General features: G+C 64.3%; 109 protein-coding genes, 3 tRNA genes and 2 pseudogenes (2 of these 114 only partly in view). 51 read left to right on the forward strand and 63 right to left on the reverse strand.

The window, feature by feature from the left end; genetic code table 11:
• The 3 genes from J1M81_RS15285 to J1M81_RS15295 all read right to left on the reverse strand — a co-directional run.
• Positions 1 to 635 carry the start of an MFS transporter gene (locus J1M81_RS15285; RefSeq protein WP_032372988.1) on the reverse strand. The gene continues 730 nt to the left of window position 1, outside the view, so 635 of the gene's 1,365 nt are visible here — the first part of the coding sequence; the start codon lies at positions 633 to 635; its stop codon lies beyond the left edge, outside the window.
• 123 nt (positions 636 to 758) lie between these two features.
• On the reverse strand, positions 759 to 2,174 hold the full coding sequence (locus J1M81_RS15290) for a HAMP domain-containing sensor histidine kinase (protein ID WP_283348320.1): 1,416 nt from the start codon (positions 2,172 to 2,174) through the stop codon (positions 759 to 761).
• A gap of 1 nt (position 2,175) precedes the next feature.
• Positions 2,176 to 2,835 (reverse strand): response regulator transcription factor, encoded by a 660-nt coding sequence (locus J1M81_RS15295; RefSeq protein WP_032368848.1) that lies wholly within the window; start codon positions 2,833 to 2,835, stop codon positions 2,176 to 2,178.
• 172 nt (positions 2,836 to 3,007) lie between these two features.
• Between J1M81_RS15295 and J1M81_RS15300 the strand changes: the two genes are divergently transcribed.
• The 3 genes and pseudogenes from J1M81_RS15300 to J1M81_RS15310 all read left to right on the forward strand — a co-directional run bounded on the left by J1M81_RS15300 (position 3,008) and on the right by J1M81_RS15310 (position 5,714).
• A complete protein-coding gene (locus J1M81_RS15300) occupies positions 3,008 to 3,295 on the forward strand; it encodes a hypothetical protein (protein WP_032372989.1) in 288 nt (95 codons plus the stop codon).
• A 69-nt stretch (positions 3,296 to 3,364) separates the two neighbouring features.
• Positions 3,365 to 4,762 (forward strand): annotated as a pseudogene (locus J1M81_RS15305) (LLM class flavin-dependent oxidoreductase); the annotation flags it as partial.
• A gap of 478 nt (positions 4,763 to 5,240) precedes the next feature.
• Complete coding sequence (locus tag J1M81_RS15310) at positions 5,241 to 5,714, forward strand: hypothetical protein (RefSeq protein ID WP_032372991.1); 474 nt, start codon at positions 5,241 to 5,243, stop codon at positions 5,712 to 5,714.
• Between the two features lie 25 nt (positions 5,715 to 5,739).
• Here J1M81_RS15310 and J1M81_RS15315 read toward each other — a convergent pair whose 3' ends face one another.
• Complete coding sequence (locus tag J1M81_RS15315) at positions 5,740 to 6,306, reverse strand: TetR/AcrR family transcriptional regulator (RefSeq protein WP_032372992.1); 567 nt, start codon at positions 6,304 to 6,306, stop codon at positions 5,740 to 5,742.
• A gap of 79 nt (positions 6,307 to 6,385) precedes the next feature.
• Between J1M81_RS15315 and J1M81_RS15320 the strand changes: the two genes are divergently transcribed.
• The 5 genes from J1M81_RS15320 (at position 6,386) to J1M81_RS15340 (ending at position 11,411) form a co-directional block, all read left to right on the forward strand.
• Positions 6,386 to 7,180 (forward strand): SDR family oxidoreductase, encoded by a 795-nt coding sequence (locus J1M81_RS15320; protein ID WP_032364794.1) that lies wholly within the window; start codon positions 6,386 to 6,388, stop codon positions 7,178 to 7,180.
• Positions 7,181 to 7,225: 45 nt separating this feature from the next.
• Positions 7,226 to 8,176 (forward strand): alpha/beta hydrolase, encoded by a 951-nt coding sequence (locus tag J1M81_RS15325; RefSeq protein ID WP_045842023.1) that lies wholly within the window; start codon positions 7,226 to 7,228, stop codon positions 8,174 to 8,176.
• Between the two features lie 42 nt (positions 8,177 to 8,218).
• On the forward strand, positions 8,219 to 8,752 hold the full coding sequence (locus J1M81_RS15330) for a hypothetical protein (RefSeq protein WP_032372994.1): 534 nt from the start codon (positions 8,219 to 8,221) through the stop codon (positions 8,750 to 8,752).
• A gap of 49 nt (positions 8,753 to 8,801) precedes the next feature.
• Positions 8,802 to 9,860, forward strand: a complete 1,059-nt coding sequence (locus J1M81_RS15335) for a GGDEF domain-containing protein (protein WP_032372995.1) — start codon at positions 8,802 to 8,804, stop codon at positions 9,858 to 9,860.
• A 63-nt stretch (positions 9,861 to 9,923) separates the two neighbouring features.
• On the forward strand, positions 9,924 to 11,411 hold the full coding sequence (locus tag J1M81_RS15340) for an FAD-dependent oxidoreductase (RefSeq protein ID WP_032372996.1): 1,488 nt from the start codon (positions 9,924 to 9,926) through the stop codon (positions 11,409 to 11,411).
• Between the two features lie 30 nt (positions 11,412 to 11,441).
• Here J1M81_RS15340 and J1M81_RS15345 read toward each other — a convergent pair whose 3' ends face one another.
• Positions 11,442 to 11,849: a DoxX family protein gene (locus J1M81_RS15345; protein ID WP_032364793.1), complete on the reverse strand. Its 408-nt coding sequence runs from the start codon at positions 11,847 to 11,849 to the stop codon at positions 11,442 to 11,444.
• A 140-nt stretch (positions 11,850 to 11,989) separates the two neighbouring features.
• Here J1M81_RS15345 and J1M81_RS15350 point away from each other — a divergent pair, with 140 nt between their 5' ends.
• Positions 11,990 to 13,276: a competence/damage-inducible protein A gene (locus J1M81_RS15350; protein ID WP_032372997.1), complete on the forward strand. Its 1,287-nt coding sequence runs from the start codon at positions 11,990 to 11,992 to the stop codon at positions 13,274 to 13,276.
• A gap of 9 nt (positions 13,277 to 13,285) precedes the next feature.
• On the opposite strand, the gene J1M81_RS15355 is transcribed toward J1M81_RS15350, so the two are convergent.
• Positions 13,286 to 14,041 (reverse strand): alpha/beta fold hydrolase, encoded by a 756-nt coding sequence (locus J1M81_RS15355; protein WP_032372998.1) that lies wholly within the window; start codon positions 14,039 to 14,041, stop codon positions 13,286 to 13,288.
• Between the two features lie 166 nt (positions 14,042 to 14,207).
• Positions 14,208 to 14,903, reverse strand: a complete 696-nt coding sequence (locus tag J1M81_RS15360; RefSeq protein WP_045842025.1) for an SDR family NAD(P)-dependent oxidoreductase — start codon at positions 14,901 to 14,903, stop codon at positions 14,208 to 14,210.
• Between the two features lie 101 nt (positions 14,904 to 15,004).
• Here J1M81_RS15360 and J1M81_RS15365 point away from each other — a divergent pair, with 101 nt between their 5' ends.
• Positions 15,005 to 15,880: a helix-turn-helix transcriptional regulator gene (locus J1M81_RS15365; RefSeq protein WP_032373000.1), complete on the forward strand. Its 876-nt coding sequence runs from the start codon at positions 15,005 to 15,007 to the stop codon at positions 15,878 to 15,880.
• 31 nt (positions 15,881 to 15,911) lie between these two features.
• On the opposite strand, the gene J1M81_RS26850 is transcribed toward J1M81_RS15365, so the two are convergent.
• A complete protein-coding gene (locus J1M81_RS26850; protein ID WP_155289471.1) occupies positions 15,912 to 17,291 on the reverse strand; it encodes an alpha/beta hydrolase in 1,380 nt (459 codons plus the stop codon).
• Positions 17,292 to 17,296: 5 nt separating this feature from the next.
• Positions 17,297 to 17,785, reverse strand: a complete 489-nt coding sequence (locus tag J1M81_RS15375) for a nucleoside deaminase (RefSeq protein ID WP_032373001.1) — start codon at positions 17,783 to 17,785, stop codon at positions 17,297 to 17,299.
• 167 nt (positions 17,786 to 17,952) lie between these two features.
• On the opposite strand from J1M81_RS15375, the gene J1M81_RS15380 reads away from it, so the two are divergent.
• The 7 genes from J1M81_RS15380 to J1M81_RS15410 all read left to right on the forward strand — a co-directional run bounded on the left by J1M81_RS15380 (position 17,953) and on the right by J1M81_RS15410 (position 27,636).
• On the forward strand, positions 17,953 to 18,552 hold the full coding sequence (locus tag J1M81_RS15380) for a sulfite oxidase-like oxidoreductase (protein ID WP_032368838.1): 600 nt from the start codon (positions 17,953 to 17,955) through the stop codon (positions 18,550 to 18,552).
• A gap of 7 nt (positions 18,553 to 18,559) precedes the next feature.
• On the forward strand, positions 18,560 to 19,306 hold the full coding sequence (locus J1M81_RS26855; RefSeq protein ID WP_371827987.1) for a ferredoxin reductase: 747 nt from the start codon (positions 18,560 to 18,562) through the stop codon (positions 19,304 to 19,306).
• Between the two features lie 117 nt (positions 19,307 to 19,423).
• Positions 19,424 to 20,260, forward strand: a complete 837-nt coding sequence (locus J1M81_RS15390) for an alpha/beta fold hydrolase (RefSeq protein ID WP_206498293.1) — start codon at positions 19,424 to 19,426, stop codon at positions 20,258 to 20,260.
• A gap of 142 nt (positions 20,261 to 20,402) precedes the next feature.
• Positions 20,403 to 23,516: an NAD-glutamate dehydrogenase domain-containing protein gene (locus J1M81_RS15395; protein WP_206498294.1), complete on the forward strand. Its 3,114-nt coding sequence runs from the start codon at positions 20,403 to 20,405 to the stop codon at positions 23,514 to 23,516.
• A 111-nt stretch (positions 23,517 to 23,627) separates the two neighbouring features.
• Positions 23,628 to 24,512 (forward strand): universal stress protein, encoded by an 885-nt coding sequence (locus tag J1M81_RS15400; protein WP_027496138.1) that lies wholly within the window; start codon positions 23,628 to 23,630, stop codon positions 24,510 to 24,512.
• Positions 24,513 to 24,535: 23 nt separating this feature from the next.
• Positions 24,536 to 26,089 (forward strand): APC family permease, encoded by a 1,554-nt coding sequence (locus tag J1M81_RS15405; RefSeq protein WP_206498331.1) that lies wholly within the window; start codon positions 24,536 to 24,538, stop codon positions 26,087 to 26,089.
• A 383-nt stretch (positions 26,090 to 26,472) separates the two neighbouring features.
• Positions 26,473 to 27,636, forward strand: a complete 1,164-nt coding sequence (locus J1M81_RS15410) for an epoxide hydrolase family protein (protein WP_094650388.1) — start codon at positions 26,473 to 26,475, stop codon at positions 27,634 to 27,636.
• A gap of 27 nt (positions 27,637 to 27,663) precedes the next feature.
• On the opposite strand, the gene J1M81_RS15415 is transcribed toward J1M81_RS15410, so the two are convergent.
• The 7 genes from J1M81_RS15415 to J1M81_RS15445 all read right to left on the reverse strand — a co-directional run bounded on the left by J1M81_RS15415 (position 27,664) and on the right by J1M81_RS15445 (position 35,217).
• The gene (locus tag J1M81_RS15415; protein WP_206498295.1) at positions 27,664 to 30,096 is read right to left on the reverse strand and encodes an excinuclease ABC subunit UvrA; all 2,433 of its coding nucleotides are present in this window, start codon (positions 30,094 to 30,096) and stop codon (positions 27,664 to 27,666) included.
• A 347-nt stretch (positions 30,097 to 30,443) separates the two neighbouring features.
• A complete protein-coding gene (locus J1M81_RS15420; protein WP_206498296.1) occupies positions 30,444 to 31,307 on the reverse strand; it encodes a MerR family transcriptional regulator in 864 nt (287 codons plus the stop codon).
• Between the two features lie 386 nt (positions 31,308 to 31,693).
• Positions 31,694 to 32,938 (reverse strand): globin domain-containing protein, encoded by a 1,245-nt coding sequence (locus J1M81_RS15425; protein ID WP_206498297.1) that lies wholly within the window; start codon positions 32,936 to 32,938, stop codon positions 31,694 to 31,696.
• 41 nt (positions 32,939 to 32,979) lie between these two features.
• A complete protein-coding gene (locus J1M81_RS15430) occupies positions 32,980 to 33,420 on the reverse strand; it encodes an Rrf2 family transcriptional regulator (protein ID WP_027496129.1) in 441 nt (146 codons plus the stop codon).
• Between the two features lie 296 nt (positions 33,421 to 33,716).
• Complete coding sequence (locus J1M81_RS15435) at positions 33,717 to 34,013, reverse strand: PLD nuclease N-terminal domain-containing protein (protein WP_308051278.1); 297 nt, start codon at positions 34,011 to 34,013, stop codon at positions 33,717 to 33,719.
• The gene (locus J1M81_RS15440; protein WP_206498299.1) at positions 34,010 to 34,276 is read right to left on the reverse strand and encodes a DUF1876 domain-containing protein; all 267 of its coding nucleotides are present in this window, start codon (positions 34,274 to 34,276) and stop codon (positions 34,010 to 34,012) included. The genes J1M81_RS15435 and J1M81_RS15440 overlap by 4 nt, the downstream gene beginning before the upstream one ends.
• 56 nt (positions 34,277 to 34,332) lie before the next feature.
• A complete protein-coding gene (locus J1M81_RS15445) occupies positions 34,333 to 35,217 on the reverse strand; it encodes a universal stress protein (protein WP_206498300.1) in 885 nt (294 codons plus the stop codon).
• A gap of 252 nt (positions 35,218 to 35,469) precedes the next feature.
• Here J1M81_RS15445 and J1M81_RS15450 point away from each other — a divergent pair, with 252 nt between their 5' ends.
• Together J1M81_RS15450 and J1M81_RS15455 are read left to right on the forward strand one after the other, a co-directional pair.
• Positions 35,470 to 36,399: a universal stress protein gene (locus J1M81_RS15450; protein WP_206498301.1), complete on the forward strand. Its 930-nt coding sequence runs from the start codon at positions 35,470 to 35,472 to the stop codon at positions 36,397 to 36,399.
• A gap of 248 nt (positions 36,400 to 36,647) precedes the next feature.
• On the forward strand, positions 36,648 to 36,968 hold the full coding sequence (locus tag J1M81_RS15455; RefSeq protein ID WP_230593555.1) for a hypothetical protein: 321 nt from the start codon (positions 36,648 to 36,650) through the stop codon (positions 36,966 to 36,968).
• 205 nt (positions 36,969 to 37,173) lie between these two features.
• On the opposite strand, the gene J1M81_RS15460 is transcribed toward J1M81_RS15455, so the two are convergent.
• From J1M81_RS15460 to J1M81_RS15495, 8 genes are all read right to left on the reverse strand, one after another.
• Positions 37,174 to 38,430, reverse strand: coding sequence for an MgtC/SapB family protein (locus J1M81_RS15460; protein WP_371831412.1), 1,257 nt, complete (start codon positions 38,428 to 38,430; stop codon positions 37,174 to 37,176).
• Positions 38,431 to 39,574: 1,144 nt separating this feature from the next.
• Positions 39,575 to 39,648, reverse strand: a tRNA-Leu gene (locus tag J1M81_RS15465).
• A gap of 44 nt (positions 39,649 to 39,692) precedes the next feature.
• Complete coding sequence (locus tag J1M81_RS15470; RefSeq protein WP_206498303.1) at positions 39,693 to 41,129, reverse strand: short-chain fatty acid transporter; 1,437 nt, start codon at positions 41,127 to 41,129, stop codon at positions 39,693 to 39,695.
• A gap of 116 nt (positions 41,130 to 41,245) precedes the next feature.
• Positions 41,246 to 42,190, reverse strand: coding sequence for a Ppx/GppA phosphatase family protein (locus tag J1M81_RS15475; protein WP_206498304.1), 945 nt, complete (start codon positions 42,188 to 42,190; stop codon positions 41,246 to 41,248).
• Positions 42,187 to 42,717, reverse strand: coding sequence for a DUF501 domain-containing protein (locus J1M81_RS15480; RefSeq protein ID WP_032371198.1), 531 nt, complete (start codon positions 42,715 to 42,717; stop codon positions 42,187 to 42,189). The genes J1M81_RS15475 and J1M81_RS15480 overlap by 4 nt, the downstream gene beginning before the upstream one ends.
• A complete protein-coding gene (locus J1M81_RS15485; protein WP_241258136.1) occupies positions 42,714 to 43,427 on the reverse strand; it encodes a septum formation initiator family protein in 714 nt (237 codons plus the stop codon). Before J1M81_RS15485 ends, J1M81_RS15480 begins: the two co-directional genes overlap by 4 nt.
• 34 nt (positions 43,428 to 43,461) lie before the next feature.
• On the reverse strand, positions 43,462 to 44,748 hold the full coding sequence (gene eno / locus J1M81_RS15490) for a phosphopyruvate hydratase (RefSeq protein ID WP_027496113.1): 1,287 nt from the start codon (positions 44,746 to 44,748) through the stop codon (positions 43,462 to 43,464).
• Positions 44,749 to 44,836: 88 nt separating this feature from the next.
• Complete coding sequence (locus J1M81_RS15495; protein ID WP_045842124.1) at positions 44,837 to 45,547, reverse strand: lytic transglycosylase domain-containing protein; 711 nt, start codon at positions 45,545 to 45,547, stop codon at positions 44,837 to 44,839.
• Between the two features lie 189 nt (positions 45,548 to 45,736).
• Between J1M81_RS15495 and efeU the strand changes: the two genes are divergently transcribed.
• The 4 genes from efeU (at position 45,737) to J1M81_RS15515 (ending at position 49,740) form a co-directional block, all read left to right on the forward strand.
• Entirely contained in the window at positions 45,737 to 46,618 is an 882-nt protein-coding gene (gene efeU / locus J1M81_RS15500; protein WP_032401195.1) for an iron uptake transporter permease EfeU, read from the forward strand.
• Positions 46,619 to 46,632: 14 nt separating this feature from the next.
• Entirely contained in the window at positions 46,633 to 47,772 is a 1,140-nt protein-coding gene (efeO, locus tag J1M81_RS15505; RefSeq protein WP_032401194.1) for an iron uptake system protein EfeO, read from the forward strand.
• Entirely contained in the window at positions 47,753 to 49,003 is a 1,251-nt protein-coding gene (gene efeB / locus J1M81_RS15510) for an iron uptake transporter deferrochelatase/peroxidase subunit (protein ID WP_080736579.1), read from the forward strand. Before efeO ends, efeB begins: the two co-directional genes overlap by 20 nt.
• Before the next feature lie 95 nt (positions 49,004 to 49,098).
• Complete coding sequence (locus tag J1M81_RS15515) at positions 49,099 to 49,740, forward strand: dihydrofolate reductase family protein (protein ID WP_032401193.1); 642 nt, start codon at positions 49,099 to 49,101, stop codon at positions 49,738 to 49,740.
• 115 nt (positions 49,741 to 49,855) lie between these two features.
• Here the strand turns inward: J1M81_RS15515 and J1M81_RS15520 are convergent, their stop codons facing one another.
• Positions 49,856 to 50,224: a metalloregulator ArsR/SmtB family transcription factor gene (locus tag J1M81_RS15520; RefSeq protein ID WP_027496107.1), complete on the reverse strand. Its 369-nt coding sequence runs from the start codon at positions 50,222 to 50,224 to the stop codon at positions 49,856 to 49,858.
• Between the two features lie 89 nt (positions 50,225 to 50,313).
• Between J1M81_RS15520 and J1M81_RS15525 the strand changes: the two genes are divergently transcribed.
• Positions 50,314 to 52,305 (forward strand): heavy metal translocating P-type ATPase, encoded by a 1,992-nt coding sequence (locus J1M81_RS15525; protein WP_080736588.1) that lies wholly within the window; start codon positions 50,314 to 50,316, stop codon positions 52,303 to 52,305.
• On the opposite strand, the gene J1M81_RS15530 is transcribed toward J1M81_RS15525, so the two are convergent.
• The 4 genes from J1M81_RS15530 to J1M81_RS15545 all read right to left on the reverse strand — a co-directional run bounded on the left by J1M81_RS15530 (position 52,294) and on the right by J1M81_RS15545 (position 58,534).
• Complete coding sequence (locus tag J1M81_RS15530) at positions 52,294 to 53,208, reverse strand: MazG family protein (protein ID WP_032401192.1); 915 nt, start codon at positions 53,206 to 53,208, stop codon at positions 52,294 to 52,296. The genes J1M81_RS15525 and J1M81_RS15530 overlap by 12 nt on opposite strands.
• A gap of 2 nt (positions 53,209 to 53,210) precedes the next feature.
• On the reverse strand, positions 53,211 to 56,876 hold the full coding sequence (mfd, locus tag J1M81_RS15535) for a transcription-repair coupling factor (RefSeq protein WP_045842032.1): 3,666 nt from the start codon (positions 56,874 to 56,876) through the stop codon (positions 53,211 to 53,213).
• Positions 56,877 to 57,062: 186 nt separating this feature from the next.
• Positions 57,063 to 57,707, reverse strand: coding sequence for a ScbR family autoregulator-binding transcription factor (locus J1M81_RS15540; RefSeq protein ID WP_027496103.1), 645 nt, complete (start codon positions 57,705 to 57,707; stop codon positions 57,063 to 57,065).
• A gap of 188 nt (positions 57,708 to 57,895) precedes the next feature.
• On the reverse strand, positions 57,896 to 58,534 hold the full coding sequence (locus J1M81_RS15545) for a TetR/AcrR family transcriptional regulator (protein WP_032401190.1): 639 nt from the start codon (positions 58,532 to 58,534) through the stop codon (positions 57,896 to 57,898).
• Between the two features lie 253 nt (positions 58,535 to 58,787).
• Here J1M81_RS15545 and J1M81_RS15550 point away from each other — a divergent pair.
• The 9 genes from J1M81_RS15550 (at position 58,788) to J1M81_RS15590 (ending at position 67,333) form a co-directional block, all read left to right on the forward strand.
• Positions 58,788 to 58,858 (forward strand) — tRNA-Gln (locus tag J1M81_RS15550).
• Positions 58,859 to 58,911: 53 nt separating this feature from the next.
• Positions 58,912 to 60,384, forward strand: a complete 1,473-nt coding sequence (glmU, locus tag J1M81_RS15555; RefSeq protein WP_027496101.1) for a bifunctional UDP-N-acetylglucosamine diphosphorylase/glucosamine-1-phosphate N-acetyltransferase GlmU — start codon at positions 58,912 to 58,914, stop codon at positions 60,382 to 60,384.
• Complete coding sequence (locus J1M81_RS15560) at positions 60,381 to 61,364, forward strand: ribose-phosphate diphosphokinase (protein ID WP_027496100.1); 984 nt, start codon at positions 60,381 to 60,383, stop codon at positions 61,362 to 61,364. The genes glmU and J1M81_RS15560 overlap by 4 nt, the downstream gene beginning before the upstream one ends.
• A 183-nt stretch (positions 61,365 to 61,547) precedes the next feature.
• A complete protein-coding gene (locus J1M81_RS15565) occupies positions 61,548 to 62,189 on the forward strand; it encodes a hypothetical protein (RefSeq protein ID WP_027496099.1) in 642 nt (213 codons plus the stop codon).
• Positions 62,190 to 62,207: 18 nt separating this feature from the next.
• On the forward strand, positions 62,208 to 63,407 hold the full coding sequence (locus J1M81_RS15570) for a sensor histidine kinase (RefSeq protein ID WP_206498305.1): 1,200 nt from the start codon (positions 62,208 to 62,210) through the stop codon (positions 63,405 to 63,407).
• A complete protein-coding gene (locus tag J1M81_RS15575; RefSeq protein ID WP_032364108.1) occupies positions 63,404 to 64,063 on the forward strand; it encodes a response regulator transcription factor in 660 nt (219 codons plus the stop codon). Before J1M81_RS15570 ends, J1M81_RS15575 begins: the two co-directional genes overlap by 4 nt.
• Before the next feature lie 81 nt (positions 64,064 to 64,144).
• Positions 64,145 to 64,900: an ABC transporter ATP-binding protein gene (locus J1M81_RS15580; RefSeq protein ID WP_206498306.1), complete on the forward strand. Its 756-nt coding sequence runs from the start codon at positions 64,145 to 64,147 to the stop codon at positions 64,898 to 64,900.
• On the forward strand, positions 64,897 to 66,279 hold the full coding sequence (locus J1M81_RS15585) for an ABC transporter permease (protein WP_027496095.1): 1,383 nt from the start codon (positions 64,897 to 64,899) through the stop codon (positions 66,277 to 66,279). Before J1M81_RS15580 ends, J1M81_RS15585 begins: the two co-directional genes overlap by 4 nt.
• 196 nt (positions 66,280 to 66,475) lie before the next feature.
• Positions 66,476 to 67,333, forward strand: a complete 858-nt coding sequence (locus J1M81_RS15590) for a DUF559 domain-containing protein (RefSeq protein WP_032401187.1) — start codon at positions 66,476 to 66,478, stop codon at positions 67,331 to 67,333.
• 107 nt (positions 67,334 to 67,440) lie between these two features.
• On the opposite strand, the gene egtD is transcribed toward J1M81_RS15590, so the two are convergent.
• Genes egtD through egtA form a run of 4 tightly spaced genes read right to left on the reverse strand, consistent with a single transcriptional unit; the run spans position 67,441 to position 71,699 of the window.
• Entirely contained in the window at positions 67,441 to 68,406 is a 966-nt protein-coding gene (gene egtD, locus J1M81_RS15595) for an L-histidine N(alpha)-methyltransferase (RefSeq protein ID WP_027496093.1), read from the reverse strand.
• A gap of 9 nt (positions 68,407 to 68,415) precedes the next feature.
• Positions 68,416 to 69,156, reverse strand: a complete 741-nt coding sequence (egtC, locus tag J1M81_RS15600) for an ergothioneine biosynthesis protein EgtC (protein WP_032364113.1) — start codon at positions 69,154 to 69,156, stop codon at positions 68,416 to 68,418.
• Positions 69,157 to 70,461: an ergothioneine biosynthesis protein EgtB gene (gene egtB / locus J1M81_RS15605; RefSeq protein WP_196251055.1), complete on the reverse strand. Its 1,305-nt coding sequence runs from the start codon at positions 70,459 to 70,461 to the stop codon at positions 69,157 to 69,159.
• Positions 70,458 to 71,699, reverse strand: coding sequence for an ergothioneine biosynthesis glutamate--cysteine ligase EgtA (gene egtA / locus J1M81_RS15610; RefSeq protein WP_032401186.1), 1,242 nt, complete (start codon positions 71,697 to 71,699; stop codon positions 70,458 to 70,460). The genes egtB and egtA overlap by 4 nt, the downstream gene beginning before the upstream one ends.
• 143 nt (positions 71,700 to 71,842) lie before the next feature.
• Here egtA and J1M81_RS26395 point away from each other — a divergent pair, with 143 nt between their 5' ends.
• The gene (locus tag J1M81_RS26395) at positions 71,843 to 73,012 is read left to right on the forward strand and encodes an aminotransferase class V-fold PLP-dependent enzyme (protein WP_241258137.1); all 1,170 of its coding nucleotides are present in this window, start codon (positions 71,843 to 71,845) and stop codon (positions 73,010 to 73,012) included.
• 45 nt (positions 73,013 to 73,057) lie between these two features.
• Here the strand turns inward: J1M81_RS26395 and J1M81_RS15615 are convergent.
• Positions 73,058 to 73,888: pseudogene (locus tag J1M81_RS15615) on the reverse strand (DMT family transporter); the annotation flags it as partial.
• 74 nt (positions 73,889 to 73,962) lie between these two features.
• On the opposite strand from J1M81_RS15615, the gene J1M81_RS15620 reads away from it, so the two are divergent.
• The 3 genes from J1M81_RS15620 to pth all read left to right on the forward strand — a co-directional run bounded on the left by J1M81_RS15620 (position 73,963) and on the right by pth (position 76,094).
• On the forward strand, positions 73,963 to 74,571 hold the full coding sequence (locus J1M81_RS15620; protein WP_206498307.1) for a TetR/AcrR family transcriptional regulator: 609 nt from the start codon (positions 73,963 to 73,965) through the stop codon (positions 74,569 to 74,571).
• A 185-nt stretch (positions 74,572 to 74,756) separates the two neighbouring features.
• Positions 74,757 to 75,419 (forward strand): 50S ribosomal protein L25/general stress protein Ctc, encoded by a 663-nt coding sequence (locus tag J1M81_RS15625; RefSeq protein WP_027496086.1) that lies wholly within the window; start codon positions 74,757 to 74,759, stop codon positions 75,417 to 75,419.
• 81 nt (positions 75,420 to 75,500) lie between these two features.
• On the forward strand, positions 75,501 to 76,094 hold the full coding sequence (gene pth / locus J1M81_RS15630; protein ID WP_027496085.1) for an aminoacyl-tRNA hydrolase: 594 nt from the start codon (positions 75,501 to 75,503) through the stop codon (positions 76,092 to 76,094).
• On the opposite strand, the gene J1M81_RS15635 is transcribed toward pth, so the two are convergent.
• Positions 76,095 to 77,729, reverse strand: a complete 1,635-nt coding sequence (locus J1M81_RS15635) for a fatty acyl-AMP ligase (RefSeq protein WP_027496084.1) — start codon at positions 77,727 to 77,729, stop codon at positions 76,095 to 76,097.
• Between the two features lie 129 nt (positions 77,730 to 77,858).
• On the opposite strand from J1M81_RS15635, the gene J1M81_RS15640 reads away from it, so the two are divergent.
• The 3 genes from J1M81_RS15640 to J1M81_RS15650 all read left to right on the forward strand — a co-directional run bounded on the left by J1M81_RS15640 (position 77,859) and on the right by J1M81_RS15650 (position 80,963).
• A complete protein-coding gene (locus J1M81_RS15640; protein ID WP_032364118.1) occupies positions 77,859 to 79,541 on the forward strand; it encodes a peptide chain release factor 3 in 1,683 nt (560 codons plus the stop codon).
• Between the two features lie 9 nt (positions 79,542 to 79,550).
• Positions 79,551 to 80,204: a nicotinamide mononucleotide transporter family protein gene (locus tag J1M81_RS15645; RefSeq protein WP_206498308.1), complete on the forward strand. Its 654-nt coding sequence runs from the start codon at positions 79,551 to 79,553 to the stop codon at positions 80,202 to 80,204.
• A gap of 147 nt (positions 80,205 to 80,351) precedes the next feature.
• Positions 80,352 to 80,963: a hypothetical protein gene (locus J1M81_RS15650; protein WP_206498309.1), complete on the forward strand. Its 612-nt coding sequence runs from the start codon at positions 80,352 to 80,354 to the stop codon at positions 80,961 to 80,963.
• Positions 80,964 to 80,974: 11 nt separating this feature from the next.
• Here the strand turns inward: J1M81_RS15650 and J1M81_RS15655 are convergent, their stop codons facing one another.
• The 4 genes from J1M81_RS15655 to J1M81_RS15670 form a co-directional block, all read right to left on the reverse strand.
• Entirely contained in the window at positions 80,975 to 81,973 is a 999-nt protein-coding gene (locus J1M81_RS15655; RefSeq protein WP_206498310.1) for an enoyl-CoA hydratase/isomerase family protein, read from the reverse strand.
• A 45-nt stretch (positions 81,974 to 82,018) separates the two neighbouring features.
• Entirely contained in the window at positions 82,019 to 82,702 is a 684-nt protein-coding gene (locus tag J1M81_RS15660) for a DUF4166 domain-containing protein (RefSeq protein WP_032364166.1), read from the reverse strand.
• 78 nt (positions 82,703 to 82,780) lie between these two features.
• Positions 82,781 to 84,577 (reverse strand): ABC-F family ATP-binding cassette domain-containing protein, encoded by a 1,797-nt coding sequence (locus tag J1M81_RS15665; RefSeq protein WP_032401069.1) that lies wholly within the window; start codon positions 84,575 to 84,577, stop codon positions 82,781 to 82,783.
• Positions 84,577 to 85,512 (reverse strand): 4-(cytidine 5'-diphospho)-2-C-methyl-D-erythritol kinase, encoded by a 936-nt coding sequence (locus J1M81_RS15670; protein WP_032371216.1) that lies wholly within the window; start codon positions 85,510 to 85,512, stop codon positions 84,577 to 84,579. Before J1M81_RS15670 ends, J1M81_RS15665 begins: the two co-directional genes overlap by 1 nt.
• Positions 85,513 to 85,693: 181 nt before the next feature.
• On the opposite strand from J1M81_RS15670, the gene J1M81_RS15675 reads away from it, so the two are divergent.
• A complete protein-coding gene (locus J1M81_RS15675; RefSeq protein ID WP_206498311.1) occupies positions 85,694 to 86,683 on the forward strand; it encodes a YafY family protein in 990 nt (329 codons plus the stop codon).
• A 12-nt stretch (positions 86,684 to 86,695) separates the two neighbouring features.
• The gene (locus tag J1M81_RS15680; protein WP_206498312.1) at positions 86,696 to 87,511 is read left to right on the forward strand and encodes a DNA/RNA non-specific endonuclease; all 816 of its coding nucleotides are present in this window, start codon (positions 86,696 to 86,698) and stop codon (positions 87,509 to 87,511) included.
• Positions 87,512 to 87,521: 10 nt separating this feature from the next.
• Here the strand turns inward: J1M81_RS15680 and rsmA are convergent, their stop codons facing one another.
• The 3 genes from rsmA to J1M81_RS15695 all read right to left on the reverse strand — a co-directional run bounded on the left by rsmA (position 87,522) and on the right by J1M81_RS15695 (position 90,474).
• On the reverse strand, positions 87,522 to 88,397 hold the full coding sequence (rsmA, locus tag J1M81_RS15685; protein ID WP_206498313.1) for a 16S rRNA (adenine(1518)-N(6)/adenine(1519)-N(6))-dimethyltransferase RsmA: 876 nt from the start codon (positions 88,395 to 88,397) through the stop codon (positions 87,522 to 87,524).
• Positions 88,398 to 88,416: 19 nt separating this feature from the next.
• The gene (locus J1M81_RS15690; protein WP_027496073.1) at positions 88,417 to 89,544 is read right to left on the reverse strand and encodes a resuscitation-promoting factor; all 1,128 of its coding nucleotides are present in this window, start codon (positions 89,542 to 89,544) and stop codon (positions 88,417 to 88,419) included.
• Positions 89,545 to 89,646: 102 nt separating this feature from the next.
• Positions 89,647 to 90,474: a TatD family hydrolase gene (locus J1M81_RS15695; protein ID WP_206498314.1), complete on the reverse strand. Its 828-nt coding sequence runs from the start codon at positions 90,472 to 90,474 to the stop codon at positions 89,647 to 89,649.
• Between the two features lie 21 nt (positions 90,475 to 90,495).
• On the opposite strand from J1M81_RS15695, the gene metG reads away from it, so the two are divergent.
• A complete protein-coding gene (metG, locus tag J1M81_RS15700) occupies positions 90,496 to 92,046 on the forward strand; it encodes a methionine--tRNA ligase (protein ID WP_206498315.1) in 1,551 nt (516 codons plus the stop codon).
• 52 nt (positions 92,047 to 92,098) lie between these two features.
• Here the strand turns inward: metG and J1M81_RS15705 are convergent, their stop codons facing one another.
• Positions 92,099 to 93,478: a wax ester/triacylglycerol synthase family O-acyltransferase gene (locus tag J1M81_RS15705; protein WP_027496070.1), complete on the reverse strand. Its 1,380-nt coding sequence runs from the start codon at positions 93,476 to 93,478 to the stop codon at positions 92,099 to 92,101.
• Between the two features lie 187 nt (positions 93,479 to 93,665).
• Between J1M81_RS15705 and J1M81_RS15710 the strand changes: the two genes are divergently transcribed.
• Together J1M81_RS15710 and J1M81_RS15715 are read left to right on the forward strand one after the other, a co-directional pair.
• Positions 93,666 to 94,670, forward strand: a complete 1,005-nt coding sequence (locus tag J1M81_RS15710) for an alpha/beta hydrolase (protein ID WP_206498316.1) — start codon at positions 93,666 to 93,668, stop codon at positions 94,668 to 94,670.
• A gap of 14 nt (positions 94,671 to 94,684) precedes the next feature.
• Positions 94,685 to 95,113, forward strand: coding sequence for an SRPBCC family protein (locus J1M81_RS15715; protein ID WP_027496068.1), 429 nt, complete (start codon positions 94,685 to 94,687; stop codon positions 95,111 to 95,113).
• 3 nt (positions 95,114 to 95,116) lie between these two features.
• Here J1M81_RS15715 and rsmI read toward each other — a convergent pair whose 3' ends face one another.
• Positions 95,117 to 95,941 carry a 16S rRNA (cytidine(1402)-2'-O)-methyltransferase gene (rsmI, locus tag J1M81_RS15720; protein WP_027496067.1) on the reverse strand — a complete coding sequence of 275 codons (825 nt, stop codon included), beginning with the start codon at positions 95,939 to 95,941 and terminating at the stop codon, positions 95,117 to 95,119.
• Positions 95,942 to 96,048: 107 nt separating this feature from the next.
• Between rsmI and J1M81_RS15725 the strand changes: the two genes are divergently transcribed.
• Positions 96,049 to 97,560, forward strand: coding sequence for a dolichyl-phosphate-mannose--protein mannosyltransferase (locus tag J1M81_RS15725; RefSeq protein WP_027496066.1), 1,512 nt, complete (start codon positions 96,049 to 96,051; stop codon positions 97,558 to 97,560).
• Positions 97,561 to 97,584: 24 nt separating this feature from the next.
• On the opposite strand, the gene J1M81_RS15730 is transcribed toward J1M81_RS15725, so the two are convergent.
• The 3 genes from J1M81_RS15730 to J1M81_RS15740 all read right to left on the reverse strand — a co-directional run bounded on the left by J1M81_RS15730 (position 97,585) and on the right by J1M81_RS15740 (position 99,121).
• Positions 97,585 to 98,007, reverse strand: a complete 423-nt coding sequence (locus J1M81_RS15730; RefSeq protein ID WP_032399659.1) for a DoxX family protein — start codon at positions 98,005 to 98,007, stop codon at positions 97,585 to 97,587.
• A gap of 69 nt (positions 98,008 to 98,076) precedes the next feature.
• The gene (locus J1M81_RS15735; RefSeq protein WP_027496064.1) at positions 98,077 to 98,445 is read right to left on the reverse strand and encodes a GntR family transcriptional regulator; all 369 of its coding nucleotides are present in this window, start codon (positions 98,443 to 98,445) and stop codon (positions 98,077 to 98,079) included.
• Between the two features lie 7 nt (positions 98,446 to 98,452).
• Positions 98,453 to 99,121 (reverse strand): SDR family oxidoreductase, encoded by a 669-nt coding sequence (locus J1M81_RS15740; protein ID WP_206498317.1) that lies wholly within the window; start codon positions 99,119 to 99,121, stop codon positions 98,453 to 98,455.
• A gap of 63 nt (positions 99,122 to 99,184) precedes the next feature.
• Here J1M81_RS15740 and arsC point away from each other — a divergent pair, with 63 nt between their 5' ends.
• Positions 99,185 to 99,532, forward strand: a complete 348-nt coding sequence (gene arsC / locus J1M81_RS15745) for an arsenate reductase (glutaredoxin) (protein WP_032399657.1) — start codon at positions 99,185 to 99,187, stop codon at positions 99,530 to 99,532.
• A gap of 13 nt (positions 99,533 to 99,545) precedes the next feature.
• Here the strand turns inward: arsC and J1M81_RS15750 are convergent, their stop codons facing one another.
• Complete coding sequence (locus J1M81_RS15750; protein WP_032399665.1) at positions 99,546 to 100,784, reverse strand: arginine deiminase; 1,239 nt, start codon at positions 100,782 to 100,784, stop codon at positions 99,546 to 99,548.
• A gap of 64 nt (positions 100,785 to 100,848) precedes the next feature.
• On the opposite strand from J1M81_RS15750, the gene soxR reads away from it, so the two are divergent.
• A complete protein-coding gene (soxR, locus tag J1M81_RS15755; protein ID WP_080736397.1) occupies positions 100,849 to 101,349 on the forward strand; it encodes a redox-sensitive transcriptional activator SoxR in 501 nt (166 codons plus the stop codon).
• Here the strand turns inward: soxR and J1M81_RS15760 are convergent.
• The 15 genes from J1M81_RS15760 to J1M81_RS15830 all read right to left on the reverse strand — a co-directional run bounded on the left by J1M81_RS15760 (position 101,265) and on the right by J1M81_RS15830 (position 113,564).
• The gene (locus J1M81_RS15760; protein ID WP_206498318.1) at positions 101,265 to 102,167 is read right to left on the reverse strand and encodes an SDR family oxidoreductase; all 903 of its coding nucleotides are present in this window, start codon (positions 102,165 to 102,167) and stop codon (positions 101,265 to 101,267) included. The genes soxR and J1M81_RS15760 overlap by 85 nt on opposite strands.
• 74 nt (positions 102,168 to 102,241) lie before the next feature.
• On the reverse strand, positions 102,242 to 102,397 hold the full coding sequence (locus J1M81_RS15765; protein ID WP_167329154.1) for a hypothetical protein: 156 nt from the start codon (positions 102,395 to 102,397) through the stop codon (positions 102,242 to 102,244).
• A 57-nt stretch (positions 102,398 to 102,454) separates the two neighbouring features.
• Positions 102,455 to 103,129 (reverse strand): ScbR family autoregulator-binding transcription factor, encoded by a 675-nt coding sequence (locus J1M81_RS15770; protein WP_206498319.1) that lies wholly within the window; start codon positions 103,127 to 103,129, stop codon positions 102,455 to 102,457.
• Positions 103,130 to 103,319: 190 nt separating this feature from the next.
• On the reverse strand, positions 103,320 to 103,637 hold the full coding sequence (locus tag J1M81_RS15775; protein WP_230595142.1) for a GyrI-like domain-containing protein: 318 nt from the start codon (positions 103,635 to 103,637) through the stop codon (positions 103,320 to 103,322).
• A 116-nt stretch (positions 103,638 to 103,753) separates the two neighbouring features.
• On the reverse strand, positions 103,754 to 104,206 hold the full coding sequence (locus tag J1M81_RS15780; protein WP_032373036.1) for an effector binding domain-containing protein: 453 nt from the start codon (positions 104,204 to 104,206) through the stop codon (positions 103,754 to 103,756).
• 163 nt (positions 104,207 to 104,369) lie between these two features.
• Positions 104,370 to 105,242 carry an SGNH/GDSL hydrolase family protein gene (locus J1M81_RS15785; protein ID WP_052062882.1) on the reverse strand — a complete coding sequence of 291 codons (873 nt, stop codon included), beginning with the start codon at positions 105,240 to 105,242 and terminating at the stop codon, positions 104,370 to 104,372.
• Between the two features lie 221 nt (positions 105,243 to 105,463).
• Positions 105,464 to 106,348 carry a glycosyltransferase family A protein gene (locus J1M81_RS15790; protein WP_206498320.1) on the reverse strand — a complete coding sequence of 295 codons (885 nt, stop codon included), beginning with the start codon at positions 106,346 to 106,348 and terminating at the stop codon, positions 105,464 to 105,466.
• A 167-nt stretch (positions 106,349 to 106,515) separates the two neighbouring features.
• Positions 106,516 to 107,043: a DapH/DapD/GlmU-related protein gene (locus J1M81_RS15795; protein ID WP_230595143.1), complete on the reverse strand. Its 528-nt coding sequence runs from the start codon at positions 107,041 to 107,043 to the stop codon at positions 106,516 to 106,518.
• 89 nt (positions 107,044 to 107,132) lie between these two features.
• The gene (locus J1M81_RS15800; protein WP_052718706.1) at positions 107,133 to 107,975 is read right to left on the reverse strand and encodes a glycosyltransferase family 2 protein; all 843 of its coding nucleotides are present in this window, start codon (positions 107,973 to 107,975) and stop codon (positions 107,133 to 107,135) included.
• 261 nt (positions 107,976 to 108,236) lie between these two features.
• On the reverse strand, positions 108,237 to 109,370 hold the full coding sequence (locus J1M81_RS15805) for a hypothetical protein (protein ID WP_196249511.1): 1,134 nt from the start codon (positions 109,368 to 109,370) through the stop codon (positions 108,237 to 108,239).
• 111 nt (positions 109,371 to 109,481) lie between these two features.
• A tRNA-Ala gene (locus tag J1M81_RS15810) sits at positions 109,482 to 109,554 on the reverse strand.
• A gap of 56 nt (positions 109,555 to 109,610) precedes the next feature.
• Positions 109,611 to 110,483, reverse strand: coding sequence for a gephyrin-like molybdotransferase receptor GlpR (glpR, locus tag J1M81_RS15815; RefSeq protein WP_032371228.1), 873 nt, complete (start codon positions 110,481 to 110,483; stop codon positions 109,611 to 109,613).
• A 149-nt stretch (positions 110,484 to 110,632) separates the two neighbouring features.
• Complete coding sequence (locus tag J1M81_RS15820; RefSeq protein WP_032364078.1) at positions 110,633 to 111,280, reverse strand: GNAT family N-acetyltransferase; 648 nt, start codon at positions 111,278 to 111,280, stop codon at positions 110,633 to 110,635.
• 37 nt (positions 111,281 to 111,317) lie between these two features.
• Positions 111,318 to 112,577: a gephyrin-like molybdotransferase Glp gene (gene glp / locus J1M81_RS15825; protein WP_027496053.1), complete on the reverse strand. Its 1,260-nt coding sequence runs from the start codon at positions 112,575 to 112,577 to the stop codon at positions 111,318 to 111,320.
• A 33-nt stretch (positions 112,578 to 112,610) separates the two neighbouring features.
• On the reverse strand, positions 112,611 to 113,564 hold the full coding sequence (locus J1M81_RS15830; protein WP_027496052.1) for a UTP--glucose-1-phosphate uridylyltransferase: 954 nt from the start codon (positions 113,562 to 113,564) through the stop codon (positions 112,611 to 112,613).
• A gap of 106 nt (positions 113,565 to 113,670) precedes the next feature.
• Here J1M81_RS15830 and J1M81_RS15835 point away from each other — a divergent pair, with 106 nt between their 5' ends.
• From J1M81_RS15835 to cpaB, 3 genes are all read left to right on the forward strand, one after another.
• Positions 113,671 to 114,267, forward strand: coding sequence for a 5-formyltetrahydrofolate cyclo-ligase (locus J1M81_RS15835; RefSeq protein WP_206498321.1), 597 nt, complete (start codon positions 113,671 to 113,673; stop codon positions 114,265 to 114,267).
• Between the two features lie 143 nt (positions 114,268 to 114,410).
• Entirely contained in the window at positions 114,411 to 114,755 is a 345-nt protein-coding gene (locus tag J1M81_RS15840) for an FmdB family zinc ribbon protein (RefSeq protein ID WP_027496050.1), read from the forward strand.
• An 89-nt stretch (positions 114,756 to 114,844) separates the two neighbouring features.
• On the forward strand, positions 114,845 to 115,343 hold the 5' portion of the coding sequence (gene cpaB, locus J1M81_RS15845; RefSeq protein WP_206498322.1) for a Flp pilus assembly protein CpaB. Its footprint extends 164 nt past the window's final position; 499 of the gene's 663 nt are visible here — the first part of the coding sequence; it begins with the start codon at positions 114,845 to 114,847; the stop codon falls past the right edge of the window.

Here is a 115,343-nt window from a genome sequence, read left to right on the forward strand (position 1 = left end):
ACGCCACCGATGAAGAACGCTATGCGCCAACCGAAGTCCTCGATCTGCTCCCGCTCGAAGAAGACCTGCATGAGCAGCAGCGTGACCTGCGCCAGAACGTGGCCACCGATCAGCGTGACGTACTGGAACGAGGAGAAGAATCCGCGACGCTCACGAGTGGCGGCCTCGGACATGTATGTCGCCGACGCTCCGTACTCACCACCGGTGGCGAAGCCCTGCACCAGACGGCACAGAATCAGAATGACCGCGGCCCACACACCGATGCTCTCCCGGCCGGGGGTGAACGCGATGACCATCGAGCAGGCCGCCATCAGCGAGACACTGAATGTCAGTGCAGCTCGGCGACCGTTCCGGTCTGCGTAGCGTCCGAAGAACCACGAACCGACCGGACGCATCAGGAACGTGACCGCGAAGATCCCGTAAACGTAGATGGTCGAATTCTTGTCCGCCGAATCGAAGAACTGATTCTCGAAATACGTCGCGAAGACGGTGTAGACGTACACGTCGTACCACTCGACGAGGTTGCCCGACGACCCACGCAGTGTGTTGTAGACGGCGCGGCGGGTGGCTGCGGGAGACGAGACCGGCGGGTTCGCACGAGACGAACCAGCGGTCGAAGTGGCCTCGTTGGCCATGGGCAGGTCCTTCCACAGATAGCTTGCGGGTGGGTCGCCGAACGCGTGACGGCAACCGAAGTCCCTCTACTGTGACCCCCAGCACAGCGAGAACCAAGCTGTTTCGCGTTTCCTAACACTCCCTTAGGACAGAGACCCGCTCGAGCCGTGGCGCGGGAGCAGCATTCGGACGATCAAACCGGACGGTCGATGAGCGTCGACCTCGAGGCGTCCGCCCACTCGCTCGATCAGGGCCGCGACTATTGCCAGGCCGAGGCCCGTTCCCGCCCCGTGAGCACTCGATGCCCGAAAGAACCGGTCCGCGATCATCGGCAATTCGGCGGCGGATACACCCGGGCCGGTGTCGCTGATCGACACCACGACGTGATCGTCGCCGGCTCGGCAGTCGATGTCGACCTCCGCTCCCGAACCGGCGTACTTGGTCGCGTTGCTCAGGATCGCGTCGAGCATGCGCACCAGGTCTTCCTCCGGTACCGCAGCAGTGTGATCGGCTCCCGGGTCGCGATCCGCGACACGGACGGTCAACCCGGCCACTGTCAGTGCGCTCGACCAGAATCGGACTCTGTCGGTGAGCACGAACAGTACGTCGCACGCGGTCTCGCGATGCAGGACCGGCGTCTCGGCAGCAGCGAGAACGAGAAGATCCTCGACGACGGAGTCGAGCCGATCGACCTCCAGTGTCGTTCGCTGGTGCGCTTCGGCGACCGATTCGGGCACCCGCATTCCCAACACGTCCAGTCGAATCCGTAATGCCGCCAGCGGGTTACGCAACGTGTGAGCGGTGTCGGCCACCAGACGGCGCTGCGCAGCGGTCGCGTTCTCCACATCGTCTGCCATTGCGTCGAACGCACGCGAGAGCGCTCGAACCTCGGGCGGACCGACGTGTGCGTCCGACTCGAGACGTGGCGCGTCGTCGAGAGGCCGGCGATCGTGAAAGGCGTCGCCGAACGATTGGACTCGCATCGACAACGACGTCAGTGGACGAACGACCCAGCGCGACAACGCGGCAGCGATCAGCGCCACCGTGGCCAAGATCAGCAGCGCACCGACAGCGATCACCGCCCACCCGATCGCCACATCCCGGCGGGCCGCGTCGGTGGAGGCTGCGATCACCACGGCACCGTCGACCTGCGTTCCCCCACCGACCGGTGCAGCCACCAGTACCGACGACGGCGACCACGGCGTCACACTCGACGGAAGGCCACCGCGTTGATTGCGTAGCGCACCGGCCACCGCCTGTTGAACGTCCGTGCGCGTCGTATCCAGACCCGATGCAGCACGGACCGCTCCGGTGCGGTCGACCACCACGATCCCCTCGCCGTACAGATCGTTGTAGCGCTGCACCGACTCTCGGATTCGAGAATCACCCGACTCGTCCTCCCGGGAGCTCAGTTCCGCGAAATACGTTGCAGCGGCAGCTCGATTCTCACCGAATCGTTGGGCGCGTTCGCGACCCAGCAACAATCCCAGCGGAACCGACAGCGCGAGAACGACGACGGCCGAGTAGACCATCAGCACCACGAGAACCCGGCGCCGCACGTCAGCTGTCCCAGCGGTAGCCGAAGCCGCGGATCGTGGCGATGGTCCCGGGTCGGCCGAGCTTGGCACGCAACGTCGTCATGTGCACGTCGAGCGATCGCGAGATCGCCACGTACGCATCGCCCCAGATCGCATCCATCAGCTGTTCGCGGCTCACCGCTTCACCACGCCGAGTCGCCAGGTGCGCGAGCAGGTCGAACTCTTTGGTGGTCAGCCCGATGTCTCGCCCGTCGACTTCGACACTGCGCCCGACGAGATCGACGACCACGTCGCCCAACTCGAGCCGATCCACCGCCGCATCACTCGTTGCGCTCCGTCGCCGCGCCGCCACTTCCAGCCTTGCGTGCAACTCCCCCAACCGAGCGGGCTTGACGACGTAGTCGTCCGCGCCCGCGCGCAGAGCTCGGACCACCGACCGCTCGTCGTCCCGCGCGGTCAGCACCACCACGGGCACCGAACTCAGGGTCCGCAGCTTACGAAGCGCCTCGAGGCCGTCCATGTCGGGCAGGCCGAGATCGAGGAGAACGACACCCATGCCGTGGTACCCGAGCAGTAGGTCGGCACCGCGGCGCATCCGGACAGGGTCGTGCCCCACCTCGGTCAGCGCATCCACCAACGCGTCGCCGACGCCGTCGTCGTCCTCCACCACCGCTATTCGCATCGCCTCGAGATTAGGCCACCATCCGCTCTCGCACGCTCGGCGACCGTTGGCCAGGCTTCGAATCAGGGTGATTCGAACCGTCGCTGCACGGACTCGGACGGGTTAGCTTCGGTAACGATGCTCGATTCGTGGTGGACGTCGGTCTGCCCAACAGTGAGGACAGTCGCACCGCATGGCGCTCAACAACGGAACTCTGATCCACCTGGTCGCACGAGAGGGAAAGCAGGACGAGGTCGCCGCGATCCTGGGCGAAGCACTCGGATCGGTGGCGCGGGATCCGCAGACCGCGACGTGGTACGCGTATCGAATCACCAACACCGAGTTCGGAATCTTCGGTTCGTCCGAAAGCAAGGCGCCCCTCGGCCAGGACGGCCATCCGGTGCTCACCCGACTGTCCGACGACCTGCTCGCGCACGCGCCGTCGATGCAGTCGTTCGACGTGCTCGCCTCCAAGGTCTGATGTCGACCGACCTGCGATGAGCAGCAGGTTCACCCCACTACTCCGACCAGCTGATCGAAAGAGCCGAACATGAACGCAGGGCCCGACACCGCACGCAAGCAGCTGGTACTGAGCGCTTTCGACATGGCGTGCGTGGTGCACCAGAACCCCGGCATGTGGACCGACGCCGATGACCAGACTCACCGCTACACCGACATCGAGTACTGGGTGGAATTGGCCCAGACGCTGGAAGCGGCGGGTTTCGACATCCTCTTCCTGGCCGACGTCCTGGGGTTCTACGACGTGTACGGCGGCAACCGAGACGCCGCACTGCGTACCGCTGCGCAGGCACCCGTAGCCGATCCGCTGTTGACGATCTCGGCCATGGCCGCGGCGACGAAGACGCTGAGTTACGGTGCGACGGTCTCGTCCACCTACGAGCTGCCGTACAAGTTCGCCAAGACCATGACGACACTCGACCACCTCACCAAAGGCCGGGTGGCGTGGAACGTCGTGACGTCCTACCAGCAGAGCGCGGCAGTCAATCTCGGCCTGACGCAGCAGATCTCGCACGACGAGCGGTACGAGATCGCCGACGAGTTCATGGAGGTCTGCTACAAGCTGTGGGAGGGCTCGTGGGAAGAGGACGCGGTGGTGCGCGACCGCGCTCGTGGCGTCTACACCGAGCCGTCCAAGGTGCACGACATCGACCATGCCGGTAAGTACTTCACCGTTCCCGGTGCGCATCTGGGCGAACCGTCCCCGCAACGCACGCCGTTCCTGTTCCAGGCCGGGGCGTCGGCCCGGGGGCGCAAGTTCGCCGCCAAGCACGCCGAAGCGGTCTTCCTCGTCGGAGTCAACCCCCACGACGTTCGCCCCATCGTCGACCAGTACCGCATGTTGGCCGCCGAGCAGGGACGCGATCCGCGAAGCCTGAAGATCATCATGATGCTCACTCCCATCGTCGCCGAGACCGACGAGGCCGCGCACGAAAAACTGCTGCAGGTTCAGAAGCACGCCCAGGTCGACGCCGCTCTGGCACTGTGGGGCGGATGGACCGGAGTCGATCTCTCGGGAGCCGACCCCGACAAGCCGTTGGACCAGTTCCGAGGCGACGGCATCCGTGCGTTCAGCGACATGCTCACTCGGGTCGACAGCGAATTGGTATGGACACCACGCAAACTGGCGGAGTGGCTGTGCGTGGGCGGCATGAGCGCGAGCATCGTGGGCTCACCGAAGACGATCGTCGATCACTTCGAGGAGTGGATCGAGATCGCCGACGTCGACGGCTTCAACATCGCTCGCGTCACCAACTTCGAAACCTTCCGCGACTTCGGTGAATTGATCACCCCCGAACTCCGTCGCCGCGGATTGATTCCCGACACCAACCGAACCGAGGCCACCTCCCTGCGAGAACTCGTGCTGGGGCAGCCGCGTCTGCGTGACGACCATCCCGGCGCGGCCTTTCGGCCCGCCGCGACGACCGGTCCCCGTCCGGCCCCGCCGACGACCATTCGCGTCGCACCCCGCAACGTCGGACTCCTGGTCACCCTCACCGCGAAACCCGACACGGCAGACGCCCTGGAAAACTGGCTCACCGAGATGCACGCGCACGCAATCGACGAGCCGGGCACCACAACCTGGTACGCAATCAAGTTGAGCGAGCACACGTTCGCGATCTACGACACGTTCCCCGACGAGGACGGCCGACAGGACCACCTGCACGGCAGCATTGTGAAGTCCCTCCGCGAACGCCAGCAGGAGCTTCTGGCCGAGCCGCCGACCATCCGTCAGGTGGACCTGCTCGCAGTGAAATCCTTGTTGACGGTCTGATCGACGAACGTCAGCGGCTCATCTCACCTACTGTTCTTCGAGGGGGAGCACCGGGTTTCAGGGCCGCGGGTCTGCGGGGCGGCCGAACATAATTCGGTATCGCCCCAGCGCGCTCGTATGCCAGCCTGAAGCGATGGAATGGCAGGCTTTCGAATGCGTCGAGGAGTGGCGTCTTCCGTTCGTCCCGGACTCCGGTCACGGCGCACCCACTCGGATCGTCGACGCGTGCGGTGCCGTGGGGCGTGATCTGTACTGCCGCAAGCACGGCAGCGAACAGCACATCGAGCGGTCGGAATGGACGATCGCACTGATGGAGACCGGGCACTGCCATGTCGGGCTCGAACCCGTCCCGCATCACCGGAGGCCCGCCCTCGAGCAGTTCCGAGGCTTTTCGTTCGGCGCGTTGCATATCGATCAAACGCTCGCCGAGGCCACGGTCGTCGTTGCCGACTCGGTGCAGGGCGAACTCGCAGGCTATTACCCGTTCATCCAGTGGCCGATCCAGGAGAAGCGACTGCTCCTGCCGGTGGTGCGCGACGGAACGGCCGTGTGGCGGGACCCGCGGACCGACCTGACAGTTGCCGAGATCGGCCTGCTGACCGACTGACCACGAGATCCACAGCGCACCAGAGTCATTCGGTAGAGCTGGTACGCGAAACAGGCGGTATGGTCGCGACCAATCGATCGATCACCGAACGGACGACCTCCGGAGCCGGGGCGTGCGTCAGCAATCCCTCCACGACGAACGTCCCGATGCGCAGCATCGCATCGGCTTCGGACCCGGACAGTCCAGCCTTCTCGATATCGGAAGCGAACAACGATTCCGCGAAGTGGTGGAAACCGTTGTGCCAGTGTTCGATTGCTGCCGACTTGGCAACTCGGTCGTGCACCGTCGATACCAGAGGGCCCACCCTCTGCAGTTGCTCCACGAGCCAGACCAAACGGTCGGCCAGGGATCGATCCGCGACGGTCGCATAATCTGCCGCGTCCTCGGCCGCGATAGCGGTCAGCACTGCGACCAGGATGTCGTCCTTGTCGTCGAAGTACCAGTACACGGTGTTCGGGGTGATCCCGACAGCTTTCGCCAGACGGCTGATCGATGCGCGCTCGAAACCGTCGGATACGAACATCTCGCGGGCAGCGGCGACGATGTCGTCGCGCTTGCTCTCTCTGTCGTGTAGTCCGCGATTCTTGGGCATGTCCCGGAGTTTATCTTGAATGCCATTCAAGACACTGCTACCGTTCTTGATGACCGTTCAAGAGATGGAGACGTGGCAGATGTCGAACACCGGACGCACAGCCCTGATCACCGGCGCATCCGCAGGCATCGGCGCGGCCTTCGCCCGTCACCTCGCCGCCGAGGGACACAACCTCGTTCTGGTAGCCCGTCGCGAGGATCGGTTGACTGCACTGGCAGACGAGCTCACCACGCGCCACAGCGTGCGGTGCGACGTGGTGGCCGCCGACCTGGCCGATCGCGACGCTCCCCGCGCGATCATGGAGCGCACGCGAGCCCTGGGTGTCGACATCGACATACTCGTCAACAATGCTGGAATGTCGGGGAATTCGAAGTTCGCCGACGCTCCATTCGAGTCGCTGGCCGCGGAGATCCAGGTGATGATCACGGCGGTGACCGAACTTGCTCACCTCACTGTTCCTGGCATGAAAGAGCGAGGATACGGACGCATCGTCAACCTCTCGTCGCTGGCGGCCCTCCTTCCGCCCGCAGCCAGTCTGCTGTACACCGGCATCAAGTCCTACGTACTCGACGTGTCGCAGTCACTCGACATGGAGCTGCGTCCCCACGGCATTCACGTCACCGCGCTCTGCCCGGGCTTCACGCACAGCGAGTTCCACGACGTCATGGGAACCAGGGAGGCGGCCACATCCAAGCTCCCCTCGATCCTGTGGCAGAACCCCGAGGACGTCGTTCGCGAGGGATGGCGCGCGGTCGAGAACGGCACTCCGGTGTGCGTGCCCGGGTTGGTCAACAAAGCGACTGCTGTTGCAGCCAAACCGATTCCGACACGTATCGGGTACTACCTCGGCCGGACACTCAACCCCTTCAAGTAGCGAGTCTCGATCCATACAGTCTTTGCTGAACAGAGGAACAATGGCATGATCACCGACGACCACACCGGTTTCACCCGTACCGAGACGTCATTCCACTCGAACGGAGTTCGTTGCGCCACTACGGTTTTCCGGCCACGCAGCCCGGCCTCCGACCGTCTGCCGGTGATTGTCATGGCCCACGGGTTCGGTAGTCCCCGAGCCATGCGCCTGTACGCCTACGCGGAGCGTTTCGTCGCGGCCGGTTACGTGGTGTGCGTCTTCGACTACCGGTTCTTCGGGGACAGCGAGGGCGAACCGCGCCAGTTGTTGGACGTGAACGAACAGCTCACCGACTGGCGAAACGCAGTCGACTTCGCTCGCGCATTAGACGGAGTCGACGACAATCGGGTCGTCGGCTGGGGGACGTCGTTCGCCGGTGGCCACGTACTGACGTTGGCGGGCAACGGGGTTCGATTCGCAGCCGTCATCGCCCAGGTACCTCACATCGACGGCATTGCTGCCGTTCGCGCAACCGGATTGCGACAGGCTGTGCGGCTGGCACCGGCCGCCATGTCCGACGCTGTGCGCGCTGCCCTCGGCCGATCGCCGCGCTACGTCGACAGCGTCGGACTACCCGGCCAACGAGCCGTGATGGTCTCGCCCGACGCGATGAAGGGGCGTGACCGTCTCGTCCTCGAGTCCGGACTGTCCGACGGCGACTACCCCGAAACCGTCGCTGCACGAATCCTTCTGAAAATCTGGCGCTACTCCCCCGGGAGAACGATGTCACGTATCGACTGCCCCACTTTGGTGCAGATTGCGTCCGAAGACACAGTGACCCCGGCGTCCGTCGCACAACGCGCCGCGGCGAAAGTTCGCGGTGCGACGGTTCGAACCTACGTAGGCGGTCATTTCGACCCGTACGTGGAGCCGCTGTTCTCCTCGGTGATCGGAGATCAGCTGGCCTTCCTCGTCGATACTGTGCCCGTGCAGCTCCGGGCTGTCCCCTCCGCCTGACCGCACGTTCGGTGCACCCCACAGTTCTCGGATTGGATCACCATGCCCGACGGCGCGAGCAGCTCCGAACTCTGGCTGTTGCGAACATATTTCGGTGAGGACGACGACGCAATCTGGACGTCCTTGACGGAGTCGGCGCGCAGCACACGATCTGCCGTCCCGGGTGCCGAGCTGGTCGTGTCGTCGGACCGAACACAGTGCCAGCAGCGTATTCGACGGGTCGTCGCACGACTGGCGACGCGCGCCGAGGCGAACGACGGACTGTATGTTGCGCTTGCCGACAAGCAAACGTTCGCGCGCCCGGATCGATCGCTGCTCACCATCGACTGTTCGGCGGTTCCGCGCAACGCCGAACGCATACCCTCGACTCGAATGACTCCGGACAGTGCCTTCCGGTTGGGCATCGACGGGCATGTACCGAAGCTCGAAGCGGCCCGGTTGTCGAAACCGAAACAGGCGACTACGTTTCACCACTCCGAGCCACTCGCCGCCGACCTCGCCGACCGTGTCGGGGAGGCAGTCCGAGCCAGTCTGCGCTGGCGATCGGACATGACACGAGACGGTTTCGGTGGGTAGACATCGGGACTCACCGGCAAGACGTGCGCCCACCGAGCGACCGGCCGGCATGCGGGCGAACGACGAGACACCCGACCCGCTGCTGCGGACGGGGGTTGTCGTTCAGACTCTGCTGTTCGGGCTGCTCGGCATCGGCACCACGTTCACGCAGGACGGCCCCACCGAAGGACTCGGCACCGTACTGACCTACGCCGTGTGCATCAGCACGATTCCCGTCGCCCGGATCATGAGCAAAGCCGAATTCGGGATGGACTGGTGGTCTCGCCGCGCACCCGTCAACAACTGGTTCGTCGTGTATTGCGAACTCGGTGTCACCGTGGTGACGGCAACCTACGCTGATCCTCTAGCAGCGCTTCAGGGTGCGATGCTTCTCGCACTGGTCGGTGCGTACGCCGCGCACTTCGCTCGACCGAAAGTGATCTGGTTCCACGTCGGGTGGAGCACGGTGTACATGCTCGTACTCGGATCTTCAGCGCTGGCGAAGACCCCTACCGACGCCGTATCGGTCGTCCTCCGAGTCGTCGTGGCCATCACGGTGATCAACGGCGCTGTCACGCTGCTGTCGGCGTTCTCACGAGCAGTACTCCACTCCTCTCGGGTTCATCTGTCCGACGCGATGACCGACCCACTGACCGGAGTGCTGAACCGGCGAGGCCTGGAAGCCAGAGCAGTCGGTGCCGGCAACGACCCCGTTCGTCCGGCCTTGTTGCTGATCGATATCGACCACTTCAAAGCCGTCAACGACCACCACGGCCACTCCGCGGGCGATGTCGCGTTGAGGCTGACGGCAATGCGATTGACCATGAGCGCCGGCCGACACGCGACGGTCTCACGACTGGGCGGCGACGAATTCGTCGTCCTCGTCCCGGATCCGACGCCGACGCTCGGCGAATTCGCCGAGCGCCTTCGACAGGCCGTCCATAACGTCGCAGACGACATCCCGATCACCGTCAGCGTCGGTGCCGCACTGCCACAGGTGGATCCACGCTCCACCCGCACCGTGTTCGACCGAACACTCGCCGCCGCCGACGAGGCTTTGTATCGCGCGAAACGCAACGGCCGCAATTGCGTCGCTCTTGCGCGTCCGCCCGGCGACATCGTTCACTGACGACGGCGCACTGCCTCTTGGTTTTGCCGGGTTTCGCGACGACGAAGGCGGGAACTCGGTTGTATGCCGCCCAACTCACTCTGGCTCGACCGACCCGACCGCACGCCCTACCGCGCGATCGATTTCAGACAGAAGTACGACACCGTGGTCATCGGGGCCGGACTCACAGGTTTGGTCACCGCCCTGCTGTTCGCACGAGCCGGAGAACGCGTCGCGGTGCTCGAAGCCCGCACGATCGGTGCCGTCGCGACGGGAAACACGACAGCCAAGATCAGTGTTCTGCAGGGCACGAAGCTGTCGTCGATAGCGTCGAAACATTCGCACCAGCAGGTGCGGCGTTACGTGCAGGGCAACACTGCTGGGCAGCAATGGCTGCTCGAATACTGCGCGGAGCGGGGTATAGCGGTCCAACGCGAGACGGCGTACACGTACGCCACGACCAGCTCCGGTCTCACCGCCGTTCGCGATGAATTGCGCGTCGCTCTCGGTGCCGGACTGAACGCCTCCTACGGCACCGACACCGAACTTCCCTTCGATGTCGCCGGTGCCGTGTCTGTTCCGGACCAAGCTCAATTCGATCCGATGGACGCCCTCATTGCCCTGGCCGAGGACGCCTCGAGCGCGGGTGCGGACATCACCGAAGGCACCCGAGCACTCGGTGTGAGACGAAGGCTTCGTCACGTCGACGTCAAGACTGATCAGGGTCCACTCCGCGGGTCGCGGGTCGTCTTGGCCACTGGCACACCCATTCTCGATCGCGGTGCATTCTTCGCTCGAATGGAACCGATGCGGTCGTATGCCGCCGCGTACGAGATCGACGGCGACGTTCCACGCGGAATGTACCTCTCGGCCGACTCCCCCAGCCGATCGATCCGGTACGCGCCCACCCCGGCCGGCGATCTACTCCTCATCGGTGGAAACGATCACGTCGTCGGGCGCGAGTCTTCTCCGCAGGCACAGGTGAACGACCTCGACGAATGGACCGCAGAGAACTTCCCCGGAGCCCGACGACGATACAGATGGTCCGCGCAGGACTACGGGTCGATCGACGCGCTGCCGTACGCCGGACCACTGCTGCCCGGCGACGATCGCATCTGGGTCGCCACCGGGTACGACAAATGGGGAATGACGAACGCCGCGGCGTCCGCGCTCGTTCTTGCACAGCGGGCGTTCGGCGGTCGAACCGACTGGGCCGGCGCGTACGACAGCTGGAATCTGCGCCAACTCACCGGCATCGTCGACGCGATCCGTATCAATGCCAACGTGGGACTGAACATGACGAAAGGATGGGCGAAGCCGATCACCGGGGGCTCGAAAACCCCACTGGTCGAGGGTCAGGGCCACGTCGAGCCCGGCATCGCACCGAAGGCTGTCTGCACCGTCGACGGCGTCACCCACCGCGTGTCTGCGGTGTGCCCGCACCTCGGCGGCATCGTGGCGTGGAACGATGCCGAAAAGTCTTGGGACTGCCCGCTGCACGGTTCGCGTTTCGCTGCCGACGGCTCCGTGTTGGAGGGTCCCGTCACGTCGGGTCTGAATCCGTTGTCCTGACCCTTTCATATGTCGACAGGCGGCGTCTCGCTACCGCACTATCGGCATGACCTGACGCACCTTCGGATCCCGTAGGTACAGCGCACCCCATGCAAGAATCCCGACGTAGACCGCGAACAGGACCGTGCTGAAGAGCGGCTTGTCGACCCGCCAGTTGGTGAGAACGGCACCACCGAGATAGCCGGTCAGGAGAACGGCACCCAGAAATGCGGTGCGCGGCACCACGTACAGCACCAAGCACACCAGTAGCACGACGCCGATGACGGGCGTCATCTCGTCGCGCAGCCCCAATTCCACCGTCGCGTCTTTCACCTGCTGCACATTCAGCAATTTGCCGACGATATCGAAGATCAGAAACAGCGCCAGCAGGCCGGTGAGGACCCAGCCGACGCGCGCAGCGGTACGTGACGTGGTTGCAGGAGTGGTCGTCGTGGTCATGATGTTCTCCGATGTTCGAGATGCACGATGTCGCCGGTATCGACTGCCGTCGGTACGGAAACTCACCGCGGCCCCGGATTCGGTGTCGATCGAACCACCGTCACGAGTCCACTCGAACCCGGTGACAGTAAAGTCGAAGAATGTCAGTGCGAGCAGGTGTTGTGGTCACGGGAACCGAGGTTCTTTCGGGTCGGGTGTCCGACAGGAACGGCCCATGGGTCGCCCAACGTCTCTTGGAACTGGGCGTCGACGTCGCCCACATCACCGTGTGCGGGGACAGGCCCGATGATCTCACCGCACAACTTCGCTTCCTCGCCGATCAGCGTATGGACCTCATCGTCACCACTGGCGGGTTGGGGCCGACCGCCGACGATCTCACGGTCGCGACCGTTGCCGCGCTGTACGGTCGAGAACTTCGGCTCGACGTCGAACTCGAGGAGCGCATCAACACAATCGTTCAGCGTTGGCGGAGTCGCCTGAGTTCCTCGCCCGATTCGGAGCCCCTTCTCGCGGGCATCCGCAAACAAGCCATGGTTCCGGAAGGCGCGCAGTCCATTTCGCCGACCGGCACTGCTCCCGGCGTCGCGATACCAGCGAGTGACTCCGGGATGCTGCCTGCGGTTCTGATTCTGCCGGGCCCACCGCGCGAACTACAGGCCATGTGGCCCGAAGCTGTCCAGACAGCGCCGGTCTCGCGAGTGTTGGCCAGGAGTACCGCGGTTCGCCAGGACACCATCCGCGCGTACGGTCTGTCGGAGGCCGACCTCGCGGCGACCTTACGAACAGCGGAGCGCGAGGTAGCGGGATTCGGCGACCTCGAGATCACCACCTGCCTGCGTCTCGGTGAACTCGAAATGGTGACGCGCTATCCAGAATCAGCGGCGGCCGCATACTCCGACGTCGCAGCACTTATCGAGAAACACTATCGCTCACAGGTCTTTTCGACCGACGGATCCACTATCGACGACATCGTGGCGCGTCGCTTGACGGGCCGTCGCATCGCAACGGCAGAATCGTGCACGGGCGGCATGATCGCCGCGCGTCTCACCGACCGTGCCGGGTCGTCGGCATATGTGATCGGCGCGGTGGTGTCGTACGCAAACGAAGCGAAGACCGAGCTTCTCGGTGTTCCAGCCGAGGTCATCGAGCAGCACGGAGCCGTGAGCGAACCGGTGGCTGCACTGATGGCGGAGGGCGCGTTGAACCGGGTGAGCGTCGACATCGCTGTCTCGACCAGTGGCATCGCGGGCCCCGGCGGTGGCACCGAACTCAAGCCCGTCGGCACCGTATGCTTCGCGATTGCCGTCCGCGATCAGCCGACCGTCACCCGGACACTTCGACTGCCCGGTGACAGGGCAAGTGTGCGTTCGCTTTCTACCACCGCAGCGATGCACATGCTCGCCGACGCCCTGGAGCCGACGGCCTGATTCTTGTGGTCAACGACCGACGATGGACTCCTCGATCGTCTTCGCCACCAGTGCCGCATCGTCGATCATCGGCACATGGCCGACGTTTGCCAGCGGGACGAAATGCGCCCCGGGTAGCCTCTGACGGGCCGCAGGGACGAAATGTTCGGGCGGGAAGATGCGGTCTCCACTCGACCACGCCACGGTGACGGGGCATGGCATTTCGGTGAACGGTGCCACGCTCTCGCGGGTGTTCAACAGGTCGTGAGCCGCATCGCATCCGACGAGGTCTTCGAATGATGCGGCAGCCTGCTGGTGCGTCATCTGCTTGCCGCGCAACGCAATATCACGCATGGCGAGCTGGCGAACGAACCCGAACCTCATCAGCGGCGGCATCAGTGAGCTGGTGGCGTCGGCCAGCTTCTTGGTTCGGATCAACGTCGCCCGACTTTTACCCGGATCGGCGTCGGGCTCCCAGAAACCGGCGGGCGAGAGCGCGCACACCGAACGGGCCCGGCCTCTGCGAGCGAGCTCGATACCCATCCACCCTCCCATCGAATTGCCCGCGATGTGCACGGTGTCGAGACCACGATCATCGAGCAGCTGCTCTGTCACATCGGTCAGAGCACCGATGCTCGCGTGATCGAGACGACGTCCACCGCGATGACCCGCTGCGGTCGGGACGAGGAGGTCGTAGTTCCTCGCGAGCAGTGGTGCGACGGTGTCCCACGCTCGAGCCGACATCGTCACTCCGTGCAGCAACAGAAGTGGAGGTTTGGTGCTCATCGTTCTTCTCATTTCCTGAGGTGGCACGTCTGTCGGCGCAGTCGTCCGAACACCGGTGAACTGCCTGAGCCCGACAGGCTACGTCACCCGGGTACCGGATTCCGTGCACTCGAAGCGATCGCGGCACGGGAGAACCGCCCAGACGGTGCAATCACCGATAACCGGCTCACCAGCTGACGGTTCCGTGGCGGTCGATGAACCGCCCGGATCCGTGGCCGGGCCCTTCGGTGGCGAGCTGCACGATGGCGTCGGTCCCCTCGGTGACGGTCTGCGGCCCGCTGTTTCCGTTGAATTCGGTTGCGGTGTAGCCCGGATCGGCGGCATTGATGCGAATGTCGCTCAGGCCCTTGGCATACTGCGTCGTCAACATCGTGACAGCCGACTTCGAAGCGGTGTAGGCCGGAGCAATCACGCTGGATTCGACGCGAGACGAATCGTGTGTCGCCGCGAACGAACCCATTCCACTGCTGACGTTGACGATGACGGGATCGGTGGAGCGGCGCAGTAGTGGAAGGAATGCTGTTGTGGTGCGGACGATTCCGAGGACGTTGACATCGAGTACCGACTGCACATCCTCGGCGGTCAGTTCTTCGACGGCGCTGTGCGGTCCGGGAATGCCCGCGTTGTTGATCAGTACGTCGACAACCCCCTCCTGCCGTTCCACGTCCGCCGCTGCCGATGCGACGGATTCGGCATCGGTGACGTCGATCCGAACGAACCGAGCACCCAACGCTGCTGCGGCATTCCTACCCCGCTCGGCGTCACGTGCTCCGAGGATCACGGTGTGGCCCTGATCGATCAGTCGGCGCGCGGTTTCGTAACCGAGGCCCTTGTTTGCTCCGGTGATGAATGTGATGGTCATGCCCCCAGTGTTCAGGTCGACCGGCGCGTGTTCCAGGCACGCCTGGACGGTAGGACAATCGGTACCACCCTCACACCCGCTCGAAGAGTGACAATGGAGTCGTGACCTCGACAACGGACGGACTCGGCGCGACGATCAGATCGTGGCGTGATCGACTCTCACCCGATGCTGTCGGACTGACGACCGGACGATCTCGACGGGCCACGGGGCTCCGACGCGAAGACCTCGCCGATCTCGCGGGCATTTCCGTGGACTACGTCGTGCGGCTCGAACAGGGACGAGCGACGACACCGTCGGTGCAGGTGGTGTCGTCCTTGGCGCGGGCTCTTCAGCTGACTCTTCCCGAGCGAGACCATCTCTACCGCTTGGCCGGCCACATTCCGCCGGTCGACGGGACTATCTCCGACCACATCCCGCCTGGGGTCAGGCGGGTTGTCGGCCGACTCTACGAGGGTGCGGTTGCCGTCTTCGCCGCCGATTGGCAACTGCTCTGGTGGAACCGGAGTTGGGCTGCGCTGGTCGGTGATCCGTCGACCGTCTCGTACTCCAAGAGAAACTTCGCTCGTGACTGTTTCCCCGTCGGCACGGATGCACCCGGAATGTCCGCATGGCCGGTGACGCCGTCCGGCGGCGACGGGTCGGTCCGCGCGGCAGTCGTTTCAGACCTTCGGCGGGCCACCGGGCGGTTTCCCCGAGACTCGAGACTGAGAGGTCTGATCGAAGAATTACGCACCGGCAGTACAGAATTCGAGTCTCTGTGGTCGGTCGGTGCTGTCGGTTCACATCGCGAGGATCACAAAGTGGTCCACCATCCGACCGTCGGACCGATCACCGTCGACTGCGACGTACTCACCGACGGAGACGCGGAGCTGAAAATCGTCATCATGACAGCCGCCCCCGGATCGGAAGACGAAACGAAACTCCGGTTGGCCGCCGTTTCCGGGTCCGTCGACCAGCTGCGGTTGCCAGTGCAGTAGCGGCCAGTCGAGTGCGTCAGCGACTGCTCTGCTATCCGACGATGCCGCGGAGGAACTCGATCCTGAGCCGGTTGTACTCCTCGGTCCACTGCGAGCCCGTGGTCATGAACGCATGCGGGAGGGCCGCCTCGTTCTTGCTGTACAGATTCAAGCGATTGGCAACGCCCATTCTGTCCAGCTTCGCGCTCAGTTCGGCCGCCTGATCGGGGAACGTGCCGGTGTTTCCGTCGGCGATGAAGCTCGGCGGGAAGTCGGAGGTGGCGTTCTTCGTGACGTTTGCGCGCGCCAGCCAATCGGCATCGGTGGTGTCGAGGTAGCTGCGCGCACCTATGTCATACAGAAAGCCGTTCGACGGACTCGGAGATTGCGGCGAGCCGGCCCGCCCCACATCGAGGACTGCACTGTCGAACACCAAGGCCTTCAGAGCGCTTCGATCCATCGTGGGTTCGATGCCCAGCGCACGTGCGTAGTCGGGGTTGGTCCGAACATTGGCGTAGCTACCCACGATCTGACCACCCGCGCTGCTTCCGGCGAGCACGACGCGGCTCATGTCCAAGCCGTATCGGTCGGCGTTCGTTTCCAAGAACTGTAGAGCCTCACCCAGCTGGATCGTCTGTGTGGGAAAACGGTATTCCGGTGCGAAGGCATAATTCACCGACACCAGGTTGAAACCGGCAACGAGTACGGGGCCCGCCCCCGACGCGAAGTACGGGTTGTCCGTCCCGAGTTCGGAATCACCGTCTGCCTTGTCCCCCGCTATCCATCCCCCGCCGTGCACCATGACGTACGTGGGACGGCTGACCGACGGATCGTTGTCGGCGATGTAGATGTCGAGAAACGAATTGGGAAGCGTCGAGCCGTATTCGATGTCACTGGTGCGACCTGCCCCGTTCGCTACCGACGTCGCTGTCGGCCCGGCAGGAGCGAAAGAATTGCTGTCCCCCAGGGCCTGCAGCGCTCGAACCAGCGGTGCCGGACTGGCGGCCGTAATGATCGTCACTGCGGAAACCACCAACGCAATCGAGGCCGCGAGGCCGGCCGGTACGGCGAGAATCACCCGGCGAGTGCTACCCGAGGAGCCCGCCCACGCCGATCCGAGCAGAAAGAACCCGAGCGCAGTCCCCGCAGTTGCGCTCACGACCCACAGCGCGTGAAAGGGCGTCACCAACCAGGCGACCTGAGCGACCACGGTCACTGCACCGAGCGAAGTTCCTACGGCTACATGCTTTCTGGCATCGGACGCGACGAGACAGGTGGCCACGACGGCCACGACGACGACCCAGAATCCCACCGCGAACTGCTGACGGATCAGAAGACACTGGAGCCACGCGAGTGCAACACCGATACCACCGGTCATCACGAGTGCCGTTGTCGACGTTCTCGTTCGGCGGCCTTCGCCGATTTCGCTCACCTTCGCTACGCCGTGGACGTGTGACGTTGCCTGTGCAACTCACGGACAGCGTCGCTGAACTCGGCGACCGGCCCGTCGACCACTGCTCCCGGCACGACCTGTGTGATGGTGAGCGGCGTGATCGCGAGCGGCGCAGCACCGAATTCTTCCAGCCACGTGAGCAATTGGGCTGTCGAGGTGGCGTAGACGATACGTCCGAGCCCAACGATTCCGTGGCTCGCCGCGCACATCGCACAGTGCTCACCGGAGGTGTATACCGTCGACGATCGTCGCTCACTGGGGTTCAGATTGGTCGCAGCCCACCGTGACAGAGCGATCTCGGGGTGCTGGGTGGGATCGTGTCGATCGCCGACGCGATTGCGGTCCTCCGCAAGCGCTTCACCGCTACCCGACACCAGCACCGAACCGAACGGATCGTTGCCCGTACGCACTGCGGCCGCCGCCAGATCCACAGCACGCGCCAGAAATGCACGGTCGTCGGCGGAAATACTCATGCCGCACCACATGGTGCGTCGACGATAGAAGTGTCCACACCTCGACCGTACCGGTACGAAGCACAGCGAACTCCACATCGATCCCGCGCGCTCCCGCCGAAACGCAGGTAGCCGACACCGTCACCCGACTTGTCAGACTCCCGACAACGAGCGCACAATTCTTCACCATGGCACTGATCTCGAAGGGCTTCGTGGGCCGACGGCGCGGCGACGACGGGCGCACTCCCCCCGGTCAGTATCTGACCAAGGACTTTCCCGTCCTCGCGATCGGGCCTGCGCCCGTGGTCGCGACCGACGCCTGGTCGTTCTCGGTCACCACCGAACGGGGCGACACCCGCAGTTGGACCTGGGACGAATTCGCGGCACTTCCACACGAGACTCCGACCGTCGACATTCACTGCGTCACCAAGTGGTCGAAGCTCGACACCACATGGAAGGGCGTGAGCCTGGACGTTCTGCTGGACGGTCTCGACACCGATGCCGGGTACGTCGTGGTGCACGGCTTCGACGGTTACACCACCAATCTCCCCCTCGAAGACCTCCGGGACGGGAAGGCCTGGCTGGTCACCGAGTTCGACGGCGCTCCCCTGACTCGCGAACACGGCGGTCCCGCAAGGCTTCTCGTTCCGCATCTGTATTTCTGGAAATCGGCGAAGTGGATCTCGCGCATCGAGCTCACCCTGGAGAACGAACAAGGTTTCTGGGAGCGCGGTGGGTACCACGACTACGGCGACCCGTGGCGCGAGCAGCGCTACCAGGGCGACTGACGTGGCTGTGACGGCCGGAGCGAAACCCTGGCTCGTCGCCACGGTGGCGGCCGTGCGGCGTGAGACACCCACTGCGTCCACCCTTGTTCTCGACGTCGACGGTTGGCCCGGCCATCTCGCCGGGCAGCACGTGGACGTCAAGCTCACTGCCGAGGACGGCTACAGCGCACAGCGCAGCTACTCCTTGGCCTCGGCACCCGACGGCACGTCGCGCGTCGAGATATCGGTCCAGAACGTCGCGGACGGCGAGGTGTCGCCCTACTTGGTCGAGTCGGTCGAGGTCGGCGATCGCATCGAAATTCGAGGGCCGGTGGGCCGATGGTTCGTCTGGCGGCCGTCCCAACCGTCGGAGACCCCGTCTCCCCCGGTTCTGTTGGTGGGTGGCGGTTCCGGCATCGTCCCGCTCCGCGCCATGGTTCGCGCACAGGCGTCCGCGACGGGCGGACGGGTGCCCTTCCGGGTGCTGTACTCCGTGCGCGAACCCGCGGAGGTCTATTTCGCGGACGAGTGGGCTCACCCTCCGGCGGGAGTGGACGTCACGATGATCCACACGCGGCGTGCTCCTGCCGGCAGCACACGCCCACTCGGTCGAATCACGTTGGAAGACATCGACGCTCACGGGTGGCCGGCGGAATTCGAGCCGAGATGTTACATCTGCGGGCCCACGAATTTCGTCGACACGGTCGCGGACATGTTGGTGGCGCGGGGACATTCGCCGGCGAACATCCGTACGGAGCGTTTCGGACCGAGCTGAGATTGGCCCTCGACTCAGCGCCGCTCCCGCGGTAAAGATGAACCATCCACATTTCGACGTTCTCAATGGGGTTCTTATCCATCCCCACTGGAGCCGGCTTCCCATACTGTCGGCACCATGACCATCGATCGAGTACCTGTACCCGGCGGAGATCTCGTCGTCGAAATACACACCGGCACCAGTGAGCCCGTCCTCGTGGTGCACGGCGTGTCCAGCCAACGCATGCTGTGGGGCTGGTTGCGGGCGGAGTCGCCGCACCTGACACTGGTCGCACCGGATCTGCGCGGCAGGGGTGACAGCGTCGAGGTCACGGGGCCGTCGTCGCTCGCTCGGCACGCAGACGACCTGGACGCCGTCATGGATGCCCTTGGACTCGACGCTGCGCACGTGTGCGGAATGTCCATGGGTGGATTCGTGGCAGTCGAGTTCGCGGCCCGGTATCCATCTCGAGTGAAGAGTCTCGTTCTCGTCGACGGAGGCGTTCCGGTGGCACCGCCCGACGGTCTCACCCGCGAGACCGTCGGAGCTGTGTTCGCGGACAGAATTGCTCGAACTCAGAAGCATTTCGACGCCGTCGACGAATACGTCGACTTCTTGGTGTCGACGTCGCTGCCGCTTCTCGACCCGGCGGATCCACTCCTGCGGACGTACGCCGAACACGATCTGGTCGACGGGTCGGTGCGGCTGTCGACCGAGGCAGTCGTCTCCGACGCCGAGGATGTGTTCTTCGGCGACTCACGGTTCCGAGAACTGACGATACCGATTCGATTCCTGCACGCGCAGTGGAGCGTTGGGGAGAACTCGGCACCGATGTACTCGCCCGAAGACATCGATGCGCTCGACCTGACCTCGATCACCCCGATGATGGAACTGGACCATGCCGGCACGATCATGACCTCGGCCGGTGCCGCCGCCGTGGGAGCACGAATCGACGAGGCGCTGCGAAACGGGTGATGAAGCAGCACAAGGACCGGAATGGAGCGGTCGGGGGACTTCGGCTGTTCATTTCGTCAGCTGTGTCGTGCGTCTCGTTCAGCCAGACTTAGCCGACAGTGAGCGTCGCCTCACCCTCGTCGAGCATGGTCAGGAGAAACAAATGAGCAGTGCCGGTGCAGTCCGGGAGGACAGCGGTGTGCGGCTGCGGTTCATCGACACTGCGGACCAACAGATGCCCGTTGCCATCCTGGAGTGGCAGCGTCGCGCTCCACTTCTCGCCGATCTGGTCGCATTGTTCGCCGATCTCGGGCTGCGTGTGGCGAACCACGAGTTGTTGCCCTCGGGCGACGACAGCGACGCCTTCGTTCACAGATTCGGTTTCAGTACCGATGAAATCGATTGGTCCGCAGCAACTCCGAACCTGCTGCGGGCTGCATTCGAGGCCGCCGCATCGGGCGATCTCGAGGTCGATGGCTTCACTCGCCTCATCGCATCGGCGTCCATCCCGTTCACCGACGCCGTTCTCGTTCGCGCCGCAGCCCGCTATCTCAGCCAGGTAGGGCTGGAGCTGTCCGAACCCACTGTGGTCTCGATACTGCTGCGGCACAGCGACTTCGTCCGAGGATTCTGCGCACTCTTCCATGCACGATTCGATCCCGACGTGACCGACCGCGACAGGCTGTCGGCTGCCGCCGAGGGCATTCTCGACACCGCTGTCGAGCGCACCTCGGCACTCGACGAGGATCGCTTGTTACGAGGACTGCGTTCTTTCCTCTCGGCAGTGTTGCGCACCAATTGGTTTCAGCACGACCGCACGGTAGGCGCCCCACCCGCAGCGTTCAAGATCGACCCGGCACGATTGTCCCTCTCTGCGGCCGTCACCCCGTACCGCGAAATCTTCGTGCACTCGCCGATCGTCGAGGGGAGTCACGTTCGGAGCGGTGCGATATCTCGCGGGGGCCTGCGTCATTCGGACCGGCACGACGATTTCCGCACCGAAGTACTCGATCTGATGAAGACGCAACACGTCAAGAATTCACCGATCGTGCCGATGGGTGCCAAAGGCGCTTTCGTGGTTCGAACGGAGACGACTCCCGAAGGTGTCCGCAACGCCTACACCGATTTCATCGAGGCACTGCTCGATGTCACCGACAACGTCGTCGACGGCGGGGTGGTGGTGCATCCGACGCGCACGGTGATCCGCGACGGCGACGACCCGTATCTCGTCGTCGCCGCCGACAAGGGGACTGCGCGATTCTCCGATCTCGCCAACAGCATTGCAGTCCGCCGAGGCTTCTGGCTCGGGGATGCGTTAGCCTCGGGAGGCTCGGCGGGCTACGACCACAAGACCATGGGAATCACCGCACGCGGCGGGTGGCTGTCGGTACGACGCCACTTCGCCGAGAAGGGTATCGACGTCGATACCGATGCGTTCACGGTGGTCGGTATCGGAGACATGTCGGGTGATGTGTTCGGCAATGGCATGCTCCTGAGCCACGCCATCCGACTCGTCGGCGCGTTCGATCACCGGCACATCTTGCTCGATCCGAACCCGGACCCCGAGGTCTCGTACCGCGAACGGGAACGGCTGGCAGCGATCGCTGGAAGCAGCTGGGCAGATTACGACACCAGGGCACTGTCGCCGGGCGGTGCGGTGTGGCCCCGTTCGGTCAAGTCCATCGAACTGTCACCGCAGATGCAGGCACGACTCGGAATCGATGTCGGCTCCCTCTCCCCCAACGCACTCGTCGAGGCGCTGCTCACTGCCCCGGTGGATCTACTGTGGAACGGAGGGATCGGCACCTACGTCAAGGCCTCGACCGAGGGGCACTCCGACTCCGCCGATCCGGCCAACGATTCCGTTCGCGTCGACGCGTCCGAACTGCAGGCCCGGGTGGTGGGCGAGGGTGGCAATCTCGGCCTCACGCAGCGTGCTCGAATCGAATTCGCCCTTGCCGGGGGTTGCGTCAACGCCGACTTCATCGACAACGCCACGGGCGTCGCAACCTCCGATCGAGAGGTGAATCTGAAAATCGCGGTGGATGCGGCCGTCGCGGACGGCGAGCTGTCCGTCACCGAGCGCAACAGAGCGCTGTCCCAGGTTCAGGACGAGGTTGCCGAGTCGGTGCTTGCAGAGGCTGCATCGCAGACCCTGGCGATCAGCCTCGCCGAGGCCCACGCGCCGTTCCTGCTGGGCCGGCACGAACGGTTGATCGACAACCTCGAACGCGACGCGGGAATCAGTCGAGTCGCTGCGGTTCTTCCCTCGCCTGCCGAGTTGCGGGCTCGACATCGCTTGGGGCAGGGACTGGTTCGGCCCGAGATCGCGGTGCTGTTGGCGCAGTCGAAGAACCTGGTGGCTACCGAATTGCTCGCCTCTCCCCTACTGGACGACCCGGTGTTCGACGGGGTACTCGCCGGCTATTTTCCAGAATCGATCCGTGTCCTGGTTCCCCACCACATTCGCAGGCATCCACTGGCCCGGGAGATCGTGGCGGTCGTCGTGACCGGACACATGATCGACCGCGTCGGGCCCGGCATGATTCACCGGCTGGAGGAAAGGCTGGGCGTGAGCACTGCCGATATCGCGGTCGCGTATGCCGTCGTGCGCCAGGTTTTCGACATCGACCACCTGTGGGACGTCGTTGCCGATCTACCTGGAATCCCGCAGAGCACCAGGCTGGTTTTGCAGTTCGGTGTTCAGGATCTGATCGAGCGGACCACGTCGTGGTTGTTGCGGAACCGCGACGAACAAGCGACGCCTCTGGAGACGATCGAACACTTCACGCGGCCGGTACGTGAACTCCGAGCATCGTTGCCGGAGTTGACCGGCGATCTCGTCGTCGATCAGAACACACTTCTACTCCTCTCCGAGGCATTCGCATTGGAGACGACAACCCGGTCGCTCAACCGATCGATAGCGCACGTGGCGCAGACGTATCTCGAATTCGGCCGCGTCATGGGTCTCGACCGGTTGGTGGAAAGCTCCTCTGTCGCCTCCGGCGGAGCCGACTACTGGGACGCCATGGCAAGCGCGATTCTGGTCGATGCGATTCGTGAGCACTGGCACAACATGACCGAACAGGTCCTGTCCGAGGCGGTACACACCGAATCTGCTACCGACGCCGTTGCAGCGTGGCAGTCTGTGCACACCAATTCCGTCGAACGATTGGCCCAGATGGTCGGTGAACTCCACAGCGTGGAAGGGCTGAGCAATTCGCAAGTGTGCGTGGTGAGCGCAGAGCTGTCGCTCGCCCTGTCTCGGTGCCGATGATTCGCAGGAGCGAAGCCTGCGGAGTGACTATTTCATGCAGGAGCGAAGCCTGCGGAGTGACCATTTCAGCACTACCTCTACCTGTTCGATCGAAACGAAGGAGCCGTCCCCATGCGCTTGATAGTCGGTTATCTCGCCACCCCCAGCGGTAAGGACGGTCTTACCCTCGGGGTGCAGCTCGCCCGCAGCCTGGGTGCTCAACTCGACATCTGCATGGTTCTACCGCCGGACCGCACCGTTGCGTCCAGAGTCCCCGCCGAAACCGGTTACGAGGACGTCCTGGTCACACGAGCGCAAGGCTGGCTCGACGAGGCGAAATCGCTGGTGCCGTCCGACATCGAGGTCGCCGTGCACGCGAGTTTCAACGATTCGTTCGCCCAGGGACTGCTCGACGAGGTGGCTCGGCTGGGGGCCTCGGCCATCGTCGTGGGTGCGTCCGGAGACGGCCTGCTCGGACGGCATTCCGTCGGCTCGGTCTCGACCGAACTGCTGCATTCGGCACACGTGCCGCTTGCACTCGCGCCGCGCGGCACCCGGCACTCGTCTGCTCGGGAGATTCGTCAGGTGACCTGCGCACTCGGGACCAGGACGGGAGCGGATGTGTTGCTGCGGACGGCGGTACGCACCTGCGAGAGGATGCACACTCCACTGCGGCTCGTGTCGCTGGTTGCGCTCGACCCCCGCAACGATCTTCGCGATGCCCGGGACAGCTACGACAGCGCGCGTGACCGTGCCGTCGCGCATGCACGCGCCCTCGTGGACGAAGCGAAATCCACTTTGCCGGAGGACTTTCCGATATCGGTGACCATCGCGGACGGGTCGTCCGTCGAGTCTGCGGTGCGGACGCTCGACTGGCAGGACGGCGACCTCGTCATGGTCGGCTCCAGCCGCCTTGCTCAACCGCGCCGACTCTTTCTCGGTTCGACGGCAGCGAAGATGCTTCGCGTCCTGCCCGTTCCCATGGTGGTCGTCCCCAAGCAGGAGTTCGAATCATGAATCCGTCGACGGAAGGCTCGAATATGGGCAAGAACGCAAGCGGGCCCTCGCCCACTGCCGGTGAAGTCAGCGCCAAGGGGCTGGCGACAGGCACAGTCGGCACCTTCTCTGGTGCGATACTCGGAATCTCCTCTGTCGCACCGGGTTACACTCTGACGGCAAGTATCGGTCTGATCGTCGCTGCCGTAGGCCTGAAGATGCCGGCAATCCTGATCGCGGGCTTCGTTCCGATGTTTCTCACCGCTTATGCCTACCGCGAGCTGAACTCCGAGTCTCCCGATTGCGGCGCGTCGTTCACGTGGTCGACCAAAGCATTCGGACCTTACGTCGGATGGATGTGCGGTTGGGGCATGGTGATTGCGACGATCATCGTGTTGTCCAATCTTGCGGCCATCGCGGTGCAGTTCTTCTATCTGTTCCTTGCGAAGTTGTTCGACACACCGTCGATCGCCGATCTACCGGGCAACAAGTTCGTCAATGTCGGTACGACGCTGGTGTTCATCGCAGCGGCCACCTGGATCGCCAGCAGAGGCATCACCACGAGCGAAAAGCTGCAGATCGTCACGGTCGGCTTTCAGATGGTGCTTCTCGTCGTCTTCGCCGTCGTTGCGCTGATTCATGTCGGAGCAGGAGACGCCCCGGGCGAGGTCACTTTCGACTTGGACTGGTTCAACCCGTTCACCGGCGTGGCCGTCGGTGCGTTCGTCATCGGACTCACGGGATCCATCTTCGCTTTCTGGGGTTGGGATACGTGCCTGACGCTCGGCGAGGAATCCAAGAACCCCAAGACGACGCCCGGCCGCGCCGGGTTGCTCTGCGTGGCAACCATTCTGCTCACCTACCTACTCGTCGCGGTGGCCGCCATGATGTACGCAGGGGTAGGCGAGGACGGCCTGGGCCTGGGTAACCCGGACAACGCCGAGAACGTCTTCGGCTCTCTGGCCGACCCGGTGCTCGGCAAATGGGGCGGGCTGCTGCTGTTCCTGGCCGTGCTGGTGTCCTCACTGGCGAGTTTGCAGACCACGTTCCTTCCGGCTGCGCGAACGATGCTGGCGATGGGTTCCTACGGTGCCTTCCCCAAGAAGTTCGCCGAAGTGTCACCTCGCTTCCTGGTGCCTTCCTACGCAACCGTCGTCGCAGGGGCCATCACCGCAGGGTTCTACACAGTGGTCACATTCCTGTCCGAGCGCACTCTGATCGACACCATCGCGGCCCTGGGCATCATGATCTGCTGGTATTACGGCATCACGGCTTTTGCCTGCATCTGGTATTTCCGCGGCAGGCTGTTCGACAGCGTCCGTAACACCGTCTTCCGCTTCCTGTTTCCACTTCTCGGTGGCCTCATGCTGCTCGCCGTTTTCGTCATATCACTCGGCGAGAGCATGAATCCCGACAACGCCAGCGGAGCCTCGATCGGCGGCATCGGACTCGTGTTCTTCCTCGGCTTCGGCATCCTGGTCCTCGGCGCTGTGCTGATGATCGTCATGAGGTTCCGCCATCCCGCATTCTTCGAGGGCAGAACCCTCGACCGCAACACCTCCGCGTTGCGAGACGAAAGCGATCTGGCGGGCAGATAGCAGATAGCCGAGGCCCGAGAAGCTCGTGACTGCTTCGTGACGTACCGCAGCCTGCCGTGAGTGTTCGCACGACGACGTCGACGCCGAGGACGGCGGGATTGCTCGGCAGCTGCGGTTCCGCGTCCCGCCGGCACAGCGGTGGCGCTGCTCGACGACGAATGCGGCACGAAGTTCCCGACGGGACAACTTATCTGACCGACCATCCGATTGACCCCTATCGCCGAGCTGGATGGCCGAGGACTTCGACCCCTTCGGTATCGAATCGTTCGGTAGTGGCCGAAGCTCTGTAGCGACGAAACTGGCTCCGGCACAGCGGCGGACATGACCACTTGCCCCCACCGACTCACCTGACCGCGGCCACATCAGGACGTAGACTCCCCTTCATGACGCGTCCCGAACCATTCGTTTCGACGACTATTGCTGCGGCGCTGGATGACCTGAGAACACGACTTCGCGCAACACGGTGGCCGGACAGTCCTGCCGATGCTGGGTGGTCACTCGGTGTCGACGTCGGTTACCTTCGTGAACTCGTCGAATACTGGTCCGACGAATTCGACTGGGGAGCGCAGGAGTCTGCCCTGTCGAAGCATCCTCGATTCCGGGTCGACGTCGGCGATCTGGGCATCCACTTCGTGCACGCGCGGGCAGTGGCACCTGTGGGCCCGGTTCTTCCCGTGGTTCTCAGCCATGGATGGCCGGACTCGTTCTGGCGCTACTCGAAAGTGGTGTCGCTGCTGACCGATCCGGGCGCACACGGTGCCGACCCCGCCGATGCATTCGACGTCATCGTGCCCGACATGCCGGGCTACGGCTATTCGGATACACCGGCAGGCACCCCTTTGAATTCGATTGCGGTCGCTGGTCTTTGGGCCGAGCTGATGCACATTCTGGGGTACACCCGTTATGGGGCTGCCGGAGGCGACATCGGCAGCGCCGTGAGCCGGTACCTCGCACTCGATCACCCCGACTCTGTCGTGGCCGTCCATCGTATGGATGCGGGACTGCCCGTGTTCACCGGCGACCGCGCCGAACTGTCACCGCAGGAGCAGGACTTTCTCGACAGGTCCGCCGCGTGGGGCAGTACAGAGGGTGCATACGCTGCGATGCACCGCACGAAACCGCAGACCGCTGCCGTCGGGTTGACCGACTCCCCGGCCGGGTTGGCCGCATGGATCGTCGAGAAGCTGCGAGGGTGGACCGACGGCGACGGTGACATCGAGCGTAATTTCACCAAGGACGAGATCCTCACGAACGTCACCCTCTACTGGCTCACCGAGACCATCGGCTCGTCGATGCGTATGTACAACGCCAACGCCTCCATTCCCTCGGAGCAGCACGCCCGCCGCGTCGAGGTGCCGTCAGGGTTCTCGTTCTTTTCGGGTGACCTCTTCACGAATCCGCCCCGCGCGTGGCTCGACCGCGTCGCGAATGTCGTTCGTGTAAAAGAACTTCCGCGCGGTGGGCACTTCGCGCCGTTCGTGGAGCCCGAGCTGTACGCGCAAGAATTGCGCGACTTCTTCCGACCGTATCGTGCAGCACTTGCGTAGAGCGCCCCTGCAAGATGAAGCGCCAGTTCAGGATTGGAGTCGGCGGGCCAGATATGATCCCGTTCTGCTGTTCGGGGACACCGCCACTTCGGCGGGAGTGCCGGTGGCGACCACGGTGCCCCCGTTGTCGCCGCCGCCGGGACCGAGGTCGATGACCCAGTCTGCGGAGGCTACGGCATCCAGGTCGTGTTCGACCATCACCACGGTGTTGCCCGCGTCGACGAGCAGGTGCAATTGACGCATGAGCAGGGCGACATCGGAGGGGTGCAGCCCTGCTGTCGGTTCGTCCAGTAGGTAGAGGGCAGTGCCGCGGCGAGTGCGCTGCAATTCGGTGGCAATTTTGATGCGCTGCGCTTCTCCGCCGCTCAACTCGGTCGCGGGTTGACCGAGCCGAAGGTAGCCCAGCCCGATATCGCGCAAAGTCTCCAGACTGCGGGATGCTCCCGTGACATCGGCGAAGAACATCGCAGCCTCGTCCACCGACATGCCCAATACCTGGGCAATTGTATTGTCGCGCCAGGTGATTTCGAGAGTTTCCGGGGTGAACCGGGCACCGTGGCAGGTGGGGCACGGGCCATAGGTGCCGGGAAGGAACAACAGCTCCACCTCGACGAAACCGTCGCCCTGGCACGTGGGGCATCGTCCGTCGGCGACGTTGAAGGAGAACCGTCCGGGTGCCCATCCTCGAGCCTTGGCCTCATCGGTGGCGGCAAACAGTTTGCGGACGATGTCGAACATTCCGACGTAGGTGGCCAGTGTCGATCGTGGAGTGCGGCCGATGGGACGCTGATCCACCCGGACCAGTCGGGTGAACGTCTCGATTCCGGAGACCTCGGCCACGTCGACTTCGATCTGCGCGTCATCGTCCTCGTCTGCCGCGGTCTCGAGGCGGTGGCGCGCCACCTCGAACAAGACCTGGCTGACGAGCGTCGACTTCCCCGAACCCGACACACCCGTCACCGCCGTCAGCACCCCGTGTGGGAACTTCGCCGTCAACTCGCGCAGATTGTGCCGGGTTACTCCGGTCAGAGTCAGCCATCCGTCGGTGGGCCGCGGCTCACGCTGCAGAGATTCCCCTCGCCCGAAGAGATGCTTGCTGGTTACCGACTCCTCGATCTCTTCCAAGCCGTAGACGGGGCCGCTGTACAGAACCCGGCCGCCGCCCTCGCCCGCCGCGGGCCCGATATCGACCACCCAGTCGGCACGGCGGACCACATCCATGTCATGTTCGACGACGAAAAGAGAGTTGCCCGACGCCTTCAGCTGGTCCAGAACGTCGAGCAGTGGCTCGGCATCCGCGGGATGCAGCCCCGCGGAGGGTTCGTCCAACACGTACACCACCCCGAAGAGACCGGAACGGAGCTGAGTGGCGATCCGCAACCGCTGCGTCTCGCCAGGCGACAGAGTCGTCGAGTTTCGCCCGAGCGCCAGATAGCCCAAACCCAACTCGAGCAACACGTCGATTCTGGCCAGCAGGTCGGCGGTGATGCGCACCGCCACTTCAGCGGCCTCCCCCGACTGTTCGGATACCGGGCGCAGTACTGCGGCAAGTTCTGTCAGCGATAGCGCATTGATCTCGGCGATCGAGTGGCCGGCGATGGTGACGTCCAGCGCATCTTCGCGCAGTCCACTGCCGGAGCACTTCGGGCAGCGGACGGTTTCGGTGAACTGCAGCGCGCGGTCCCGCATGCGCTCGCTGTTCGAGTCCGCCAGAACGTGCATCACGTGACTCCGGGCGCTCCAGAACTTGCCCTCGTAACTGTGGTCGACGCGGCCTTCTTCGGGCTCGATGAACACCTTGGGGTGCTCCTCGGTGAACAGAAGCCAGTCTCGGTCCTTCTTCTTCAGCGTGCGCCACGGCGCGTCGATGTCGATACCCATGCCGCTGACGATGCTGCGCAGATTCGCGCCCTGCCAGGCGCCCGGCCACGCCGCGATCGCTCCCTCCCGAATGCTCAAAGAGGGGTCGGGAACGAGCAGTTCCGTTGTCACATCGTGGAAGTCGCCCAACCCACCGCATCGTGGGCAGGCACCGGCGACGGTATTCGGTGAGAACGCTTCGGCCGCGAGCAGCGGAACACCGTCAGGATAGGTACCGGCCCGCGAATACAGCATGCGCAGCAGGTTGGACATCGTGGTGATGGTGCCGACGCTCGAGCGTGAACTGGGCGAACCCCGGCGTTGCTGCAACGCAACGGCCGGTGGAAGGCCGGTGATGGAGGCGACATGGGGTGCGCCCACCTGCTGAAGCAGTCGCCGCGCGTAGGGGGCAACAGACTCGAAGTAGCGTCGCTGCGCTTCGGCGTACAACGTGCTGAAAGCCAGTGACGACTTCCCGGACCCCGAGACCCCTGTGAACGCGACGAAGGCATTGCGGGGTATGTCGACATCGACCGCTGCCAGGTTGTGCTCGGTAGCACCGCGCACTCGGACATACCCGTCCCACGTTGAGTCCGTCACCGACCGAGCCTAACTGGTCCCTATCGGATCAGAACGATATTCTGGACGTTAGTTCCGCAGTGCAATTGTTTTGCAAATCAATGGCAAGGGACTGTGTTTTCATTTCACTTGTGACCGCACACAGTGCCTGTATAGAACTGCTCGGCACACCGACAGTTCGCGGCACACGCGTTGTCGACCCGCGAGCCATCGGCGGGACGCGCTGCGTCGAAGCCCTCGCTACTTGACGGTGCGCGAGGCACCACGTAATGCCTACGGCAGCAGCCAAAGTCCAGCACATTCTGGCCAAGCTCCGACCTGAGCAGGGACTGTGCCCCGGATCGAACTCGACCCGACACTCCGGAGACTCATGTCGTGCCGGATCCGTCGAGTTCCAGGGCCAGTTCCATGCATCGCAGTCGTGCAGGGGAAAAGTCGTAGGGCATCATCCGGACGGTCTCGGCAAGGCTTGTCGACCCGCACGCCGAACCGGCGTCGGCGGGCGGGGGGTGCAACTCGTCCCACGCGTCGAATCGGCCGTCGTCTGCTTGCGCCAGGCCGGAGCTGTCGATGACCGTGCGAAGTGCGGTCTCGAAGGCGTGCCGTTCCGCAGCCACCTCTGCCACGCGAGGGTCGTCGACGGCTACCGTGTCGTCGAGCGCCTCTTCGGCGGCGTCGACTCGGTCAGAAGCCTCCCGCAGGTCCGGGCGGGCGGCCAGGGCGATGAACCGCGACGCCTGGACGGACGCGCCGAGCTCGCCGAAGATCCGCTCGGTCACGAGCAGGGTGTCCAGGTCGTCCTGGCGCAGGGCCCCCTCGCGCAGGCCTGCGAGGCGGTCGCCCACGACATCGGAGAGCAGGCCCAACCTGCTCCCCCGAGCTCGCATGCGCTGCACAGCTTTCCGTTGCTGCTCGAGTTCGGCCTGCCTGGCAACGAGGGACCCTTCGAGCCGATCAAGGATGCGCGCGATGTCGCTGTCGGCGGTACCGGGCGCATCCGCCAAGGCGTCGCGGATATCGTCGAGAGCAATGCCGGCCTCGGCCATCCGGCGGATCCACAACAGCCGGATCATCTCGTCGTAGCCATAGCGGCGGCGGTCGTCGCTCCCCCGCTCGGGCTCCGGGATCAGGCCGATCTGGTGGTAGTGACGGATCGCTCGCGGCGTGGTGCCGACGAACGCCGCGGCACCCCCGATCGTGACTTGGCGCGGCGGGATGAAGGACGAGAACATGTGCGAGCCTTCCTCATTGGGCGGAATACGCTCACTGCACCACATGACCCTACGGAAGGTGCAACTCCCTACCTGATTTCGCGCGTCGGGCAACACCGCACCGAAGTCTGAAATCGCCCTCCACCGTTGCCAGAACAGCAAACTTTCTTGCGTATCTGTCCATCGTCGTCGATCCTGTGAAGGACACCGAACGAGATGGAGATGCCTGACAATGACTTCGACCACAAACAACGACTCGGATCACACAGGCGATGTTGTCGTCACGGAGGGCAGACATGAGCCCTTCTCGGCCGCTATGGAAGCTCTTGTGGCCGAGCGCGTTCTCGGAGATCGCCGCCACGGCGTTTCCATCTGACGACAGAAGGCAGCTCTGCTCGCCGGCGCGACTACCGGCCGACGCTTGCGCCGAGCAACCACTCGTCCGGGGCGAACAATTCGCAATGGACACGCGACTTGTCGACCCCACAGTCGACGAGTTGCGATGTGACGGCCCGCACGAAACCGCCACCGCCGCAGACGAAGAACGTCGCACCCTGAGGAATTTCGACAAGAGTGAGATCCAACCGCCCATGGTGTGCATCGGCCACATCGCCGGGCTCCTCGTACCAGAGTTCGAGGACGGCGTTCGGCAAGGCGTCGACCAGTTGTCGCTGACGGGCCCGAAGCGGATGGTCGGCGGGGCTACGGTCTGCGTGGACAACCAACACCTCGGATTGCGTACCCGACAGAGCGAGATGTTCGAGAATCCCGTTCATCGGCGTGATGCCGATGCCGGCCGAGATCAATACGGCGGACCCCGCAGAGATGTCGGCTGTCGGCAGATCACCGAACGGGATGCTGATGTCGATGAGGTCTCCCGGGCGTAGCGTGCTCGAGATCCAGTTCGACACTTCGCCTGCCGGGCAGCCACCGCCGGCGACGACAGGCTTGACGGCGAACGTCAATTCGCCTGTGTCACTGCCGGAGATGAGGCTGTACTGGCGGATCTGTCGCGCGCCGTCGGGCAGAGTCACTCCGACCGAGACGTACCCACCCGGGTGCTCCTTGCGAAGCTCGGGCCAGTCGCCGGTCACACCGATCACCACTACCCCGGACGGATCTTCGGTGCGCGTAGTGACGATTCCGCGGTGAAAGACCTGTCCCGCAACCACTCCCGCGCTCTCGTAAAGGCGGTTCTCGAGATCGACGAGAGTGTCGGCCATCATCCAATACACCCGGTCCCAGGCTTCGGCGACTTCGGTCGACACTGTCTCGGCACCGAGTACGTCGACGATCGCAGCGAAGAGGTGCTCGTACACGATCGAGTACTGGTCGGCGGTAATTCCGAGAGATGCGTGCTTGTGTCCGATCCGGGACAGCATTTCGTCCGGGTGCGGCAGCGTCGGGTCCACCAGATGGGTGGCGTACGTCGCGATCGACGCGGCCAGAGCTCGTTGCTGCGCTCCCTGTGCCTGATTCCCGCGGTTGAACAGATTTCGCAGCAGCTCCGGTCGTGCGGCGAACATGCGCGCATAGAAGTTTGTTGTGATGGCGTCGATATTGGCACCCACCAACGGCAACGTCGCTCTGACCACGTCGACGTGATCGGGTTGGAGCTCGTGATCGACAGTGAGGGGACCGAACGTGGACATAGGTATTCCTTCCAATGGACCACCGAAATCGAAATGGCAGGTCAGGGTGAGGGAAAAGCGACCATTGCGAGTGGAATGGTCGGGGACGCGGCTAGATCGTCGATCGTGTAGCGGTCGAGTTCGCCATAGAACGCTTCCTTGGCGACGGCCAAGGCATGCCGCAATCGGCAGGCGGCAAGAAGTGGGCAGGGCCGGTCCCCTACGCACTCGACAACTTCGCGATCGCCTTCGAGCTGACGGATCAGGTGGCCCACCGATATCGATCGGCCCGTGTCGGTGAGGAAGAGCCCGCCGGTGCGGCCGCGCTGCGCACGAACGCAGCCCAATCCGACCAAGCGTGTAATCGCTTTCGCAACATGGTGTTCGGACGCGTTGACTCGAACTGCAATGGCTCCAGTGGTCATCCGGGGACCGTCCGGGCCGGCGGCTGCCAGCAACATCATCGCCCGTAGGGCCAGATCGCTGAAGCGAGTCAGTTGCATGTCTACGACGGTACTCAATCCCGTACACCCGATGCGGGTTTTGGAGCGTGGGTTCAAACACCACGATCCGTGCGGTTTTTACACCTGGACATTCCTCACAACTCCGAGGCCAATTCTTCGATAATTCGCGCTGCCGGGTCAGCGGAAGCGCTGCGGTGCCCGGCACCGGCCCACAGGTTGATGCCGTGAGGCTCGGCACTCGGCCTTCGCACTGCCCGCCGTCATCGGGGCAGGCGTGACCGTACTGGCACCAGCAAGTCGATCGGTCGGACGTGGCTCAGCTACAGCGGCGGCGCTTATTGGAGCGGATCCGCTCGCCGGCCGAAGAAGAAGTATGCGATCGGACCGAAGAAGTTGACGCATATGACCGCGGCCCACAGCCGCTTGCTGCCACTAACCTGCCCGCTACTACGTCGCGCAAGATCGAGCCAAGCGGCCAAAGCCATTGCCACCTGAACAGTGCCGAGAACGACGATGCCGCGGCGGCGGCGTTCGCTTATGCCTTCCTCGGCTTCGGCTTCGACTTTCTCACATCGTGCATCGTTCTCCTGCGCACCTGCAGACAGCCACGATGGATCGCGTGGTGCGTTCACAGCCGCACTCGGACAGGTTCGTGGACAACCTGTTCCAGGTCTTGCGCACTGCATTCGAGCAGCTGATGAGCGAGATCCGACAGTGCTCGTGCGACGGCAAGCTCGTCGCCTATCTCGGGGACCATCGGGTCCTCGGGGCTCTTTCGCGCCAGCCATACACCGGTGAGCTTCGTGTCGTCGCGAGTATGCAACCGCGCCAGGGCACGTGTCTTGTCGTCGTGTTCGTCGATGGTGATTTCGACCGACCAAGTGTGTTCTTCCATGACATGGGCCTTTCTCGACGGGGCTTCATAGGTGCTCTGTTTCGTCACGGGCCCGGTCATCGTCCGTCGCGGCAGATCATGACGGGACAGTGCGCGTGGTGAACAAGATTGGCACCGGTAGACCCCAGCACCAGCGAGGCGATCGATCCGCGTCCGTGGCTGCCCACGATGGCGAGCTGCGACTGCGCGGAGAGATCCACGAGTGTGTGCGAAGCATTCCCCTGGCGCAGTTCGCGATTGATCTGCACATCCGGGTATTTCTCGGCCCATCCGGCCAAGCTCTCGGACAGGAGTGCTGCCTCCTCCCGTTCATAGGCCGGCCAGTCGACGAAATACGGAAGTGCGACTCCGCCGGCTTTGGAAGCAGGGCTCCAGGAGTGAACGGCAACGAGCGCAACACCCAACGCCGACGCCACCTCGAATGCGTGTCCGACGGCGGACTCACTCGCAGCGCTACCGTCGACTCCGACGACGACAGGCGCGTCGAACGTCGAGCGGCCCTCCCGCCATACGACGACCGGGCAGTCCGCATTGTGAGCGACTGCTTTTGCCGTACTTCCCAGCAAGAACGAACTGACGGCACCGGAGCCCGAATTTCCCACCACCACCAGTCGCGCCGTATGTGAGCACTCTCTCAGCAATGCGGCGGCAGACATGACGACGACTTCGGTACTCACAGCAAGGTCGGGATGGATACCGACCAAAGACTCGGACAGGTCGTCGACGATCTTCCGGGCGTTCTCCTTCTGCTGATTCCACACCTCGACGGGCACGGCAATGGCCTCCTCGGCCATGTAGAACGTGGGCTCTCGGACCGCGCTCACGATGTGCAGCGGGGAATGCAATCGGGCCGCCATCTCCGCCGCCCACCGTGCTGCAGCGTCACTGCTCTCCGAACCGTCCACTCCGACGACGACTCGCTGACGATTGGCCAGAACCATGGTGTCCACTCCGATCTGCGATGGGCGAATGTCCGACAGGATTTTCGGCCACTCCGTGCGGACTCATCGGTACGCAGTCCCATTGCATCCCAGGTGGATCGGGCAACCCAGGGTATTACGTCCCCGATTGTCAGGACCTTCGATCGACCCGGCGAGCGGTGCGGACCGTCGTGCCGAATTCGAGGACTTCGGCACCGTGCGACAGGTCCGAAGCCTCTGGTCCGGTTCGACCCGACCCCAGAGGATCGATGCATGACCACTGCGATCGACCATCGAAAGAATCTCACGGTTGTCGGCGTCGACGGCTCCGTGTCGGCTCTGAACGCTGTCCGTTGGGCTGCCACCGACGTAGTCGGCCGAGACACCACACTGTTACTCGTCTATGCCGGTGTCGATCTGGACATCACGCGCACCGCAGCACTGGACTCGAACAGTGGCACCGCGTCGGGTGCGCGTGCTCGCGCGCGGTCCGCGCTGGCCGCCGCCCGCGTCATCGCGCTGTCGATCCTGGGCGACGACGCCGATGTGGAGACCGTGCTGGATCCCGGCCCACCCAACGAGGTATTGAACGGGTACTCGGACACAGCTCGGATACTCGTGCTGGGTTCTCGTCGAAAGGGATCCGTAGCGCGTGCAGTACTGGGCTCGGTCAGTACCGATGTCGCCACTCACGCACGATGTCCCATTGCTGTTGTCCCGCAGAGTTTCACAGGAACAGCAGCAGAGTCCGCCACCGGCCCCACGGTGGTGGGCGTCGACTGTTCGTCCAACGACGATGCAGTACTCGACGTTGCCTTCGATCAGGCATCACGACTCGGCGTCCCCTTGCTTGCCGTGCATGCGTACGAGTCCTTGCAACCGCGAACCGGGTTCGCCCGCTCCATCGACCTGGGGCCCCGCATGCGTGGCGATTCTGCTCCACAGCGGTGGATCGATCACCTCGTTGCCTCGTGGTCCGAGAAGTATCCCGACGTCGAAGTCACGGCTCACGCTGCACACGACCGACCGTCACATGCGCTCCTCGAGTACGCATCCCAATCCCACGCGCAACTCATCGTGCTCGGGGCCAGGAGCCGTGGTGCGATCTCACCGCTGTTCGGCGGATCGACCAGCCGTGCGGTACTCCATCGAGCCGATATACCGGTCGTCATCGTCCCTGCATGCAAAGGCAAACTGCAGTAACGGCCCTGTGGCAGCACGCCGAAATACCGGCTCTGCCCGAGGAGCAACGCGCGGACGTGTTGACCTTCACCGAGAACGCGACTACGACACAAAGGCTTTCGCCATCTACGACCGAGGAAGTTCATGGATCGGTGCCAAACACGGCGATCGAGGACCTCGGCCCCTCCGAGTGGGGACGTTCGACGACAGCACCGGGTACCGCGTGATCGATAGGGTCGCTTACCGAACCGGAACGAAACGGAGAAGGCATGAAAACATCGAAGGTCCAGGCAATCGTCGACCGCACCCTGCCCGACTGCTCTCCGTATCCTCAGACCACCAACAACACGGCGTGCGCCGCCATCGAACAGTTCGACGAGGGGTCGCCGAACTTGGTGGTCCGTGTGGAGGAGGTGGGAGCACGACACTGGTGGATGGCCTTGCTGGCAACGCTGGCAAGTCAATCGGGAAACGCCTACATGCGCTTTGTCGGTGTCGTCGACGAGAAATCCGTGTATTTCAGCGACACGTTCCCAGTGCCCCGAATCTGGGGATCCATTCCGCCACAGGAACAGTGGCACCGGGCATGACTCGGTGCCTTCACAAACTCTGCCGAGAGATCGAGGACGCGGCTTGCGGCTGCACGAGAACACGATCGATCCCTGGTCGCTTTCGTACGAGCGCACCTCACCTCCGCCCGCGCGCGGGCTCAGTCGAGCTACGTGCTGAGCTACGAAACGTCGAGCATCGACGCCTCTGCGCTCGAAACCGACGAGCGGAAAGGTCCGCTGCAGTTCACCCCATCGTCACCACGAACGTCATGACGACGGCGAAGACGACGGTCGGCAAAGCCATGGCCGCAAGAAACCCGAGACCGAAGCGATGCCCACCTGAAGTGAAGGCCAGCACGCTCTTGACCAGCAGATTCGATCCGAGCGCAGCGGCGATTGCCTGCAGCGCGCTGTCGACCGTGATGGTGCCTTTCGCAGCCAGGCTCGCCGCCCCGAGAGCACCGGCGTGAGCATCGGCGAGACCCGCCGCAGCTGCGGCGAGCACCGCTCCCCGCGAACCCAGAACGTCAGCACCCCATCGGCCGACGAAGAGGGCGAAGACGAGAACAGCAGCCAACACGAGTGCCGGCCGCAACGAAAACGGCCGCGCCGCGGTATTCGGCTCGACGCCTACGCTTATCACCTCAGCGTCTCGGGGAGCCACTGAGGCACCGCGGTAGACGATGGCAGCGACTACAACGAGCACCATGGCACCCGCAACCACCGGGGGCCACAGTCGCCGAAGAACGTCTGGCTCGACGAAACCGATGACGACGAGCAACTGTATGAAGGTGGCAAGGCTGGCAACGAGCGCCCCGGCGAGCGGTGCCCGCATCTCATCGGCCGTCCGGCTCAGCCGGCCCATCGACGCAGTTGTCGCACTTGCGGATACGAATCCGCCGGCCAGACCCGTGACGAGCAGACCGCGCTGTGGCCCAAGCGTCCGGACGCCGATGTATCCGATCCACCCGATACCGGTGAGCAGAACGACGAGGAGCCATACCTTGGCCGGGTTGAGCACGCCGTAGGGTCCGATTTCGCGATCAGGTAACAACGGCAGGATGACAAATGCCGCCCCGAGGAACTTGATGGCGTCTTCGAGTTCGATCTCGCTGACCATCTGACGGGCGAAGCGATGAATGCGAGACTTCGACATCAGCAGTCCGGCCACGATCACGGCAAGGGCGACGGCTACCGACGGGTCGGTATAGGCGAGGGCGCCGAGCAGATAGGCCACCAACGCGGCTATCTCGGTAGTAGTCCCTGCGTCCTGCTCGCTGGTGCGGAGATGGGCAAGCGCCATGAGCAGCCCCACGACGACGATGCCGGCTGAGACTGCCCAGATGTCGAAGCCGGCGGCGACGGCTCCAGCAAGAGACAGCAGCGCGAACGAACGCGACCCGGCCGGGAGCGTGCGGATATGGCTGCGTTCACGCTCGAACCCGAGCAGCAGTCCGATGGCGAGCGCCACCAGGAAGGGTTCGACGTCCATCCAGCTCACGACTGTTTCACCGATCATGCACTACCGGAACGGATTTGCCGCACCGCGCACCTTCTGACGCTCGAGTCGTCGGCGGATCCCGCGGTCGGATCGAATTCGCATCCACGGCCGGTCACGACGTCAGCTCTCAGCGCCGCAGTAGGTCACGATCCCATTGTCCGCAACTACACAGTGGAAGAGACAGGGCGGAAAGTCCCTCACGCGTATGACTCACGTCATCGCCCGAGGTGCGATCCGTCAACGTTCCGACATCACCGAACGATTGGTAGAGAGCACCATCTGTACCGTGTTCTGTCCGCTCCACTCGGACTTCGAACGGGATCCGAATCCGAGATAGCCCGCACCGATCCGGCCGTGCTCAGCGGTGAGAACCTGCCGACCGGAATAACCATTCCGAGCTCCCCGTTCGCCGTCGGCGTCATCTCACTGCTACTGGGCTACATCTCGTAGTCGTTGGTGGGCGCACTCGATCACGCGGAGCTGCTCCAAAGCGGTGCCATCGCGCTCCCACTCGATTGGAAGCGTGATGTCTCGGGCAATTGCACGGTGCCCGCGATCCGCTTCGCGACGGCGGGCGGAATGTACGGCTCGACAGCCACCGACCGGCCGTCCGCGGGGATGGTTGCGGCAACCGTTGCAGTAGATGCTCGGGCTGGTCGGAAGTCTGTAACGGGCAACTCGGAGCAGGTCGCCGACGTGGCTGCAACATGAGGCCGTGCTGGACTGGCGTTCCGGACGAGACGATGCGCAAAATGCAATCTACGTTGGCGACTTCCGAGAATGCTTCGCCAGGGCAATGCTCTCGAGCGCTTGGGCCGACATGCATGTGAAACCTGTTTCGGCACAACCGGCTCTATGACTGAACCGAAATATCGCGAGAGTCGACGAGGTCAGTCAGCTCAGCATGATCAGGTTGTGACAGCCTCGTGACAGCGAGCCACCCACCGAGACGACTTCGCAACCCGAATCCCGGCCCTGAGCTGGACGAATACGAAGATGCGACGGCGAAGAACGTACATACCGCGCGGATCTGAAATCCACTGTCTCGGTTGTCCACTCAAATCCGCGATAGGCCGCTGAAGTCCGCGTTGCCAGCCGAAAAGCATTGTTGCGGAACAGCAATCTGCATCCGTACGGACTCCGGTGCCCCCAGTCGGACTCGAACCGACACTGTGCGGATTTTAAGTCCGCTGCCTCTGCCAATTGGGCTATAGGGGCCACCGCCGGAGACTCGCTCCAGCGGTGACGATCATATCGGGCTGCTATGGCGCCGGGATGACCGGCGGCACGAAGTCGAAGGTCATGCCGAGGAGCCACACGAGCAGCAGGACCACCGGGAAGTGGAAGATGAACTGCAGGAACGTGAATCCGATCAGATCTCGCGCTCGCAGGCCCAGAACGGCCAGCAACGGGAGCATGAAGAACGGGTTGATCAGGTTCGGCAACGCCTCTGCGACGTTGTAAATCTGGACGGTCCAGCCGAGGTTCATCTGCACGTCTGTGGCCGACTGCATTACGTACGGCGCTTCGACGAGCCACTTGCCGCCGCCTGACGGAACAAAGAGCCCGAGCACCACGGTATAGACCGCGATGACCACGGCGAATCCACCGCCGCTACCGATGTCGGTGAAGAAGTTGGCGAGGTGCTCGGAAATCGTGACGCCTCCCCTACCCTCCGCTTTGGTCAACATGGCCGCCATTGCGGCGTACAGCGGGAACTGCACCAGAATTCCTGCAGTCGCGGGGACCGCTTTGCTGACGGAATCGAGGAAGCGGCGCGGGGTGCCGTGCAGCACGAGACCGAGCATCAGGAACACCAGAAGGTACCCGTTCAGACTGCTGACCACCGACAGCACCGGCAGCGTCAATAGCTGCGAGACAAGCCATCCCAGCGTCATCGTGCCGGTGAAGAGCGGAAGGATGCGGCTGTACTCGAGCCACTCCCCTGGCCTGGTACGCGGTGCCGGTTCGGCGACGGTGTCGTCGAGATCGACGTCCATGTCGGCGGCAGTCTTGATCGCGGCACCCTTCGGAGCAGACACGTGTGCGATGACGACCGTCAACACGATGATGATGACGCACATCAGCAACGACTGCCACGTGAAGATGGTCGTACCGAAGTCCAGCACACCGGTCACCGAAAGCAGAGTCGCCGGAAGCGAACTGGCCGTCGCCTGCAGCTGAGCAGCAGAGGACGACATACCCAGCGCCCAGACCGCGCCGAGTCCCACGAATGCAGCGGCCCCGAGAGCCCGATAGTCCGTCCGCAGATCGTCACGCCGCGCAATGGCTCGGGCCAACAGACCGGCGAACACCAGGCTCAGGCCCCAGTTGAGGAAGGACACCGAGCAGGACAGCAGCGCAACGAAACTGACAGCGCTACTGGAACTCTTGGGCACCTGCGCCAATCGGGTGATCAACCTGGCGACCGGTGGAGAGGTTGCCACGACGTACCCGGTGAGCACGACCATCGCCATCTGCAGCGTGAAGGCCGTCAGGTCCCAGAAACCGTTTCCGAATGCGTCGACCACATTCTGCGGAGACGACCCGTTGGCGAAGGCAGCAACAGCAACGACCACCACGCCGACGAGGGCGAAGATGTACGCGTCGGGAAACCATTTCTCGGTTCCCCTGGCGAGCGCTTGCGCTACGCGCGCCAGACCTTTTTCGGCCGGGGCCTGCTGGGCGGGTGTCGTCATCGGTGGTCCTAGCCTCGTCGGGAGCAGTGACGTGAGCCACAGCGCCTATCAGGCTTCACCGAAACACGAAGCGATGCAACCTACATCGCCGCAGACCGGGTCTGCAGAATTGCAGATCAGATCTTGATCGACATCGCGATGCCGTCGAGGATGTCGTGCTCACTGACCGTCAACGAGCTGACAGCCCCGCGTCGCTCGAACTCTTCGGCCAGCACGCTGCACACAATCGCTCCGCCGCCGATGACGTCGACCCGTCCGGGGTGCATGGGCCCCAACGCACTTCGCTGCGTGTGAGTCATGTCGATCAGGTCCTCGCATACCTCGAACAACTCCGAGAAGGGCACACGAGACAAGTGCACTGCGTCGGCGTCGTACTCGGGTAGTTCCTTGGCGATGGCCGCGATGGTCGTCATCGTGCCGGCCACACCCACCCAGCTCGACGCGTCGCCGATCGAGACTTCCTCGAATGCCTCCGCCAACTTCTCGCGGGCATACTCACGCGCACCGTTGATCTCGTCTGCGGTGGGAGGGTCCGAATGCAGGAATCGTTCGGTCAGACGCACGCAGCCGATGTTGGCCGAGAACGCCGCTTTCACGCCTTTGGCGTCGCCCAGTACGAGCTCGGTGGAACCGCCACCCAGATCGACGACCAGGAAAGGCCCTGCGGCAGAATCGAGTTCACCGACCGCACCGGCAAAGGACAGCCGTGCCTCTTCGTCTCCGGTGATCACCTCGGCCTCGGCACCGGGAATGACCTTGCCCAGTACCTCACGCACCATCGAGAAGAAGTCCTCCCGATTCGACGCATCACGGGTGGCGGAGGTGGCGACCATGCGCACCGCGGTGGCCCCGGTCTTACGGATGATCTCCGCGTACTCCACCAACGCAACACGGGTGCGCTCGATGGCCTCGGGCACGAAGGCTCCGGTCGCGTCGACGCCTTGCCCCAAGCGCACGACCCGCATCTCACGAGCGACGTCGGCGAGAGTCTTACCGTTGTTGTCTGCGACGAGCAGGCGGATGGAGTTGGTGCCGCAATCGATTGCTGCAACCCTGGTCATGATTTCTCCGCACGTAGTTCTTCGATGGTCGGCCAATCGGCCGGAATAGCTTTGCCGCGCAACGAGTTCTCGGCTGCCAATGCCACCGACTCGTCGCCGAGCGGATTGACTCCTGGCCCCTTGGCCAACGAATGCGCGATCAACACGTGCAGGCACTTGACGCGGTCGGGCATGCCGCCGCCGGTGAAATCCGTTCCGAGAGATTCGATCTCGTTGCGCTCAGCCAGGTACGACTCGTGTGCACGCAAATAGGCGGCAGCCAATTCCGGGTCTGTGCCCAAGCGTTCGGTCATCTCACGCATGACTCCGGCCGATTCCTGCCGACTTGCTTCCGCCGTCAATCGCGGGTCGGTCAGGTAGTACAGGGTGGGAAACGGAGTGCCGTCGGGCAACTTCGGGGCAGTTTTCACCACACCCGGCCTGCCGTCCGGAGATCGATACGCGATTTCGAGTACGCCACGCGGTTCACGTCCGAGCTGCGATGCGACCGCATCGAGATCTTCCTGCGAGACTGCCGAGGAATTCACCCGACGGGTCCCCCTTCTGGTTCTGGCACCGGCGGCGCCGGAGCGGGTTCTGGCTGTACGACGGGCATGGGCGCGGACGTGGGCTCCGACGGCTCGTCCGACCCCTGCGGCTGCACCGCGGTGTTCCACAGGTCGGTGTACCACGGCCCGGTCGGGGCGTTGTCCACCTCGAGATCCTTGGAGCTCGGCGAGTAGTCACCGGGGAGCTGCACCTGATACGGCGTCTCCCCCGGCATGACGAACCGCAGCCGCTCGCGAGCATCGGCAGCGATACGGGACGGTTCGTTGAGCTGAGATTTCTGGGTCTCGAGCGCGTCCACCTCATCCTGCAGGGTCTGACGCTCGGCCAACACGGACTCGAGCTCGCCGCGTTGCGAGAAGTAGGTCCTGAGCGGCACGGCCAGCGTCAGCGCCAACGCGCACACCACGACTCCGAGAATGACCGCGCGTCCGGTGGACAGCCCGAAGAACGTGCGCTCGGGCATCTTGGGCCTACGAACACCGACACGTCTGGGAGCGGCTTTGCCACCCACCACGGCGTCACGCGCCTGATCCGACGGCTCCGGTGGAGTGGCCGGCCGGCCGGAGGCGGTCTCGTCGCGAGACGCACCCCCGGTCGGCTTCGAGCGATTCGGAGAGGACGGACGGCCGCGGGGTCGGGGATCCCGTCCACCTGGACTGGTCCCGGACCTCCCGCGTCGTGCCATCATTCACTCTCCACTTCGTGCATACGTATCGGTTGACTCAGCCCTCGTAATTGAACCGGGGGAAAGCCAGCTCGCCTGCGTAACGCGCCGCGTCACCCAGAGCTTCTTCGATTCGCAGCAACTGGTTGTACTTGGCGACGCGCTCGCTTCGGGCAGGGGCACCGGTCTTGATCTGCCCGCTGCCGACGGCAACTGCCAGGTCAGCGATGGTGGTGTCCTCGGTTTCGCCGGAACGGTGGCTCATCATCGTCTTGTAGCCGTTGCGGTGCGCCAGATCCACTGCATCGAGGGTCTCGGTCAGCGTGCCGATCTGGTTGACCTTGACCAGCAGTGCGTTGGCCGCACCCTTGACGATGCCGTCTTCGAGACGCTCGGGGTTGGTGACGAACAGGTCGTCGCCGACGAGCTGAACCTTGTCACCGATCGATTCGGTGAGTGCGACCCAGCCGTCCCAGTCGTTCTCGTCGAGCGGATCCTCGATGGAGACCAGCGGGTAGGCGTCGACGAGCTCGCCGTAGAAGGCCGACATCTGCTCGGCGGACTTGGTCTCACGCTCGAAGGCGTAGCCGGTGCCCGCGGTGTAGAACTCGGTGGCCGCCACGTCGAGGGCGAGCGCGACATCCTGGCCGGGCTTCAGACCGGTCTTGCCGATGGCCTCGAGGATCAGGTCGAGAGCCGCCTTGGTGCCGGCGAGATCGGGAGCGAAGCCGCCCTCGTCGCCGAGGCCGGTGGACAGGCCCTTGGCCTTGAGCACTGCCTTGAGTGCGTGGTAGACCTCGGCACCCCAGCGCAGCGACTCCTTGAACGTGGCCGCACCGATCGGCGCGATCATGAATTCCTGGACGTCGACGCCACTGTCTGCGTGTGCGCCACCGTTGATGATGTTCATCATCGGCACCGGCAGGATGTGGGCGTTCGGGCCACCGAGGTAGCGGAAGAGCTCGAGTCCGGTGGACTCCGCAGCAGCCTTGGCGACGGCGAGCGAAACACCCAGCAGGGAGTTCGCGCCGAGGCGGGACTTGTCGGGAGTGCCGTCGAGGTCCAGGAGGGCCTGGTCGACGGTGCGCTGCTCGATGGCGTCGAGGCCGATGACGGCGGGTGCAATCTCGTCGAGCACCGCGTTGACGGCCTTCTCGACGCCCTTGCCGCCGTAGCGGTCTCCGCCGTCACGAAGCTCGACGGCCTCGTGCTCACCGGTGGATGCGCCGGAGGGAACGGCTGCACGGGTCAACGTCCCGTCGTCCAATGCGACCTCGACCTCAACCGTGGGGTTGCCACGGGAATCGAGGATCTCGCGAGCTCCGACCTGCTCAATGATGGCCACGAATGCTTCTCCTAGTAACGGGGACCGGCGGACTGTGCCGGGTGCAAGACTAGCCGCTGTTGCATGGTGCCCGCGATGCACGGAGTTTCTACGGCCTGGTGCCCACCGAGTACGCGGCCGCTCGATCTCGCACGTCACGCAGATACTGGCCCGAGAGGTTGTACGCCATCAACGCGCTCTCCCACCCCTGCGCCGTCCGCAGATCACCGCCGCGCGCGCAGAGATAACGCGCCGCCGTCAGAGCGGCGTCGTCGATGTTGTCCGGATCTGCGATGCCGTCGCCGTTGGCGTCGACACCCCATTTCTTCCACGTCTCGGGGATGAACTGCATGGGTCCCATCGCACGATCGAACTCGGCATCGCCGTCCATCGATCCGCCGTCGGTGTCCGGGATCTCGGCGACGCCCGGTCCGCCGTCGAGTGGGATTCCGCGAATCGGCGGTGCGACGAGTCCGTCGGGTTGCACGGAAGACCCCTGGTAGGTGCCGTGTCGACTCTCGATGTACCCGATCCCGGCCAGTGTCGTCCAAGCGATGCCGCAGTCCGCGTCGGTCTCGGCCATGATCGCGGCAGCGTGCCCGTACGACGCGAGTGCGGTCACCGAGATACCGAGCGCATCGGTCTGCGGCTCTGCCCAGGCAATGAGCAGATCGGCCGTTCGGCCGGGGGCATTGAAGTCGATGATCGGCACCTCCGTGCCCGGGCCGGGCGGAATGCCCTCGGGAATCTCACGCTTCGGCTCGCTGCTGCCACATGCGGTGAGCGCAAGGAGTACCGATGCGGTGGCGAGCACGCAGATTCGTGAGATCACCTCACCATCCTGCACACGGAAGGTAATAGAAAGCTAAAGACCGATAAAACCCCAGTACAACGTGCATTAGGACCAGGTTGCAGGGTGTATGTTTCTGTCAACCTTCACGCATGAGGGTCGCCTACCCTTCGCGAGGCAAGGCGTACCAATGTTCGACGCACAACAGGAGCACCATCCGTGTCCGTACTGGCTGCCGCAGGATCCGCGCCGTCGATCGCCACCCAGATGTTCGGCAGCGGTCTGATCGGTCTTCGCGAGGGTCTCGAGACCGGCATCGTGGTGATGATTCTCGTGGCGTTCCTCGTCAAGGCGAACCGACGCGACGCCCTCAAGTGGGTGTGGCTGGGAGTCGGCCTGGCCGTCGCGATGGTGGCGGCGATCTTCTTCGTGATCCACTACGGCACGTCCACCGTCACCGGGCTGACGGCCGAGATCATCGCGGGAGCGGCCTCGCTGGTCGCCGTCGTCATCGTCACGGCCATGGTCCTGTGGATGCGTACCGCCGCCAAGAACATCTCCGGCGAGCTGCGGGCGAACATGGAGAAAGCACTCACCGTCGGGCCTGCTGCAGTGCTGACGCTCTCGTTCTTCGCCGTCGGCCGTGAGGGCGTCGAGACGGCACTGCTCATGGTCGGGTACGCCGAGAACACCAACGGCAGCCTGTGGCCGCTGCTCGGACTTCTACTGGGCATCGTCGTCGCCGCAGTACTGACGGTGTTCCTGTACTTCGGCGCGGTGCGCATCAACTTTGCCGTGTTCTTCAAGTACACCGGCATCTTCCTCATCGTGGTCGCCGCCGGAATCCTGGCCTACGGCATCCGCGCCCTGCAGATCGGCGGAGTTCTGCCCGGTGGCAGTGCTGTCGCCTTCGACATCACCGCACACTTCGATGCCTCGAGCTGGTACGGCACCGTGCTCGCCGGCATCTTCAACTTCCGCCCCGAACCCACTGTCTTCCAAGCGATCGCGTGGGTGCTGTACACCGTCGTCGTGTTGTTCCTCTTCCTCCGCCCGGTCCGCGTTCCCGCGGCTCCCGAGCCTGTACTTCAGAACTCCTGAAAGGCACCACCACCATGCGTCGTACCACTTACGCTCTGGCCGCGGTCGCGGTTCTACCGATGGCCCTGGCCGGATGCACCGAGAAGTCCTCGACCGAGGCCGCGTCGGGCGATATCGCCGTCACGGCCACCGACTCGTCCTGCGACGTCGGTGCAACCGAGGGCACCACCGGAAACTCCACGTTCCAGATCACCAACAACGGCAGCAAGGTCACCGAGTTCTACGTCTACGGCGAGGGCGACCGAGTCATGGGCGAGGTCGAGAACATCGGACCGGGTCTGACGCGTCAGCTCATCGTCGCTCTGCCCGACCCCGGCACGTACCAAACCGCCTGCAAGGCAGGCATGGTGGGCGACGGCGTCCGGGCCGATTACGTCGTGACCGGCGATTCGGTTCGCCAGACGGACGAGGACGGCTTGCTCGCCGAGGCAGCCGACGGCTACAAGCGCTACGTCGTCAGTCAGATCGACGCGTTGCAGGAGACCACGACGTCGTTCGTCACCGCGGTCAAGAGCGGCGACGTTGCCGCAGCCAAGGCCCAGTTCCCCATCGCGCGTAGCTATTACGAGCGCATCGAGCCGGTCGCCGAGAGCTTCCCGGACGACCTCGATCCGCGCATCGACCTGCGTGAGCCCGACGTCGAGCCCGGCGCGGAGTGGACCGGCTTCCACCGCATCGAGAAGGACCTGTGGACGCAGGGACTGCAGCCCGACACCAACGCGATGGCCGATCAGCTCGAGGCCGACATCACCGAACTCGCAGACAAGATCAAGGCCGACGACTTCACCATCGACCCCGTCCAGGTCGCCGGTGGCGCACAGGGATTGCTCGACGAGGTCGCCAAGACCAAGATCAGCGGAGAAGAGGACTTCTTCTCGCACACCGACCTGTGGGACTTCCAGGCCAACGTCGACGGCTCGCAGGCAGCCATCGCGGCCGTGCGTCCGATCCTCGACGAGCGCAACGCCGAACTGGGCACCGCGATCGACGCCCGCTTCGCAGAACTCGACGCCGAACTCGCCAAGTACCGCAGCGGCGACGGCTTCGTCTTCTACGACACCGTGACCGAACCGCAGCGACAGGAACTGTCGAACAAGATCGACGCACTGTCCGCCGAAGTGAGCCAGGTGCAGGGTGTCGTTGCCGGACAATAAGACTGGACAGTTCTCCCGGCGGCGCCTGTTCGGTGCCGTCGGGACCGGTGCTGCACTCGTCGGAGTCGGGGCCATCGCGGGACACGCGACGGCCTCGGGAGCCGAGGTGCCGACGTCGGACGTCGTCGAGTTCCGCGGCGACCATCAGGCCGGCATCGTCACCCCAGCACAGGACCGCATGCACTTCGTCGCGTTCGACGTCACCACCGACTCTCGCGACGAGTTCGTTGCGCTGCTGAAGAAGTGGACGCTGATGGCCGAGCGGTTGGTGCATGGCGAGGAGACGTTCGACGGCGGAGCTGTCGACGGCGGCCAGTACAACCCGCCCGCCGACACCGGTGAGGCGCTGGGCCTGACCGCATCGTCTTTGACGTTGACGATCGGGTTCGGTCCGGCGCTGTTCGACCGATTCGATCTGGCGTCGAAAAAGCCTGCGTCGCTTGCCGATCTGCAGCACTTCCCGGCCGACAACCTCGACCCCCGCCGCTCCGGCGGAGACCTGTGCATCCAGGCCTGCGCCGACGACCCGCAGGTTGCCGTGCACGCCATTCGCAACCTCGCCCGCGTCGGGTTCGGCACGGTGTCGGTCAAGTGGTCTCAGCTGGGCTTCGGACGCACCTCGTCCACCTCGACCACCCAGGACACCCCGCGAAACCTGTTCGGCTTCAAGGACGGGACCGCCAACCTCAAGGCCGAGGACCCGTCTTTGCTGGACGAGAACGTCTGGGTTGCCCCTGACGACGATCAGGAATGGATGGCAGGCGGCTCCTACCTCGTGGCCCGCCGCATCCGCATGCTCATCGAATCGTGGGACCGCACCACGCTCAAGGAACAAGAGCGAGTGATCGGACGCAGCAAGGGAACCGGCGCACCGCTCGGCCAGAAGGACGAATTCGACGCACTCGATTTCGAGTCACAGGGACCCGAGGGCACCTTCATCGACAAGACCGCGCACGTGCGTCTGGCGTCGAAGGAAAACCTCGGCGGCGTCCAGATCCTACGTCGGGGATACAACTTCACCGACGGATCGGACGGCTTCGGCCACCTCGACGCCGGATTGTTCTTCATCGCCTACTGCCGCGATCCCCTGACCCAATTCGTCCCGATGCAGTTGGCCCTGTCTCGCAAGGACGCACTGAACGAATACATCCAACACGTCGGGTCTGCGGTATTCGCGTGCCCACCCGGCGTCGGAGAATCCGAATACTGGGGTTCGACGCTGTTCGAGTGATTCTTCGCCGGCCCCACCCCGTCCGGGCGGTGAGTTCGTGCACGCGGTTCGGTCTACATCGTCGTATGTTTTCGTCATCGACATCGGGAGCACATATGAGTCAGCTGGTTCGGGTACAGAATTTCACCGTCTCGAGCGACGGGATTGCTGCGGGCGAGGACCAGAGCTTCGAGAGCCCGTTCGGTCTCGACCATCTGGCATTGATGAGGTGGTACTTCGCCACCGCCAGTTTTCCTGGAAACGCCGGTTCGAGCGGAAGCCGCGGACTCGACGACTACTTCGCCCGCGATTTCGCCCACAACATCGGTGCCGAGATCATGGGCCGACACAAGTTCGGGCCACAACGCGGACCGTGGGCCGATCACGAGTGGCAGGGCTGGTGGGGCGACGAGCCGCCGTTCCACACGCCCGTCTTCGTGCTCACCCACCACGAACGGCCGTCGATCACACTCTCCGACACCACGTTTCACTTCGTCGACGGCGAGCCCGGCGACGTACTGAAACAGGCGAAGGAGGCGGCCGACGGGAAGGACGTGCGACTCGGCGGTGGCGTCACGAGTATCCGCGAGTTCCTCGACGCAGATCTGGTCGACACCATGCACATCGCCGTCACACCTATCGAATTCGGCTCGGGTCTGAAGCTGTGGGATTCACCCGACGAATTGAACGACAGATTCGAGCACGAAGTTGTCCCGAGTAGCAGCGGTATGACTCATCACCTGTTCTGGCGTAGGTAGCCGGGCCGGATCAATGCGCCTTTGTTGCACTCTGACCGACTGAAACCCACATTGATCCCAACCCGAGGGACGAGGAAAGCCCCCAAGCGCGAGTATTGGGGCGAGTGAGAAAAACTCAGGCGGAGTCTGCGTCGGAGGGGAAATCCGATGCCGACATTCCGAGGTGCTCGATGTGATAGACGGCCTCGTCGAGCAGCATCGCGACGTGGTTGTCGTACAAGCGATAGATGACGCTTCGGCCCGAACGAGTCCCGGTGACCAGTCCCATGGCGCGTAACAACCGGAGCTGATGCGACACCGCCGACTGTTCCATTTCCACTGCGTCGGCCAAATCGTTGACCCCGCTCGGCCCCTGCCGTAGCTGCGTCAGAATGCGCAGTCGACTCGGCGTGGCCAGAGCCTGGAGGGTCGCGGCCACCGTGGCGGCAGATTCGGCATCGAGCTGCGCAGGTGGCGTGCTGCGTCCCTCGACTCCATGTCCCATGCGACAACTATAGTTTATGTACACATGTAAAGGTCTTCATGTAATCCTGTACGGTGATGTTCGCACTGTCCGACGGAACGAAGGCCCGCATGACTTCCACCAGCACCGCCCCGGCACCGGCCGACGTGCGACATCCAGCCGGCGCAAGCCGCACCCGTCTCGTCGACATCGCCGAAGTCAGATGGGCGCTGGCCGCGACAGCACTGTTCGCCCTCGGACTTCTCGCGCAATTGATCGACGCGCCGACATGGACGTACTGGGCGCTGTACCTCGCCTGCTACGCCACGGGTGGGTGGGAGCCTGCGCTCGAAGGACTCCGGGCGCTGCGGGACCGAACTCTCGACGTCGACCTGCTGATGATCGTCGCCGCACTCGGTGCCGCCGCGATCGGGCAGATCTTCGACGGCGCACTGCTGATCGTCATCTTCGCCACGTCCGGTGCCCTCGAAGCGGTGCTCACCAGACGCACCGCCGACTCGATTCGGAGTTTGCTGGATCTGGCACCCGAGACCGCGACCGTGCTCGACACCTCCGGCCACGAACGAACGGTCGACGCATCCGACCTTCGTCCAGGCGACATCGTGACAGTGCGCCCCGGCGAACGCATTTCGGGTGAAGGCATCATCGTCGACGGCGCATCCGACATCGATCAAGCCTCGATCACTGGGGAATCGGTACCCGTCTCGAAATCCGTGGGCGACGAGGTGTTCGCCGGAACCATCAACGGCACCGGCGCACTACGGATCAGAATCGACGTCGACCCGTCCGACACGATCATCGCGCGCATCGTCACCATGGTCGAGCATGCGTCCGAGACCAAGGCCGAGAAGCAACTGTTCATCGAGAAAGTCGAGCAGTACTACTCGAAGACCGTCGTGCTCTGTACCGCAGCGATATTCGCGGTGCCGATGCTGCTCGGGAACGACCTCGAATCGTCGTTGCTGCGAGCGATGACGTTCATGATCGTCGCGTCACCGTGCGCGGTGGTCCTGGCGACCATGCCGCCCCTACTCGCAGCGATGGCCACCGCGGGCAGAAACGGCGTACTGGTCAAGTCTGCCGTGGCGATGGAACAACTTCGATCGATCGACACGGTTGCCTTCGACAAGACAGGGACCCTCACCGAGGGAACACCCCGGGTGGAGTGCATCGATATTCTGGGAACCCTGGACGAGCACGAAGTGCTCCGCCTGGCAGCTGCGGCCGAGAACGGAAGCGAGCACCCGATCGGGCTCGCTGTCGTCGATTACGCCACGAGCCGGGGCGTCGCGATCATCACGGCAACGCACTTCGATTCGACACCCGGCATGGGAGTCACGGCAACGGTCGACAGCCGCATCGTCACGGTCACGAAACCCGAAGCCGAAGCCGAAGCCGCACAGCACAACACGAACGCCCCGGCCGAGCGCACCGCCGCCCTTCGAGAAGCCGAGGGCATGACGGCGGTGATCGTGCACCTCGACGGAGAAGCGATCGCCGTGATCGGACTCGTCGACATCGTTCGCGCCGAGGCCGACACCACGGTCGCAGGTCTCGAAGAACTGGTCGGCACTCGACCGGTGCTCCTCACCGGCGACAACGACCGCGTCGCTCGAGCAGTGGCAGCGCGCGCCGGAATTGTCGACGTACGCGCGGGGCTGCTGCCCCAGGACAAGGCCGAGGCCGTCACACAACTGCAGAACGAACGTACCGACGGCGAGACCCCGCGGCGAGTGCTGTTGGTCGGCGACGGCGTCAACGACGCGCCGGCGATGGCTACGGCCGACATCGGTGTCGCCATGGGACGTCGAGGATCCGATCTCGCGCTCGACACCGCCGATGCCGTCCTGATCCGCGACGACCTCGGGGCCCTGGCGGCCGTCATCGCGCTTTCGCGGCGGGCTCACCGCATCGTGGTCGCGAACCTGGCGATTGCGGCGACGTTCATCGTGGTGTTGGTCGCCTGGGATCTGATCGGTACCCTTCCGCTACCGATCGGCGTGGCCGGTCACGAAAGCTCCACGGTCATCGTCGCTTTGAACGGGATGCGATTGCTGTCCTCGCGTGCCTGGAAGCAGAAAGCGTCCCGGTCAGCCCCGTAGACCCCAGTGTTCGATCCAATCCAACGCACTCATCTCTCCCGGCGTGACGCCCGCATTGCGGGCCGATGCCTCGGCATTACGGATCAACGCGGCGAAATCGAGTACTCGACGCCGTAATGTGTCCTCGGCACTGTCCCCGCCGTTCGAATGGTCGACGCCGATGTGGACGACCCGCAGACCGTCCGGAACGAGCTCGTCGGGCAGTCCCGCCTTGCTGGCGCGTCCGACCACCTTCTGCGCCAATGCAAGTGACGGCTGAGACATTGCGATGCCGTCCAGGCAGGAGCCCCTGGCTTTTTCCGACGCCTTCTTCTCTTCCCACATCCGCTCCTGCTCGACGATGTCGATCGGTCCGGTGTCGGTTCGGCTCAGATGCGGGCTGCGGTGTGTCAGCTTTCGCACCAGACCTGCGGCAACGTCATCGACGTCGAAGGGGTCCTCGGCGGCGTCCTGAGCTATCCGGGAGTGAAAGAGCACCTGTAACAACAGGTCTCCCAGCTCTTCACGGAGGTCGACCAAGTTGCCGGCGGCGATGGCGTCGAGCAGCTCGTAGGTTTCTTCCAGAAGGTAGCCGCGCAGCGACTCGTGCGTCTGCTGAGCTTCCCAGCCGCCGACGCTACGCAAACGGTCCATCAGCTGGACCGCCGCGATGACGTCGTCGCCCGGAAGCTTCTCGGCCGCGACGACGCGTTCGCCGCGGGCGATCCGGTTCTGTACATCGGGATTGGTCCGGTCGGTGCTCACCAACACGGCATCGACGTCGTCGGGCGCGGCGGTGCCGGAGAACAACCAGCGCACCTTCACCGGAACCTCTTCGGTGAACTGCACTGCGCCACCGAGAAATTCGACGGCGTCCACCGGTACCTGAGTAGGACGAACAGGGTCGAGCAGAACGATCGTCACCGCTACACCCCCACAGTTTGCTCCAACAGGACGGACCGAGATGGCTTCCCGTCCAAGGATAGGATGAGATCGGCGATGAACTGCACCAATTCGACATCGCGGACGCGCGCCGCTCCGACACCGCCGCCTTCGACGCGGGGCAACGGCAGCTGCACCACTCCGGTGGTCGCACGATACGTCGCGCTCGGGTAGAGGCGCTTGAGCCTGATCTGCTTCGAATCGGGCAGGTCCATCGGAGCCAATTTCACCTGTGTCCCGGCCACATTGACGTCGGTCAGGCCGTATTCCTTGGCGATCAGGCGCAGCTTCGCGATGGAGACCAGGCGGCCGACCTCCTCGGGTAGCGGGCCGTAGCGATCGACGAGTTCGTCGATGACGGCGTCGATGCCTTCGGAGTCGGCCGCGGCGGCGAGTTTACGGTAACCCTCGAGCCGGAGCCGATCGCTGGTGACGTAATCCGGCGGGATGTTCGCGTCGACGGGGAGGTCGATACGCACTTCCTTGGGTGCCTCGTCCGTCGTGATCGGCTTACCGTCGGCGGCAGCGCGGTAGGCCTCGACCGCTTCACCGACGAGCCGCACGTACAGATCGAATCCGACGCCGGCGACGTGGCCCGACTGCTCGGCTCCCAGAACGTTTCCGGCACCACGAATTTCGAGGTCCTTCATCGCCACGGCCATACCGGCTCCGAGGTCGGAGTTCTGCGAGATGGTCGCCAAACGGTCGTAGGCGGTTTCGGTGAGCGGCTTCTCCGGCGGGTACAGGAAGTACGCGTACCCGCGTTCGCGGCTACGACCCACTCGACCGCGCAGCTGATGCAGCTGGGACAGGCCGAGCGAATCGGAGCGTTCGACGATCAGCGTGTTGGCGTTGGAGATATCGAGACCGGTTTCGATGATGGTGGTGCACACCAGCACATCGGTCTCGCGTTGCCAGAAACCCTGCACGGTGCGTTCGAGCGTTTCCTCGTTCATCTGACCGTGTGCGGTCGCCACTCGCGCCTCGGGGACGAGATCCCGAATCTTCTTGGCGGCCTTGTCGATCGAGCTCACTCGGTTGTGTACGAAGAACACCTGGCCGTCGCGCAGCAATTCGCGCCGAATGGCGGCCGCAACCTGCTTGTCGTTGTACGCGCCGACGTAGGTCAGCACCGGATGCCGCTCCTCGGGCGGGGTGAGGATGGTCGACATCTCGCGAATGCCCGCCAGGCTCATCTCCAGCGTTCGCGGAATCGGGGTGGCCGACATCGTCAGCACGTCGACGTGAGTACGGAGCGACTTGATGTGCTCCTTGTGCTCGACGCCGAAACGCTGCTCCTCGTCGACGATGACCAGGCCGAGGTCTTTCCAGGCGACACCGGTCTGCAGCAACCTGTGCGTACCGACGACGATGTCGACGGTGCCGTCGGCCAATCCGGCCATCACTTCTTTGGAATCGGCACCGTGGGTGAAGCGAGAGAGCCCTTTGACCGTCACCGGGAACGACGCCATCCGCGCGGTGAACGTCTGCAGATGCTGTTGCGCGAGAAGCGTTGTCGGGACCAGGACGGCCACCTGCTTGCCGTCCTGAACTGCCTTGAACGCGGCGCGCACGGCGATCTCGGTCTTGCCGTAACCCACGTCGCCCAGGATGACGCGGTCCATCGGGACGGCCTTCTCCATGTCGGCCTTGACCTCGGTGATGGCCGTCATCTGATCGACCGTCTCGGTGAACCCGAACGCATCTTCCATCTCGCGCTGCCACGGAGTATCGGCCCCGAAGGCGTGTCCCGGAGCCGCCTGACGAGCGGCATACAGCTGCACGAGTTCGCCGGCGATCTCGCGAACCGCCTTGCGCGCCTTGCGTTTGGTGTTCGCCCAGTCGGACCCGCCGAGCTTGCTCAGTGTCGGCAGTTCGCCGCCGACGTAGCGCGAGAGTTGATCGAGTGAATCCATCGGCACGAACAGTCGGTCGCCGGGATGACCGCGCTTGCTCGGCGCGTATTCGACGACGAGGTATTCGCGCCTGGCGCCGCCTATGGTGCGCTCGACCATCTCGACGAACCGGCCGATGCCGTGCTGGTCGTGCACGACGCTGTCGCCGGCGACGAGAGCCAGCGGATCGACCTGATTGCGACGCTTGGCCGGTAGCTTGCGCCCCTCCCCCGCCGCCGCGACACGGTTACCGGTGAGATCGCTCTCGGTGACGACCACGAGCTTTGCGTCGGGAAACACCAGGCCGTCGTGCAGCGAACCGCACAGGACGTTGACGACGTCCGGAACCGGGACCGCACCGGAATCGAGATGTGCGGCAGGCACTTCTGCCTCGGCGAGGCGCTCGATGATGCGCTTGGCGGTGCCGGCTCCGGCCACGGAGATGACGGCCCGTCCCCCGGTGGCGATGTGAGCTCGCAGGGTGGCGTACAGCGCCGTCAACGCTTCCTCGGAACCTCGCACCTCGGGCACGGGATCGACGGCGAGCTCCACTTCTTCACCGTTGCCCGATGCCAAGGGGCTGATGGTCCACCACGGCCGGCCGTGCACCTGGGCCGATTCGCGTACCTGCCGCAGCGAGCGGTATGCGGAGGCACCGAGATCGAGCGAGGCCCCCTCGAGGCTGGACGTATCGAGGGTGGACGTGTCCAGTGGCGCGGCTCCACCGATGGATGCCGCAGTCCAGGACGCTTCGAGGAATTCCTGTCCTGTGCGGACCAAATCGGTTGCGCGAGTTCGGATTCGCTCGGGATCGCAGAGCAGGACGTGGGTCCCGGCGGGCAATGTGTCGGCGAGCAGTTGCAACTCGCCGGGTTGCAACAGCGGCAGCAGCGCCTCCATGCCCTCCACCGGGACTCCGGCCGACAGCTTGTCCAGCATCTCGACCAACGCGGTGTCACCGGCATTGTCGGCGGCGAGCACGGCCGCGCGATCGCGAACCTCCTGCGTGAGAAGCAATTCTCGACACGGCGGCGCGATGACGAGATCGACCTCGTGATCGGGGAGCGATCGCTGATCGGAGACGGCGAATGCGCGGAGCTCGGTGATCTCGTCGCCCCAGAATTCGACGCGGACCGGATGATCGGCCGTCGGCGAGAACAGGTCGAGAATGCCGCCGCGGACGGCGAATTCGCCGCGCTTGCCCACCATGTCGACGCGCAGGTAGCCGAATTCGACGAGGCGATGGATCAAGCCGTCGAAGTCCAGATCGAGACCCACTTTGAGCGTGACGGGTTCGATCTCGCCGAGACCCGGGGCCATCGGCTGCACCAGCGATCGAACGGTGGTGACGATGACACGCAGCGGATCGCCGTAGTCGCTGTCACCGGGGCGGGCGAGACGACGGAGCACATCGAGCCGCTTGCCCACGGTATCGGCGCTCGGGGAGAGCCGTTCGTGCGGCAGCGTCTCCCACGACGGGAACATGGCGACGCCGTCACCGAGCATCTGGGTGAGTTCACCCGTCAGGTCGTCGGCTTCGCGTCCCGTCGCGGTGACGATCAGAAGTTGGGTGCGCTGCGCGATTGCGGCGGCCACGAACGGGCGCACCGAGTGCGGCCCGATCAACGTGTGCTCGGCCGTCCCGATCGCGTCGGCGACCGCGACCATCGACGCATCCGTCAACGCGACACTGGCGAGCCCCGAAAGGTGAAGCGCCGCGTCGGGAACGATCGGGGCCGGCCCGGACGTGGTCATGGCAGGCAGGGAATCGGAAGACAACAGCAATGCTCCTGAACGAGTCGAGGCGATGGCTGCGCACGCACAGTCCCATCGAGTCTATGGGAGCGCACCGACACCGTGACACGCGGGAGATGCCGTCGAACCAGGACCGAGCCCGAGAATCAGGGCCTCGAAATCGGAGCCTGGAACTGGGGGCCCGAACTACGGACCGAAGCGAATGACGCGACGGGCCGCGAATTCGCGGAAGTAGTCCAACTTGTTCGTCGGCACCAGCGCGGGGAGCAGGTAGTACCAGAGTCGCTCCATCCGCGAGGGCAGTTCCTCGGTGGTGGAGGTGGCGACGGCGACCATGTGAACGCCGGTGAGGATTTCGAGCACGAGCGAACCGATGGTGCTCGGATCCGAACTGGGGTCGATGTCACCCTGTGCGATGGCCTTGGCGGCGAGCTTGTCGAACGCGACGCTCCAGCCGGCCATGACGTTGCCCTCGGTGCCGCGGTAATCACCGATCTGATGGCTCAGACGCAGCATCGCCGACACCATCGGGTCGGTGACGGAGAGGTCGACGACGATGTAAGAGATCCCGATCGCAGCTTCCAGGGCCGGGATGCGCCCGTCGTTGAACTGCATGCAAGCCGTGCTCAGACGCGCATTGCCCTCGTCGATGACCGCACGTGCGAGTTCTTCCTTCGAGCCGAAATGGAAGTACAACGCGCCCTTGGTGACCTGGGACTGAGAGATGATTTCACTGAGGCTTGCGTTCGCGTACCCGAGGCGCAGGAAGACATTCGCTGCGCCTGCAAGCACGGTGTCGCGAGTGATCTCAGCGCGAGCCTGCCTGACCATAGGATCCGCCTCTGCGATTGAACTTCCACTGCGCAAATTACGCCCGAACGGTACCACTGAGCAGCTTTACGTTTGACGCCAACATGCATCGGTCCGGATGACAATCGCCCCTGATGTGATGCGGCCCTCCCGCCCGACAAAGGGGACGATACCCCCTTTTTTCCTCGGTGAGAGCCGAAACAGAGTTGTCATTCCTCGGTCAGTCGAGGGTCCGCCTCTAGATTCGTCAGCCCGTTCCAGCACAGGTTCACCACGTGGGCCGCAACCACTTCCTTGGGCGGCGTTCGCACGTCGAGCCACCACTGGGCCGTCATCGACACCATGCCGACCAACGCCTGCGCATACATCGGCGCGAATTCCGGATCCAGACCGCGTCGCGAGAAATCCCCCGCGAGCATGTGCCCGACGCGTCCCACGGCCTCGTTGAGGAGAGACGAGTACTTGCCGTCCTCGGCCGATGCCGGCGAATCACGGACCAGAATGCGGAATCCGTCGGTGCGCTCCTCGATGTACGTCAGCAGGGCGAGCGCGACTCGTTCGACCCGAATACGCGACCGGTTGAGTTCGAGAGAACTGGTGATCATGCCCAGCAGCGTCGACATCTCGCGATCCACGATGACGGCATAGAGGCCTTCCTTGCCCCCGAAGTGTTCGTAGACCACCGGTTTGGACACGTTCGCGCGTCCGGCGACCTCCTCCACCGACGCCGCCTCGTACCCACGCTCGGCGAACAGCGTGCGCCCCACCTCGATCAACTGCTCGCGTCTCTGTGTCCCCGTCATGCGGACACGAGGTGTGCGTTCCTGCTCGGAGGCTGCGCCTGTCATCGAAAACCGCTTCCGTCACCGACCGTGGGCAATGCGGACGTCGAATCGACGCCTACTACAGACTAACGATGCCCGATCCATCCGTTTTTCCTGTCGCAGGGGCCGCGCCGGAACGACGCGAGTGGTCTGTTATGCGTCGCGGTTCGACTCACCGCCACCTCTCATGCGAGGATCGGTGCGCTCAGTGGGAGCGCAGCGGCTAACGAAGGCGTCGTTCGATTCGTCGGCCACTGCTGCCACCGCTGGTCGATTATCCGCCGTGGTGTAATGGCAGCACCTCTGATTTTGGTTCAGATAGTTCAGGTTCGAGTCCTGGCGGCGGAGCGAGCAAGACCATTCGTGCATGCCCGTTTCGCGTCATCGCCCCGAGGAGCTCAATGCCTGTGCAGACCGCCGTGGTCGTTCTCGCTGCGGGTGCAGGTACCCGAATGCGGTCCAAGACTCCGAAAGTTCTGCATCCCCTGGCCGGCCGCACCATGCTCGCCCATGCGCTGCACGCCGCCGCCGATCTGGGCCCGGACCACCTGGTCACCGTTGTCGGCCACGATCGCGAACGGGTGAGCGCCGCAGTTCACGATCTGGCCGCCACGTTCGGCCGCACCATCCACACCGCAGTGCAGGATCGACAGCTCGGTACCGGGCACGCCGTCCAGTGCGGCCTCGCGGCGCTGCCGGACGACTTCGAGGGCACCGTCCTCGTCACTGCCGCCGACGTCCCGCTGCTCGACGGCCATACCCTCAAAGCTCTGCTCGACGAGCACCTGAGCGCTCCCCGCCCGGCGGCGGCGACGGTACTGACGTTCCTCCCCGAGGACGCCAACGGCTACGGCCGCATCGTGCGTACGAACGACGGCGAGGTGGCCGAGATCGTCGAACATGCCGACGCCACCCCCGCTCAGGTCCTCATCGGTGAGGTCAACTCCGGCGTCTACGCATTCGACGCGGTCGCTCTGCGCACGGCATTGGGCAAGCTCAGCACCGCCAACGCGCAGCACGAGCTGTACCTGACCGACGTGGTCAAGATCAGCAAGGCCGACGGCAAGGCCGTCTACGGCACTCAGCTCGCCGATCCGGATCTGGTGGTGGGCGTCAACGATCGCGTTCAGCTGGCGCACGTCACGTCCGTGCTCAACCGCCACATCATCGAACGACACATGCGCGCGGGCGTGACCGTCGTCGATCCCGCGACCACCTGGATCGACATCGACGTCACCCTCGGCGCGGACGTACGCATCGAACCCGGCGTTCAACTACACGGCAAGACGCACATCGCCGACGACGCGGTCGTCGGTCCCGACTCGACACTGCGGGACGTCGAGATCGGCGAGCGCGCCTCGGTCGTCCGCACCCACGCCGAGCAGGCCGTCATCGGCCCCGATGCGACGGTCGGGCCGTTCACCTACCTACGCCCCGGGACCGTCCTCGGCACGGGCGGAAAACTCGGTGCCTACGTGGAGACGAAGAACGCGACGATCGGCAACCACACCAAGGTCCCGCACCTCACCTACGTCGGCGACGCCACGATCGGGGAGCACAGCAACATCGGCTGCTCCAACGTCTTCGCCAACTACGACGGCGTCAACAAGAGCCGCACGGAAATCGGATCCCACGTACGCACAGGATCCGACTCGACGTTCGTCGCCCCTGTGCACGTGGGCGACGGCGCTTACACCGGTGCAGGAACAGTGGTTCGGGACGATGTTCCTCCCGGCGCACTGGCCGTGTCCGGTGGCAAGCAACGCAATATCGAAGGCTGGGTCGTTCACAACAGGCCCGGAACCGAAGCTGCACAGGCAGCGGCGCGCGCAGATCGTGCTCGGCAAGAACTAAAGGACGGCGAAAAGCAGTGACCACCCCTAATTGGATCGACAACCAGAAGAACCTCATGTTGTTCTCTGGCCGAGCACATCCGGAGTTGGCCGAGCAGGTCGCCAAGGAACTCGGAATCGACGTCACCCCGCAGACGGCACGTGACTTCGCCAACGGCGAGATCTTCGTGCGCTTCGAGGAGTCGGTCCGCGGATCGGACGCATTCGTTCTGCAGTCGCACCCGTTCCCGCTGAACACCTGGCTGATGGAACAGCTCATCATGATCGACGCACTCAAGCGTGGATCCGCCAAGCGCATCACCGCGATCCTCCCGTTCTACCCGTACGCACGCCAAGACAAGAAGCACCGCGGCCGCGAGCCGATCTCCGCTCGCCTCGTCGCCGATCTGCTCAAGACCGCCGGTGCCGACCGCATCATCACCGTCGATCTGCACACCGACCAGATCCAGGGCTTCTTCGACGGCCCCGTCGACCACATGCATGCACACAGCCAGCTCGCCGATCACATCCGCGGCAAGTACAGCCTCGAACACATCACCGTCGTCTCCCCCGACTCCGGCCGCGTGCGCGTCGCCGAGAAGTGGGCCGACTCGTTCGGCGGCGCACCGCTCGCCTTCATCCACAAGACGCGTGATCCCCTGGTGCCCAACCAGGTCAAGTCAAACCGCGTCGTCGGCGAGGTCGAAGGCCGCACCTGCATCCTCATCGACGACATGATCGACACCGGCGGCACCATCGCAGGCGCAGTCAAGGTACTCAAGGAAGCCGGAGCGGGTGACGTCGTCATCGCCGCAACCCACGGCGTGCTGTCCAACCCGGCCGCCGAGCGCCTCGCCAACTGCGGTGCCAAGGAAGTCGTCGTCACCAACACCCTGCCGATCAGCGACGAGAAGCGCTTCGACACGCTGACCGAACTCTCGATCGCACCGCTGCTCGCCCGCACCATCCGCGAGGTCTTCGAAAACGGTTCGGTCACCAGCCTTTTCAACGGCAGCGCGTAGTACCCCTGGGTCATTCCGCAGGCTGCACTCCCGACCCCCAGGTCTGTTTCGCTCGATCCGAAACCCGCTCCGCCCGCTCCCCACCTGCACTGCATGAACTACGTCACGCCCGTGGCCGGAATATGCAGCTCGCGAGACGGGGGCGTGCGGGGCGGGTTTTGTTGTCACCTAAGATGACTCGTCGTGATCGACGCACATTCTCTCAACGCCCCGGCCGGAACTACTACCGTCAGAATCGCTCGATGGACGCCGGGCGGGTGCGTCTGGTGCGGCAGCACCGACAGCGTCGAAACCTTCCGTAACGAGCCGCGGTGCGGCCTGTGCCGAGAGAAGGAAGCCGTCATCGACGAGGCGAAGCACTTCATCGGTATGTACGGCCTGCGGCCTCTCGGTGGCACGCTCGCGTCCGACGACGAGGAGGAGCGCGAGTACCGCGTCACCGCCCGCGATGCGCGTGAGGTGCTCAACCGCATTCGACTCGAGAAGCTCCCCGACCCGGCCGCGGTCCGCAAAGCGTTGCGGCCCAGAGCCGCTGCTGCAGTGAACGCAGCGGCGTCTTCGTCGGCGACGACGTCGGGGTCTGCTCCGGCGAAGGCACCCACCAAGAAATCGCAGGCCGGTGTCACCGGGATCGACGCGATCGAACTGCAGTCGCGGGTGGAGAAGTTGCTGACTCAACTCACCTCGGTGGACGAACAGATCAGCGCACTCGACGGCGCGCAGGGCCTACCGGCACGCGCACGTATGAAGGATCTCGAGAAGCAGCGGACGACCGTTCTGACGACGCTGGCCGCCCTCGAGAAGGCGCGTCGCCGCACCAACTGATGCACGTAGTCTGATCGAGTGCTGCGCAAGCTATCGATCTCACGGCAGGTACTCGACGCCGCGTACGCGGTCGTGTTCGTCCTGCTGCTGCTGGCGTCCACCGTGAACGGAGTCGCCGGTACCGCAGGTGTGGGCGTTCTGGTCGGGTTCGGCGTTGCACTGGCCATCCGACGCCGATCACCACGATGGTCCTTGGCGCTCGCCTGGATGCTGGCCGTCGTGCAGATGGTCACCGGAGTGCTGCCGCTGTCTGCGGACACTGCGATCTTCGCAATTCTGTATTGCACGGCCGCGTACGGCGACAACGTGGTTCGACGCCTCGGGCTGGCATCGGCAGTCGGCGGCGGAGTCATCGCAGCGCTGTATCTGGCGTATGTGGACGGCAATCCGTTCGGCCCGCCGACGGAAGAGGGCTACCAGGAACCCCGAATCGCGCAGTTCGCTCTGCTCCTCGCCGGCCTCTGGGCCATGTTGGGGTTGTCCTGGGCACTGGGCCGCCTCGCCTACGCCAGGCGCACCGCCATCGAATCCGCACACGCGCGCGAGCTCGCGGAGGTTCATCAGGCCCGCGCCGAGCACGAGGTGGCAATCGAGCAGGAGCGCAACCGAATTGCCCGCGACATGCACGACATCGTCGCGCATTCGCTGGCTGTGGTGATCGCACAGGCCGACGGCGCGCGGTACGTACGCGCTGTCGATCCCGCCGCGGTGGACACCGCACTGACCACCATCTCCGATACCGCCCGCGCCGCGCTGTCCGATGTACGGGTGTTACTCGGCCAGCTGCGGCACAGCCAAGGCGACCTGCCGAACCCGACATCGGAGGATCTGGATCGACTGCTCGCCTCGATGCGGGCCACCGGTCTGCAGATCGACGCCACCATCGACACCACCGGCTCGTCGTTGGGGGCCGGAGCGCACCTGGCGCTGTACCGCATCGCACAGGAATCGTTGACCAATGCGCTGCGCCACGGCGACCCGGACGAGCCGGTGTCCGTCACCATCGAATCCGATTCTGCCGGCGTCGAACTGACGGTCCGCAACAGTGTCCGTCCCGGCCGTTCGGTCACCGAATCCTCCGGCCACGGGGTCGCCGGCATGAAGGAGCGTGCCGGCCTCTCGGGCGGTACGTGCATCGCGTCCGGTGACGACTCGTCGTGGACCGTCACTGCGTGGCTGCCTGCCACGTCCGAAGCCAGCAAGGGAAAAGTGTCATGAGCGAACGCATCAGAGTGGCCCTGGTGGACGACCAGCAACTGTTCCGGGCGGGCATTCGTATGCTCATCTCCTCCCAGTCCGACCTCGAGTTCGTCGGGGAAGCGGGGAACGGCGTCGAGGCCGTTGCACTCGCTGCGTCCGCAACGCCGGACGTGATGCTCATGGACGTGCGGATGCCGGTGCTCGACGGTATCGCCGCCACCGAGCAGATCCTGGCCGCATCCGAGCACCCGCCCCGGATTCTGGTCTTGACGACGTTCGATCTCGACGAGAGCGCTGCACGTGCAATCCGTTCCGGTGCAAGCGGATTCGTCCTCAAAGACGCCGACCCGGAGTTCCTCCTCGCGGCGATCCGCACGGTGCACGCGGGCAACTCGGTCATTGCTGCGTCGGCGACGACCGGCCTGCTCGCGCACTTCACCCCGACTCCCGCTGTACCGAAGGCACCGGCCGAATTCGCCACTCTCACGGCGCGGGAAAAGGAGCTGTTCAGGCTCACCGCACGCGGGTTGAGCAACTCCGAGATCGCCGAGCTGGAGTACCTCAGCGAAGCCACCGTGAAGACACACATCAGCCGCATCTTCGCCAAACTCCACCTGCGTGATCGGGTGCAGTTGGTGGTCTACGCCTTCGAGCACGGACTGACTGGAGACTGACACCGAAGTCATCCTGCAGATGTACGACGCGAAGACTCGCGCCTGATTACTTCGGTCCTGCGAATTCATAGCGTTGTTGCCATGACGATCACAGCAGGCCCTGTTGCACGGGCAATCCAAGTCAGCAAGCATTTCGGCGACTCGTCCAACCCGGTGAGCGCGCTCGACAACGTCTCTCTCGACATTCACGGCGGCAGGTTCACCGCCATCATGGGGCCATCGGGTTCCGGCAAGTCCACCCTCATGCATGTCATGGCAGGGTTGGACACCCCCAGTTCCGGGCAGCTCATGCTGGCCGGAGCCGACATCACGTCGGCGGGCGACGACGCTCTGACGACGTTGCGCCGCAAGCAGGTCGGCTTCATCTTCCAGTCGTTCAATCTCGTTCCGACGCTCGACGTCAGGGACAACATTCTGCTGCCGTTCGAGCTGGACGGCCGCGCGCCCACCGCCGAGGAGTCGGCCTGGATCGAGCAACTCATCGATACCCTGGGGTTGCAGAGCCGCGTCGGGCACCGGCCCCATCAGCTCTCGGGCGGCCAGCAGCAACGCGTCGCGATCGCTCGAGCTCTGGGTACTCGGCCGCAGCTGATCTTCGCCGACGAGCCCACCGGAAACCTCGATTCCCGCACCGGGCGTGAGGTTCTCGGCCTCCTCGCTGCGGCAGTACATCAGTACGGTCAATCCATCGTGATGGTCACCCACGATCCAGTCGCGGCCAGTTACGCCGATCGCATCGTCTTCCTCGCCGACGGCCGCATCGTCGACGAACTGGGACGCTCGACGCCGGAACAGATCTCGAACTACATGCTGGGAATGGAAGGTGTTCTCCGATGAGCGTGTCCACATCTGCTCGGGCGTCTCGGGAACACGGTGCGAGCATTCTGGTGACGGCGCTCGCGTCGTTCTTCGGCGTCGTGCTGATCCAGGCCACTGCGTTTCTGGTCGACATCTTCGACGACGGCAGCGACAGCACCGGAATTGTGGCGTTGTACTGCGTGGCACTGGTGTTCATCGGCCTCGCCCTGTATGTCGCGGCTGTCGTCACCTCGAACACGTTCGCGACGATCGTGGCCGGCCGCACCCGCACCATCGCGCTGCTCCGCCTACTGGGTGCCCGGGCTCGCGATCTGCGTCGATCGGTCGCCCGGGAAGGCTTCCTCGTCGGGTTGTTCGGTGGCGCAGTCGGTCTGGTGCTCGGTGTCGGTGTCAGTCACCTGGCCCGCGCCGTCGCGGTATCGGCCCGTCAGTTGCCGGACGTGCAGTACACGTCCGTACAACCGCTGGTGGTCCTTCCCGTTGTCACCGTGGTTCTGACGACGACGCTGGCGTCGTACGTCGGATCACGGAAAGTTCTGGACGTCACTCCGATTCAGGCGACCGGCGGTGCCGTCGACACCGGGATCGAGACCCCACGGTCGAGGCGGGTACGGACGGTGTTGTCGATCGTGCTCATCGCGGGCGGTGTCGTGCTGCTCGGCCTCGGTGTGCTGATCGGGATGGTCAACCCCGGCGGAGTACTGGTCGCGTTCTTCGGCGGTGTGGCATCGTTCACCGGCATCATGGTGGGTGCGTACCGCATTCTGCCCGGCGTGCTCCGACTCGTCGGAAGGATGGCGGGCCGCGGGCCGGCCGCACGATTGGCGTCCGCCAACGCAATTCGCTATCCGGATCGCAGCACCCGCACTGCAGTGGGCCTGCTCATCGGGGTGACCTTGGTGGTCACCTTCGCAGTCGCGATGTACAGCTATCGATCGATGCTCGTCGACGAGTACGACGAGGAGACCATCGGTCAAGTGCTGACGGTAACCGTCGGAATCATGACCGGCCTCATCGGTTTCTCCGCCGTCATCGCCGCGGTCGGCATGGTGAACAACCTGCTGCTGAGCATTCTGCAACGTACCCGGGAAATCGGTCTGTTGCGCGCACTCGGATTCACCCGCAAGCAGATTCGTTCCATGATCGTCTCGGAGAGCACCCAGATGGTGGTCGCGTCGATGGGCTTCGGGCTGATCCTCGGAATCGGATACGGTTGGGCCGCAGCACAATCGCTGCTGGGTTCGCTGAGCGGCGGCGGCGTGTCTGCTCCGACACTCCCCTGGGCCGTCATCGCAGGCACGGTACTGTGCGGCGGGCTTCTGGCGCTCGGAGCATCGTTGGCACCGGCGCGGCGGGCGAACAAGATCTCGCCGGTACTTGCGTTGGCGGACACCTGATCGGGAGGCTTCGGGTTGGCTACCAGGGGCATGGTTGCGCACTACCGACGCCGATCGACGGAAGTCCGTCGATCGGCGACCGTAGCGTGCAACCGTGCCCGCTCCGCCGGGCAGTCCTGTGGATAACGTCGTCGAGTTATCCACAATTGCGAGATTGCCACTGTTGCGTGGGCCCGTCAGCCGCAACGGTGTAGCAATGGGGGTCTACACAGTGCAGCAATTGCTCGCACAAGGAATCAGCACGAGCACGATTTCGAGGCGGTCGCGGTCCGGTGAGCTGGTGCGACTGCTGCCGAAGGTCTACGCGACGGAGAAGCCAGACTATTTCGGACTGTGCCTCGGGGCCACCCTGTGGAGACCGGACGCCGCACTGAGTCACGAAAGTGCGGCATGGTTATGGGGACTGATCCAATACGAACCGCGTCTGGTCGACGTCACTGTCGGCCCGACCGGCCAGTCGAGGTCGGTGCCCTGGATCCGAGTTCACCGCCGAGTTCTCGGCGACATCACCACGCGACGCGGCATGCGAGTGGTGTCCCTGGAGCAAACGTTCGTCGATGTCGCGACCTGCTTGTCGACGCCCGATCTCGAGAAGTTCTTCGACAACGCCATAGACAATCACGTGCCGTGGCGTCGGGTCGCTGAACTGTGTGACACGGCAAAGGGCATGGACGGGATGGCTGCAGTGCGCAAGCAGCTTCGAAGCTGTTGCCCGAGAACCCTGTCCGAGCCGGAGCGGGTGGTGGCGCGGGCATTGAAAGCTCGCCACTTCACAATGGAGATCAATGCGCGCGTAGGTAGGTTCTACGGCGACCTGGTCGACTTTTCCGCACGAGTCATCGTCGAGATCGACGGACGAGAGTTCCACACGGATCCCGCGACGTTCAACAACGATCGTCGACGCCAGAACGAGTTGGTGCTCGACGGATGGTTGGTGCTGCGATACTCGGCGGCCACAGCACTTGCCGAACTCGATCGCGTCGTGGACGAAATCATCACGGTGGTGCGTCGTCGCCGGAAGTCGGTTGCAGCAACGGGACGTCGACTCCCGTGAATACGCGTCATCGACGGGCAGGGTTGCGCACTACCGACGCCGATCGACGGAATCCCGTCGATCGGCGAACATAGTGTGCAGTGGTGCCCGCAATGCCAGCGGTCCGTTCAGACCCTTCCGGCCAGGATCAGAGCGAAGCGCGAATCTGCGTCGGACCACAGATGGAGGACGTCGAAGCCCGCCATCTTCAATTCACCGGCAATGCCGTCCGGCCGGAACTTCGCGGAGATCTCGGTACGTAGATCTTCTCCGGACTCGAAGTGCACGTGCAGGTCGAGATCGTGCAAATACACCTCCTGCGCAGCTGTGGCCCGCAATCGCATCTCGATCCACTCGTGCTCGGCGTTCCACAGTGCCACGTGTTCGAAAGCCTCGGGGTCGAAATTCGCGCCGAGCCGAGAGTTCAGAACCGACAACACGTTTCGGTTGAACTCGGCTGTCACCCCGGCCGCGTCGTCGTACGCGGGAACGAGCACGTCCGGATCGATCACCAAGCCCACCCCGAGCAGCAGAAACTCGCCGGGGTCGAGTGCGTCCGCTACAGCCGCAAGGAATTCCTCGCGTTCCTGCGGGATGAGGTTCCCCAGAGTGCCGCCGAGGAAGGCGATTGTGCGGCCTGTTCCGGAGGGAAGATTGTGCAGGGTATCGGTGAAATCGCTGACGATGCCGTGCAGTTCCAGCGTCGGGAACTCCTTCGAGATCTGCTCGATAGCACCCTCCAAGGCGGTACTGGACACATCCTGAGGCACATACGTTCTCAGCGAACCGTGTTCGATACCGGCAGACAACAGCAGCTTGGTCTTCTCCGACGAACCCGAGCCCAGCTCGATCAACATCGACGATTCGGTGGCCCGGGCGATGTCGAGTGCATGCTCCTCGATCAGCGCGCGCTCGGTGCGGGTCGGGTAGTACTCCGGGAGCACCGTGATCTGCTCGAACAGCTCACTGCCGACGGCATCGTAGAAGTACTTGGGCGAGAGCCACTTCGGGTCGGCCGTCAAGCCCTCCCGCACGTCCTTGCGCAATTCGTCCAGCAGCGTCGTGTCGGTCAGATGTACGTCCACCGTGCTCATGACTCTCCTTCATTCTTCCAGGGTCGAAACGGTGACACCGGTCGCTGTCGCGACGACGATGCTGCGGTCGTCGATAGAGATCCATTCGGGATCGTCGTCGACGGGTTCGGAGGCGATCGTGACCGAATCCTCGGTCTGCAGTACCGACAGCGAATGATGCACCGCCGTGGCATACATGGACGTGCCGTCCGAGAGCAGAAAATTCAGGCGCGCCTTGGGCGACCTGGCCAGAACCTCTCGAACCAGCATGCGCAATGCCGACTCGGGATCGTGTGTGCGCAACAGGTTTCGCAGCACGATCCACAATCCGGCGGCGTCGGTAGGGGCCGGCAGCATCAACGCATCGGTCGGCGGAATCTCCGACCACAGCTCCGCCAACGATTCCGGCCAACCGAACACGACGCCGTTGTGGCTGAATGCCCATCGCTCGTCGGTGAACGGGGCACAGGCACTGCGTTCGACCGGCATTCCCACGGTGGCCGATCGGACCGCCGCGATCACCGACGTCGACTGCAGTTGCGGCAGAGCATCGTCGATCGCAGGGTCGGTCCAGATGGGCATCGGATTGCGATAGCTGCGTACGGTGTCGTCGCCGTCCCACCAGGCAACGCCGAACCCGTCGGCGTTGATGGTGCCGCCGCCCCGCATGTCGGTGGGCGCGAACGATTGTGTGCGCAGGGAGTTCTCGCCCCGGGTCAGCAGTGACCCGACCGAGGTGGTTGCTCCGAGGTACCCGAGATGACGGCACATTCAGTGCGACTCGACGTCGCGGGCCAACCGGAACCCACTGAAGATCTGCCGACGAATCGGGTGATCCCAATTTCGGAACGTCCCGCGGCAGGCCACCTCGTCGGTGCCGAAAGAGCCGCCACGCAACACCTTGTAATCGCCGCGCAGAAACACCTCCGAGTACTCGGCATACGGGAATGCCTCGAATCCCGGGTACGCCTCGAAACCCGAGGACGTCCACTCCCACACGTCACCGATGAGCTGATGGACCCCGGCCGAGGACACACCCTGCGGATACGCCCCCACATCGGCCGGTTCGAGATGTCGCTGATTCAGATTGGCATGTGCTGCAGTGGGTTCGGCGTCTCCCCAGGGATAGGCGCGGGAGGTGTTCGACGCCGCGTCGTACCGCGCGGCCTTCTCCCATTCCGCTTCCGTCGGTAGCCGCTTGCCTGCCCAGCGCGCGTAGGCGTCGGCCTCGAACCAGCACACGTGTACGACGGGTTGCTGCGGACGCACCGGCCTGCGCACCCCGAAGCTCCGACGCCACCAGGTGCCGTCGGAATCGGACTCCCAGAACTGCGGGGCGGTGAGCTGCGCGTCGACGCGGTGCGCCCACCCCTTCTCCGTCCACAACTCGGGGCGCTCGTAGCCACCGTCGGCGATGAAGTTCATGTACTGCGCGTTGGTGATCGGGGCCCGGTCGATGGCGAAGGTCGGCACGTGCACGGCGTGTGCAGGCCGCTCGTTGTCCAACGCCCACGGGTCGAGCGACGTCCCCATCGAGAACGGCCCACCGGCAATGATGGCTTCCCCCGCCACCGGCATCGTGGACGTCGGCGGTGCGGGAGAAGTGAGAACGGCTGGGCCGGAACGTAACTGGTGGGTTGCGAGCATGGTTTCGTCGTGCTGCTGCTCGTGCTGGGCGATCATTCCGAACGCGAACCCGTGCTTCTCGACCGGCCGACCCTCGAACGTGCTGTGCTCCAACACGTCCCAGGCCTTGTCCCGCACGGTATGCACGTAGGCGCGCGCTTCCTCGGGCGTCAGGAGCGGCAGGGACGTTCGCGACGAACGCGAGTGCTTGAACGCGTCGTACAACTCGTCGATGTCCGGCCGCACCGGATCGCGGCCGCCGACATCGCGCACGAGCCAGAGTTCTTCCTGACTGCCGATGTGTGCCAGATCCCAGATCAGCGGGCTCATCAACGGCGAATGCTGAGCCATCAGTTCGGTTTCGTCCACGCACTCGGTGAGCGAGGCGCTGCGGGACCGGCTCCGAGTCAGCACGGTCTCGATTCTGGTCCTGAGTTCTTCGGCGCTCACACCGATTCCTTTCGGCTCTGCGATGTCGGCGACACCGCATCGAATTCGTGGGGCGAAATACCGGCGCGACATCTCCGAGATGCCGCACGCAGCTGCTGGGAGAACTCTCCTCCCGCGGATGATGCGAGATCGAGCACTTCGCTTGCGGCCCTGCGCAACTCGCCATCGGCCAGACCTGCCCGGGCCGCATCGAGCCACCGACCGGCTGTGCCTGCGCCGAGTTCGGTGGCCTGGGTAACCAGATCGGGAGTGGACAGCAGCGCCTCGAACGCGGCGGCCGGTATCACCCATTGCCCGTCGGGTTGCGCGTCGAGGTAACGGATTTCGAGGTGCCCGCAGGCTCGGACATGCGGGAACAGCGTCGTCAGGTGGTAGTCGAGATCGGCGTAGGTTGCCGGGCGACCGACAACGCTCGGATCGTCGAGCCACTGCGCAAAAGTGATGCCGGACGGCGCTTCCCAGTTCTGGGTGGTTCCCTGAATACAGAGGAGCGGAACGTCGAGTGCCCACCGCGCGTAATCGGCGATCGGATCGCCCGTGTTCGGTACTGCGGTCCGGCTGGAATCGAGTTCGAGCCAGGTCCGCATTCGCTGCGATGCCCACGCACCCGTCGGTGCCCCGGCGAGTTCGGGAGAGCGCGCGAACGCGGCGACGAAGGCCGGGCCGATGGCGTGCAGCATCTGCCATCGCGAAGTGACCTCGGCCCGATCACGTCCGGCGTCGACACTGACCTGGGTGGCGGCGGTGTTGCACATCATCAGCTTGCCGAAAGGCCCGATGGTGGTGAAACGGTTTTCCATCGCGCAGTAGCGCGGTAAGACCAGTAGTCGTTCGGGATCTCGCACGGCGTCGGCGGGAACTGCGCTGATGGAGATGCCATCGCGACCGAGCATGTCGTGCAACAGTCGGGCATCGGCGTCGAGCAGCGGTTCGAGCTGGGAAACGGAAATAGAAGGCGAACTGGACAATTCGACTTGGCCACCCGGTTCGACGGTGACGATACTTCCGCCCGGCAACGTCAGGGCGGGTGACTCGGGAGCGATACTGCGCGGGGAGTGATCACCGAGCGCAGCGGCCAGAGCTGACAGGGAGGGCCGCGAACCGTCGTCGAGGGCCGTGAGCCATTCGAGTTCGGCACCGATGAGCGACGGTGGCCCCAGCTTGAAACACACCTTCGACACATATGCCTCGATGGCTGGGCGCGTGCTCAGCTCGAGGGACTTCTCGTTGGAGGACACATTTCCTTCTTTCCCACTCACCGCGATCCGACTACGCAATGTACCCAGCTGCCAGGATCGAAAACGCCGAGATCCCGCGTCGTATCGAGGCTACCGATTGTGGAACCCTGATGCCTGAGAGTTCGCTACCGGAAGGACTATCGATGCTCGATCACGACCGCATTCGCCGCGACACCCCTGGTGCGTCGAGCCGGATATTTCTCGACAGCGCCGGCTCCTCGCTGCCGCCCACCGTCGTCGTCGACACCGCGATCGCCCATCTGCGCCGCGAGGCGGAGATCGGCGGGTACCGGGCCGCGAGCGAACGCCTCGACGATCTCGCGGCCGTCAAGGCATCGATTGGAACCCTGATCGGGGCACCGGCGTCGACCATCGCTCTGAGCGATTCCGCCACTCGTGCGTGGACCGACTTCTTCTACTCGGTGCCGTTGTCGGCCGGGGATCGAATCCTGCTGTGCGAGGCCGAATACGCCAGCAACGCCATTTCCGCGCTGCACCGCGCCGAGGTCTCCGGGGCCACGATCGAGGTGATTCCGAGCGACGCGTCGGGGTGCATCGACATCGACGCGCTCGAGCAGATGCTCGACGACCGGGTCAAGGTGGTGTCGGTCGTGCACGCGCCCACCAACGGAGGCTTGATCAACCCGGCCCGCGCAGTGGCCGATCTCGCCCATCGACACGGTGCCCTTGTTCTGCTCGACGCGTGTCAGTCCATCGGCCAGCTGCGGGTGGACGTGGACGAACTCGGCGTCGATGCGCTGTCGGCCACCGGTCGCAAGTGGCTACGCGGGCCCCGAGGTACCGGGTTCCTGTACCTGCGTCCGGAATTGGCCGCGAGCTTGCATCCACCGGCTCTCGATCTGCACAGCGCGCAGTGGGAGGACTCGTCCACCTACCGGATGGCCGACGACGCAACACGTTTCGAGTTCTGGGAATGCGACGTCGCAGCCCGCCTCGCCCTCGGCGCGGCCGTCGACTATCTACTCGAACTGGGCATCGACGACGTCGCGGATGCCATCTCCGAGCGCGCCGAGTACCTACGTGCCGGAATGCGAGGCATTCCCGGGGTCACCGTCCACGATCTCGGTGACCGCAAGAGCGGCATCGTCTCGTTCACCGTGGACGGTGAGGAGCCGGTGGCCGTCCGCGACCGGCTTGCCGACCGAAACGTGACGGTCACGGTGAGCCATCGCGGTTCCACTCGACTGGACATGACGGGCCGGGGGCTCGACGCCGTCGTCCGTGCATCCCCGCACTACTTCGTCACCTTCACCGAGCTGGACACGATGCTCGCTGCGCTCGCCGGTGTGTGAGCGGGCTCTACGGTCCGGCTGTGCGCTGAGGTAGGCGGCGACCCCGATCCCCGAGACCGCGAGGCCCGCGATACCGAACCACGTGACCGCGTCGCCGAACATCACGAAAGCCCAGAGCATCGTCGTCGGCGGTGTCAGGTAGAGCAGCACGCTGGCACGAGTCGGTCCATTGCGGCGCACGACGAACAGGTACGCGCCGTATGCGCCGAAGGTCGACAGCACCACCGTCCACGCCACCGCAGCCCAGAAACCCGTCGTCATCGGCGGTACCGCGTCACCGGCAAATGCACTCCACGTCATGAAACCGAGTGCACTGATGCCACATTGGATGGCCATGGCCAGCGCGATGGGTTCTTTCGGATCCAGTAGCCGTTGCCCGATCGTCCCGGCCGACAGCGCCAGCATGCCCGCGGCAGGAAGCAGGTAGACGGGCCAGGCGAGATCGGCACCGGACAGGTCACCGACGACGACGAGCGTCACTCCGGCGATGCCGACGACGAGGCCGAGGATTCCTCTCGATCCGACGCGTTCGCCGAAGATCCTGCTCGAGGCCAGCGCGACCACCAACGGCTGCAATGCAGCGATCAGGGCGGCGACGCCCGGAGGGACGCCCATGCCGATGCCGGTGATGGTGGCACCGAGGTAGAGGAACTGACAGAAGAGGCCGAGGACTGCGTGGATACGCAGCGCGTGCCACGTCGGGGTGAGTCGTCGCCATCGGCACCACGCGACGAGGAGCACGACTGCCACCAGGTACCTCCAGGCCAGCAGCGTGTGGGCCGGAGCTTCGGCGGTGCCGAATTCTGCTCCGATGAAGCCGGAACTCCACAGAATCACCAGAGCCGTACCGGCGAGAACGTCGATGCGTGAGGTCATGAGAGCGATGTAAACATACAGGTCTGTATACTCGCAGTGAACCCCACTCCGACCAGCGCTTTCGAAAGGTCGTCATGCACGACAAGCCACTGACCCCGGCAGCGGAACGAATTCTCGCCGTCGCGAGCGAGCTCTTCTACGACCGCGGAATCCGCGCCGTCGGCGTCGACCTGATCGCCGACGAGGCCGGCACCACCAAGAAGACCCTGTACGACCGTTTCGGCTCCAAGGACGGCCTGGTGCAGCGTTACCTGAAGCGGCGATACGACCTCTGGTGTGCGCACGTGACGCAGTACGTCGACTCCCTCGACCAGGGTGAGCAGCGTGTACTCGGGGTCTACGACGCACTCGACCTGTGGATGCGCGACAACCATCGCGGCTGCGGATTCGTCAACGCATTCGCCGAGTTCGGCGGCACCGACAGCCCGGTGTTGGCCATCATCGAGTCGGAGAAGGCGTGGACGCGATCGCTGTTCGCACGCCTGGCCACCGAAGCCGGCTACCCCGATTCAGAGGAGCTCGGGACTCGATTGTCACTGCTGCACGAAGGTGCGGTGGTCATGGGAACCGCAGGCGGTCGCGACGACGCCATCGCCGTCGCCCGGTCGGTGGCCGCCGAGTTGCTCGCTGCGCTCGCACGTGAGCGGAAGTTCGTAGCAGGGGTCGAACTTCCGCGCACGTGACCTGGTCGTGTATTGTCTTCCAGGTTGTCTCGGCGAGGGTAGATCCGGCTCATGAGGATCCACCGTTATCGACGCGGCTCGGCCCCGTTGGCCGCGCTCGTTCGTGTCCGCCCCGACGAGTTTGACAGCCCGACGAAGTACGCCGCACGAACCACAGATCACAGTTATCAGGAGCATGTAGCACCATGGCATCGAAGGTAAACAACCTCACCGCACAGGTCCGCACCGAATTCGGCAAGGGTGCCGCACGCCGCGCTCGTCGCGACGGCCTCGTTCCCGCCGTTCTGTACGGACACGCAACCGACCCCCAGCACCTGGCACTCGACGCCCGCGCATTCGCTGCCGTGCTGCGTAACGACGGCACCAACGCTGTGCTCACCCTCGACATCGCCGGCAAGTCGCAGCTGGCACTGACCAAGTCGATCGTCGTGCACCCGATCCGTCGCAGCATCGAGCACGCCGACCTCCTCGTCCTGAACAAGGGCGAGCGCGTCACCGTCGAGGTCAACATCATCGTCGAGGGCGACGCCGCACCGGGCACCCTCGTCACCACCGACTCGACCGCCGTCGAGATCGAGGCCGACGCGCTCGAGATCCCGGAGAACTTCGTCGTCTCCGTCGAGGGTGCCGAGATCGGCACGCAGATCACCGCAGCAGACCTGGATCTGCCGTCCGACGTCACCCTCATCTCCGACGGCGAGACCCTCCTGGTCAACGTCGTCGAGGCACCGTCCGAGGAAGACCTCGAGGCCGACGGCGAAGGCACCGAGCCGATCTCCGAGACCGGCGAGGCCGAGACTCAGGAAGAAGCAGCTTCCGAGGACGAAGACAGCTCCGACGAGAGCTGATTCTCTCCCCTGCATCTCGAGCGGCGCGCTGTTCTCCTTCGGGAGACGGCGCGCCGTTCGTTTCGAACCATCGATGGAAGAATGACGCCCGTGAGCACCGAAAACGGCCCCGCCCTGATAGTCGGGCTCGGCAACCCCGGTCCGCAGTACGACAAGACTCGGCACAACGTGGGCTTCATGGTCGCCGACGCACTCGCCGGGCGCGTCGGCTCGTCGTTCTCCTCGCACAAGAAGTCCAATTCCGACATCGTGCAGGCCCGGCTCGACGGCCGTTCGGTCGTCGTCGCGAAGCCGCGAACGTTCATGAACCTCTCGGGCCAGCCGGTGGCGGCACTGGCTCGGTTCTTCTCCGTCGACCCCGCGAACATCGTGGTGGTGCACGACGAACTGGACATCGACTTCGGCGCACTGCGACTCAAGCTCGGCGGCGGTGAGGGCGGGCACAACGGTCTGCGCTCGATTTCTCAGCACCTCGGCACCAAGGACTACCTGCGGGTCCGCGTGGGCGTCGGACGGCCGCCGGGACGGATGGACCCGGCGTCGTTCGTGCTCAAGCCCTTCTCGACGCCCGAACGCAAGGACCTCGGCGTCGTGATCGAAGAAGCCGCCGACGCCGCCGAGCTACTGCTGAAGGTCGGTCTCGAGGCCGCCCAGAATCGGGTGCACCCGCGCTGATCAGTTCAGCAGCGACACCGAATTGGCCCGTCGCAGTTTGCCGCTCGACGTCTTCGGGATGCTGCCCGGCCCCAGGACTGCCACCGTGCGCGGGCGCACTCCTACCTCCGAATGCACCGCGTGGATCACTTCACGCTCGATGCGCTTGACCTCGTCGGGGTTGTCGATATCGTTCGTTTCGACTGCAACAGCGAAGCTTTCGCGTTTGTCGCCGGCGTCGAGGCGGATCGCGACGGCGTTACCGGGCCGAACTCCCGCGACGGTGCCCGCGGCTCGTTCGATGTCGGTGGGATAGATGTTGCGGCCGCCCATGATGATGACGTCCTTGACCCGGCCGCAGACGACCACCAGTTCGTCCTCGGTGATGTAGCCGACGTCGCCGGTATCGAGCCAGCCGTCGGCGTCCTGTGTCGGCACGGGGCCGTCGACGGTGATGTATCCGGGCGTGACGGCCTTGCCGCGGACCTCGATGATGCCGACACCGCGCGCGGTGAGCACCTGCCCTTCCTTGTCCACGACGCGACCTTCGAGACCGGGAACGAACTTTCCGAGAGTCGCCAGGGATCGGGTGTTGCCCCGGGTGGACGGGACTGCGCGGCCGAGGGTTTCGAGTAGATCCGCGTCGACGACGTCGATCACCTGTCCCTGCCCCGGGTCCGGAATCGACACGGCGAGAGTCGTTTCCGCCATTCCGTACACGGGCGCGAGGGCCGCAGGATCGAGCTTGTACGGCGCACCCGCTTCTGCCAATGCGATCATCGTGTCGGGGTCGACGGGTTCGGCACCGTTCCACGCGTAACGCAGCGTGGACAGATCCAGATCCAGATCGTCCTCCGCCTGACGCAGCCGACGCGCCAACAGTGAATACGCGAAATTGGGTGCAGCAGTGACTGTTCCGCGGTACTTGTCGATGAGCTTGGCCCACAACAGCGGCGAGCGCAGGAAGTCCAACGGAGTGATGCTCACGACCTCGGCACCTACCTGCATCGGCACCGACAGAAAGCCCACCATGCCCATGTCGTGGAAGAGCGGCAACCAACTGACCATGACGTCGGAATTGACGTCGAACTCGATGCGATCGATCATCGCGTACGCATTGACGTAGAAGTTCTCGTGCGTGATGCGCACGGCCTTGGGCGACCCGGTGGAGCCGGACGTGAGCTGCTGCAGCGCGATGTCGGTCTCGGCCGTCGGCACCGGATCGATGTCGCGACCGGACTTCATGTCGTCGATCTTCAGCACAGTGATGCCGCGCTCGACGAGCACCGGTGCGGCGATGTCGAACGGAGCTCCCAGAATCACCGCCTTCGCGTCGATCATCCGGACGACGGTTTCGGTGTCCTCGCCCCAGACGGCCAGATCGGTCCGCGGGGTGGGCTGATGCAACATCGTCACCGACGCTCCGCGCATCCACGTGGCCTGGCACGCAGGTGCGATGTCGACGGGCTGGCCGGCGAGAATGCCGATCGCGTCGCCGTGTTCGACCCCCGCGTCGGCCAACGCGCCCGCCATCCGCCGCGCCTGCTCGTGGATCTCACCCCACGACTGGCGCAACGCCGCCTCGGGCTCGCCGGTGACCAAACCACGTTTGCTGCTGCTTGCGGTCTCGAACATCTCGTCGGTGAACTTGCTCAACGCGTCATCTCCTCGTTCGACGGTCCTTCCGCGTCCCTCACCCTAAGCAATCCCGCGATGACCGGTGACCGTTACCGGCCGCGTATCCTTGACCTTTGCCGTTGCCGTGACTACGAGATAGAGGCCTTCGTGAGTACCCCGCCCAGTTCCCCCGACGTCGATGCAGCACTCGACGGGTCAGGACCGAACTCCGGCCCCGCTCGACACTCGGCCAGGGAACTCGATTTCGAGGTCGCGAGGCGTCGAACATTCGCGGTGATCTCACACCCCGATGCCGGTAAGTCGACGCTCACCGAGGCCCTCGCCCTGCACGCGCGCGTCATCTCCGAGGCCGGTGCCATTCACGGCAAGGCCGGCCGTCGCTCCACCGTCTCGGACTGGATGGAGATGGAGAAGGCGCGCGGCATTTCGGTGAGTTCGACTGCGCTGCAGTTCAATTACCAGACCTCCCCCGACGCCGAGGTCACCAACGTGATCAACCTCGTCGACACCCCCGGGCACGCCGATTTCTCCGAGGACACCTACCGCGTCCTGACGGCAGTCGACGCGGCCGTCATGCTCATCGACGCTGCGAAGGGCCTCGAGCCGCAGACCCTCAAGCTGTTCCAGGTGTGCCGCCAGTTCGGCATCCCGGTCATCACCGTCATCAACAAGTGGGACCGCCCGGGTCAGTCCCCGCTCGAACTGCTCGACGAGATCGAGTCACGCATCGGCCTGACGCCGACGCCTCTGTACTGGCCCGTCGGCATCGCGGGTGACTTCCGTGGCCTGCTCGATGTGCAGGACGGCAGTTACATCCGCTTCACCCGAACTGCGGGTGGTGCCACGATAGCGCCCGAGGAATTCATGACGGCCGAGGCCGCCGCGCAGCGTGAGGGCGTCGACTGGGACACCGCCGTCGAGGAGAGTGATCTGCTGATCTCGAGCGGCCAGCAACACGACCAGGAGATGTTCCTCGCCGGCCAGACGTCGCCGGTGATCTTCGGCTCGGCGATGCTGAACTTCGGCGTGCGCCAGATCCTCGACACCCTGGTGGCGCTGGCCCCCGCACCAGGCCCCCGGGCCGACGTCTCCGACGGGGTGCGCGCGGTGACCGATCCCTTCAGCGCCGTCGTGTTCAAGGTGCAGGCCGGCATGGACACCGCACACCGAGACCGCCTGGCCTTCATGCGCGTGGTCTCGGGTGTGTTCGAGCGGGGCATGGTCGTCACGCACGCACAGACCAAGAAGCCGTTCACCACCAAGTACGCGCTCACCGTCTTCGGCCGTGACCGGACGACGGTCGAGAACGCCTACCCCGGCGACATCGTCGGTCTGGTCAACGCCACCGCGCTCGCGCCCGGCCACACGTTGTACACCGACAAGAAGGTCGAGTTCCCACCGATCCCGTCGTTCGCACCCGAGCACTTCTCGGCACTGCGCGTCGACAGCGCCGACAAGTACAAGAAGTTCCGCCGAGCCGTCGAACAACTCGACTCCGAGGGCGTGGTTCAGGTGCTGCGCAACGACATTCGGGGCGACGCCTCCCCGGTTCTCGCGGCCGTCGGCCCGATGCAGTTCGAGGTGGTCACCGCACGAATGAAGACCGAATTCGGCGTCGACGCTCGGATGGAACCGTTGGGTTACTCACTTGCTCGGCGCACCGACGCGGCGTCGGCCGTCGAATTGGGCCGCCAGCGCGGCGTCGAGGTCTTCACCCGGACCGACGGTGCCCTGCTGGCTCTCGTCAGCGACAAGTGGCGACTGCAGTACATCCAGAAGGAGATGCCCGAGCTCACCCTCGAGCCCCTCGTCGCCGCAGGCGATCAGTAACCTGTCGCGGTGCTGACAGATCTGCTCGACGCCGAATTCAGCGTGCTGGGCCACCCGGTGCTGTGGCGCGAGGTGATCGGGAACGGCTTCGGACTGCTCTCCGCGGTCGGCGGGATGCGTCGAGTCGTGTGGGCGTGGCCGGTGGGAATCATCGGAAATGCGCTGCTGTTCACCGTCTTCATGGGCGGGGTGTTCCACACTCCGCAGGCGTTGGATCTGTACGGACAAGCCGGACGGCAGCTGATGTTCATTGCCGTCAGCGCTTACGGGCTGGCCCGGTGGATGCGCGGCTCGAGGAACTCGGGGGCCGCCGTCGTTCCGCGCTGGGGCACTGCCCGTGAGCGACTGGTGATGATCACTGTCGCAGTCGTCGGAACGATCGTGTTCGCGCAGCTGTTCGGGTACCTCGGTTCGTTCGGCAAGTGGGCCGATGCGTGGATCTTCACCGGTTCGATGCTGGCGACGTTCGGCATGGCCCGCGGGCTCACCGAATTCTGGCTCATTTGGATCGCGGTGGACATCGTGGGCGTCCCGCTGCTGGTGATCGCCGGTTTCTACCCGTCCGCTGTCCTCTACTTGGTATACGCCGGGTTTGTGACCTGGGGTTTCGTGGTGTGGTTCAGGATTCAGAACAAGCCTTTGGACCAAAAAATGGCGATCTAAACAATCGTGATGCTACTCTCAGGCGGTCCGAACAAACTTCGAGTACGTTTTGGCGTGCTCGACGCCGAGTTGGGCGTCATGTGAGTTCTCCGATCATGGCGTCTCGGCGCGGAACCACCCGAGAATCACGATGAAGTGGAAAACGACATGACTAAGGGAACGAACTACCCATTGGCCGGGATCAAGGTCGGTGGCGCTCCCGCGCATCGTTTGGCGACGCCGCCGAACTCCGATTCCACTCCGTCCAACGGTGCCCGCGCCGACAGTTCGGTAGCTGCACCCGCCGAGAAGGCGGCCGAAACCACCACCGATTTCCCGGCGGCAGTGGTCACGTCCACCGACACGGCATCCGCTCCACAGCCCGCAGCATCAGAGAAGCCCGCCACGGAATCGAACGAGGTTGAAGTGACCACCAGCGATCAGATCTCAGAACACGGCCTGCCCACCAACGGCCGTTCCACCGCTCACGCCTCCAGCGGCAGCACGTCGCCGTCTCTCGGCCGCGGCCAGGCACCCGACCGTCGTACCGCCATGGGCGTCGCCTCGGTTCGTATTGCGGGTCGGCTGACCCAGAACGAACTCGGCAGCCGCACCGGCGACATCCGCACCCCCGACACCTCCGTCGGCCCCGACGAGCTGCTTCAGCTCCTCGGCGAATACCTCGTCTCCGGCGGTCTGCAGAACCCGGAGATCCACGTGCGTTCCAACGGCCAGACCATCGTGCTGGACCTGCAGAACCCCGCCAAGGGTTACCGCTGACCCACTGACGGTCACAGCAGCCGCTGGAAGGCCTCTGGTCGCACCATCTCGAGCACCAGAGGCTTCCACTGCGGCGCGCGGTCCTTGTCGACCAGCACTGCGCGCACCCCCTCGGCGAAGTCCGGTTCTGTGATGATCCATGTCGCCAGCCGCAACTCGCGATCGAGGCACTCCCGCAACGTACTGTCCGCAGCCCGCTCGATCAGGGCATCGGTGGCCATCAAGGACGTCGGCGACAGCGTTGCCAACTGAGTCTTGGTCGTGCGAGACCACGCGGTATCGCACTCCAAAGCATCGATGATGTCGACGAGCGACGTCTTCTCGAACACCGTGGCCACCGCCTTCGCGTCGAACGACAATTCCGTCGTCGGCGGCGGGGTCGTGTGTCGCTCGAGCGCTGCACCGAGATCGGTGCCGCCGAGAATGTCGTCCTTCAGCGCCTGGACGGATTCGCTGGGACAAAAGTGTGTCGCCAATCGCAGTGTCACAGCGTCGGATCCGGTGATCCGGGTGCCTGTCAGCGCCAAGTAGCGTCCGATGTGATCAGGCAGCCGGGACAGGAAATAGCTCGAACCCACGTCGGGAACGAATCCGATCGCCGTCTCCGGCATCGCCAGAAGAGCGTTCTCGGTCACGATCCGCACGCTGCCGTGCACCGAGATTCCTAACCCTCCCCCGAACGCCGCGGCCTCGATGACCGCCACATACGGCTTGGGGTACGTCGCAATGATCTCGTCGAGGTCGTACTCGGCAGAGAAGTAGCGCGGCCCGGCTTCTCGGTCGCCGTCGATCACGGCCTGCCTGATGGCCTTGATGTCTCCGCCGGCGCAGAACGCGCGCGGTGAACTGCTCGTCACCAGAACCGAACCGACGGTGTCGTCGTCCCGCCACGCATCGAGTGCCGCGCGAATGCCGTGGATCATGGCCTCGTTCAACGAGTTCAGGGCCTCCGGCCGGTTCAGGACGATATGCCCGACACCACCGACTACCTCGGCTTCGACTACGGCCACTGCGGACTCCCTTTCACCTGCTTCGATCGACGCGTAACAGTAGCGCTATTCGCGTGATTCGATCGAGCGCGGCCGCGCGTCGGACGGTATGTCGGCGGGACGGCACTCGCGCTCCTCCGCGGTGAACCACCCGCGATACAGGAACAACTGGCCGAGCACCGGGCTCTTGACTTCGATCTCGATGCGGTGCCGTTCCTCTGCCGCGTCCCACCATTCCCGACCGATCGTGACCGCAGAGGCCACCTTCGGCAACTTCGGCGCAATGGGACCGAGCAGAAACCGCGGCACCTCGCTCTCGAGCACCAACCCGCCGTCGGAGTCGACCGCACACGTGGTGTGCACCACCATGTCCGACGAGAACCCCAGGTAGTCGAGCGCATATGCGTCGGATTCTGCCGACGACACCATCACCGAATTCATCCCCTGCGGACGCGCGGCGAACGCGAAGCGACGCACGAAAGACATTGTCTCGCGGCCCAATTCGTCGACGTACGCATAGTTGGCAATAGTGAAGGGCACATCCTTGCCCACCCCAGCAGGAAACAGGCCTCGCTTACGACCGGCCCACAGCAGCGGCGGAGGAACGAGACGAGAGTGAGTCATCTCCTCCATCACACCGACCCCGAACTGAGCCCGATGATCCGAGGACTGCAAACCGAAACGCCATTGGACCTTGGGATGCAGACGAGCGAAATCCGAACCCATCACTTCTGCGACGACCGATGCCATGACCACAGTATGCGCTGCGCGCATGTGCATGAAACTTCGTAGCAGGTTACGAGTTACCACTCACATGGGCGAAGCCCTCTACTCCAGTTCGGCGGCCAATTCCATCCAGCGTTCCTCGGCGACGTCCTTGTCGGCGAGAACCTGCTTGAGTTCGGTGTCGAGGGCCACGAGCTTGTCCGGCGCAGTGGCAGCCTCGGCGAGTTCGGCGTGCAGTTCGGTCTCCCGCTTGGACAGGCGAATGACGAGCTTCTCGAGCTTGCTGAGTTCCTTACGGGCAGCGCGCTCCGAAGCCGCATCACGGGTTGCCTTCCGCGGCACCCCGCCGGTGGTCAACGAGTCGGGCGTCGCGTCGGCGGCGAGGACGGCCCGCCTGCGCAGGTAATCCTCGATGCCGCCGGGCAGGTTGGTGAGCTTGCCGTCACCGAACAGGGCCCACGTCGAGTCACAGATGCGCTCGATCAGGTACCGGTCGTGACTGATGACGACGAGCGTGCCCGCCCAGCCGTCCAGGATGTCCTCGAGCTGCTGCAGGGTGTCGATGTCCAGGTCGTTGGTCGGCTCGTCGAGCAACAGCACGTTCGGCTCGGCCATCAGGACTCGCGTCAACTGCAGGCGGCGGCGTTCGCCACCGGACAGGTCACCGACCGGCGTGCGCTGGCGAGCTGGGGTGAAGCCCAGCCTTTCCGCGAGCTGCCCGGCGGAAATCTCCTTGTCGCCCAACGTGATCCGCTCGGCCACCTCCTTGACCGCGTCGAGGACACGCAGCTTCTTGGGTAGGTCGTCCAATTCCTGCTTCAGCCACCCGATCTTGACGGTCTGGCCCTGGATGCGCTTGCCCGAAGCGGGCTGCAGTTCACCGGCGAGCGTACGCAGCATCGTCGTCTTACCCGAGCCGTTGACGCCGACGAGACCGACGCGCTCGCCGGGAGCCAGACGCCACGTGAAGTCCTTGACCAGCTCACGGCCGTCGGGAGTTTCCAGGCGCGCGTCCTCGAGTTCGATGACGACCTTGCCCAGACGGCGCTGTGCAAAGGAGGACAGCGCGACGGAGTCACGAGGCGGCGGTACGTCGGCAATCAATGCCTCGGCGGCCTCGATGCGGTATTTGGGCTTGGACGTTCGCGCGGGAGCACCGCGGCGCAGCCATGCGAGTTCCTTGCGGGCGAGGTTGCGACGCCGCTCCTCGGATGCGTCGGCCTGACGGGAGCGCTCTGCACGCGCGAAAACCCAATCGTTGTAGCCACCCTCGTAGGTTTCGATGCCACCCCCGACGACCTCCCACGTCTGATTGGCGACGGTGTCGAGGAACCACCGATCGTGCGTGACGACCAGTAGCGCGCTCCGACGGCTCACCAGGTGTGCGGCCAGCCACTGCACGCCCTCGACGTCGAGGTGGTTGGTGGGCTCGTCGAGCACCAACAGATCCAGATCCTGAACGAGGGCTGCTGCCAACGCGACTCGTCGGCGCTCGCCACCGGAGAGGTTGTCGATCGGCGCGTCCAGTCCGGAGCTGCCGGCCGGACCCAGATCGGCAATACCGATGCCGGTCAGGATGTTTCGTACCCGCGAATCGCCGGCCCACTCGTGCTCGGCCATCCCGAGCGGATCGAGTACCACCTGACCGACCGTCGACCCGGGCGGCAACACACCACGCTGAGTGACGACGGCCATCCGCAGTCCGTTGACGCGGCTGACGCGTCCCGAATCGGGGGGTTCGATGCCGGCGAGAACCTCGAGGGTGGTGGTCTTGCCACCGCCGTTGAGGCCGACCATGCCGATGCGTTCGCCCTCCTGCACACCGAGGGAGACGCCGTCGAGCAGAGGCTTGACGCCGAAGGACTTACTGACGTTTTCGAGATTGACGAGATTGACCATCAGGAAAAACCATTCGATTCACTAGTGACCACACGAGCACCGGGAACCGGTCCACTCGCAACACGGACGGTGCGGCACACGCCTGCACCGGACAATTCAGCGCTCACCGACACCGCCGCATCGGCGTCGGCGCACAGGAACGCACACGTGGGGCCCGAGCCGGACACGATGCCCGCCAACGCACCCGCAGTGACACCCGCTCTCAGTGTGCGACGCAACTGCGGCATCAGCGAGACCGCAGCGGCCTGCAGATCGTTGCCCAACAGCGGGGCGAGGGCCCGCGCATCACCCGACGCGAGGGCATGCATCAGATCCTCGGTTCCGCCGAGCCTGGGCGGATCGCCCTTGGCCCGCAACTGATCGAGCTCGCCGTACACGGCAGGGGTCTGCAGACCACCCTTCGCCAACGCCAGAACCCAATGAAAGTTGTTACGCGAGAGCACCGGAAGCAACTTCTCACCGCGGCCGGTGCCGACGGCAGTACCGCCGTGCAACGAGAACGGCACATCGCTACCGAGCTCGGCCGCCACCTCGTCGAGCTCGTCACGTGAGAGCTCCAGATGCCACATCGCGTTGAGCGCAACCAACGTCGCGGCAGCATCCGCACTACCGCCCGCCATGCCACCGGCCACCGGAATGCCCTTGTCGATGGTGATCTCCACCGACGGCTCGCGCCCGACCCGACGGCCCAACAGCTCGGCGGCCTTCCAGACCAGGTTCCGCGAATCCGTCGGAACGACCTTCGCGTCGTCGCCGCGCACCCGAACCGACAACGCCTTCGCCGGAACGACCGACAACTCGTCGGAGAGAGACAGCGCCTGGAACACCGTCGTCAACTCGTGAAAGCCGTCGGGACGCAGGTCACCGACCGAAAGATGCAGATTCACCTTCGACGGGGCCCGAACGACAACGGGCGTGGGAACGACAGACAGCACGTTTAACCACAGTAGTGGAGAAACATGGGCCGGGTTCACCATCAGACGGCCCACCTGGGGGTACTCAATGTCACGTTCGGTGGACTTTTCGGGGGTCAATGTCACGTTGAGTGGACTTCGGTGGCGGCAAGAGAGCGCAAAGAGGACCGAAGGTGTCCGCATTCGGTGGCATTGTGTGGATATGAAGGAAACCTCGGCCCGGCTGTTGCGGCTGTTGTCGCTTCTGCAGACCCGGCGCGATTGGGCGGGTGCAGAGCTGGCGGAACGGCTCGACGTGACGCCTCGCACGCTGCGGCGCGATGTCGACAAGTTGCGCGATATCGGTTATCCGGTCAATGCGACGCCGGGTGTCGGCGGCGGCTATCAGTTGGGGCCGGGTGCCGAGATGCCCCCGCTATTGCTCGACGACGACGAGGCGTTGGCGGTGGCGTTCGGTTTGCAGTCGGCGGCCGGTGGGTCGGTGGCAGGGATCGGCGAGGCGTCGTTGCGTGCGTTGACGAAGCTGCGGCAGGTGATGCCGTCGCGCATCCGGCATCGGCTCGATGCCCTCCGTATCGACGTGGTGGAGCACACCCCGCGGTCTGCGGTGGATGCGGCGGTGTTGTCGACGGTGGCTGCGGTGTGTCACGGTCACGAGCGACTGCGATTCGACTACCGCAAGCACGACGGTTCCGAGTCTCGGCGCGAGGTGGAGCCCTACAGCTTGGTTCGGGCGGGAGCGCGGTGGTATCTGCTGGGTTGGGATGTGCTGCGCCAGGATTGGCGATCGTATCGAGTGGATCGCCTGATTCCGAAGATCCCGACGGGTCCTCGGTTCACCCCGCGAGAGTTGCCTGCAGGCGGGGCGGCGGCGTTCGTCTCGAAGGGAATCGACCGCGCGTTCACCCAGGTTCGGGCGCGCATTCGCTTGCATGCGCCGATCGAGACGATCGCCCCGATGGTCGACGAGCACTGGGGCACTCTCGAATCCATCGACGACACCTCGTGTGCGGTGGTGCTCTCGGGAGACTCACTGCCGTCGATCGCCCGCTGGCTCGCGGCCTTCGACACCGACTTCACCGTGCTCGACCCGCCGGAGCTGAAAGAGGAATGCCGCGTGGTCGCCGCGCGTCACGCGGCCCTCGAACGGAGATACCTCGCCGCGGTTCACCCTCCGGTAACCGACGCGTGAGTCAATGGGTCCATGACGACCCCACTCGGTTTCGACCCGACCTTCCTGGCCGACATCGACGTTCCGCTGCCGGGTCGAGCAGGCCTGGTGGTTCTTCCGTACACGCATTTCTCGGTGTCCATGGATCCTGCCCGACGCCTCGCCGCGGTCACCGGCGTGAACATCGACGGCTCGAGCCTGAAAGACGTGGAGCGAGGCGATGATTGGCGTCTGGACGAGCGGCTCCCGGCAGCGCAGCAGGCGGGGAACGAGTTGTACTCGAACAACGACCTCGACCGTGGGCATCTCGTTCGCCGACGAGATCCGGTGTGGGACGAGCTGTCGGTCGCGACGCGCGCCAATGCGGATACCTTCCACTACACGGTGTGCGCTCCGCAGACGGCCACTCTGAACCAATCGAAAACTCTGTGGCTGGGGCTCGAGGATTACGTACTGGGCCATGCCGAGCAGTACGGGCAACGACTCTCGGTGTTCAGTGGCTGCATCTTCGCCGACGACGATCCGATCTACCGAGGCATTGCCATACCGCGTCGCTTCTTCAAGATTGCCGCGTGGTCCCAGGGTTCGGCACCGGCGTGCACCGGATACGTGCTCGATCAGTCGCCGTCACTCGACCCGATTCTCGACAAGCCGCTTCGGGTCGAGACCGATCCCCCACCGCTCGGCCCGTACCGCACGTATCAGGTTCCGGTAGCAGACATCGCGTCGGCGACCGGCTTGGAGCTGGGAAGTCTCACCGAGGCCGACCGGTACGCACCTGTCGCAGCGGCACGCGCCGAGGCGTCGAAGTGGACCGAACTGACGCGACTGTCGGACATTCACCTGTAAGGACGAGACGTCAGGCCTCGGTAGCCGCCAGGCGAACGAACGCTGCCGCGTCGATCGTTTCGCCGCGGGCAGTGGGATCGATTCCGGCCTCGCGAAGTCTGCGCTCCGCGGCGACGGGTGAACCGGCCCACCCCGCGAGGGCGGCCCGTAAAGTCTTGCGGCGCTGGGCGAATGCGGCGTCGATGACGGCGAATACCGACTTCCGGTGCACGGTATCGATCGGCCACGGCGGCTCGGCGTATCGATCGATGCGCACCAGCCCCGATTCCACTTTGGGAACCGGCCAGAACACCGAACGGCCTACTGCCCCGGCCCGTTTGACGTCACCGAAGAATCGGGCCTTGACGCTGGGAATGCCGTAGATCTTGCTTCCCGGTACCGCGGCGAGGCGATCGGCAACCTCGGCCTGGACCATCACCACGGCCACCCGCAGGCTGGGTAGCTCCGAGAACAGGTGAATGAGCACAGGCACCGCGACGTTGTACGGCAGGTTCGCCACCAATGCCGTCGGGTGTCCCGGAATGTCCTCGGCCCGTACGCGCAACGCGTCGGCTTCGATGACCGTCAACCGTTCGGCAAGGCTGGGGGCGCGGTCGGCCACAGTGATGGGCAAGCGGGTCGCGAGCTTGGGGTCGATCTCGACCGCGACAACGGCGTCGGCCACATCGAGCAGAGCGAGAGTCAACGATCCGAGGCCGGGACCGACTTCGAGGACGGTGTCCTGAGGTCCGACACCGGCGGAGGCGACGATGCGTCGCACGGTGTTGGCGTCGTGCACGAAGTTCTGGCCGAGTTGTTTGGTGGGACGCACGTCGAGCTCGGCAGCGAGAGAGCGGACTTCGGCAGGACCGAGCAGAGCCGCAGCTCCCCTCACATGTTCGGACACGGCGGGAACTCTACGGGAACTAGCGGTAACCCAGACGCGAGGTGCATGCCGGCCATGCGCCCCAGCCCTGCGACTTCTGCGTCACCGATGCGATGGCGATCTGTTCTTCGCGGGTGGCGAGGTCGGCGCGCGGTGCGTATTTCAGGCCGCCCTGGCGTTCCCAGGTGTTCTGGTCGAATTGCACGCCGCCATAGAAACCGTTGCCGGTGTTGATGGCCCAGTTGCCGGTTGCCTCGCATTGAGCAAGCGCGTCCCAGATCGCACCGTTCTCCACGGGTGGGACCTCGGTGCCGGGCTTGGCTCCGACTCGAACGGTCTTCGGCTGCGCCGGCACCTTGACCACTTCGTCGATCTTCTCGCGCCCGGCCTCGACCCCGTTGACCATGTTGATCTTCCAGGTGATGTCGGAGACGCCGGGAGCGCCAGGGTTCTCGACGACGGTCTTGCTCATGTTCATCGTCGGATCTTCGATGCGCTGTTCCGGGGCATCGGTGTCGGTGGTCTCGGTCTTGGTGACGGTCCGGTCGCGCGTGACGACGATCTCGGCACCGTCGGTGACGGCGGCATCCGGATCCGGCGACACGGTGTCGGCCTCTTCCAATGGCTTGCCCGCTGCTTCGAGGAATTCGCGCACGGTCGGAGCGGCGAGCGTCACCGGCGTTGCCGGACTGCCTCCGTCGACCAGCGAGACCTGCTTGGGCAGGGCCACGTCCAGTTCGGTGCCGTCGAGGGGCAACCGCTCGGAGCGAGACGCCGACACGTGGACGTCCTCGGCGAGGCCCGTCTGCTGCAGAGCTTCCTCGACCGTCAACGCAGTGGTCCAGATCTCCTCCGGCTTGCCGTCGACGTTCAGCGTGATCTCGCGAGCGCGGCGCAGCACGACGGTGTCGCCGTCACTCAGCCCGGAGTCGGGCGCGGGAACGACCAGATCCTTGTCCGACGGCGTGTAGCCGGCATCGACGAGAGCGCTGTTGACGTCGGTCTTCATCGTGCTCAGCGAAATCATGTCGCCGTCGACGTCGATGGTCACGGTTTTGTGACGGCTCACCGCCATCACGCCCCCGGCGACCAGCGTCATCAACAGGGCCGCGATGACCAGGTAGAGCGTGGTCGAACGAGCGGAGTTGAGACGTCTGATAGTCGACAAGTTTCGTATTCCTGGCGGTTGCAAGCGTGACTTCGGGGTCGAAACGCCCGAGTTCGGTCACGGTACGGTAACGAATTAGTACCTCCGCCGCAACCCAAGGAGCTACAGCCCGTACACCCGCTCGGCATTCGCCGTGGCATGCGCCGCCAGTTCGGCCGGGTCCTGGCCACGAACCTCGGCCAGCGCCCGGGCGGTGTACGGCAGGCAGTACGGCTCGTTGGGTGCACCGCGAAACGGATGCGGAGTGAGAAACGGAGCATCCGTTTCCACCAGCACCAACTCGTCGGGCACCAACACTGCGGCCTCACGCAGCGCATGCGCGTTCTTGAAACTGACCGTCCCCGAGAAGCTGAGAACGTAACCGGCGTCGGCGCAGGCCTTGGCGGTCTCGGGCCCGCCGGAGAAGCAGTGGAAGATCACCGTCTCCGGAGCGCCCTCGGCGACCAGGACCGCGAGCAGATCCTCGTCGGCCTCGCGGTTGTGAATCATCAGCGGCTTCCCGAGGCGCTTGGCGAGATCGATGTGCCAGCGAAATCCCTCGTGCTGCTCCGGGACCGTCGCACAGTCGTCGAGCTTGCCGGGCCAGTAGTAGTCCAGACCCGTTTCGCCGATGGCGACGACGCGGGGATCGGCCGCGAGTCGTTCGATCTCGGCCTTCGCTGCGTCGTCGAGCGCATTCGCGCGGGTGGGATGGATCGCGACCGCCGCCCACACCCGTGGATCCCAGGATGCAGCGTCGACGGCGAAGCGCGCAGCGTCGAGGTCGTCGGCGATCGTGACCACCCGGGTGACCCCCACCGACTCGGCGCGATCGACGATCGCGGCCACGCTCGCGGCATCGGTCGCTCCGCAGGCATCGAGGTGGGTGTGGGCGTCGACGAGGGTGCCGACGGCATCGGGCAGCGGTGGCGCGGGACGTTCTCTACTCACGCTGGATAGAGTAGGCGCACCATGACTGCGCCAGCTGATGCCTCACGGCCACCCTTCTACGTCACCACGGCAATCGCGTACCCCAACGGAGCACCTCACATCGGGCACGCGTACGAATACATCGCCACCGACACGATCGCGCGCTTCAAGCGCCTCGATGGCTACGACGTGCGTTTTCTGACGGGAACCGACGAGCACGGCCTCAAGATGCAGCAGACCGCGCAGAACGAGGGCATCGACGTCCGCGAGCTCGCGGCGCGCAATTCCGACGCCTTCCAGGCGGCGCACGATCTGCTGCAGAGCTCGTACGGCCGCTTCATCCGCACCACCGATGCCGACCACCATGCCGCCAGCCAGGAACTGTGGCGACGGATGGAGGCGAACGGCGACATCTACCTCGACTCCTACTCCGGCTGGTACTCGGTCCGCGACGAGGCGTTCTACACCGAGGCCGAGACCACCCTGACCGAGGACGGGTCCCGCGTCGCGACCGAGACGAACACGCCCGTCGAATGGACCGAGGAGTCGTCGTACTTCTTCCGGCTCTCGCAGTACCAGGACAAACTGCTCGAGATGTACGACGCGTCGCCCGATTTCATCGCGCCGAACACGCGCCGCAACGAGATCGTGAACTTCGTCAAGGGCGGTCTGCGCGACCTGTCGATCTCCCGAACCACATTCGACTGGGGTGTGCCGGTACCCGGCGATCCCGCGCACGTCATGTACGTGTGGGTCGACGCGTTGACCAACTACCTGACCGGTGCGGGTTTCCCTGAGACCGACTCGGAGGCGTATCGGAAGTTCTGGCCCGCCGATCTGCACGTCATCGGCAAGGACATCACGAGGTTCCACACCGTCTACTGGCCGGCGTTCCTGATGTCCGCAGGCATCGAGCTACCCAAGCGGGTGTTCGTGCACGGGTTCTTGAATGTCAAGGGCGAGAAGATGTCCAAGTCTCTGGGCAACGTGCTGACCCCCGACTCGTTGGTGGAGAACTACGGCCTCGATCCGGTGCGCTTCTTCTTCCTCCGCGAGGTCTCGTTCGGGCAGGACGGCAGCTACAGCCACGAGGCGATCGTCGCCCGCGTCAATGCCGACCTGTCCAACGAACTGGGCAACCTCGCGCAGCGTTCGCTGACGATGGTGGCGAAGAACCTCGAAGGACAGCTTCCGACACCGGGTAACTTCACCGCCGAGGACGAGGCGATGCTGGCCCGCGCGGACGCGCTGCTGGAGATCTGCCGCCGCGAATTCGATGTGCAGGCAATCCATTCCGCGCTCGAAGCGATCTGGTCGGTACTCGGCGAGACCAACCGCTACTTCTCGCTGCAGCAGCCATGGGTGCTGCGCAAGACCGACCCCGATCGCATGGCCACCGTGCTGTACGTGACGATCGAGGTGTTGCGCATCGTGAGCATCCTGGCCCAGCCCGTCATGCCCGATTCCGCGTCGCGCATTCTCGACCTGCTCGGGGCGTCGAACCGCGAATTCGCCGACATCGCAACACGTTCGGTTCCCGGCACCGCTCTCCCGGCCCCGACGCCGGTGTTCCCCAAGTACGAGGAGAAGTAAGCCCATGTGAGTGGAACTTCGTAGCCCACTACGAGGTTCCACTCACGTGGGGCTACGCCGCCTTTTCGAGCTCCTCCAACGTGTTCTCCAGATGCGTGAGCATCCGCTGCAGGTGCGGCACACTGCGTCGGCACCCGATGAGCCCGAAGTTCAACGAATCGCCGTTGCTGGCGACGGTGATGTTGAGCGCTTGCCCGTCGCACACGATGGACGCCGGGTAGATGCCGTCGAGTTTCGCGCCGTTCCAGTAGAGGTCTTCCTTGGAACCCGGCACGTTGGAGATGATCACGTTGAACGGCGGCGGGGTGTAGTCGACGAATCCCGGCACCGGCCCGAACAACAACGGGGCCATGGTGATTGCACCGACGGCAAGCGCTTCGAGGGTGTTGAGCTCCCCCATCATCTGCTTACCCCGAACAGTGGACTCCTTGATGCGTTCGAGGCGAAGCAGTGGATCGGATTCGTCGGTCCCCAGGTTGCACAGAATGGTCGTCACGGAGTTACCGGCGTCCTTGCTGTCACCCTCCTTGCGCAGCGAGACCGGCACCATGGCAATCAGTGGCTCCTCGGGGAGCGCGTTCTGATCGATGAGGTAGGCACGCAACGCACCGGCGCACATCGCGAGCACCATGTCGTTCAGCGTTGCATCGAGGGCGGTACCGACCTTACGAATTCGCTCGATCGACCAGCTCTCCGCCGCGAAGCGTCGAGCGCCGCCGATGGGCACGTTGAACATCGTCCGCGGTGCCCGCAGCGGTAGCTGTGCGCCTTCTTTCTTCAACGCGCGCAACCCTATTCGCGCGGAGGCAGGGGCGAAGTCCACCAGGTCGCCGGCAATCTTGCGTCCCATGGACAGGCCGCTGCCCAGTTGCGCCAGCCGCCCGGGCTCGGCCTTGTCGACCTTCTTTCTGCCGCGACCGAACAACGACGGGTCCCAGGTCGCCACTCCGCTGCGATCCTCGGGGTCCGTCGAGAGTGTGCGCTGCATGAGCTTCAGCGCGCTGACGCCGTCGACCAGCGAGTGATGCACCTTGGTGTACAACGCAACTCGGCCGTCGGCCAGACCCTCGATGATGTGCAGTTCCCACATCGGCCGGTAGCGATCGAGCGGGGCACTGTGATTGAGCGAGAGAAACTGGAACAGCTCGCGGATGCGTCCCGGCGAGGGCAAGACAGCGCGCCTGACGTGGTACTCGAAGTCGACGTCCTGATCGAAAGCCCACGCGAGAGTTCCCATGATCTGCACCGGGCGGGCCGGCCGCTTGCGGAACAGCTCGTGCACTTCACCAGTGGTGAACTTGCGATGCACTTCCTGTGCGAACTCGTGCGGATCGCCGGGCGGTACGAACAACTCCAGTCCGCCCACGTGCATCGGGTGCTCCCGCGATTCGGCGATCAGAAACATCGATTCGGTGATGGGCATGAGTGCCATGAGCTGTCCTTTTTCCATTTGTTTTATGTCACGGTACGGCACCGAATGTGACTCAGAACACGACCTTACGTGCGCTCACGAAATCCCACCCGCTATTGTCCGTTACCAGGGGTTCCAAACAGAACGGGGATCCGACGCACGGCGCACACGCGCCCTGCAACAGCCAACGGGGATGGAGGCGACGGCTATGAATCCGGCGCTCACCGTAGTGAAAACGTCCGACGCGGCAGCCACTGCGCGCCGCCGCGATATCCGCGGAGCAAGCCTGCAGTCGCAGATCCTGTCCAAATACCTGCAGTTCACCGTGCGCCCGTTCCTGACGGTGTGGGCGCAGGCACCGTCACTGCCGTGGCCGATGGGTTTGGTCGATTACGCGGGTCTGCTCGTCCCCCAGATCAGCGGCACCACCCGCAGTCGCGTCATGCTCTCCGAATGCGAGGCCGAATGGATTCGGGCCGAAGGCAGTGGAAACGACCGTGTCGTCCTGTACATGCACGGCGGCGCGTTCGTGTGCTGCGGACTGAGAACGCACCGGCGGATGACCTCGCGGGTCTCCAAGAGCGTCGACGGCCCGGTGCTGTCGGTGAACTACCGCATGATGCCGCGCAACCCGATCGCACACGCCGTCGAGGACGGGGTCGACGCCTACCGCTTCCTCCTCGATTCCGGCTATCGCCCGGACCAGATCATCATGGGCGGGGATTCGGCGGGCGGATATCTCGCTTTCATGGTCACCTTGGCTCTGCGTACCGTCGGCCTTCAGGCACCTGCCGGCATCTTCACGATGTCGCCGCTGACCGACATGGATCCCACCGGCAAGCTGACTCACGAGAACGCCAAGAAGTGTTCGGTGTTTCCGTCCAACGCCGTTCCCGCACTGACCGCCCTCGCCGATCGGGTCGACGCACGGATCGTCATCGAAGGTGAACGCGGCCCTCGGGTCTCACCGGTCGACGGTGATCTCGCCGGCCTGCCGCCGGTGCTGATCCAGGTCGGATCGACCGAAATGGTCTATGCCGACGCCGAACTCATGGCGGAGCGCCTCGCCGTCGCCGGCGTCGACTGCGAACTACAGGTCTTCGAGGATCAGGTGCACGTGTTCCAGGCCGCCGATTTCGTTCCCGAAGCGCGTCGCGCACTACGCGCCATCGGCGAGTTCGCCCGTAACGTCAGCCCCCGTACAGAAAGCTGAGATACCTTCTCCCCATGGCAGTCACAGTGAACAAGTCCGTCGACATCGAGGCGGACGCAGCGACAATTCTCGACGTCCTCGCCGATGTCGAAGGCATCCCCTCGTGGTCTCCCGTGCACAAGAAGTGCGAGGTGGTCGACCGCTTCGACGACGGTCGGCCGAACCACGTCAAGATGAAGGTCTCGATCATCGGTATCAACGACGAGCAATTGGTCCAGTACACCTGGAGCGAGAACGAGGTGTCGTGGAGCTTGGTGGAGAGCACCCAGCAGAAGGCCCAGGAAGGCCGATACACGTTGACGCCCAAGGGTAACGGGACGCACGTCGAATTCGAGCTGACCGTCGACCCGAAGGCTCCCCTGCCTGGCTTCCTTGTCAAGAAGGGCACCAAGACCATCCTCGAAGCAGCGACCGAAGGGCTACGCCAGCACGTGGTGGGCTGAGCGTCACTGATCCTTGCGGGCGGCGAGAACGGCCTCGTACACCTCGCGCTTGGACACGCCTGCGACGGCCACCTGAGCGCAGGCGTCCTTCAATCGCATGCCCGACGCCACGAGCGATTCCACCTCGGCCACGAGATCCTCGGGCTCCTCGGCGACGGCGACCGCTCCTTCGAGTACGACGGTGATCTCACCGCGGACTCCGTCACGTGCCCAGTCGAGCAGCTCCCCCAGTCCGCCACGGCGGACCTCCTCGTAGGTCTTGGTGAGCTCTCGGCACACCGCAGCGCGGCGGTCTGGGCCGAGAACGTGCACCGCGTCCTCGAGACATGCGACGAGCCGATGCGGGGCCTCGAAGAAGACGATGGCACGCGGTTCGGCGAGCACCGACTGGAAATACGTGCGCCGCTGTCCCTGCTTGCGCGGGGCGAATCCGTCGAAGCAGAAGCGCTCCACCGGCAGCCCCGACAGTGCGAGGGCGGTCGTGACGGCCGACGGTCCGGGCAGGCAGGTCACCGGCAGGTCGGCGTCGACGCAGGCCGCGACCAACCGGTAGCCCGGATCGCTCACCGACGGCATGCCCGCGTCGGTCACCAGCAGTACGGTCTTTCCCTCGGCGACGGCCTCGACCAGTGCGGGTAGCCGCGCCGTTTCGACCTGGTCGTAGAAACTGACGACCCTGCCCCCGATCGTCACGCCGAGGGAGGACGCCAGTTGTTTGGTGCGTCGGGTGTCTTCGGCGGCCACGACATCGGCACTACCGAGGGCATCACGCAGGCGCTGCGAGGCATCTCCGACGTCGCCCATCGGGGTGGCAGCAAGAATGAGCATGTCTCCAGTGTCTCCCATGCGGTGCAGCGGCCTGCCGCCCACTCCGGAACACCGCCTACGATCGGTACGTGACCTTGCTGACCTCTGAGCGCTCCGGCGACCGGTCGATGGTCAGTCCCGGGCCCACTGTTGCCGCGCGCGACTGGTTCCACGACACCGATGTACGACGCGGCTGGATCGTCACCCTCGTCGTCACCGCCATCTGTGCGATCACCCGCTTCACGATGTTGCGGTACCCCACCGACGCCGGAACGCCGGTGTTCGACGAGAAGCACTACGCACCGCAGGGTTATCAGGTGCTCACCGGCGGCGGGCTCGAGGACAATCCGGCCTACGGACTGGTGGTGCACCCGCCTGTCGGCAAGCAGCTGATCGCCGTCGGCGAGGCGTTGTTCGGCTACAACGGTTGGGGATGGCGTTTTTCGTCCGCAGTCGCCGGAACGCTGTTGGTACTGCTGGTGATTCGCATCGTCCGACGCCTCACCCACTCGACGCTCATCGGTGCGATCGCAGGCATTCTGCTCATCGTCGACGGCGTCACGTTCGTCAGCAGCCGCATCGGCATGCTGGACATCTTTCTGGCCCTGTTCGTCACCGCTGCTCTGGGTTGCCTGGTCGTCGACCGCGACGACGTGCGAAAGCGACTGTGGACGGTCCGAGCCGAGGGCCGCATGGACGTCAGCGATCTCGGCCCTCGAATGGGTGTGCGGTGGTGGCGTTTCGGGGCCGGCATCATGCTGGGTCTCGCATGTGGCACCAAGTGGTCGGGTCTGTATTTCATCGCGTTCTTCGGCTTGCTGAGCGTGGCGTTCGACCTGGCTGCTCGTCGCTCGTACGGGGTTCGCCGACCGTGGCGCGGAACTGCGGTGCGCGACATCGGACCCGCGCTGTACGCGCTGGTGATCGTTCCGATCGCCGTGTACCTGATGACGTACTGGGCGTGGTTCACCTCCGAGACCGGTGTCGACCGGCACGAGGTGGGCAACGGAATCGGATTCGGCGGACCGTTCTCCTTCGTCCCCGGCGCCCTGCGGTCGCTCTGGTACTACAGCGGCAGTGTGCTCGATTTCCATGAGGGACTGACCAATTCGGCAGGCAATCGGCACCCGTGGGAATCCAAGCCGTGGACGTGGCCGATGGGCCTACGCCCCATGCTGTACTACTTCGCCGACGGCGAGAGCGTGTCGGGTTGCTCGGCGTCGTCGTGCGTGAAGGCGATCATGCTGATCGGCACGCCCGCGATGTGGTGGTTGGCCTTGCCGATGCTCGCCTGGACGCTGTGGTCCGTTCTCGTACGACGAGATTGGCGCTACGCCACGGTTCTCGTCGGTTACGGTGCCGCACTGTTGCCCTGGTTCGCGACCCTCGACCGGCAGATGTACTACTTCTATGCGGTGGCGCTCGCGCCGTTCATGGTGATGGGCTTCGCGCTGGTACTGGGCGACATAATCGGAAAAGCGAGCGCCTCGGCCGAGAGACGCGGCACCGGACTGCTTCTGGTGTGCCTGTACATCGCGGTGGTGATCGCCAACTTCGTGTGGCTGTGGCCGATCCTCACCGCGATGCCGATCACCCCGCAGATGTGGCAGGAACAATTGTGGTTACCGAGTTGGCGCTGAGCGCCCCACTCGGCTCGCTACCGACTACTGCAGAATTGCGGTCTTGCCCTTGGTGATTCCGTCGATGCTGATGCGACCGGCACCGAACGCCGCGAGCATGAGCGCGCCGACGCCGAGAGCGACGACGAGCTCGTAGCCGTTGTCGGTGGCGAACACCCCGTTCTCGAAGTGGACGAGGAATGCAGCTCCCAACATGTCGGCGAACAGCAGCAGACCGGCGATCGGAGTGAAGATGCCGAGAACCAATGCGCCGCCGCCGATGAGCTCGACGAACGTTGCGAAGTAGGCAGACGCCGTGGGTACCGGAATGTTCATCGCCTCGAAGCTGGCAGCGGTGCCGTCGAGGCCGAAGGTATTGAGCTTCTGCCACCCGTGGGCGATGAAGACGACTCCCAGGCCGATACGAGCTACGAGGGCGACGGCGTCACGGACGAGCGTTGAGTTCATTGATAGGCATCCTTCTGGCGCGGCTGAATGGGCAGCACCACCCTGACAGAAGGAGGTTGAAGCGTCAACTTACCGGCCGCCTGCCCCTTTCAGAGCAGCTTCGAGGAACGTTCGCGCCTGGTCGTCGTCGAGACCGATAGATCTGACGGCCCGGACGAATTCCGTTGCGGCCCTGGCTGCAATATCTCGTGACGGGTCGCCGCCGGACGCGACGAACGATCCGGACCTACCCCGCGTCTCGATGATTCCCTGCTGTTCGAGCTCCCGGTAGGTCTTCGCCACCGTGTTCGGCGCGATCTTCAGCTCTTCGGCAAGCCCACGTACCGTGGGGATCTTCGTTCCGGCGATGAGATCCCCGGACCGCACCAATCCCAGAATCTGCATCCGCAATTGCTCGAACACCGGGGTCGTGTTCGACGGATCGATGCTTACGCGCACGATCGCCTCATCGAACCGCGTCGACAGCGTCGGCGATGGACGTCGATCCGGATGTGAGCATCAGCGTTTTGCCGATGGCACTGCCGGTGTCGATCAGACGGGCGACGACCGCTGCCACGTCGGCACGGGTCACCTCGCCCGGGTCGAGTGGAGGCTCGGTGAGCGAAACCGAGTCCGTCGCATCCTCGTCGGTCAGCTTGCCGGGGCGAAGAACGGTCCAGTCCAAGCCCGCGCGGGACGAAACATCTTCTTCCGCAGCAGTTTTGGACCGGATGTATGCTTTCCATCCCTCGTCGAGGTCGTCCGCGACCGGCTCACCGGCCCCGAAGGAACTGATCAGCACGTAGCGGCGAACGCCGGCCTTCTCGGCGGCATCGGCCAACAACACCGCACCGGCCCGGTCGACGGTGTCCTTGCGCTCGGGACCGCTGTTGGGACCTGCACCGGCCGCAAACACCACTGCGTCGGCACCGGAGAGAACGTCGGCCAACTCGTCGACGGACGCAGACTCCAGATCGATGACCTGCGGCAGCGCACCGAGGGCCGTGACGGCATCGACGTGATCGCTGTTGCGAATGAGCGACACAGCGCGGTCACCGTGCGCCGTGAGAACCTGCGTGAGATGTTGGGCGATCTGGCCGTGCCCACCTGCAATGACAATGCGCTTGTCGGTCATGCGACTACTCCCGTTCCTGACGTGATCTGTCGCGTTGGCTACCCGCGTGACAGGATTGCAAACATGACCCGGGCCGCAACCATCTATCACAACCCACGCTGCAACACCTCCCGCACCGTTCTGAAGACGATCGAGGATGCGGGCATCGTCCCCCAGGTCGTCAAGTACCTCGAGACGCCGCCGACCGAAGACGAACTCCGCACGCTGCTCGCCGACGCGGGACTCGCACCACGTCAGGCTGTTCGAACCCGAGAGAGCATCTACAAAGAACTCGAACTGGCGGAGGCCGACGACGAGACCTTGATCGCGGCGATGGCGGCGCACCCCATTCTGATCGAACGCCCGATCGTGGTCACCGACAAGGGAACCGTGTTGGCTCGCCCCGCCGACAAGGTCCTCGCCGTCCTGTAGAAACGCCTGTCCGTCAAAGCCTTTCGCGAGACACCGGGCACGACATACACCGGGGGCCACCCCGGCCCGAGCCCAACTCGGACCCGGAGATTCGCAACACCTCGATGCCCGACGCCTCGAGCCGGGCATTGGTCTCGACATTGCGTTCGTAGGCGACGACCACCCCCGGGGAGATCGCGAGAGTGTTGTTGCCGTCGTCCCATTGCTCGCGTTCGGCGGTCACATGATCGAGTCCGGTGTCGATCAACCGGAGTTTGCCGATCCCCATCGCATCGGCGGCGGCTTCGAGGAACGGGTCGGCGCCGCGAATACTGACACCCGCATCCTCACGGTGAATCGTGAACGCGGACAACGTGTCCTGAATCGCCGGATACATCACGACCGCGTCGGTGTCGACCATTGTGCAGACGGTATCGAGGTGCATCGACGCCCGCTCCTGCGCGATCGGTACCACCAGCACGCTGTGCGCCAGATCGTCCTCGAACAGACTGCGCGCCAACGCTTCTGCACCTGCAGGGGTGGTGCGCTCCCCCACGCCCACCGCTACCACGCCGGGAGCGAGCAGCAACACGTCCCCGCCTTCGACCGGAGCGGTACGGGATTCGTACGCACGTCGCACGCCCTTGAACATGGGATGGAACGCGTAGATCAGATCGGTCAGCGACGTTTCCCGCACTCGCGCAGGCAGGGCCAGGGAGGTGATCGCCACTCGGTTGTCGATCCAGAACGACGAGTCACGGGTGAACAGCAGATTGGGTAGCGGATCGATGACGAAGTCGCCTCCGTGATGCATGCGGCGAACCAGCGAGGCACCACTGGGCTCGGATTCGCCGGACTCGGCTTCGAGCAACTCGTCGAACGTCATGCCCGCCATCAGGATCTGGGCCAGATCGGCTGCCGGGATACCGCGGAGATACTGGGCGAGATCCTCGGCGAGCGCCCGTCCCAGCCGCCGGGCGTCGACGGCAGCCGAGATGCCCTGCATCCGAGCAGCACCACTGACCGTCATCGCTTCGGTGAGGAGTTCGCCGAGCAGCAGCACCGTCACGCCGCGGCTGCGGAGCAGTTCTGCGAACGCATCGTGCTCGTCCTGTGCCCGGTCCACCCACGGCAACCCGTCGAACAGCAGCTGGTCGTTGTTTCTCGGAGTCAGGCGCCGCAGCTCATCACCCGGGCGGTGCAGCATCACCGTGCGGAGCACACCTACCTCGGAATTGGCTCCCAACGGGCCCGCAGCGGAGTCGACACTCATGAACGAACGGTAAACCCATTCGTCATCCAGCGCTGGCATCCGGACCTGAAGTAAGGTCGAGGTCGTGCCGATGCCCGAGTGGAACGTCCGTGAACTGACCCCCGGCCAGCTGTCCGAGCGCAGCGGCGTCGCCGTGTCCGCGTTGCATTTCTACGAGACGCAGGGCCTGATCAGCAGCCGACGAACATCGGGCAACCAGCGCAGGTTTCACCGTGAGACTTTGCGCAGAGTGGCGTTCATTCGCATCTCGCAAAAGGTGGGAATTCCTCTCGCGACCATCCGTCAGGCGTTGAGCGAACTTCCGGACGAGCGAACGCCCACCCGCGAGGACTGGGCCAGGCTGTCGACGCGATGGCACCGCGAACTGGACTCACGAATCGAGCAGCTGATTCGCCTACGGGACGATTTGACCGGGTGCATCGGCTGCGGCTGTCTGTCGTTGGCCGGCTGCGCTCTGGCCAACCCGCACGACCGACTCTCCTACTCCGGCCCCGGTGCTCGCACACTCGATGTCGACTTGGACGCCCCGTCGGTGCGACGCGGGTCGAGCAGCTTGGAGAACTGATCGTTCGCTCGTTGCAGTACGAACTCGTACGGTGGCGCGAACTTTCGCGAGATCCAGTAACCGAAGCGAATGTCGTTGGAGGAGTAAACGAGGTACTTGCGTTTGGCGATGCCGGTGAGGATCGCATCGGCCACGACCGACGGTTCGACAGCACGCTTCTCGAACCGGTGCTGCAGTTTCTGCACACGAGGATCGTCTCGATCGATGCCGGCGATCTGCAGTGTCTGCACCAGGCCGGTCTTGACACCACCGGGCACGACGAGGCTCACGCCGATTCCGTGACGTTTCAGGTCGTATCGAAGAACTTCGGACACGCCACGAAGGCCGTACTTGCTGGCGCTGTAGGCAGCGTGCCAGGGCAGAGGAATCAATCCCGCCGCAGACGAGACGTTGACCAGATGCCCACCGCGGCCCGCCTCGATCATCGGCGGGAGGAATTTCTCGATGACATGAATGGGACCCATGAGGTTGACATCGACCATGGACTTCCAATGCCGATGCTCCAGATTCTCGACGGTGCCCCACGCCGAAATGCCCGCGACGTTCATGACGACGTCGAGGCTGCCGAACTCGGTGTGAATATCGTCCGCGAAGGCGGTGACCGCGTCGAAATCGGAGACGTCGAAGGGCAAGGAGTGACTGACCGTGCCGCCCGCTCGACCGACCAGGTCCACGGTCTCGGCAAGCCCGGAGGCGTTGATGTCGGTAAGGAACAGTTCAGCTCCCACCGCTGCAGCCGCGATGGCCGTCGCCCGGCCGATTCCGCTGCCCGCTCCCGTGATCAACGTCTTCTTGCCGCGCAGATCGTATGTAGCCATCGAAGCTTGTTCCCCCACCGGTTGCCACGTGTCAGGTCGATTCCGACCCTACGCGGTGACGACCGACAGGGCCGTCACAATCTCTGCGACATCTCGTCTCGGTAATCGGCGACGGTGTTCTCGATACGCGTCGCCTCGTCGTCGGCACCTCGTTTCCGCGCATCGTCCGCGCGGTGCTGCAGAGTGCCGATCGCTTTCCGGAGCTCGTTGTCCGACATTCTGTGTTCCATGTCACACAGTGTGCGCCTCGCATCGGCGCGCAGCAAGCACCCCGGGCGACGAGAACGTCAGACGGTGACCGAGCTCGAATCGATGTTCTCGCGCACGAAGCTCGAGAGGCTGCGAGCTGCGAATTCTCGGAAGTAGGCCAGCTTGTCGGCAGGCACCAACGACGGCAGCACGGTGTTCCACACCTTCTCCATACGAGACGGCGCTTCCTCCAGACGCGACTGCGCCTCGGACACCATCAGAACCCCGGCCAGCATTTCGCACACCAGCAGTGCCGCGTTGCCTGCGTCCAGGTGGTCGGCGACGTCGCCGTGCTCGATGGCCCGCTCGAAAAGATGCTCGAAGATGTTGCCCCAGGTGCCGAACACGCTTCCGCGAGCGGTGTCGGACCCGTCGATCTCCATCTGCAACCGGTACATCACACGAACGAGCGGATCCGACGCTGCCAGTTCGAGAACCGAGTACGAGATTCCGATGACGGACTCGAGGGCTGGGCTGCGGCTGTCCACCAGCCCCGCGCAGGCCGTGGACACGCGCTCGTGACCTTCGTCGACGATGGCGCGAGCGAGTTCTTCCTTGGACGCGAAATGGAAGTACAGCGCGCCCTTGGTCACGCCGGACTGCGCCGACACCTGACTCAGCGTGGCATTGGCATGCCCGACGTCGAGGAAGAGATCTGCTGCAGCGCGCAGCGCCGCCGCGCGAGTGGCTTCGGCCCTGAGTTGTCTCACCATATTGCTACACCCCTGCTCAGTCGATCGTGCGATGACATCGACACCTTGTGGTCCGCGCTGGCTCCCGGGTGCTGAACCCACGAACTCGAATTCACGTTCCCATTGCGGGCTTGTCAGCGCTTGCCAATAGTAACCGGTTCGTCGGCGATTTTGTGATTCGAAAGTGACAAATACATGAAGAAGACCTCGTTTACAAAACGATCGAAACGAAAAGTTCCACTTCTCCAGCATTCGTAACGACTTCTACTTCCTCGGCGTAAGCACGGAATAGCGTCCCGGATCGAACGCACTCGTCGACTTGCGCCCAGACGTCTTCGATCGGATCCGCGAGACCACCACTGGGCACGAACACGGCAAACACACCAGTCGGTATGGATACGAACACATCTCCCACAGCGACGTCACTCGGCGAGTCCAGCGGGACACCGACGAGTGCATTGACAGTGCCGTGCGCGTCGGGGACATACACGGTGGTCACCTGCGTGGCGTCGATGTTCTTCTCGCGCACACGATCTCGGAGGAATCCCATCCATTCGCTGCAACTGGCCTCGGCACCGGGCTCCACCCGCGGTGCCACCAACCCACCGAACAATTCGGCACTGCGCGCGGTGATCCGAAAGCTCATCACGAACCGCCGGGCTGCGTGATGGCCAAATACAGGTCGACTTTGTAGGCGTGCGGGTAGCACTCGTAATCACCGGTGAACGATCGCACTATCTCCCCGTTCTCCTCGGCGTGATCGATCTGATTCCACAATCGAGTGAGAACGTCGGGAAAATAACCCACCGCGGAGAATCGGGCATATTTTGCAGACAGCACTTTTGCGATCAAATGCCCACGCGTCACCTGCCCGAGCGACGAGCACTGGTAACCGACTATCTGTGTATTGTACGATCCGATTCCAGGGGCGAAGTCCGTGTAGATCGACGCAAGCGGTCCGGCAGTCTCCTGATTGAGCACTGCGGACCACGCCTGGTTGAGGGCAGGATCGTTCAACCGCCCGAGTGCTCGTTTGGGACTGCGAACGGGGAGACCGGCGACCCACGTTTCGGGGAGGTCGACGATCTCGAACGACATTCACACTCCGTATGGAAGTTGCAGGGGCAGATCCAGCGCTCGGATCGTCGGTTCACGATATAACCCGTCAATCTACCGGGCCGACCGGTACGCAGATGATCGTTTGTTCAACAGGATGTGTCACTGGGTGTTGTCCCCGCGCATTGTGACCGACGAAGCGACGTCACCGACCGATTGCGTCGAGCACCAATTCCGCCATCGCAGCGCTGCCCAGCGGGGTCGGATGCAAGAACGGTGTCGGACCGAACGTCATCGAGCCCGTGAACCAGCGCTCTGCAATCGGTGCGCATGCGTCGTGGCCGACGGCCGGCCCCGCCACATCGACGAACGTCGCCCCATGCCTGACGGCACTGTCTCGAAGCACGGAATCGAACCGGACGAAGAAATCCTGCACGAACGCCGCGTCGGCACCGTGCAGATTCGAGTCCGGGAAACAGCCCTGATGGTCGAAGTAACCACCGTGACCCACCAGCACGACGACGGCGTGTGGTGAACGCTGCGTAATCGCGTCGAGTACGCCGTCCAACACCGGCCCCAGCTGCCCCAGCCTCCGGTCTATCTCCTGGAGGACCACGGGGTTGTTTCGGCACCGAGGATCTTCCTGCGGCACAGGTTGCAGGCACGGCCCGATCAACTGCGCCCAATTCAGGCCGTTGCCGCCTATCGAGAGGGTCACCAGCGTCGTATGAGGCCGCAGCGCATCGATCTGAACCGGGACACGATGAGGCAGTGGCGTGTACGTGCTCTGCGGCGTGGACACGACGTGTGCGCTCGTCGCCCCACTGCACGCCACGCTGGCGAAGGACACAGGGTGCAGTGCGCTCGCGATCATGGCCGGATACGCCGCGTCGGATCGTCCACAACCGTCTCCGCCGGCATAGGACAACCACGCGGGCCCGGCAGCCCTGGAGTCGCCCAGAGCGACGTAGTGGACGGGGTTGTCGACGACGACGTCCGCCGACGCAGTCCCGACGAGCTGTCCCGTCAGCAGAGACACGGCAAGACCGACGACGAACGTCCGAACATCGAAGCGCACGACACGCCCCCGCCTGCTACACGGCCGCCCGACCGGCCCACCCCGACTCGACTCTCGGATGCCCGCGGGTCGAAGAACTACGAGACAGTAACACCGCGTCGGTGACGACGCGGTCCTGTATCGGAACCGTGGGCCCGGTTCCGGGAGGTCAGCAGATACAGCGAGTCGATCGGGACGACCGATCGGACAATTGTCGCGGACCGCTCGAATCGGCCGTGAATTTACTCGGCCGACGCCGTAGTGACATATTCGCCATCGCGCACAGGTGACAAATACTGTTCCGATGTCACGCCCTCGTTCGAATGCGAAACCGGCAGAATTCGCGACTCGCATCCGGACAATATTCGAGTCAACGGCCAATGCACGGTATGCAGAATCATGTCGGCGATCAACAGTCGACGTAGCGCCTTGTTCGCCAAATCATGGTGGACCCACGTTCGGTAAGAACTCAGCACATAATGACGATATTCGAGGGGCGGAGTCAGCAGCCGGCGACCCGACACCTCGACGCACATCGTTTTGATCAGCGCGATCTGGAGACCGACGCGGTACAGGCACAGCGAGAGATCGATATCCTCGTGCAGGTCGGTACGCAGACTCACGCGGTCGCGGGCGGCTTCCCAAGCGGAGCGGCGAATGGCGAAGTTGTTGCCCGAGGCCGCCGAGACCCGCAACTCATCGGGTTTGCGCTTGGTGGAGTAGTCCACGTACGTGCCGTACGGTGCAGCCCACGGGGAGTCGTACAGGTAGATCGGCCCGGTCACCGCCGCGTAGTCCAGTCTGCGGTCGAAGAAATCCAGAATCGACTCGGCCCAATCCGGAGCTACCCGAGTGTCCGCATCGATACGTCCGATGATGGATCCTTCGGCCCGATCGAAACCGGCGTTGCGCGCATGAACGACGCCTCGCTTCGACTCCCGGACCAGAACTATCTCCGGAAACCGGCGGCTGTAGCTCGCTACCACGCCGGCGGTATCGTCGGTGGAATTGTTGTCCACCACGATTATTTCGTGAATGTGTTCACGTTGCGCCAATAAAGCATCCAGGCATCCACCCAAATGCGCCTGTTCGTCGAATGCGGGCACAACAACGGAAAGAGTGTTCACAACGCCAACCCCTGACACCTTTTTGGCAATGCGTAGCTCGGCAATTTACAAAGCAAATACAAAGGGTGCCGAGCCTCTGACGCAGATGATGCTACATCATCAATTCGACGAAATAAGTCGTCCAATTTCGGATCGATAATAGTCTTTTGTCGATATCGGCAAGTGCTTTATCGATCGGTCGTCAGAGTATTGCTCTCGAAATCAGGCGTCGCGCCCGCTATGGCTCGCGCGTCGGGTAGATCGTTCAACTCCCGGCGACGAACGGCTGGGCTGCCGACGTACACCGCGTCCGGTTCGCAATCCTTGGTCACCAACGAGTTCGCCCCGATGATGCATCCCTCACCGATGCGGACCCCGGGCATGATCACCACACCGGACCCGATCCACGTGCCTCGCCCGATGGTGACCGACTCGCCCCTCAGCAAGCCTGCCCGTCGCCACGACGGTCCGACGTCATGGGTACTGGTGATGATCCGAACGTGGTCCGCCAGGAACACATCGTCACCGATCACGATGTCGGCAACAGTGTCGAAGTGGCACCCGAAATTCACGAAGACCCCGGTGCCCATCCGTACCGACCCGCGACCCTGGATCATCGCGCCGCCGTATATCAAGCACGGCCCGTCCGTCCGGACTCCCGCCGGCCGCAGCAAGGTCGCCCGCAGTACCGCCGGAACGAACGGCAGGTTCGCCACCGACACGAGGGTTGCCTGACGCATTTGAAAGAGGGCCCACTTGACGTTCGATGAGTCGCTCGCCCAAGTTGGGATCAGGGAGCGCAGGTTCACGCGGCCTCTCGCATCCGTTCGTCGGAGAGCGCACGGTCGTCGACGGGCAGTGCGCGCGAGGGCACCGCCGAGAACATTCTCGAGATGGGCCAGCGCAGCGTGTGCAGGAGCCAATCGATCGCAACGATCCGGGCCAGCTTGGCCGACGCGAGCCCGTGCTCCTTGTAGGAGCGGTAGCCCGCGATCGCGTAGTTCACGTACTTCACCGGAGATGTAGCCGATCGCCGGCCGGATACCGCAGCCTTCATACGGCCGTTCAGAGCAAGCGGCAACTTCTTGCCGACCAACGACAAGCACAGATCGATGTCCTCGTGCACGCAGGTCTTGTCGCTGACCACATTCCGAACCTGGTGCCAGGCAGATGCGCGGATCGCGAAATTGTTGCCCGATACCGCCAAGGCGCTGCGCACCGACGGGTCACGCTGCTCCGCTCGTGCATGTTGCCACGCCAGAGGCCGGGCCCACGGCGACTCGTACAAGTAGGTTCGCCCGCCCGCTGCCGCAACCGTGGAGTGCTCTCCGAAGAATTCGATGATGGAGCGGGCCCACCCGGGCCGGACGCGCGTATCGGCGTCTATGCGGCCGATGATGGACGACTGCACGAGATCGAAGCCTGTGTTCCGGGCATGCACGACGCCCCGATTCGGCTCGTGCACCAACTGGACCTTGTCATCGACTTCGCACAGGGTCTCGACCAGATCGAGCGTCCCGTCGGTCGAGCCGTTATCCACCACGACGATACGGTCTATGTAGTTTCCCTGATCGAGCAGCAAATTCAAGCATTCGCCGATGTGGTCGACCTCGTCGAGCACCGGAATTACCACACTGAGAGTGTTCATTTCGATCCCCTGATTGAATTCGACACCTACCGAACGCGCAGGCACGCGTATAAAGATACGACATCAGCCACGCGAACACTAAAGTCAGCCGAAGAAGTAGCCCCAGCTCAGAGCGTCGAAAACGGCAGCGTGACTCGTCCGCGGGTGCTAAGCAATCCAAAAGACCGTTTCAGGTCAATGGTGCTCATAAGACGTTCGAAAGAATTCGATTCCCGTTAATGATCGAATGTTGTCCGAATACGCCATATTGCCGGAAATGCCTCAGCTCACGCGACGACGTATGAAGCCTGTGGATATCGATCGTGCGCGTCGTAAATACGACGCAGCCTGTCGCCAGTGTCTTCGGCGGATTGCCGTGTCTACTGCCGCAACCACACCATCGTCGGTCACGCCTGCTTCCTCCATGGCAGCAAGCCCGTTTCGCAGGTGGTGGCACTGACGGTTCGTCAACGTCAGGGACCTGACTGCATGGAGATCGATGGGTCCAGGAAGGGCCTCGCTCTCCGCACCTGCGGCGGCCAACCCGATCTTCGTCCTGATGCACTTGAAGCACACTCCGCAGTTGAATCGACCGTCGCGATTCTCCCAGCACACCCGTAGATGCTTCATCGCCGTCTCGTCCAGGCCTATCTGCCGGAGCTTGCCGAGCCGATTCACCTCCAACTCGTGGTGATCGAACGTGACACTGCTACTCGACCAGAGCGGGTCCAGATCGGGATGGGAACCCCACGGCAGCAGATCCCAGCGACTGTTGGACGACGGAATCATGACGGTGCTCACATGCTGCGACAACGCCAGCCCCACGTGAGCCAGGGCGGCTCCGTGAAGGTCGTATCCCCAATCGAGCGGCAATCGGTCTCCGAACGCCGACCTCAACGTGGTCTTGACCTCGATCAGCGGCTTGCCGAGCTCCGCGGCCGCGTCTCGGGCACTGGCCAGTGCCCGAGACGCCAAATCCTCGTTCCCGGCGGAGATGTCGAAACCGTGAACGAATATCAAATGGGTGATGCGATCGGATTGGGTGATTGCCGAATAGAAGCTGTCCACGCCTCCACTGAAGAAGCAACCCACCCCTCGGCCGTCGGACAATGCGTCGGAAGGGTCAGCCGATACCGATATCCCATGAAACCGTCTGGGATACCAGTCGAGAAACACTCTCTGCGCCTCGGGAGCGCCTCGAAGTGCCATCGAATCCACCGGACTGTCGAAAGCGATACTCCAGTTCTTTCGCATTCCCGCTACCAGCATCGGAGGAAGCCACGGAGTCGCCGAATGGTCCAACTCGTAATTCGACGCGGTGGTCACCACAGCCTCTTTGCCGAAAGGCGTCACTATCCGGGCCGCAATTCGATGAGCCTCGGTGTCCTCGACATGCACGGTCATCTGGCTGGTCACCGTATGAAGTGTGACACATGCGCCGGCGACGTAACGCCGCTCCGAGCTCTGTATTGCCTTGATTCACAACGAAAGCCGCCACTCGAGGTGAGTGGCGGCTTTCGTTTCGGGTGGAGCTGAGGGGAATCGAACCCCTGACCTTCTCGATGCGAACGAGACGCGCTACCAACTGCGCCACAGCCCCGTTTGCCGTCGTCTCGACCGGCTGGGCAACTCTAGCAAAGCCCCTCGGGACCGCTGTTACGCGCCCTGTGCCCGACGGAAATCGCCGTCATCGTCGCGGCGTGCCTGGAACGGCTCCTCGTAATGATCGAGATGCTCGAACTCCGGGTCCTCGTCGTCGATCTCGAGCACCACGGCTCCGGGTCGACGCAGACGCTGCGGCACGAGTTCGAGCTCTTCGTCGGTCTCCGATTCCACACCGAGGCGCGAGCGACCCATGCGTGTGAGTCGTCGTCGACGAATCTCTTCTTCGATCTGCACCTGCCTGCGCAGGTAGTACAGGTATCCAACGAGGACCGCGACGGACAGTCCGCACAGCCACCACACCGTCGGGGAGATGATGAACGCCAGTGCCGCGGTCGTGATGGCGGCGAACACCAGGCCGAGAACCGCGCGCTGACGGAAGGCGTATCGGGCGGCCCGGGCGATGGCGTCGGCCTCGGGATCGAATCCGCCGCGGCCGCGTCGGCGAGGCACGAAGTCGTCGTCGACGACTCCCGGCTCGTGTGCGGGAGAACTCGCGCGAGGTGCGTCGTGGACCGGTTCGTCGCGTTCGAGGTCGTTTTCTTCTTCTGCGTGAGTGTCCATGGGGTCCTCCGCGGTACCGGGTAGATCGGGTGAGTCCGAACGAATCGACGCGAATTTCGGGCCGAAGATCTCGCTGGCGGGCGCGGAGACCCGCAGGTCGTCCTCCGGCCGCCAGTCGGGATCACTGCGGTGGCCGGTCGCGGGGCCGCGCTGCTTGCGCTTGGTGCCACCCCGATGCAACACGCGCGTGGCGAGTGCTGCGTCCGTGGTCTGCATGATCTGCGGACGCTTGGTCATCAGCATGGGAAGGAGAACGAAGAGCCAGACGGCCACGAGACCGATCCAGATGATCGAGTTCGGCATCGGCGATGTTCTCCTTCCTCAGGCGACAGCGACAGTCGAGACGCCCTCAGGTTATGTGGAGCAGGTGCGAGAACCCCGCAGACGCGCCGACCCGAATTACACTCCTGTCACTTTGACAACATCTGCAACCGGACACTGTGGAGTGAGCGCTATGCCCACGCAGCCCTGCCCGCGCGGACCAATCGATCGACGACCGATCCCTGCACCTCTCCCGAGGTGATCGCGACGAGTTTGTGGTCGCGCCACTCGCCGTCGACGTCGAGGTACTTGTAGAGCAGGCCCTCTTCGCGGAAACCGACGTTACGCAGCACGGCCTGGCTGGCGAGGTTCTCCGGACGCACCGTTGCCTCGACGCGGTGCAACCCGACCGGTCCGAAACAATGATCGAGCCCGAGCGCCAGCGCCGCGGTGGCGACGCCTTTGCCGTTGACTTCCTTGGACACCCAGTACCCGATCCACGCCGACCGGAGCGCTCCGCGCACGATGTTTCCGGTGGTGATCTGCCCGCAGAATTCGCCGTCGACCTCGATCACCATCGGCAGCATGTGTCCCTTGCGTGCCTCGGACTTCAGGCCCGAGCACAGTGTGGGCCACGAGGAGATGTGGTGGCGGGAATTCCAACTGCCCTCACCGCTCGGCTCCCACGGCTCGAGGTGTGCGCGGTCCTGGGTGCGGATTCGACTCCAGGAGGCTGCGTCGCGCATGCGGACGGGCCGGACGGTCACCGTTCCCCCGGCCACTCGCACTGGACCCAATTTCGCCGGCCAACCCGGATGGCTCGACCACGTTCGCGGCATCAGTCGATCGTATGCGCTGCGCGTGTGAGCGCGTGCGTCAGCCGCGCTGAGCGAGGAACGAAACCTTCACTTCTTCGCCGGTTCGGATCTCGGTGACGTCGGGATCGATGACGACCAGGCAGTTCGCCTCCGCGAGTGTCGCGAGCAGATGAGACGACGAGCCCGGAGCACCGCCGAGAGCCTGAACGAGATATTCGCCGGTGCCCTCGTCGCGCATCAGCTGCCCTCGCAGGAATCCCTTGCGGTCCTCGATCGATGTGATCGGTGCGACGGTCCGCGCGGTGACGGTCCGGCGCAGCGGCTGGCGACGGCCGAGTGCAATGCGAATGAGCGGACGGACCATCACCTCGAACACCACGAGCGCGCTGACGGGGTTGGCAGGCAACAGGAACGTGGGCACCTCGTCGCGTCCGAGCTGGCCGAATCCCTGCACCGAGCCGGGATGCATGGCAACCCGCTCGACTTCCATGTCCCCGAGTTCGCCCAGCGCCTCACGGACGCCATCGGACGCGCCGCCGCCGACCGCGCCCGCGATGACGACGATCTCGGAGCGGATCAACTGGCCTTCGACCACTTCACGCAGTCGCTTGGGGTCGGTGCTCACGATGCCGACGCGGTTCACGTCGGCTCCGGCATCGCGCGCTGCAGCAGCGAGCGCGTAGGAGTTGACGTCGTACACCTGACCGGGCCCGGGGGTCCGATCGGTATCGACCAACTCCCCGCCCACCGAGATGACCGACAACCGCGGACGCGGGTGCACCAGCACCTTGTCGCGTCCGACGGCGGCCAACAAGCCGACCTGCGCGGCACCGATGATCGTTCCCGCACGCACGGCGACGTCGCCGGGTTGGACGTCGTCGCCGATCTTGCGCACGTAGTCGCCCGAGCGCACCGGACGGAACACCTTGACCCGGGCGCGGCCGTTGTCGGTGCGATCCAGCGGCAGGACCGCGTCTGCCAACGTGGGCAGCGGTGCCCCGGTATCGACCCGTACGGCCTGACGCGGCTGCAGCCGGATGGGCTGACGCGAACCCGCGGAGACCTCGCCGACGACGGGCAGCGTCAGGTCGATGCGCTCGTCTTCCTCGTTACGCAGGTCGGTACCTGCGGAGGCGACGTCGACACTGCGCACGGCGTAACCGTCGATCGCGGCTTGGTCGAAGCCGGGAAGGGGACGCTCGGTGACCACTTCCTCGGCGCAGAGCAGACCCTGCGCTTCCGAGATGGCGACCCGAACAGGCCGTGGAGCCACCGCCGCTGCGGTCACTCTGGTCTGTTGATCTTCGACCGAGCGCATCTGGCCCTTCCTCTATGGCATCGACCCGCGATGCTATTCGTACGTCGTCAGTTCCGGTGCCCAGCTGTCGCTCAAGCGTTCGTTCAGCCATTCACGCAGCGCGGGACCGTAGTCGTCACGCTGCAAAGCAAAGTCAACCGCAGCGCGTAGGTATCCCCCGGGATTTCCGAGGTCGTGTCTCGATCCACGATGCACCACCACGTGAACGGGATGGCCCTCCTCGATCAGAAGTGCGATGGCGTCGGTCAGCTGCAATTCGCCGCCGGCACCGGGCTCGATGCGTCGCAACGCGTCGAAGATCGCGCGGTCGAGCAGATAGCGGCCCGCGGCAGCCAAGTTGGACGGTGCCTCTTCCTTCTTGGGCTTTTCGACCATGCCGGTGACTTTGAGGACGTTCGGGTTGACGGCATCGGGCACGATTTCGACGGAGAAGACGCCGTAGGACGAGACCTTGTCGTCGGGAACCTCGATGGCGCACAGCACCGAGCCGCCGCGCTTGGCGCGCACCCGGGCCATGACGTCCAGCACACCGCGCGGCATCACCAGATCGTCGGGCAGCAGCACCGCGACCGAATCCTCGTCGTCGTCGAGTGCTTCCTCGGCACATGCGACGGCGTGACCGAGTCCGAGCGGTTCGTGCTGAATGACCGATTGCACGTCCAGAAGCTTGGGGGCGACGCGTACCTTCTCGAGCATTTCGAGCTTTCCGCTCGCTTCGAGCTTCTTTTCCAGAACGAGGTCCTCGACGAAGTGGGCGACGACGCCGTCCTTGCCGGGAGAGGTGACGATGACCAACCGTTGTGCACCGGAATCGGCCGCTTCTCCGGCGACGAGTTCGATACCGGGAGTGTCGACGACCGGAAGTAGTTCCTTCGGAACGGTTTTCGTGGCCGGCAGGAACCGGGTACCCATGCCTGCGGCGGGGACGATGGCCGTGCGGAAGTGCACAGGCGTGGCGGCGGTCGTCGCTGAAGCGGCTTCTGTCATGGTGCTCACCCTATCCGTGGTTTCTGGAGATTGGCTCGGCGTGTGCCCCGTTCGACCCCCGAGTGCATATCGTTGAACGACAGCACGAGAGGGAGAGTGAACCGTTGTGAGCGTTCCCGAATTTTCGGAGAACACGCCGAAGGATCTGTGGCGGGAGCATGTCCTCGCCGAACGCCGACTGCTCGACGATGCGCAACGCGCGATGGAGTCCTCCGCACTCTGCCATGCCGTCGGCGAATTGGCGGCCGAACACTCGGTCGTGGCGGCGTACGTTCCGATCGGCCGGGAGCCGGGGTCGATCGAGATGCTCGACGCGATGACCGCGGCCGGAGCCACGGTTCTGCTACCGAGTGCACATGAGCCGGGGCCGCTGAAGTGGGCGCGTTACGAGGGCCGCGATGCGTTGGTGCGGGCACCGTACGGGCTGCTCGAGCCGTCGGGTCCACTACTCGAGCCCGACGCCGTCGGGCAATGCTCGGTGGTGCTGCTACCTGCGCTGGCCGTCGATCGACGTGGTGTCCGGCTGGGCCGTGGGGCCGGGTTCTACGACCGGACTCTCGACCTGTGCAGCCCCGAGGCCATGCTGGTCGCCATCGTGCGCGACGCGGAGCTGTTCTCCCGGCTACCGGCCGAACCGCACGACCGCCGCGTGACGCACGCGCTGACTCCCGGCGGCGGGCTCGTACGCTTGGGTACGGAATAACGCTACGATTCGATTCGTTGGCACTCCTGACTGTAGAGTGCTAATGCTCTCCCCAGTTTCGACGAACAGACAAGACACCGGCGGTGTTCGGCCTCGGCCAGCAGAGCGCGAACCTCCTCGGTGACCAGCGCGGAGGAAACACGATGCCCACCTACTCATACGCCTGCACCGAGTGCGACAACCGCTTCGACATCGTCCAGTCCTTCACCGACGACACGTTGACGGTGTGCCCGGCCTGCTCCGGCAAGCTTCGCAAGCTGTTCAACTCGGTCGGCATCGTCTTCAAGGGCAGCGGCTTCTACCGCACCGACAGTCGGGGCAACTCCGGCACCGCCAGCGAAGGCGCGAGCGAGAAGAAGTCCGACGCCGCGGCCACGAAGTCGGAGACCAAGAGCGACTCGAAGCCTGCCGAGAAGAAGTCGTCGGATTCGTCCTCGTCGAGCAGCTCCTCCTCGTCCTCCACCACGAAAGCTGCTGCCAGCCAGTAGTTTTCGGATCCATCCACAGGCCGGCCTGTTATCCACAGGCCGGCCTTTTCGGTCTCTTCAGGCCAGTTGGGACCGCTACCGTTCCGGTCATGGCTGCCCGCAAGAACCGACTGGACTCGACGCTGCTCGACCGCATCGCTCAGCGTCCCGCGTGGGTGGGATCGGTGAAAGTTCGACGCATCGCCGCGGGCATTCTGGTGGCCGTCGCAGTCCTGCTGTTCGTCGACGACGCCGCAGGCGACGATCGCGTCCGCGTCGTCACGGCCGGCCGCGACCTGACGCCGGGAACGATACTGACGCCGGCCGATGTTGCCGTCGCCGAATGGGATTCGGCCACGGTGCCCGACGGCGCAGTGCTCGATTCCGCCGACGTGGACGGACGGACACTGACCGGACCGGTTCGAGCAGGCGAATTGCTCACCGACGTCCGGCTGTTGGGCTCGCGAACAGCCAGCGCGGCGCTGGGGTCCGAGGCACGCGTCGTACCGGTCCATCTCGCCGACGCGGGCGTGACCGACCTACTCAGAGAGGGCGATCGAGTGGACGTCCTGACCGTCGAAACTCAGGAGAATCCCGACGCCCCACCTG

This window comes from Rhodococcus sp. KRD175, from assembly GCF_017168275.1.
In the GTDB taxonomy this organism is placed as follows: Bacteria; Actinomycetota; Actinomycetes; order Mycobacteriales; family Mycobacteriaceae; genus Rhodococcoides; species Rhodococcoides fascians.

Excerpts from the sequence above, each read along its gene's own strand:
- glmU (WP_027496101.1), top strand. The coding sequence starts at position 58,912 with ATGCCTGTGCAGACCGCCGTGGTCGTTCTCGCTGCGGGTGCAGGTACC.
- J1M81_RS15820 (WP_032364078.1), bottom strand. The coding sequence starts at position 111,280 with ATGCCGCGAACGTGGTCGAGCCATCCGGGTTGGCCGGCGAAATTGGGT.
- J1M81_RS15725 (WP_027496066.1), top strand. The coding sequence starts at position 96,049 with ATGGTCAGTCCCGGGCCCACTGTTGCCGCGCGCGACTGGTTCCACGAC.
- J1M81_RS15710 (WP_206498316.1), top strand. The coding sequence starts at position 93,666 with ATGAATCCGGCGCTCACCGTAGTGAAAACGTCCGACGCGGCAGCCACT.
- J1M81_RS15740 (WP_206498317.1), bottom strand. The coding sequence starts at position 99,121 with ATGACCGACAAGCGCATTGTCATTGCAGGTGGGCACGGCCAGATCGCC.
- J1M81_RS15765 (WP_167329154.1), bottom strand. The coding sequence starts at position 102,397 with ATGGAACACAGAATGTCGGACAACGAGCTCCGGAAAGCGATCGGCACT.
- J1M81_RS15445 (WP_206498300.1), bottom strand. The coding sequence starts at position 35,217 with ATGGTTCTGGCCAATCGTCAGCGAGTCGTCGTCGGAGTGGACGGTTCG.
- J1M81_RS15540 (WP_027496103.1), bottom strand. The coding sequence starts at position 57,707 with ATGGTCAGGCAGGCTCGCGCTGAGATCACTCGCGACACCGTGCTTGCA.
- J1M81_RS15485 (WP_241258136.1), bottom strand. The coding sequence starts at position 43,427 with ATGATGGCACGACGCGGGAGGTCCGGGACCAGTCCAGGTGGACGGGAT.
- J1M81_RS15590 (WP_032401187.1), top strand. The coding sequence starts at position 66,476 with ATGGGGGTCTACACAGTGCAGCAATTGCTCGCACAAGGAATCAGCACG.
- J1M81_RS15520 (WP_027496107.1), bottom strand. The coding sequence starts at position 50,224 with ATGGGACATGGAGTCGAGGGACGCAGCACGCCACCTGCGCAGCTCGAT.
- J1M81_RS15730 (WP_032399659.1), bottom strand. The coding sequence starts at position 98,007 with ATGAACTCAACGCTCGTCCGTGACGCCGTCGCCCTCGTAGCTCGTATC.
- rsmI (WP_027496067.1), bottom strand. The coding sequence starts at position 95,941 with ATGCTCATTCTTGCTGCCACCCCGATGGGCGACGTCGGAGATGCCTCG.
- J1M81_RS15360 (WP_045842025.1), bottom strand. The coding sequence starts at position 14,903 with ATGACCATCACATTCATCACCGGAGCAAACAAGGGCCTCGGTTACGAA.
- J1M81_RS15705 (WP_027496070.1), bottom strand. The coding sequence starts at position 93,478 with ATGGCACTCATGCCCATCACCGAATCGATGTTTCTGATCGCCGAATCG.
- glpR (WP_032371228.1), bottom strand. The coding sequence starts at position 110,483 with ATGCCGAACTCGATCATCTGGATCGGTCTCGTGGCCGTCTGGCTCTTC.
- J1M81_RS15315 (WP_032372992.1), bottom strand. The coding sequence starts at position 6,306 with ATGCCCAAGAATCGCGGACTACACGACAGAGAGAGCAAGCGCGACGAC.
- J1M81_RS15450 (WP_206498301.1), top strand. The coding sequence starts at position 35,470 with ATGACCACTGCGATCGACCATCGAAAGAATCTCACGGTTGTCGGCGTC.
- J1M81_RS15390 (WP_206498293.1), top strand. The coding sequence starts at position 19,424 with ATGACCATCGATCGAGTACCTGTACCCGGCGGAGATCTCGTCGTCGAA.
- J1M81_RS15400 (WP_027496138.1), top strand. The coding sequence starts at position 23,628 with ATGCGCTTGATAGTCGGTTATCTCGCCACCCCCAGCGGTAAGGACGGT.
- efeO (WP_032401194.1), top strand. The coding sequence starts at position 46,633 with ATGCGTCGTACCACTTACGCTCTGGCCGCGGTCGCGGTTCTACCGATG.
- J1M81_RS15355 (WP_032372998.1), bottom strand. The coding sequence starts at position 14,041 with ATGAGCACCAAACCTCCACTTCTGTTGCTGCACGGAGTGACGATGTCG.
- J1M81_RS15410 (WP_094650388.1), top strand. The coding sequence starts at position 26,473 with ATGACGCGTCCCGAACCATTCGTTTCGACGACTATTGCTGCGGCGCTG.
- J1M81_RS15430 (WP_027496129.1), bottom strand. The coding sequence starts at position 33,420 with ATGCAACTGACTCGCTTCAGCGATCTGGCCCTACGGGCGATGATGTTG.
- J1M81_RS15470 (WP_206498303.1), bottom strand. The coding sequence starts at position 41,129 with ATGACGACACCCGCCCAGCAGGCCCCGGCCGAAAAAGGTCTGGCGCGC.
- J1M81_RS15750 (WP_032399665.1), bottom strand. The coding sequence starts at position 100,784 with ATGAGTGTCGACTCCGCTGCGGGCCCGTTGGGAGCCAATTCCGAGGTA.
- J1M81_RS15345 (WP_032364793.1), bottom strand. The coding sequence starts at position 11,849 with ATGACCACGACGACCACTCCTGCAACCACGTCACGTACCGCTGCGCGC.
- J1M81_RS15800 (WP_052718706.1), bottom strand. The coding sequence starts at position 107,975 with ATGAACACTCTCAGTGTGGTAATTCCGGTGCTCGACGAGGTCGACCAC.
- J1M81_RS15580 (WP_206498306.1), top strand. The coding sequence starts at position 64,145 with ATGACGATCACAGCAGGCCCTGTTGCACGGGCAATCCAAGTCAGCAAG.
- metG (WP_206498315.1), top strand. The coding sequence starts at position 90,496 with ATGACTGCGCCAGCTGATGCCTCACGGCCACCCTTCTACGTCACCACG.
- J1M81_RS15325 (WP_045842023.1), top strand. The coding sequence starts at position 7,226 with ATGATCACCGACGACCACACCGGTTTCACCCGTACCGAGACGTCATTC.
- J1M81_RS15310 (WP_032372991.1), top strand. The coding sequence starts at position 5,241 with ATGGAATGGCAGGCTTTCGAATGCGTCGAGGAGTGGCGTCTTCCGTTC.
- J1M81_RS15665 (WP_032401069.1), bottom strand. The coding sequence starts at position 84,577 with ATGGTCAATCTCGTCAATCTCGAAAACGTCAGTAAGTCCTTCGGCGTC.
- J1M81_RS15320 (WP_032364794.1), top strand. The coding sequence starts at position 6,386 with ATGTCGAACACCGGACGCACAGCCCTGATCACCGGCGCATCCGCAGGC.
- J1M81_RS15395 (WP_206498294.1), top strand. The coding sequence starts at position 20,403 with ATGAGCAGTGCCGGTGCAGTCCGGGAGGACAGCGGTGTGCGGCTGCGG.
- mfd (WP_045842032.1), bottom strand. The coding sequence starts at position 56,876 with ATGACCACGTCCGGGCCGGCCCCGATCGTTCCCGACGCGGCGCTTCAC.
- J1M81_RS15525 (WP_080736588.1), top strand. The coding sequence starts at position 50,314 with ATGACTTCCACCAGCACCGCCCCGGCACCGGCCGACGTGCGACATCCA.
- J1M81_RS15660 (WP_032364166.1), bottom strand. The coding sequence starts at position 82,702 with ATGGCATCGGTCGTCGCAGAAGTGATGGGTTCGGATTTCGCTCGTCTG.
- glp (WP_027496053.1), bottom strand. The coding sequence starts at position 112,577 with ATGCGCTCGGTCGAAGATCAACAGACCAGAGTGACCGCAGCGGCGGTG.
- J1M81_RS15770 (WP_206498319.1), bottom strand. The coding sequence starts at position 103,129 with ATGGTGAGACAACTCAGGGCCGAAGCCACTCGCGCGGCGGCGCTGCGC.
- J1M81_RS15585 (WP_027496095.1), top strand. The coding sequence starts at position 64,897 with ATGAGCGTGTCCACATCTGCTCGGGCGTCTCGGGAACACGGTGCGAGC.
- J1M81_RS15575 (WP_032364108.1), top strand. The coding sequence starts at position 63,404 with ATGAGCGAACGCATCAGAGTGGCCCTGGTGGACGACCAGCAACTGTTC.
- J1M81_RS15455 (WP_230593555.1), top strand. The coding sequence starts at position 36,648 with ATGAAAACATCGAAGGTCCAGGCAATCGTCGACCGCACCCTGCCCGAC.
- J1M81_RS15840 (WP_027496050.1), top strand. The coding sequence starts at position 114,411 with ATGCCCACCTACTCATACGCCTGCACCGAGTGCGACAACCGCTTCGAC.
- J1M81_RS15440 (WP_206498299.1), bottom strand. The coding sequence starts at position 34,276 with ATGGAAGAACACACTTGGTCGGTCGAAATCACCATCGACGAACACGAC.
- pth (WP_027496085.1), top strand. The coding sequence starts at position 75,501 with ATGACGCCCGTGAGCACCGAAAACGGCCCCGCCCTGATAGTCGGGCTC.
- J1M81_RS15545 (WP_032401190.1), bottom strand. The coding sequence starts at position 58,534 with ATGACAGGCGCAGCCTCCGAGCAGGAACGCACACCTCGTGTCCGCATG.
- arsC (WP_032399657.1), top strand. The coding sequence starts at position 99,185 with ATGACCCGGGCCGCAACCATCTATCACAACCCACGCTGCAACACCTCC.
- J1M81_RS15715 (WP_027496068.1), top strand. The coding sequence starts at position 94,685 with ATGGCAGTCACAGTGAACAAGTCCGTCGACATCGAGGCGGACGCAGCG.
- egtD (WP_027496093.1), bottom strand. The coding sequence starts at position 68,406 with ATGAGCACGGTGGACGTACATCTGACCGACACGACGCTGCTGGACGAA.
- J1M81_RS15620 (WP_206498307.1), top strand. The coding sequence starts at position 73,963 with ATGCACGACAAGCCACTGACCCCGGCAGCGGAACGAATTCTCGCCGTC.
- J1M81_RS15330 (WP_032372994.1), top strand. The coding sequence starts at position 8,219 with ATGCCCGACGGCGCGAGCAGCTCCGAACTCTGGCTGTTGCGAACATAT.
- J1M81_RS15680 (WP_206498312.1), top strand. The coding sequence starts at position 86,696 with ATGACGACCCCACTCGGTTTCGACCCGACCTTCCTGGCCGACATCGAC.
- J1M81_RS15350 (WP_032372997.1), top strand. The coding sequence starts at position 11,990 with ATGTCAGTGCGAGCAGGTGTTGTGGTCACGGGAACCGAGGTTCTTTCG.
- J1M81_RS15300 (WP_032372989.1), top strand. The coding sequence starts at position 3,008 with ATGGCGCTCAACAACGGAACTCTGATCCACCTGGTCGCACGAGAGGGA.
- egtC (WP_032364113.1), bottom strand. The coding sequence starts at position 69,156 with ATGTGCCGTCATCTCGGGTACCTCGGAGCAACCACCTCGGTCGGGTCA.
- J1M81_RS15515 (WP_032401193.1), top strand. The coding sequence starts at position 49,099 with ATGAGTCAGCTGGTTCGGGTACAGAATTTCACCGTCTCGAGCGACGGG.
- J1M81_RS15625 (WP_027496086.1), top strand. The coding sequence starts at position 74,757 with ATGGCATCGAAGGTAAACAACCTCACCGCACAGGTCCGCACCGAATTC.
- J1M81_RS15780 (WP_032373036.1), bottom strand. The coding sequence starts at position 104,206 with ATGTCGTTCGAGATCGTCGACCTCCCCGAAACGTGGGTCGCCGGTCTC.
- J1M81_RS15420 (WP_206498296.1), bottom strand. The coding sequence starts at position 31,307 with ATGTTCTCGTCCTTCATCCCGCCGCGCCAAGTCACGATCGGGGGTGCC.
- J1M81_RS15830 (WP_027496052.1), bottom strand. The coding sequence starts at position 113,564 with ATGACAGAAGCCGCTTCAGCGACGACCGCCGCCACGCCTGTGCACTTC.
- J1M81_RS15675 (WP_206498311.1), top strand. The coding sequence starts at position 85,694 with ATGAAGGAAACCTCGGCCCGGCTGTTGCGGCTGTTGTCGCTTCTGCAG.
- J1M81_RS15380 (WP_032368838.1), top strand. The coding sequence starts at position 17,953 with ATGGCACTGATCTCGAAGGGCTTCGTGGGCCGACGGCGCGGCGACGAC.
- J1M81_RS15335 (WP_032372995.1), top strand. The coding sequence starts at position 8,802 with ATGCGGGCGAACGACGAGACACCCGACCCGCTGCTGCGGACGGGGGTT.
- J1M81_RS15650 (WP_206498309.1), top strand. The coding sequence starts at position 80,352 with ATGACTAAGGGAACGAACTACCCATTGGCCGGGATCAAGGTCGGTGGC.
- J1M81_RS15295 (WP_032368848.1), bottom strand. The coding sequence starts at position 2,835 with ATGCGAATAGCGGTGGTGGAGGACGACGACGGCGTCGGCGACGCGTTG.
- J1M81_RS15340 (WP_032372996.1), top strand. The coding sequence starts at position 9,924 with ATGCCGCCCAACTCACTCTGGCTCGACCGACCCGACCGCACGCCCTAC.
- J1M81_RS15405 (WP_206498331.1), top strand. The coding sequence starts at position 24,536 with ATGGGCAAGAACGCAAGCGGGCCCTCGCCCACTGCCGGTGAAGTCAGC.
- J1M81_RS15375 (WP_032373001.1), bottom strand. The coding sequence starts at position 17,785 with ATGAGTATTTCCGCCGACGACCGTGCATTTCTGGCGCGTGCTGTGGAT.
- J1M81_RS15475 (WP_206498304.1), bottom strand. The coding sequence starts at position 42,190 with ATGACCAGGGTTGCAGCAATCGATTGCGGCACCAACTCCATCCGCCTG.
- J1M81_RS15425 (WP_206498297.1), bottom strand. The coding sequence starts at position 32,938 with ATGTCCACGTTCGGTCCCCTCACTGTCGATCACGAGCTCCAACCCGAT.
- J1M81_RS26395 (WP_241258137.1), top strand. The coding sequence starts at position 71,843 with ATGCTCGATCACGACCGCATTCGCCGCGACACCCCTGGTGCGTCGAGC.
- J1M81_RS15760 (WP_206498318.1), bottom strand. The coding sequence starts at position 102,167 with ATGGCTACATACGATCTGCGCGGCAAGAAGACGTTGATCACGGGAGCG.